Here is a 113,516-nt window from a genome sequence, read left to right as displayed (position 1 = left end):
GCATGGCATGGTTGTATTCGGGCGTGGCGATGATCAGGCCGTCCGCAGCGGCCATGGCCGCGCGCAAGGCCCGTACGCCGGCGGGGCCACCCGGCTCACGCTGTTCCACATCCTCATCGAACAGCGGCACCGACGACAGCGCGTCGAACACGTCCAATCGCAATGTCGGTGGCGCCATGAAGGTGGCGGCGTGCAGCAGGCGGCGGTTCCACGAGGCACGGCGCAAACTGCCGGCCAGGCACAGTACCGATCGGGGTTGGCTGAGCGTGGGCATGGGTGTCTCCTTGCAAGTCAGTTCAGGGGAATCAGGAAAACCGCGCATGCCACCAGCAAGGCGCCCATGACGGCATCGACGCTGCGACGAACGACCGGCCGAGCCAGCCAGCGCGCCAGCCATGCGCCGAATACGGCCCACAGCAACAGGCAAAGGGTTGGAATCAGCACGAACAAACCGGCCAGTGGCAGGTGTCCCCGCAAGCCGGTGGCAGGCCACGTCGCCAGCGCCGTCAGCACCATCACCCAGCTTTTCGGGTTGAGAAACTGGAAACCGATCAGCCCGAATGTGCTGATGGGAAGACCGTGTCCGAAGGCGGAACCCTCGCTGCCCGTCGCGACCGCGCGGACGAACAGCGCGGCACCGAGCCAGCTCAGATACAGCGCACCTGCCATCCCGGTCCAGCGCTGAAACGACGGATATGCCGTAAACAAGCCGCCAGCACCGAACGCGATCACGGCGAGCAACAACAGCCCTCCGAGCACGACACCGGCAATGGCCGGCAACGTACCGCGCAGGCCGGCCTGCATGGCAGCGCGCAGCACAACGAGATTGTTGGGACCTGGCGTGATCGCGGCGATGCCGAGCAGGCCGGCCAGGGCGAACAGGTGATTCATGTGCGTCAACACCTGGAGCAATGGTCGAAGATGTGAATGGTCAAGCCCTGCCATGGAGCGTGCTGCGATCCTTATGGTCTAGAATTTCGACCATGAAAGACCTTCCCCTGAATGCCTTGCGTGCTTTCGCCTTGGTCTATGCGCACGGCGGCGTGCGTGCTGCGGCGCGCGAGTTGGGTATCGCCCATTCCTCGGTGAGCCGCCATCTGGGCGAACTCGATCGTTGGCTGGGTGTGCCGTTGCTGCGCGCCGAGGCAGGACGCGGCGCCCCGGCTTTCACACCGCAGGGCGAGGCGCTGGGTCGCGCCACGCTGGCGGGCCTGGGAGAGATTGCGCAGGCCGTGGCCGTGCTGCGGGAAAGCCGGCCGGCCCACGCGGTGACGCTGTCCACCTCGCCCTCGTTTGCGATCCGCTGGTTGCTTCCGCGGCTGCCTGCGCTGGAAAAATCGCACCCCAAACTGGAGTTGTCCGTGCAGGTGGAGCAGCGCCTGGACGCCATGGACGATGGCCGCGTCGACCTGGCCATACGCATGGGCCAGGGGCCATGGCCGGCCCTGCACGTGGAGCCATTGATGGACGATGCGCTCTACCCGGTCATCAGCCCGACGTTGTGGCAGGCATCCGGCCGCCCATCGAAACCTGCGCAGTTGGCCGGCCTGCGCCTGCTGCATGATCGCGACCCGCAAGCGGCCTGGGAATCCTGGCGACGAATCCATGGCCCGGCCCGGCTCGCCTTGCAGGGTGGTGCGCGCTACACCTCGTCCGATCTCGTCCTGCGCGCGGCGGCGCAGGGGCAGGGCGTGGCGCTGGCACGTCACCGGCTGGCCGCGGATGACGTGGCGGGTGGCAGCTTGTTGCGGCCATTCGGCGAACTCGAGGTGCCGTTGGGGCCGTCCTATTGGATCGTGCGGCCGCAGGCAAAGCCGCGTGCGGCGGTGGCCGCCGTGATCGACTGGCTGCATTGGCAGGCGGCGGGGTCGCGCCGGCCGGCGCGCTGATCAGCCGCGTGCCAGCGCCCCTTCGATGAACTGCTGCAACTGCGCGGCGCTCAGTGCGCCGGATTGCCGCGCGATCTCGCGGCCAAGTCGGAACACGATCAGGGTGGGAATGCTGCGGACATTGAAGCGTTGCGCCAGTTGCGGCTGCGCCTCGGTGTCCAGTTTGGCCAGGCGTGCGCGTGGCTCCCACTGGCTGGCAGCGTTGGCGAATACGGGCGCGAAGCCCAGGCAGGGGCCGCACCACGGCGCCCAGAAATCCACCACCACGGGCACGTCGCCGCGCGCCGCCAGCGCGTCGAAGTTGGCTGTGGTCAATTCAAGCGGATGGCCTGGGAACAACGCCTCCTTGCAGCGGCCGCAGCGCGGCGCCTCACCGATACGGGCGGCTGGCACGCGGTTGAGCGCGTGGCAATGTGGGCAGGGAAGATCGATCGTGCTCATGCTGACTCCATGGCAACCTGCGCGCGAGCTGCTGCATGTCCGGTCAGCCGCCGCTTCGGTGGAAACGACGGCCGACGACTCATTCAGCGTGACGGCACGCCGCGGGCGTATCGGCGATCATGGTAGACCCGATGGACGTGGCCGGCACCCAGGCTGCCGCCGATGGCCGCGGCAATCAGCGAAAGCAACAGGCTGGCGAACAGCACCCACATGGCCATCGCCATGTAATGCGCGGCGCTGTCGGCGGCAGCCTTGATGTCGCTGCGGGCACGCGCCGCAGGGGCGGAAAGCCCTTGCACGGTGCTGTCGATATCGGCCGGCGACAGGTTGGTGTTGGCGGCCAGCAACGCCTTGGCGGTATCGGGCTGGTCGGCGATCAAGGCCATCGTCGCGACGCTCGCCGTACGCGGATCCAGTCGCACCGGCGCCGTGGCCATGCCTCCCGTCGTCGGCGCGTAGATGGAGCCCGATGCCGCGCCACCGGCTTGCCGCACCCGTTGCATCAGCTGCGCCTGCAACGCCACGCGGGCATCCGCCCCGGTGTGCTGGCCGCCGTGTGGCATGCCATGGGCATGCGCGCCCAGGCGGGCACCGCCCATCATGCTGGCGCCGCTGCCGATGGCACCGCCCATGCCCAGGGCCAGCAACAATCCGGACGCGGCAATCGAAAGGCCCCAGACGGTAATGCCGTGCATGACGCCCATGTTCCGGTCATCACGGCTGTCGAACCAACTGGCGAACATGCCGCCAAGCAACAAGGCCACGATCCAGGTGACGATCACCCACAACGCCGTACCGATGCCGATGCCCTTGGCCGTCGCTTCAGCGTCGTAAGGGTCGAAGGCGGAAAAGCCCATCGCCAGTCCGCCCACGTACATCAGAAACGCGACGCCGACGGCGACCAGCCAGCCGGCAATGATTGCGCCCCAGTTCATCGAGGGCTGGCTCAGCTCCACGATTTCCGTGCGCTCGATTTCCACTTGTGCCATGTCGTTCTCCCGCGGTGGGTGATCGGATCGAAGATGCCTTCGCGGCCGCGGATCAGGTGCAACCGCGCAACAGGAACAACACGATCAGTACCGGGATGGGAATGCCCAGCAGCCACAGCAGCACCCAGCCGATGCCACCTTTCTGCTTCTGCCGGTCAAGCTCCCGGCGATAGGCCTCAACCAATGTTTTCATGCGGCTCTCCCTGGTGGATATGGCATCCGGGATGGATGCGGCGCATCACCGCGGCGGCGCGGTGATGCGCCAGGGGAAAGTGCTACGGCAGGCGTGGATGGCTCGTGATGCGCAACCGCGTTGCGTTCAGGCGGCGCTGTCCAGCTGCGCCTGGACTTCGTTGATCGAATCGCGGATGCGCTTGCTGAAAACCGAGTCGTGCTGGTGGATCAGCAGCAGGCGTTCGGTGGCGCGGGTCATGGCCACGTAGAGCAGCCGTGCCTCGGCCGCTTCGTCGCCGTCGGGCGCCGGCATCTCGCCGAGGCCGGGGATGATCACCAGCGGAAATTCCAGCCCCTTGCTGGAATGCATGCTGACGATCTTCACGCTGTCCTTCACCAGGAACAGCGTGGATTTGCCATCGCCGTTGGCCAGTTTGCAGGCGATGCCGGCCGCCTGCAGCGCATCGCGAAGAGCACGGCCCTGGCGGTCGTGCTGGTACAGCACGGCGATGTCGTCCAGGGCGCGGCCGCGGGCCTGTTCGTCGCGAATTTGCGCGATCACCACGCCGACTTCATCGGTGTCGTCGTCCACCCGGATCAACTCGGGTACGGCGCCGCGCCGCCCCGCGCTTTCCGGTGCGATCAGCGGCACGCCGTCATCGTCGCCGTCGTGTGCCAGCAGCAGTTCGCTGGCGAAGCTGCGCGCCACGGAGAGGATTTCCAGCGTGTTGCGGTAATTGAGCTTGAGGATGGTGGTGCGCCCGCGCGCCTGCACGCCGAGGCTTTTCCAGGTGAATTTGCGCCGGTCGGTGCGGCCGTTGATGTTCTGCGCATCGTCGTACAGCACCAGCAGCGAGTTGGTGCTGGGATCGATCATCTGCACGATCAGCTTGTACCAGTCCGGCTCGAAATCGTGGCCTTCGTCGATCAGCACGGCGCCGTACTGGAAGCGCGGGATGCGCTCCTGGTCGACGCCATCGATCACCCGCTGCACCATCTGCGCAAAGAAATCGCGGCTGCCCTTGGCCGGCGGTTCCACGTGGTAGGCCGTGAGCATCTTGTGGCACCACTTGTGGAAGTTGTAGACCTGCACCTTCTCGCCCAGGCCGCGCTCGCCGATCAACTGGTCCAGCCGCGCGGCCAGCGTCTTGTTGTAGCAAAGCACCAGGATTGGCCGCGACAGCTCGCGCGCCAGCTGCATGGCGCGAAAGCCCAGGATCATGGTTTTGCCGGAGCCGGCCACGCCGTGGATGATGCGGTGCTCGTCGCCCAGCGAGCGCGCCAGTTGCTCTTGCTGCGCGTCCATCACCCGGATCAGGTCGGGGATTTCCAGCGGCTTCGGTGCCGGCGCGTCCGCGCGGTCGAACAGGCCGAACTGGCCTTCGCCCGAGGCCACGCGGATTTCCGGAAACAGGTGCCAGCGCACCCGGTCGATCTGCGGCAGGGTCAGTGCGGTGGGGAACACGTACGGAAACATCGCCCACAGGCGTTCCTGGAAATCCTCCGCCTCCACGCTGTCGTAGATCTCGTCCTGGCAGATGGCCAGATGCGCGGGGATCACCGCATCGAGCTGGCCGTCGATGAACTGCCGGCGACTGATGTTGGCGAGCACCACGCCGTAGGCCCACGGCATCACCAGCTTGCCGGCGTGGTGGCCCTGCTGGGGCTGGCGCAGGGCCGGGTCCTTCTGCAACTGCATGTAGACCTCGGTGGCATAGCCACGCGCCTGCAGCAGCGGGTTGTTCTCCTTCACCAGCCCGCGCCCGGTGAGCAGGGTGAACTGGGTCTTGTCGGCGTGCTGGATGGTGGCCGGCTTCCAGTCCTTCACCTCCAGCACCAGCAGGCCGCGGCGCGGATGGAACACCATGAAATCCGGGCGCAGCTGCCTCAGCCCGACGGGCACGTCGTACCACAGCAGGTAATCATCCTCGAGCTTCTGTTCCAGCCGCTCGGAGAAACGCTTCTCGCCGCCGGTCATGCGCGGCAGGCAGCCGTTGCGGGTGGGAATGAGCGTGGCCACGTAGGTCCCTGAAAAAGCCGATCACAGGACGTTAGCCGATCAGTACAGCGTGTCAACGTGCGCCATGGTGCGTTGCACGATCACGGGTGATGTGCTATTTGTAGCGGCCATGAATCGCACCCACGCCCACCAGTACTTTTGGTTTTATACCTATCCGAAGTTGCTGGCGGAGGCATGGTCGCGATCATCTTGAAGTCCTGAAGATCATTCCCGAAAAGCCGCCAGCTACCACCGGCGGCTTTTTTTGTGGCCGTCGCTGGCACCCAACCGAAGGAACCGCCACCGTGTCCCAGCCCACCGACGATTTGCGCATTCGCAGCCTTACCCAGCTCAGCACGCCCGCCGAGGTGATCGAGGATTGCCCCGCCAGCGAAGCGGCCACCGAAACCGTGTCCGCCTCGCGCGCGGCCCTGCACCGCATCATCGGCGGCGCGGACGACCGGCTGGTGGTGGTGATCGGCCCGTGCTCCATCCACGACCCGCGCGCCGCGCTGGAATACGCCGGCCGGCTGATGGCGCAGCGCGAGCGCTACGCCGACACGCTGGAAATCGTGATGCGGGTGTATTTCGAGAAGCCGCGAACCACGGTGGGCTGGAAGGGGCTGATCAACGATCCGGACCTCGATGGCAGCTTCCGCATCGACAAGGGCCTGCGGCTGGCGCGGCGCGTGTTGCACGACATCAACAACCTCGGCCTGCCGGCCGGTTGCGAATTCCTGGACATGATCTCGCCGCAGTACATCGTGGATCTGGTGGCGTGGGGCGCGATCGGTGCGCGCACCACCGAAAGCCAGGTGCATCGCGAACTGGCCTCCGGCCTGTCGTGCCCGGTGGGTTTCAAGAACGGCACCGGCGGCGACGTGAAGATCGCGGTGGACGCGGTGCAGGCCGCCTCGCAGCCGCATCATTTCATGGCCGTGACCAAGGAAGGCCGCGCCGCCATCGCCGCCACCGCCGGCAACGAGGATTGCCACGTGATCCTGCGCGGCGGCCGCCAGCCGAACTACGACGCGGCCAGCGTGGAATCGGCCTGCGCCGTGATCGGCAAGGCCGGCCTTGCTGCGCGGGTGATGATCGACGCCAGCCACGCCAACAGTTCCAAGAAGCCTGAAAACCAGCCGCGCGTGATCGACGACATCGCCACGCAACTCGAAGCCGGCGAACAGCGCATCATCGGCGTGATGGTGGAAAGCCACCTGCTGGGTGGCCGGCAGGACCCCGTCCCCGGCCAGCCGCTGGTCTACGGCCAGAGCATGACCGACGGCTGCATCGACTGGGATAGCTCATTGCAGGTGCTGGAGCGGCTGGATCAAGCGGTGCGTCGACGCCGGGAAGCGGTAGCGACGACGGCGGCGACCGTAGCTGCCTGAGCGACAGGTTTCCCTTCCCCCGCTCGCGGGGGAAGGTGCCGAAGGCGGATGGGGGAGCTCTTGATCTTGCCTTTCGCAATGCAAAAAGCGCCCCCCTTCAGCCCTTCGGGCAGCTTCCCCCGCGAGCGGGGGAAGCAAAAACACGCCCGCTCAACCCTCCAGGCTGGCATCCAGCGTAATCTCGGCGTTGAGCACCTTGGACACCGGGCACCCCTCCTTCGTCGCCTGCGCGATCTTCCCGAACGTGGCCGCATCGGCGCCCGGCACCTTGGCCTTGCAGGTCAGATGCACGGCGGTGATGGCGAAGCCGTCGCCGTCCTTGTCCAGTGTCACCACTGCGTCGGTTTCGATGCGATCGGCGGTGAGGCCCGCCTTGCCCAGTTCCAGCGACAGCGCCATCGAGAAGCAACCCGCGTGGGCAGCACCGATCAGTTCCTCCGGGTTCGTGCCGGGGCCGTCCTCGAAGCGGGATTTGAAACCGAACGGTGCCTCACGCAGTACGCCGGTCTCGGTGGAAATGGTGCCTTGGCCATCCTTCAGGCCACCGATCCAGTTGGCCGATGCGGATTTCTTCATGGCGATGTCTCCAGACTGAGGGGGAATCGCCAGTGTGCCGGGGTGTTCATTCAAGCGGCGCGAAGAAGACAGCTGTTCACGCACGTTTGTCCCGAATGCGGCTTATGCTGGGCTTCCGTCAGTGGAGTCCGTCATGGATCTGGAAATCACGCACGATCGCACAGGCCACCGTTTTGAAGCCACCGTCGACGGCGCCGTTTGCGCCATCGATTACACCCTGGCCGGCGGAGTAATGAACATTCACCACACCGGCGTGCCCAGCGCCGTGGAAGGCCGCGGCATTGCATCAGCGCTGATGAAGGCCGCCACCGACGCGGCGCGTGACGAAGGCTGGAAGATCAAGCCCTCGTGTTCCTATGCGGCCGCCTGGATGAAACGGCATCCGGAAGCGGCCGACCTGCTGGCCTGATCGGCGTCATGGTCCGTCGCGCGAAACGCGAGCGGGGCGGCGAACGCCTGGCATCGGCCGGCGGCTGGTGGCCCTGGAACGTGCTGCGCACCCGACCGTCGCTGGCGGTGGGCGGCGGGTTGATGGTGCTGGTCTGCGGGGGCCTGGTTCTTTTCGGGCTGCACCCGGCGCCGGCGTTGCTGGTGGGGTTCGATGTGGGCGCGCTGGTTTTCTTCGCCGCCCAGTTGCGGCAGTTCGGCCGCGCCACCCAGGACGAGATGCGTGAACGCGCGCGTTCCCAGGACGCTGGTCGCTGGGGCATCTTGTGGAGCGGGGTGGCGCTGTCGGCGGTGGTGATGGTGGCGCTGGGTACCGAACTCGAGATGGGCAAAGCCGGCGGATGGCTTGCGCTGGTCATCGCGGCAGTCAGCATCGTGCTCAGCTGGCTGTTCATGAACACGCTGTTCGCGCTGCATTACGCGCACGGCTTCTACGGCGATTACGGCGAGGAGCACGAGGGCCTGGATTTTCCCGGCAACAAGGAACCGGATTACTGGGACTTTGCCTATTTCGCCACCGTCATCGGCATGACGTTCCAGGTGTCCGACGTGCAGGTCACCAGCCGCTACCTGCGCCGCATGGTGTTGCTGCACGGCGTGATCGCGTTCTTCTTCAACATGTTCATCATCGCGGTGAGCGTGAACATCATGGCGAGCCAGGCCTGAGGGCCGGCCGATCAGTCGCGGAAATTGTCGAACTGCAACGGCAACTCCACCTCGGCGCCGCGCAGCACCGCCATCGCCTGTTGCAGGTCGTCGCGCTTCTTGCCGCTGACGCGCAGCTTGTCGCCGTTGATCTGCGCCTCGACCTTGAGCTTGGCGGCCTTCAGCGTGGCCACCAGCTTTTTCGCCACCGGCTGCTCGATGCCCTGCTTGACGGTGATCTTCTGCCGTGAGCCACCCAGGTTGGTTTCCGGTTCGGCCACGTCCAGTGCGCGGATGTCGATCTTCCGCGCCACCAGCCGGCCACGCAGGATGTCCAGCATCTGCTGCAGCTGGAACTCGCTGGGCGCGGCCTGGGTGATGGTGTAGTCGTCCAGCGTATAGGTCGCTTCCGTGCCCTTGAAGTCGAAGCGGGTAGCGAGTTCGCGGTTGGCCTGGTCGACCGCGTTGGTCAGTTCGTGTTTGTCGACTTCGGAAATCACGTCAAACGAAGGCATGGCGGCAACTCCTGGCGAACGGTCGTTCAGTGTAAGAGCAGCCGGCCGCTGAGGGATAATGCCGCGTTCCGCAAGACGGCGTGACGGGCGATGGCAGGATGAAATGGGATGTGCGCAAGGTCGACGTGCTGGTTGTGGGGGCCGGCGCCGCCGGATTGATGTGCGCGATTGCCGCCGGTCAGCGCGGCCGCCGGGTGCTGGTGGTCGATCACGCCAACAAGGTCGGCAAGAAGATCCTGATGTCCGGCGGCGGTCGCTGCAATTTCACCAATACCGGTGCCGGGCCGTCCAACTACCTCTCGGCGAATCCACATTTCGCGAAATCGGCGCTGGCGCGCTACACGCCGGCCGACTTCATCGCGCTGGTGGAAAGGCACCGCATCGCCTATCACGAGAAGGAGCTGGGCCAGCTGTTCTGCGACGAGTCGTCGAAGCAGATCGTGCGCATGCTGCTGGACGAATGCGCCGCCGCGGGCGTCACCATCGAAGTGGATTGCCCCGTGCAGCGTGTCCGCAAGATGGCGCACGGTTTCAGCGCCACGACGGCGCACGGCGAAGTGCACGCCGAGTCGCTGGTGGTGGCCTGCGGCGGATTGTCGATTCCCAGCATGGGCGCCAGCGGTTTCGGCTATGAGCTGGCGCGCCAGTTCGGCCACGAGGTCTTGCCCACGCGCGCCGGGCTGGTGCCGCTGACCTTGAGCGGCAAGCACCAGGATCATTACCAGGACCTCGCCGGTGTGGCGCTGCCGGCGGTGGAGACGCGGGTGGGCAAGCAGGCGTTTCGCGCGGGCCTGCTGTTCACCCATCGCGGCATCAGCGGCCCGTCGATCCTGCAGATCTCCTCGTACTGGCAGCCGGGCGACGATCTGCGCATCGATCTCGCGCCGGACCAGGACCTCGGCACCTGGCTGGTCGGACAGCGCGCGGCACGCCCCGCGGCGGAGCTGAAAACCGTGCTGGCCGACGTGTTGCCCAAGCGGCTGGCGCAACGATTGTGCGAGCAATGGTTCGAAAGCCGACCCATGCGCCAATACCGCGAGGCCGAGCTGGCCGGTATCGGTGCGCAACTGGCCAACTGGCCGATCACCGCCAGCGGCACGGAAGGTTATCGCACCGCCGAGGTGACTCTGGGCGGCGTCGATACTGACGGTCTGTCATCCAGCACGATGCAGTCGAAGCGGGTGCCGGGGCTTTATTTCATCGGCGAAGTGGTGGACGTGACCGGCTGGCTGGGCGGCTACAACTTCCAGTGGGCGTGGGCGTCGGGGCAGGCGGCCGGCGCGGTGGTGTAGCCGGCAGCTTTCGCATGGGCTGAACGCCGGCCGTGGTTCACTGCGCGGCCATGCTTGTCGAGGATGCTTCATGAAAGTCGGATTTATCGGATTGGGCGCGATGGGCAGCGCCATGGCCAGCAATCTGCAGGCCGCCGGCCATGCGTTGACGGTGTGGAACCGCACGCCCGAGGCCACCGCGCCGCTGGTGTCGCTGGGCGCCAAGGCGGCGCGAACGGCGGATCGCGCCGCCCAGGGCGAGGTGCTGTGCAGCATGCTGGCCAATGACGCAGCGGTGCGCGAGGTGTTTCTCGACAGCGGCCTGCTCGATGCGATGGATGCCGGCACGGTACACGTGAACCACGCCACCATCTCGGTGGCGCTGGCCGAAGAGCTGGTAGCTGAGCACGAACAGCGTGGGCTTGGCTACGTCGCCGCGCCAGTGTTTGGCCGTCCGGATGTGGCCGCCGCGGCACAGCTGAACATGCTGGTCGCCGGCAAGACCACGGCGGTGGAGCGGGTGCGGCCGGTGCTGGAGGCGATGGCCGCCCGCCTGTGGCCGTTGGGTGAGGCGCCGCAACGCGCCACCGTGGCCAAGATCGCCGGCAACTTCATGCTGGCCGCGGCGATCGAGAGCATGGCCGAGGCCACCGCGCTGACCCGCGCCCACGGCGTCAGCGCCGCCGATTTCCTGGACGTGATGACCCAGACCCTGTTCGCCGCGCCGGCCTACCAGGGCTACGGCAAGCTGATCGCCGAACAGCGCTTCAAACCCGCCGGCTTCACCCTGCCGCTGGGCCTGAAGGACGTGGGGCTGGCGCTGGCGGCGAGCGAAACCGCCCGCGTACCGTTGCCGTTCGCCGGCGTGCTACGCGACAGCCTGCTGGAGGCCCTGGCAGGCGGCGACGCCGAGCTGGACTGGTCGGCACTGTCACTGGTGGCCGCCCGCCGCGCGCACCTCGACGAAGGCGGGCAGGGCTGACACATCCGGGTGCGAAACAACGCCCCCGAAGTCTCCCTTCTCCCGCTTTGCGGGAGAAGGTGCCCGACAGGGCGGATGAGGGCGCTCTTGATCCTGCCGAAGAACAGCGCGATGCCCGGCTTCTCAACCCAGCCCGGCAAGCAACTCCGCTGATGCCTCCACGACATGCGCCGCGGACACGTCGCGAGTGATCCAGTCCAGGCTGCCGTCCACCACTGTGTGACTGCGCCCGCCGATCCACGTGGCCGTGCCGTCGATCCGCGCCACCAGGAGAGCATCGTGACCCACTTCGCGCCCCTGGCTGACGCGATACCCATGTGACAGCAAACCGTGCGGTTCGGCGTGGGCAATGTAGGCGGCGATCAGGCCGTTGGCGGCGCCGGAAGCGGGGTCTTCCACCACGCCCACGCCGGCAGGGAAGGCGCGCACTGCCAGTTGGTAATCAGCGTGCATGCTGCGTGCGAAAACGCACAGGCCCATGCTGTCGCTGGCCTGGGCCAATGCGCCGATCGCGGCGTGGTCGGGTTGCCATGCGCGCAGGCTCGCCTCGTCGGCCAGCTCGGCCAGCCACCAGCGGCGACCGCCGTCGATCAGGGCAGGTGGCAATGCGCCCGGCTCGACGCCGGCCAGCGTCGATGCCAGCAGGGGATGTGCCTCGTGGCCGGTGGCCACGATCCGCGAGGGCGGTGACTGCAACAGCAGCTCACGCTCGGCGCCGTGGCCCTCGACCCGGATCGGCAGCACGCCGGCGCCGCATTCCTGCCACAGCACTCCATCGCGCGGTTGCGCGACCCCGCAGGCCAGTACGGCATGGGCGCTGCCGATGCTGGGATGGCCGGCGAACGGGATCTCCTTGTGCGGCATGAAAATGCGCACGCGGTAGCTGGCGTTCGGCTCGGTCGGGGGCAGCAGGAAGGTGGTTTCGACCAGCGCCGTCCAGCGCGCGAAGCGCTGCATCTCCTCGGCGCTCCACGCGTCTGCGCCCACTACCACCCCCAGGTGGTTGCCGCCGCCGGGTGTGGCCGCAAAGACGTCCATATGCAGGTAACGCAAAACACTCATCGTATCGACCGCCGCTGAACCATCGCGCATCATAACCATGCCCGGCGCCGCGCGACAGCGAGGCGGGTGGTGCGCGGCCGGCCTGGCCCCATTCGACAAGCGGCGCGGCTGTCGCCAAGATGCCGGCTTTGTTCCCTCGTACCGGACACTTTCATGCCGATTACCCTGATCATCATCGCCATCACCTGCGTGGTTTCGTACCTTGCGTTCAGGAACCCGCGCCTGATGAACGACCTGATCCTGTGGCCGCCGGCCATCGCTCGCCAGCGCGAGTACTACCGCCTGGTGACCTACGGCCTGGTGCACGCGGATTTCGGCCACCTGCTGTTCAACATGTTCACGCTGTTCTTCTTCGGGCGGGTGATGGAAGGTTTTTTTGCCCAAAAACTGGGCAGTTTCGGTTTCGTGCTGTTCTATATCGGCGGATTGGTGTTCTCGATCCTGCCGACCTACCTGAAGCACCGCAACGATCCGAGTTACCGCAGCCTTGGCGCATCCGGCGCGGTGTCGGCGGTGCTGTTCGCCTTCATCCTGCTGGCGCCCTGGCAACGCATTATCGTGCTGGTGGTGCCGATGCCGGCGATCGTCTACGCCGTGCTGTACACCGCGTATTCCATCTACATGGATCGCCGCGGGCAGGACAACGTCAATCACAGTGCGCACCTGTGGGGCGCGGCGTACGGCGTGATATTCACCTTGCTGATGGATGGTCGCGTGCTGCCGTATTTCCTCAACCAGCTGGTCCATCCCTCGTTCTGAGGGTGAACGGCAGCGGCGACTTCAGATGCCTGTCACGGCGTGGGCGTGCATACTGGCTGCGGTCCTATCGATCACCCGCAGGAGAACCCACGCATGGCTATGACACGCAAGTCGGCTGCGAAGAAGTCCGCGGCAAAGACGACACCTACCAAAAAGAAGGCGGCCTCGAAGGCAGCTGCAGGCAGCGCCAGCCGCAAGCCCGCGCCGCGCAAGTCGGCCGCAGGTGGCGCGGCCACGCCGCGTTCGGCGGCAAAGAAATCCGCCGTGAAGAAGTCGGTGGCAAAGAAGAGCCCGGTCAGGAAAGCAGCCTCGAAGAAGGCTGTAGCCAAGAAGCCGACGGCCAGAAAGGCGGTTGCGAAGAAGGTCGTGGCGAAGAAGGCGGCAGCGAAGAAAGTTGTCGCCAGGAAAGCCGTTGTGAAGAAGACCGTCGCGAAGAAGGCCATCGCGAAGAAATCCGTCGTCAAGAAAGCGGTGGTGAAAAAGACTGGCGCGCAACTCAGCGCGACTCGGCAGGCTGAAACCCGGAAGGCTGCAGCGAAGCGGGCCGCGGCAAAGCGTCCCGCGGCCAAGAAAACGGCAACCAAAAACGCCGCCATTCACAAGCCCACCACCAAGGCAGCCGCGCCGGCGAAAGCCGCGCCGCGCAAGTCGACCACCCGGAAAGTCGCCGATCAACGCTCCGCGGTGAAGAAAGCTGCGCCGCAGCCCAAGCCGGTGGCCAAGTCGGAGCGTACGGTCGAGGTTCCGGTGCAGCACATCACTCCCGAGGAGGCGGTGGCGCACATCCAGGCCTTGCTGGAGGTAAAGCACGAGCGCGTACGCCAGGGGCCCAGCTGGCCTGACGCCGACCCGCAATCGCATGGCGGCAACGCGGGCATGCATCCACCCGTATCCGGCGAGATGGCCAGTAACGGCGATGTCGCCGACAGCCATACGCTGCCGGCGCCACGCAATGATCTGGGCAAGCGCAAAAGCTGAAGATTTCGCAACGAGGCGCCAGGCAAGCGGGAGTGCGGCAGCGTCGTACATCCCGCGGCTCAGTACGGGTTCAACCATCGCAGCCTAGCGTGGTACATCACCCTGCGGAGGCCGCTCATGAAACGCAAAATCTCCCTTCTGGGCATGGTTGTTGCGGCGGTGTCGTTGTCTGGCTGCTATTACGACCCCGGCTACAGTTACGTGCGCAACAACGGATCGCAGGGCGACGTTTACTACGGCCGCAGCGCCCCGGTGTACGACGACGGCTATTACGGGACGCCGGGCTATTACAACTATTACGGCTGTTGCTACGACTATGGGTACGCACCCGGTGTGAGCATCGGCGTCACCCACACCTGGTACGGTGGCGCGCGATATCGCCACGGTGACCGCGGTGGATGGCATCGCGGTCATGCCTACGGTGGAGACCGCCGCCCCGCCTACCGTGACAACGACCACCGCGGCCGTGGCGATCACGGCCGAAATCGCGGCGGGTCCGACCGGCGCGGCCAGGATGGGCACGGGCGCCATCATGACCGCGATGACCGCCGGTAACGTGCGGGCGGGTTTGCCCGCGCGTCATTTCTCCGCCGATCGCCTGCGTGCCGCCATGTGTTTCAGGTAGTCCAGCACCGCGTCCAGGTCAGCATCCGAAAGCGTCTTTTCGCTGAACGCCGGCATCCGCGCCTGCGGCCATTGCCGCAGCGATTGGGGGTTGCGGATAAAGCCGCGCAGCAGATCGGCGCGCAGGTATTCGGTGGGGCTGTGGGGCACGTTGAGATCCGGCCCCAGCGTGGCGGCGCCTTCGCCGTTCAGCGTATGGCAGGCGAAACAGGTGCGCTGGAATACCGAGAAACCACGCCGGATCGGGCTGCCCGCCGGTAGCGACGCGGCTGGCTGGATGGCGGGAAACCTGCTGGTGACGGGCGGCAGCACGCGGATCGCCGCCACTTGGTAAGGCCATTGTTCCGGATTGATGTTGCCCGCGCGGGGCCGGGTCCAGACGACATAGAACGGCCCGGCAGCGCCGTGACTTTCGCTCAGTGCTGGCCAGGGATGGGCCGGGTCGTCGATTGCCAGCCACGCCTCGCTGCCGCCATGTTGCAGCAGCAGGGTCGCGGGGATTTCCGCCACGAACCCGTCCAGCGCGGTGAACTGCAGATGGTCGCCGACGCCGATGCCCGGCAGCAGGGCGGTCAGCGGCACGGCGCGATAATGCATGGTGCGGTGGAAAGCCACGTCGTCGGGAATCGTGATGGCGCGAACGTCGGGGCGCTGCAGCAACGTTTCCGTGTCATGGACGGTGTTTCCATGGTTTGTCTCCACCCGCAGCTCCGCGGCCTGCGTCATCAATGGAAAAACAAGCAGGCCTGTGACAAAAAATCGCAGAAAATTCACGGTGGACTCCGATAAAATAGCCAGACGATTTTAGTAGTGGGGCCAGGTGGATGTTTTCCAGCTGTCGATAACCTGAACGGTTACGAGGCAGCTCTTGAACCACCGCCACCGTGACCACACTAACGTTGTGTATCGCCGTGATGGCGACCAGAGGTGGCAAGCGACATCCCGCCGCCGAGGGGCTGGCCCTTCCTCCCCTGGAGGCCAGCCTGACAAACCCCATCAGTCCTCCCCTGGCTGATGGGGTTTCTTTTTGCCCGAAACAAAATCCCGCAAGAAACCTGTCCGCGCATAGCGTGGATAATGGACGTACGCATTCGCGAATCCTGCCGGGCATCCGATGATCATCGATTCACTGCTGGACACCGACCTGTACAAGTTCTCCATGATGCAGGTGGTTTTGCACCAGTATCCCGCGGCGCAAGTCGAATACCGTTTCAAGTGCCGCAACCCGGGCATCGACCTGGTGTCGTGCATCGACGAGATCCGCACCGAACTGGCCGCGCTGTGCCAGTTGCGATTCCATCCCGATGAATTGGCATACCTGCGCACCTGGCGTTTCATCAAGAGCGATTTCGTCGACTTCCTGGGGTTGTTCCAGCTCAACGAGAAGTACGTGGAGATCACGCCCTCGGCGGCCGGCAACGGCGAGATCGAGATCCGCATCTGCGGCCCCTGGCTGCACACCATCCTGTTCGAAGTGCCGCTGCTGGCGATCGTCAACGAGGTGTATTTCCGCCGCACCAACGCTGGCCTGGACCTCAGCGAAGGCCGCCGGCGGCTACAGGAAAAAATCGCCCTGCTGCGCGACAACCCCGATTACGCCGATTGCCGCATCGCCGACTACGGCACCCGCCGGCGTTATTCGCGCGTATGGCAGGAAGAGGTGGTGACCACGCTCCGCCGCGATCTGGGCGCCCAACTGGCGGGCACCAGCAACGTGTGGCTGGCGCGCAAGCTCGACCTCACCCCGCTGGGTACGCTGGCGCACGAATACCTGCAGGCGCACCAGGCGCTGGGGCCGCGGCTGCGCGACTCGCAGGTGGCGGCCCTGGAGGCATGGGCGAAGGAATACCGCGGCGACCTGGGCATTGCGCTGTCCGATGTCTACGGCCTCAATGCCTTCCTGCGCGACTTCGACATGTACTTCTGCAAGTTGTTCGACGGCACCCGCCACGATTCGGGCGACCCATTCGAGTGGGGCGAGAAAGTGCTGGCCCACTACCAGGCCAACCGCGTCGATCCGCGCAGCAAGGTGCTGGTTTTCAGTGATGGCCTCGACATCCCCAGGGTGATGCGGCTTTACGCGCATTTCCGCGGCCGCTGCCAGCTGGCGTTCGGCGTGGGCACCAACCTCACCAACGACCTGGGCCCGGAGCCGCTGCAGATCGTGATCAAGATGATCCGCTGCAACGGCCAGCCCGTGGCCAAGCTCAGCGACTCGCCTGGCAAGAACATGTGCGAGGACCCGGCCTACGTGGCGTACCTGCGCCAGGTGTTCGAGATACCTGATACGCAAGGCTGAGGCTTTATCTTTCCCATCGAGATTCCCGGCAACCCCGATGCTTGCTTCCCCCGTTCACGGGGGAAGGAACGAATCGAGTTCAGAACGCGGGTAGCACGGCCCCGTGATACTTCTGCTCGATAAACGCCTTGATCTCCGGGCTGGTCAGCGCCTTGGCCAGCTTCTGCACGCGCGGATCATTCTGGTTGTCCGGGCGACCGACCAGGTAATTCACGTACGGCGAGTTCTTGTCTTCGATCAGCAGCGCATCTTTCGTGGGATTCAGGCCCGCGGCCAGCGCGTAGTTGGTGTTGATCAACGCCAGATCCACCTCGTCCAGCGTGCGCGGCAGCATGGCCGCCTCCAGTTCGCGGAATTTCAGGTGTTTCGGGTTGGCAGTGATGTCCTTCAGCGTGGACATCTCGTTGCTGGGGTCTTTCAGCGTGATCAGGCCGTTCTTCGCCAGCAACAGCAGCGCGCGGCTGTTGTTGCTGGGGTCGTTCGGCAAGGTGACGCTGGCGCCGTCGGGCAGCTCCGCGATGCTTTTGTATTTGCGCGAGTAGGCGCCGAACGGCTCGATGTGCACGCCGGTGATAATGGTCAGGTGGGTGCCGCGCTCACGGTTGAACGCATCGAGATAGGGCTTGGTCTGGAAGTAGTTCAGGTCGATGTTCTTCTCGGCCACCTGCATGTTCGGCTGCACGTAGTCGGCGAACACCTTGACCTGCAAGTTCACGCCCTCCCTGGCCAGGATGGGTTTCACCTGCTTCAGGATTTCCGCATGCGGGATGGCGGTGGCCGCCACGGTGAGCGTTTGCGCGTCCTTGCCGGCGTCGCCGGGAGCGGAGCAGCCGGCCAGGAGCAGGGCGGCGAGAAGGGCGAGGGCTTTTTTCATGATGAAGTGTCGGCGCGGCGCTCAAGAATAGCCGTCCATACTGCCATGTGTAAAAGGCAAGCTTCACTGTGGACCGACTTGTAGGAGCGACTTCAATCGCGATGCCTCTGCTCTGGAGCCCCAAAGCAAGAGCATCGCGACTGAAGTCGCTCCTACATTCTTAGTGCCGGCCGAAGCGGGCCACCACGCGGTCGCCGATCATCTGCAGCAACTGCACCAGCACGATCAGCAGCACCACGGTGACCAGCATGTAGTCCGATTTGTAGCTGAGATAGCCGTAACGGTAAGCCAGGTCGCCCAGGCCGCCGGAGCCGATCGCGCCGCCCATCGCCGTGTAGCCCACCAGCGCAATGGCGGTGACGGTCATGCCGGCGAAGATGCCGCCGCGGGCCTCCGGCAGCAACACGTGGCGCACGATCTGCCACAGGCTGGCGCCCATCGCCTGGCTGGCCTCGATCACGCCTTGCTGCACTTCGCGCAGGGCGGTTTCCACCAGCCGCGCAAAGAACGGCGCGGCACCGATCACCAGCGGCGGGATGGCGCCGCGAATGCCCAGCTTGGTGCCGACCAGCACGTAGGTCACCGGCATCAGCACGATCATCAGGATGATGAACGGTACCGAGCGCAGGATGTTCACCAGCAGCGAGGTGATGGCGTACAGCTTCGGCATCGGCCGCAACTGGTTCGGGGCGGTGAGGTACAGCAGCACGCCCAGCGGCAGGCCGATCGCCACCGTAAGCGCCATCGAGCCGCCCAGCATCAGCAAGGTGTCGATGCAGGCGCGGCCGATCTCGGCCCAGTCGTCGATGTTGGGAAACAGGCGTTGCAGCAGGTTCATCGGGGCAGCTCCTCGATCTCGATACCGGCCTGGCGCAGAGCGGCCAGCGCGGCGTCCACCCTATCGCCCTGCATCGCCAGGGTGAGCTGGCCGTAGGGCAGGTCCTTGATGCGGTCGATGCGGCCGGCCAGGATGTTGAAGTCGATCCCCGTCTCGCGCGCCACGCGGCCCAGCGCGGGCGTCATCGTGGCATCCCCGCGGAAACTCAGCCGCAGCAGGCGCCCGGGTACCTGCGCATACGGCACGTGCGCGCTGGCGGATTCCTCCGGCAAGGCCTCGTTGACGAACCGCTTCGTGGTGGCATGTTGCGGGTGCAGGAACACGTCGGCCACGCTGCCGCGCTCCACGATCGCGCCGCCATCGAGCACGGCCACGCGGTCGCACACGCGGCGCACCACGTCCATTTCGTGCGTGATCAGCACGATGGTGAGCTTCAATTCGCGATTGATCTGGGCCAGCAAGGCCAGCACCGACGCCGTGGTTTGCGGATCGAGCGCGCTGGTGGCCTCGTCGCACAGCAGGATGGACGGCCGATTGGCCAGCGCACGCGCAATGCCCACGCGCTGCTTCTGGCCACCGGAAAGCTGCGAGGGGTACTTGTCGGCGTGATCGGCCAGCCCCACCCGCGCCAGCAGTTCCTCGACGCGCTGGCGCACCACGGCGGCGCGGCGCTCGCCGGCCAGTCGTATCGGAAAAGCCACGTTGTCGGCCACCGTTTGCGAGGCCAGCAAATTGAAGTGCTGGAAGATCATGCCGATCCTGCGCCGCTGGGCGCGCAACGCCGGCTCCGCCAGCGCGGTCATTTCGACGTCGTCGACGAACACCTGGCCACCGCTGGGCCGCTCCAGCAGGTTGATCAACCGGATCAGCGTGGACTTGCCCGCACCCGACAGGCCGATGATGCCGAACACTTCGCCATCGGCGATGTCGAGGTTGAACCGCTGCAGCGCGGGAATATCGCGACCGCCGGCGCGGTAGGACTTGTGGACATCGACGAAGCGGATCACGTGAAATTCCGGGCAGTGCGAGAGGAGCGCCATTGTAGGCCGCGGGCCGTCAGCGGCGATGGCGTAGACTCCAGAGGTTCACCCAACGGAGCTTCGCATGACCAGTGTCTACGATTTCAGCGTCCGCGATATCGATGGCAACCAGCGCTCGCTGGCCGAGTGGCACGGCAAGACCCTGTTGATCGTCAACGTGGCCTCCAAATGCGGTTTCACGCCGCAGTACACGGGGCTGGAAACGTTGTGGCAGGACCAGCGTGACAAGGGACTGGTGGTGCTGGGTTTCCCCTGCGACCAGTTCGGCCATCAGGAGCCGGGCAGCGAGGCGGAGATCAAGACGTTCTGCAGCACGAATTACGACGTCACGTTTCCGATGTTCGCCAAGATCGAGGTGAACGGCGAGCACGCCGACCCGCTGTACAAGTGGCTGAAGAGCGAAGGCAAAGGCGTGCTGGGCAGCGAGTCGATCAAGTGGAACTTCACCAAGTTCCTGGTCGATGCCGAAGGGCAGGTGGTGAAGCGCTATGCCTCGACGGATACACCCGAAAAGATCGGCAAGGATACGCTGCAACGACTGGGCGGCTGATCCTCAGCCACCACCCGTGAGGTTGGCCAGCATCACCGCGATGGCGTCGACCTCCGCGCTGGGGCGCGGCGCACCGGATGCCGGCACGTAGTTGTTGAGCATGATGGCGAACGCCAGCCGTTCGCCGGAAGCGGTGGTGACGTAGCCGGCCAGGCACTGCACGTACGCCATCGAACCGGTCTTTGCATGCACATTCCCCTGCGCTGCGGTGCCGCGCATGCGCCAGATGAGCGAACCATCGACACCGGCAATCGGCAGCGATTCGCGCAGCAGCGCCGCCTGGGGTTGCGCAGCCAGGTAGACCAGCAGCCGCACCAGTGCATTCGGCGTCGTGAGATCGCGCCGCGCCAGGCCGCTGCCTTCCACCAGCGCACTGGCCGATGGCGGTATGCCGATCTTGTCCAGCAGCCGATGCAGCGCTTCGATCGCACGCTGCTCGCTGCTGACGAAGGCAGAGGGCGCCGGTGCGTCGGCCAGCGGGCTGGCGCCAGCGGCCAGCAACAGGTTCTGCAGGTACAGGTTCTGCGAGCGTTTCAGGCCACGGTGCAGGATCTCGCCCAGCGGCGGTGAAAATACTTCGGCGACGATGCTCGCGTCTGCCGGCAAGCTGCCATCGCCCTGCGGCCAGTGCCGAACCAGCAGTTTGCCATCGACCTGAATATGCCGATGCCGCAATGCCTGCAGCAATTGCGCGCCCGCCGAGGCCGCAGGATCGGGCAGCGACAACTTGTAGTGCCGTGGCGTCGCACCCAACGCCACGCTGCCGAATGCCTGCAGTGTCGCGGCGCCCGGAGCGCGATAGAGGCTGATGTCGTTCGGTGTTCGCGCAGGGATGGTCAGCAAGGTGTTTTCGACCTGCAGGCCCGCGTCGGCCGGGTCCAGCGTGACGTGTGCCAGCTGGCCGACGCGGGCGGCGGGCGTCACCGTCACCCTGACCGAGTTCTCGTTCACGCTGAGCGCGGAAGCGGGTGCCGCGAACGCGCTCTGCAGGTCGCCCGCCTCCCAGCCGGAGCCGGTCGACGGCCCGCGGAAATAGCTGTCGTCGGCGATCACGTTGCCATGCACCCGCCGCACGCCGCTGGCCGCCAGCTGGCCGGCCAGTTGATCGGCCCAGTCCGCACTGGTGTTCACCGTGCCCAGGGTCGGGTCGCCCATGCCGTAGAGAATCAACGGGCCGTCCAGACGTCCATTCGCGATGGCGCCACCGGCCAGCAAGCGGGTAGGCATGCGGTAATCCGCGCCCAGCGTCGACAACGCCAGCGCAGCGGTGAAGAGCTTGGTGGTGGACGCCGGCTGCATCAGGTGATCGGCGCGGTGGGCGTACAGCGTGCGGCCATCGTCCAGCGACACCACGGCAATGCCCCAGTCAGCAGCGGCAAAGCGCGGTGTGCCGATATGTGCGTCGATCCGTGCCGCGAGCGTGGTCGTGGCCGGTGGCGCCGCCGTGGTGGCCAGCGAAACGGCCATCAACAGAACGGACACGAATTTGTTATGCGCAAATCGCGAAAATGGCTTCATCCACACAGTATCGCCAATCAGCTGCCGCGTCGGACGGCGGCATCGCTTCTGTTAACCTTGGAACTTCGTGCCGGCATCTGGCTGGCGGATTTGAACCTACACGCGAGAGTCTCATGCAGATTGCCCAAAACGCCGTTGCCGCCTTTCACTACACGCTGACCGACGACGAGGGTCAGGTGATCGACAGCTCAAAGGGACGTGAGCCGCTGACCTATCTCCACGGTGGTGGCCAGATCGTGCCGGGCCTGGAAAAGCAGATGGAGGGCCGTGGCGTCGGCGACAAGTTCACCGCCGATGTGGCGCCCGAGGAAGGCTACGGCGTGCATCACGCCGAGCTGTTGCAGGAAGTGCCGCGCGAGGCGTTCCAGGGCGTGGACGATATCCAGCCGGGCATGCAGTTCCAGGGCCGTGGCCCGCAGGGCGAGATCAACGTCACGGTGACCAAGGTCGAGGACGGCAAGGTGTTCATCGACGGCAACCATCCGCTGGCGGGCAAGACCCTGCACTTCGACATCGAAGTCACCAACGTGCGTGAGGCCACCGGCGAAGAGCTGGAACACGGCCACGTGCACGGCGAGGGTGGTCACCACCACTGACCCCTGGCCTTCCTTCTCCGGGAAGCGCAGCAGGTTGTTCCTTCTCCCGCTTGCGGGAGAAGGTGCCGAAGGCGGAAGAGGGCGCTTTTGATCCCGGCTTCCAGCAAGAACGAAGCCCCCTTTCAGCCCTCCGGGCAGCTTCCCCCGCGAGCGGGTGAAGCAAGCGATTGGTAGCTACTGTGCGAGATGTTCCTTCCCGTTTGCGGGCGAAGGGGTTCGAGCTTACAAGGCGACTGAAGAGCCAGGCGGATGGGCCAGGTTGTTCCTTCTCCCGCTTGCGGGAGAAGGTGCCGAAGGCGGAAGAGGGCGCGCTTGATCCGGGTTTTCCCGCAAGAACGAAGCCCCCCTTCAGCCGTCCGGGCAGCTTCCCCCGCGAGCGGGTGAAGCAAGCGATTGGTAGCTATTGTGCGAGATGTTCCTTCCCGTTTGCGGGCGAAGGGGTTCGAGCTTACAAGGCGACTGAAGAGCCAGGCGGATGGGCCAGGTTGTTCCTTCTCCCGCTTGCGGGAGAAGGTGCCGAAGGCGGAAGAGGGCGCTTTTGATCCGGGCTTCCAGCAAGAACGAAGCCCCCCTTCAGCCGTCCGGGCAGCTTCCCCCGCGAGCGGGTGAAGCAAGCGATTGGTAGCTATTGTGCGAGATGTTCCTTCCCGTTTGCGGGCGAAGGGGTTCGAGCTTACAAGGCGACTGAAGAGCCAGGCGGATGGGCCAGGTTGTCCCTTCTCCCGCTTGCGGGAGAAGGTGCCGAAGGCGGAAGAGGGCGCTTTTGATCCGGGCTTCCAGCAAGAACGAAGCCCCCCTTCAGCCCTCCGGGCAGCTTCCTCCGCGAGCGGGGGAAGCAAGCGATTGGTAGCTGCTGGGCGAGATGTTCCTTCCCGTTTGCGAGGGAAGGCGTTCAGCTTGCAAGGTGCCCGAAGGGTGGAAGAGGGGGCCTTTCTCAGTACCAATCCAGCAGCGAAATACCCAGGCCCAGGTAAGTGGCCTTGTGGTTGTAGTCGATCAGGCTTTCGCCATAGCCGTGAAAGACCTCGGCATAGCCGCGCAGGTTGCCGGCCAGCGGGAAGGTCCAGCTGAAGCGCGCGGCACCGTGGCTGCGGTCGCCGCCGCGCAGGGAGTGGCGCAGCATCAGCCCGAATTCCTGGCCGTTCGCCTCGTGCACGATCTGCATCTCGCCGCGGCCCATATAGTCGCTGATGTCCGGGTTGTTGTCGTCGCTGCGCGGCTCGGGGATGCGCCACCAGGGGCGCAGCATCACTGTCCAGCCGTCACGTTCGAAGCCGACGTTGGCGATAACGCGGTTCCAGCTGCGCGACAGCGGATTGCCGCGGCCGTTGGATTGATGATTCACGCCGATGCCCAGAATCCGGCCCGTCCAGCCCAGTGCCTCGTAATGCGTGTTGAACATCAGCATCGCTTCGGGTTCGTAATCGGTTTCGCGGAACGGGCGTGACAGCTGCGAGTTGTAGACCTGCCAGCGGGAGGATTGCGTATAGCCCACCCACAGGTCGCCCGCATCGCCGAATACGCCTTGCCACACCTTGGTTTTCAGGCTCAGCTGGAACTTCGCCTCCATGTTGTCCAGCTGCTGGTTTTGCGTGACCGTGTTGTCCGGGTTGGGGCTCTGCGGCCGATTGTTCTGGTGGTTGGTGATGAACACCGGCAGCACGTAGACCGGCTTGTAGCCGCGCACATTGAACGTGCCCAGCTTGCTCTCCGGCGACAGCTCCCAGCGGCTGTCCAGCAGGGACAGCGGCCGCGCCACTTCGGGGTTGGTCGCCACGGCGGTGCTGGTGGAGGAGGAAGCGTCGTGGCTGAAAATGTCGGGCGTCGAGGTCTCGGTGTCCGCCCGCTTTTGTGCGGTCGGCAGGTTGACCCGGCCGGTGGCGTGGTCGTAGCAGGCCAGCCGCTGCGAGTCGGTTTCGATGCCGGTGCAGGCGCGGATATCGGTGGGGTCTGGATTCTGCGCATGTCCTGGTGCGGCGACCAGGCCGGCGGCCAGGGCCAGCGGCCACGCGGCGGAATGAGGCTTCATCAATAACTCCGAAAGGGATGGGGACGACAGCGGTGTCGTTCGCTGTCGGGCCCGCAAGCGTAAAGGATCGCGAATGAGAGAGGCCGGCCACGTCGACTTGTGGCCGGCCTGCGGGGGATGCGATGGCAACGGCGAACGCGCGGAGCGCGTCAGGGTTGCTTGGTCCATCGCTGGTATTCCGCCTTGCTGATGCTGCCGTTGCGGTTGCTGTCGGCATGCAGGAAATCATTGGCCAGCGGCGGGTAGGCAACCGCCTGCGCCTCGGTGATGCCCTTGCCGCCGGCCGACAATTGCGCAAAGTCCGGTGCCGGGCCGATTTGCGGCGCCGGTGCCGGCGTGCTGCGCACGGTCAGTTCGCCTTGCGGTGTCGGGTAGGACGCCTGGTCGGCGGTGGGTGCGGCTGGTGCCGCTGGCGCTGCCGGTGCGGCGGGAGCAGCTTCGGCGGGTGATGGCATGTCGGATGATGGCGGCACCGGCGCGGGTGGCGGTACCGGCGGCATGCTGGCCGGGGGTGGCGGTGGTGGTGCCGGTGGCGGCGGCGGGTTCTGTGCCAGCAGCGAACCGGTGAACAGCAACGACCCGGCGGCGACGAAAGACAGCCATGGCTTGCGAGATTTCATGATCGATACTCCATGCCAGAATGAGTGCTCAAATGTTGTGGACACATGTCATCCACCCACGGCATGCGCGCCAGGTTTCATGGCGACGCTTTCACGGCGGATGCTCCCGGAGATTCCGTACATGCCGGTTCCCTATGCTGATAAGGCCATCGTGAAGCTACCGTGTCGCCGCGCCCGGCAGGCGGCATGCTGACGGCGGGGCAGGCGCGGGCGCTGCAGCTGGCGGCACAGGGGTTGCTGCAACCATTGCAGCGACGGCCGCGCCGCGACGATGTGGTGGCAGCGGTCGAGCGCATGCGCCTGCTGCAGATCGACACGATTCACGTGGTGGCACGCAGCCCGTATCTGGTGTTGCATGCCCGTCTGGGCAACTACCCGACGAACTGGCTGGACGAGGCGCTGGCCGCCGGCAAGCTGGCCGAATGCTGGGCGCACGAGGCCAGTCTGGTCGGTGCCTCCGACATCGGCTGGCATCGTGCCTGGCGCGCGCAGCGCCTGCAGCACTGGGCCCAGCGCCACGCCCTGCGCGTGCAGCAGGAACATCGTGTCGAGATGGATGCGCTGCTGGACCGGATCCGCGCCAACGGCCCGGTGCGCGCCGCGGATTTCACCCGCGCACCGGGCAGCGTGGCGGGCAAGCCGGGGTGGTGGGAGTGGAAACCGGAGAAACGCTGGCTGGAGGCCTGCTTCGCGCTGGGCGAGCTGATGGTGGCGCGGCGGGACAATTTCCAGCGAGTGTACGACCTCGCCGATCGCGTGCTGGCGCGGCTCGACCCGCCGCTGGATCCGTCCACCGAGACGGCCGAGCCGTTGACTGTGCGCCAGCGGTTCATCGCCGACACCGTGCGCGCACTGGGGATCACCACCGCCGCCTGGATCGCCGACTACCATCGCCTGAAACCGGCGGTCAGCGAACAGGAGCTGGCGCCGCTGCTGGAACGCGGCGAGCTGCTGGCGCAGCCGGTGCAGGGCTGGAAAACGCCTGGCTACGTCCATCGTGATCATGCCGACGCGCTGGACAAGGCACGGCAGGGCCGGCTGCGGGCCACCCACACCGCGCTGCTTTCGCCGTTCGATCCGCTGGTATGGGATCGCGCGCGGGCAAGCGCGATGTTCGATTTCGACTACACGCTGGAGTGCTACGTACCCGCGGCGAAACGCCGTTACGGCTATTACGTACTGCCCATCCTGCATCGCGGCCAGTTGATCGGCCGGCTCGACGCCAAGGCGCATCGTGCCGATGGTGTATTCGAGATCAAGGCCTTGTTCCTGCAGCCGGGTACCGCGTTGGCGCCGCGACTGGTTCAGGCGCTGGCCGACACCATCCACGACACGGCGCGCTGGCATGGCACGCCGCAAGTACGCCTGGCGCACTGCGAGCCCGCCGCCCTGGCTTCCCGGTTGCGGGCTTGCTGGCGCGCGGGCTGATCGCTGTCAGGCGCCCACTTGTGGGTTTTCAGGGCGTGGTGCTGGCCGGGGCAGGGCTGACTTCGCAGGACTTGCCGTGCAAGGCGGTGCGCAACTGGGTCGCCAGCGAATTGCAGCGGGCGGCCAACTGGGGGCGGATGTCCGGGTTCTGGGAGTCGCGCAGCAGGCTGGTGCGCATCGCCTCGTAACGGTCCTGCAGCTGGCCGGGCGCGAAGATTTCGGCGGCGCGATGGCAGCCGATATAGCTGGCCAGATAGTCGTCGCAGGCGGGAATGCCGGTGCGGTCAGGCAGGTTGGTGGACGACGTGCCGCTGCTGTGGCGGGTGCCTTCGACGGTGCTGGATGCCTTGGCCGCCTGCGGCGTGTGGTGGCGGGCGGCGGGAGTCGTGTCGCGGACGGTGGTTGTCGTGCGGGTGGTCGGGGCCGTCTCGTGGGTGGCGCAACCGGTCAACAGCAGGCCGACGAGCAGGGCGGTGGTCAATCCCGAACAAGCTGCAAACGGGCGTGCTGAAATGGTCATCGGGGCTTCTCCTTGGGCTATCGAAGGCGGCGGGTAATAACCCCCTGCCGGAGCGGTACCGAAGCACAGTAGACAGCGGCAAGTAAAAAAAACCTGAATAACCGGCCCGTCACCTGAATCAGGCCGGGTGCTTGCGCCATGGCCGGCTTTTGGTTTTCGCGGCTTTGTACATTGCGCATGAAGATGCGCTGTTTAATGGGTGTGGCGGCCAGTGCTGCCGTAGGGTCGAGGCGGCCGGATTGCGCGGCGGCCGGCGGTGATTTATGACGTCCCAAGCGCCGTTGCCAGGCCCTGTTTTGGGCTACTACTTGCGCCCGAAAAATCCGTTATGCTTGCGCGACTGCGTTTGCTTGGCCACGTGCGTGCCGGTATGGATTGCATAATCCGCATCGTTTCACCCGACCCTGCATGCTCAGTAAGCGTCGGCCTGTTGAGGCCGGTTTGTCTCAGCGTCAGGATTGGATCGGAGTGAGCTATGTCGGATCGTGAAGTAGGTACAGTCAAGTGGTTTAACGATGCCAAGGGTTTTGGTTTTATCAGCCGTGAGGCAGGCCCGGATGTGTTCGTGCATTTCCGCGCCATCACCGGCTCGGGTTTCAAGAGCCTGCAGGAAGGCCAGAAGGTGAGTTTCAAGGTGGTCACCGGCCAGAAAGGTCTGCAGGCCGAAGACGTCACGGCGGTCTGACCCACGACACCCGATTGAGAGGGGCCGGCGCAAACCGGCCCCTTTTTTATGCGCGCAAGGCGCCGAAGCGGGTTGTTTTCACGCCAGCGCTTTGCCGCGGCGGCTGAACTCCGCTAGCGTGTAATGGGTGACTTCCCCCATCTCCGATGCCCCCATTGCGCCGCTGACCGTGCCGGTATCGGCGTCCGATGGCGCGCGTTTCGATCTGTTGTGCGTACATCGGCCCGGACCGGTGCAGCGGCTGTTGTACTGGATGCCGGCGATGGGGGTGTCCGCCCGCCAATACCTGCCGTTGGCCCAGGCGCTGGCAGGGCGCGGCGTGGCGGTGGTGCTGCACGAATGGCGCGGCATCGGTTCCAGCGACCGGCGCGCCGGCCGCCACGGTGATTGGGGCTACCGCGAGCTGCTGACGGACGACCTGCCACAGGCGCTGGCCGAGGTCGGCCGACGCTGGCCGCAGGCCACGTGCTGGCTGGGTGGGCACAGTCTTGGTGGACAGCTGGCGACGTTGTACGCCGCGTTGCATCCCGCCGCGTACGCGGGGCTGGTGCTGGTGGCCAGCGGTGCGCCGTACTGGCGACGGTTCCAGCGTGGCTGGCTGGTCGGTCTGGCCTATGTGGTGGCGCCGTGGCTGGCGGCCGCGGTGGGGCACCTGCCCGGGCGGCGGATCGGTTTCGGCGGCAACGAGGCGCGCGGCGTCATTGCCGACTGGGCGCGCAGCGGTCGCAGCGGCCGTTACGCGGCCCGTGGCATGGCGCCGGATTTCGAACAGCGCCTGGCCTCGCTGCACCTGCCCGTACTGGCGCTGCGCCTCCGTGACGACTGGCTGGGCCCGCAGGCCTCGCTGGATTTCCTGCTCGGCAAGATGCCGCAAGCCCGCGCGACTACCGACGTGATCACGCCGCAGGATCTGGACGGCGCCACGGCCGATCATTTCCACTGGATGAAAACGCCGGCGGCCATCGCCCAGCGCATCGCCTCATGGATAGCTGCCCAGGAGGCGGCGTCCGCAAACGCAAGCCCGCCCGCCCCTTGATGATGGCGTCGGGCGGTGGCATCTCTGCTCCTTGTCCCCGAACCCGGCGCATCCGATGAACCTGTTCGACCCGTTGACCCAACGCAGCCTCACCTTGCGCAACCGGCTGGTGATCTCGCCGATGTGCCAGTACTCGGCTACCGATGGTCTGCCCGATGACTGGCACCTGGTGCATCTGGGCAGCCGTGCGGTGGGCGGCGCGGCGGTGGTGATTGCCGAAGCCACGGCGGTGTCGGCGCAGGGGCGCATTTCCCCGGGCGACACCGGCCTGTGGAACGAGGCGCAACTGGAGGCGTGGCGGCCGATCGCCGGTTTCATCAAGGCGCATGGCGCTGTTGCCGGTGTGCAGCTGGCGCACGCCGGGCGCAAGGCCAGCGCGCAGCGGCCGTGGGAAGGCGGTGGTCCGCTGCCGATGGGACAAGGCGACTGGCAAACCGTAGCGCCTTCAGCCTTGCCGTTCGACGCCGACTGGCCGGCGCCGCGGGCGTTGGACATCGCAGGTATCCGCACGCTGATCGCCGATTTCCGCGCCACCGCCCAGCGTGCGCTGGCGGCGGGCTTCGAGCTGATCGAACTGCACGCGGCGCATGGTTATCTGTTGCACCAGTTCCTGTCGCCGCTGAGCAATCACCGCACCGATGAATACGGCGGCAGCTTCGAGAACCGCAGCCGCATCGTGCGCGAAGTCATTGCTGCCGTGCGCGACGTCTGGCCGGACAGGCTGCCCTTGTGGCTGCGGCTTTCCGCCACCGATTGGGCGCCGGCCGATGGCCCCCGCGGCTGGGATATCGAGCAAAGCGTGCAACTGGTGCAGCAGGTGAAGGCGCTGGGTGTGGATCTGGTCGACGTTTCCAGCGGCGGCCTGCTGCCGCATGTGAAGGTTCCGGTGCAGCCCGGCTATCAAGTGCCGTTCGCGGCGCGTATCCGCGCCGAGGCGGGCGTCGCCACCGGCGCGGTGGGCCTGATCACCACTGCCGAACAGGCCGCGCAGATCGTCGCCAGCGGCGAGGCGGACGTGGTGTTGATGGCGCGCGAAAGCCTGCGCGATCCTTATTTCCCCCTGCGTGCCGCGCAGGAGCTTGGCGCGCAGGTCGACGTGCCGTTGCAGTACCAGCGAGCCTGGTGATCCCGGCTTTTGTAGGAGCGACTTCAGTCGCGATGCTTCTGCTCTGGGGCTTCAAAACAAGAGCATCGCGACTGAAGTCGCTCCCACAGAAACCGCTCCCACACTCAGCGGTATTGCTGGTGGCAGCTCTTGCAGGTTTCGCCCACCGGCTGGATGGCCGCGGCCAAGGCTTCGCACGTGGCGGGCGCGGCCTGCACGGCTTGCTGCAGCCGGGTCTGCAACTGGGCGGCGTCGTCAGTGAAGGTTTTCTCGTCGATGCCGAACACCGGCACGATGTCGCTGGCGGTGGACTGCAGCCGTGCCAGGTGATGCTGCGTCGCCGGGGTGTTGCATTGCTTGGCCTTCAACGCCTGCTTCAGTTCGCCGATGTGGTAGCCCATTGTGTCCATCACCGCCTTGGGCATCGGATTGCGGGCGGCCAGCGTGTTCATCACGTTGACAGTGCCGATCACGCCAATCACCAGTCCCAGCAAGATCATCAGGGCAACACGCATCGACAGATTCCTCGAATGATGGACGACAGTCCCCAGAGTAACCCGCCGCGTGCGTCGCCGGCCACGTCGACGCGATAAAATACGCACTGCATCATCACCGGTTGTCACCGTGAACCACACCTGCGAATTCCATCGCCCCGGCGCCTGCGCATGAGCGCGCCATCCTTTCCCGCCGAGCGTTTCGCCGGCGTCGAGCGCCTGTACGGCACGGGCAGTGTCGAGCGTTTTTCCGAGGCGCACGTGTGCGTGATCGGGGTGGGCGGCGTGGGGTCGTGGGCGGCGGAGGCGCTGGCGCGCAGCGGCGTGGGCCGGCTCACGCTGATCGACGCGGACGAGGTCTGCGTATCCAATACCAACCGCCAGCTGCATGCGCTGGATGGCGAATTCGGCAAGCCCAAGGTCGGCGTGATCGCGACGCGCGCGCATGCCATCAATCCCACGATCCGGCTGGAGGCGATCGAGCGTTTTCTCACGCCCTCCACGCTGGACGAGTTGCTCGACCGCGGCTACGACGTGGTGCTGGATGCCTGCGACGCGTTTCGCGTAAAGCTTGAGACTATCGCCTGGTGTCGCCGCCGCAAGCTGCCCATCGTCAGCGTGGGCTCGGCCGGCGGCCGTACCGACGCCACCCAGATCCGCGTGCGCGACCTGTCGCGCACCGAGCACGACGCGATGTTCAGCCTGATCCGGAAGAAGCTGCGCACGGATTTCAATTTCCCCCGCAACCCTGATCGTTACTTCGGTGTTTCGGCCGTCTATTCATTGCAGAACGTGCAGTACCCGCAGCCGGATGGCAGCGTGTGTGGCACGCGTCCGCCCGGGGGCGACGCGATGAACCTGGCGTGCGGTGGCGGCTTGGGCGCGGCGACGCATGTCACCGGTACGTTTGCGTTTGCGGCGGTGGGGAAGGTGTTGGAGAAGCTGCTGGAAGGAAAATCGGGGTGACGCTCGATGCCGATGGGTGGCGCGGACTACCTCCTCTCCCCTGTGGGGAGAGGATTGAGGAGAGGGGCGGGTGCTTGCGGGGACGCTGATCGGCGAGGCTTTTCGGCGTCGTGGTGCGCTTTGTTGCTGCTTCCCCGCGGCGTGTCCCCCTCTCCCTGCCCTCTCCCCGCAGGGGAGAGGGGGTTACGGCATTGTTGGGCTTCGAGGCGCGCCGTTTGCGGCGATTGTTCGCCTCTCGACAAAGCGCAGAAGCGTGCGAAGGCACCCTAATCTTCCTCTCCTCCGCGGAGAGAGGATTGAGGAGAGGAGCGGGGGCTTGCGGGAATGCTGATATGCAAGCGGCTTCTTTTGGGAGCTGAGGCAAGCAGGCGTCCATGCGGCGCTGCCCGTTCGGCATCCATGCCTCACCTGGTAAAACCCGCTGAAACTGCCACTGGCAGTTTCATTGCGCGGGTTTTACCAACCCATGTAATGCCCGCCGTTGATGGCCAGGTTGGCGCCGGTGATCCAGCTGGTTTCCTCGCCGGTGAGGAAGGCGACGGCGTGGGCGATTTCCTCGGGTTTGCCGAGGCGGCCAACCGGGATCTGCGCCACGATCTTGGCGCGCACGTCTTCAGGCACGGCCATCACCATGTCGGTGCCCACGTAGCCGGGCGACACGGTGTTGACGGTGATGCCGAACTTCGCGTTTTCCTGCGCCAGCGAGATGGTGAAGCCGTGCATGCCGGCCTTGGCGGCGGCGTAGTTGGCCTGGCCGTACTGACCTTTCTGGCCGTTGATGGAGCTGATCTGCACGATGCGGCCCCATTTGCGTGCGCGCATGCCTTCGATCACCGGTCGGGTGACGTTGAAGCAGGCGTTCAAGTTGGTGTTCACCACGTCCATCCACTGCTGGTAGCTCATCTTGTGGAAGGTGGAGTCGCGCGTGATGCCCGCGTTGTTGACCAGGATTTCCACCGGGCCGCACTTTTCCTCGATGGCGCGGATCATCGCTTCGGAAGCCTGCGGGTCGCTGACGTCGCCGGGCACCAGGGTCACCTCGATGCCGTCGGCGGCCATCGCCTGGCGCCAGGTTTCGGCTTTCGCCGCGTCACGGTAGTTGGTCACCACGCGATGACCCTGCCCGGCGAGGTAGCGCACGATCGCGCTGCCGATGCCGCCGGTGCCACCTGTAACCAATGCCGTGCGCTGCGTCATTTCCTTTCTCCTGTAGGTGTACGCGATCGGCGATGCCGGACGGCCGCGTCGATGACTCCACTCTCCGCGATGGCAGAGTCATTCGCAACCATTTTCTATGACGGTTTGGCCGTCCAGCCGCTGGTTGCGGCGGGGCAGGCGATCGGGATCGAACCGATCCAGCAAGTTTGCCAGCAGCTCCTGAACCGTGCCCGCCGAGCCTGCCACCGGCAAGGCCAGGAAGGCCGCCGCGCTGCGCAGCGCGGGCAGCGGGTCGCCCGCATCCACAGGTAGCGCCTGCGTGGATTTGGACAATTTGCGACCGTCGGTATCCAGCACCAGCGGCAGGTGGCGATAGGCGGGCGTGGGCAAGCCCAGGCAGCGCTGCAACCAGATCTGCCGCGGCGTGGAATCGAGCAGGTCGTGGCCGCGCACCACCTCGGTGATCTGCTGGTCGGCATCGTCCACCACACAGGCAAGGTGATACGCGTAGATACCATCGGCGCGCCGTATCACGAAATCGCCCACGTACTGGCGCAGGTTCTGCTGCTGCGGTCCCTGCAGTGCATCGCGAAAATGGATGTCGTCGTCGGGTACGCGCAGGCGCCATGCGGGCGCCACGCCGTCTTCGTGCGAGCTTGCACAACGGCCATCGCGATGGATGCCGCCGCTCGGCTCCAGCGCGCGCCGGCTGCACCAGCAGGGGAACAGCGCGCCGCTTGCACGCAGTGTTTCGAACGCGGCATCGTAGGCGGCCAGCCGCTGCGACTGGAAAAGCGGCGGCGCATCGGCCAGCAGACCGAACGCCTGCAGCGTGTCGAGGATGTTCGTTGCCGCGCCGGGCACTTCGCGCGGGGTGTCGGTATCCTCGATCCGCACCAGCCAATCGCCGCCAGCGTGGCGCGCGCAGAGCCAGCTGGCCAGCGCAGCGACCAGCGAACCAAAATGCAGGGGACCAGTGGGCGAAGGGGCGAATCGGCCGCGATAGCTCATCGGTACAGTTTATCGCCGCCGCGGCGTCATGCGCGCCTTGAAACCGAGGGCACCTGCCCCGATTTCCCCAACCCTGTCCGCCGCACACCGCCGGCCGTTTCGGTGCCACCGCGGCGGCAATCAAACATGTCCATGTCCTACTGGAGTTGAGCCTGCAATGAACGCACCCACCGCCGAAACCCGCAAGTTCGAAGCCGAAGTTGCCCAGGTCCTGCATCTGGTCACGCATTCGCTTTACTCGCACAAGGAAATCTTCCTGCGCGAGCTGGTTTCCAACGCCTCCGACGCCTGCGACAAGCTGCGTTTCGAGTCGATCGCCAACTCCGAATTGTCGGCCGGCGACAGCGAGCTGCATATCGATGTGAGCTGGGACCCGCAGGCGCGCACCGTCACCGTGCGCGACAACGGCATCGGCATGAACCGCGACGAGATCGTGGCCAACATCGGCACTATCGCCAGCTCCGGCACCAAGCGTTTCCTTGAGGCGATGTCCGGCGAGCAGAAAGCAGATGCGCGGTTGATCGGCCAGTTCGGCGTGGGCTTCTATTCCGCCTTCGTGGTGGCCGACAAGGTCACCGTGCTCAGCCGCCGCGCCGATGCGCCGGCCGGCGAGGGGGTGAAGTGGGAGAGCGACGGCAAGGGCGAATACTCGCTGGAGCAGGTCGAACAGGCGGAGCGCGGTACCTCCGTCATCCTGCACCTGAAGGCCGACGAGGACGAGTTCCTGAAGCGCTGGCAGCTGCGCTCGCTGATCACCCGCTATTCCGACCACGTGGCCTTCCCGATCCGCATGCCGGTCGAGAAGGACGACAAGCCCACCGACGAGTGGGAAACCATCAACGCTGCGTCGGCGCTGTGGGCCAAGCCCAAGTCCGAGATCAGCGACGAGGATTACCAGAGCTTCTACAAATCCCTCGGCCACGATTTCAACGACGCACTGGCTTGGACGCACAACCGCGTCGAGGGCAGCCAGAGCTTCACCACACTGCTGTACCTGCCGTCGCAACCGCCGTTCGACCTGATGATGGGCGGCCGCGACGAACGCAAGGGACTCAAGCTCTACATCAAGCGCGTCTTCATCATGGACGCCGCCGAAGAGTTGCTGCCGAACTACCTGCGCTTCGTACGCGGCGTGGTCGACGCCGATGACCTGCCGCTCAACGTCAGCCGCGAAATCCTGCAGCACAACCGCCAGCTCGACCGCATCAAGGCCGCCTGCGTGAAGCGCGTGCTCGACCTGATCGAAAAGCTGGCCCGCGACGAGCCGGAAAAATTTCAGACCTTCTACAAGGCCTTCGGCAACACCCTCAAGGAAGGCATCAGCGAAGACGCCAACAACCGCGAACGCATCGCCAAGTTGCTGCGCTTCGCCTCCACCAAGGGTGAGGGCGCCGCGCAGAACGTCTCGCTGGACGACTACATCGGCCGCATGGCGATCGGCCAGGATGCCATCTGGTATATCACCGCCGACAGCTACGCCGCCGCGTTCGGCAGCCCGCAGCTGGAAGCGTTCAAGGCGAAGGACATTGAAGTGCTGTTGATGTCCGACCGCATCGACGAATGGATGATCGGCAGCCTCAGCGAGTACGAAGGCAAGAAGCTGAAGAGCGTGGCCAAGGGCGACGTGCCTCTGGACGAGGCCGACAAGAAAAAGCAGGAAGATGCGACCAAGGAAGCCGAGCCGCTGCTGAAAAAGCTGAAGGAGCTGCTGGGTGATCGCGTCGGCGAAGTAAAGGTGTCCGCACGCCTGACGGATTCGCCGTCATGCCTGGCGTTGAGCGATTACGAAATGGCTCCGCATCTGGCCCGCCTGCTGCGCGAAGCCGGGCAGGAGATGCCGGAATCCAAGCCGACGCTGGAGATCAATCCGCAGCACGCGCTGGTCAAGCGGGTCGAGACAGAGGGCGACGAGGCCAAGGCGAAAGACCTGGCCACCTTGCTGCTGGAGCAGGCGGAGATTTCCGCCGGCGCGCAGTTGCCTGACCCGGCCGCGTTTGTGCAGCGGATGAATCGGGTGTTGCTGGGGTAAGGCGCATCGCGCCTGCCAACGAAAAGCCCGCCATCGGCGGGCTTTTTTTTCTCTGCGGGAGCTATCCCGGATGCAAGCCAACCCTACCGGGTGGGACGCGATGGCGTGGGATGCGAAGCGTTCCGGATCGGTGGCGGCTGGCGAACCGGGATATGCCGCGGGCGATAGTCAGGCCGGTAGTGATCGACGTCGAAGATCCTGCGATTTCTGTGGTAGTCCCGGTCGGCCAGCGCCAAACGGTGTCCGTCGATATGCACCCAATGCCAAGAGCCCGTGGGCACCGGCTTGGTGGAGATGTAGGCGAAAATCGCATCGTAGTCACCCTCGGTGCGGGGCGAGGTCTGCAAGGCCACGTTGATGATGACCTGGCTGGCGATCGGATGGCCGTGGCGATCGGTTGCCGGCTTGCTGACCATTTCGGCCAGGTTGCTCCGCAACAGGCGGTCGAGTTGCGGCGAGAGTTTCGTGGCGGGCGAGGCATCGGTGACCCTACCTTGCGCATCCACCTGCACCAGCACGGGCAGGATCGCGGAAGGGAACTCGTTGAGCGATTGGGTGGAGGCCGTGGCGGCACCGCCGGTGGCCAGCAGGGTGAAAAGGGCGAGCGGGAGTAACGGTTTCATGGACCCTCCGGGGAGCCGGGTGTTGCCATGACCATGGGACGAATCATCCTGGCTGCAGTGATTACTTTCCTCCCGGCAGGCGCTCAAGTCAACGGAGGCGCCGGTGGCTAACGGCGCGTTCTCGGGTTTCGGACAACGTCCCTGCTGACATGCCATTGTCAGCAGTGCCGCGCCACGCTTCGCGTCTCTTCCCCTACCGAGCACCGCCATGTCCGATTCCAGCATCACCTTGCACGTTACCCGTGCCGCCTTTGAGTTGCCGGACACCAGTCCGTTCGTGATCAAGACCGAGGTGCAGCTGAAAATGGCCGGGCTGGCGTACGAGCGGGTGCCGATGATTCCGCCACAGGCGCCTTTGGGGAAGTTGCCCTTCATCGACGATCATGGCGAAGTGGTGAGCGATTCCACCTTCATCCGCGCCCATCTCGAACGCAAATACGGGGTCGATCTGGATGCGCGCCAGCGAGCGCAGGCATGGGCGTTCGAGCGTGTACTTTAGGATCATCTCTATTTCGCGGTGGTCTGGTTCCGCTGGATCGATCCGGAGAATTTCGCCAGGGCCGGCCCGGTTCGCCGACAGTGTGCCCGAGCCTCAGCGTGCGCAACGACGCGAGCAAGTTCAGGCTGGCAAGCGTGCCGAGCTGCACGCGCAAGGTATCGGCCAGCACAGTCCGGAAGGGATAGCCACGTTCGGCGTGCCCCTCACCCAGCGGTGTGGACGCCACGGCGCTGGACGTGCTGGCCGGCGTACTTACTCCGTTCTTCGATACACCACTGCAACGCGCGGCTGCGGCCCATCCGAATCCGAGGGCGATGTTGAGCGGATGATGCCGCGCTACGACCCGACGCACGCTTGGCCTGCGAATCCCCACAGCGTTTTCCCTGCCAGCAGATAGTTGCTCGCCTGCGGTGGCGTGTCTTCAGCGGTCCTTCGCCGTCCGCATGGTCGCGCGTGTTTCCGTGTGGACGGCTTTACGGCTGGAAGTGGACATATTGCGTGAGAAGCCAGCCGCACGGCGCTTGCGAGCTGTCGATGCCCGCTCGCAAACGTCAATGATAGAAAACTATCATTGACTTTCAAATGATAAGAATATAACACTGCGCCGTGGATGTCCTTCAACGACCATCACGGGGAGTACGTCATGGAATTGCATCATCCGTATCGCAGCCGGCGTATCAGCATTGCCATGGCGTTGGCGCTCTTGATGCCGGTGGCCGCGTTGGGGCAGCCGTTGGCGGCGACTGAAGCGGGCGCGGGGCAGGGTGAGCCCGAGGCGGCGCTGGCTGCCGAGCAGCCTGTCGCGTCGTCAGGCGACACGTCGACGACCAATCTGGGCACCGTGATGGTCACCGCCAACAAGCGCAGCGAGCGCTTGCAGGACGTTCCGATGGCGGTATCAGCGGTGTCCGGCAACGACCTCCAGCGCCAGAGCGCGCAGAGCTTTTCCGATTACGCCAGCCAGGTGCCGGGCCTCAATGTCGTGTCGCAAGGGCCGGGCCAGACGCAGCTCACGTTGCGCGGCGTCACCTCGGGTGCCAACACGCCGAACGCCACGGTGGGTACGTATATCGACGACACGCCCTACGGCTCCAGCACGGTCTATTCCGCGGGCAGCGTTTTGACGCCGGATATCGACCCGGATGATCTGGAGCGGATCGAAGTGCTGCGCGGCCCGCAGGGCACGCTCTACGGCTCCAACACCCTGGGCGGTCTGCTGAAATTCGTCACGGTGAAGCCGGACAGCACGGCCGTTGCCGGCCGCATTTCGGTGGGCGGCAGCAGCGTGTCGGGCGGCGAAGGCGGGATGGATTCGCACGCCATGTTCAACGTGCCGCTGATCAAGGATGCGCTGGCGCTGCGCGTGAATGCGTACGCGCGCCACGATCCAGGCTATATCGACAACGTGGCCACCGGCGAGAAGGACGTCAACGACGCCGAAGTGCGCGGTGGTCGTGCGCAATTGATGTGGACGCCATCGGAGGCTTTCTCGCTGCGGTTGTCGGCACTGGCGCAGAACCTCCATGGCAATGCGCTGGCCAACGGCGGCGTCGATGTGGATCCGCTGACGTTGAAACCGCTCTACGGCGACCTCAAGCAAAGCCGCGCGCCCGGCACCGGCAATTTCGGCGTGCGCTATCGCCTGTACGACGCCAGCATCAATGCGGATTTCGGTTGGAGCCAGCTCGTTTCGGTGAGCAGCTACAGCACGCTGGATCGGCAATCCAACCCCGACGCGACCGTCGCCTATGGCCCCATCGTCAACCCCGCGCTCGGGCTGGACAACGGCGGCTACTCGATCAACGGTCCTATTCACCTGGGCAAGTTCACCCAGGAATTGCGGCTGCAATCGCCCGAGGACCGGACGCTCGAATGGCGCGCTGGCGTGTTCTATACCCGCGAGCACACCACCAACCAGCAGGACGTGCTGAGTTTCGACGCCACCACCGGCGAACCGATCGCGTTGCCCTTCACACTGGGGCACATCGCGGTGGGCCCGGCGACCTTCACCGAATGGGCTGGCTATGGCGACATCACCTGGCATGCCACGTCGCAGTTCAGCCTGCTGCTCGGCGCCCGCTACACGCATGACCGCACCACCTTCAACCAGAGCGGTACCGGCATCCTGGTGGGCGACAGCGACTTCACCATCAAGGGCTCGGACAGCCCCACCACCTTCCTGTTGAACCCCAGCTTCAAGTTCAGCGACGACCTGATGGCCTACGTGCGCGTCGCCTCGGGCTATCGGCCGGGTGGCCCCAACGTGGGGGTGCCGCCGGGCCTTGGTGCGCCGGAGACCTTTGGTCCGGACAAGTTGGTGAGCTACGAGCTGGGCTTGAAGTCGACCATGCTCGACAAGCGCATGGCGCTGGACGTGGCCGCCTTCTACATCGACTGGGACAAGATCCAGCTGACCTCCTTCGCCGGCGGTTTCAGCTTCCTGGGCAACGGCGGCAAGGCCCGCAGCCAGGGCGTGGAGGCCAATTGGCAATACGCCGCGGCGCCGGGGCTGATGCTCTCGGCCAATGCCACCTGGACCGATGCGGAACTCACCGCCGACACGCCGCCGGGCTTGTACGGCTACAAGGGCGACAAGCTGCCGTGGGTGCCGAAATGGAACGCCCATGTCGGTATCGATTACGACTTTCCGCTCGCCGGTGCGTGGTCGGGTTTCGTCGGCGGTAGCTACAGCCACGTCGGCGAACGCAAGACCGATTTCCAGGCCGTGCCCGGCCCGCGCTTCGACGCGCCCGGCTACAACGGCGTCGACTTGCGCGCAGGCGTGAACATCAACAACTGGACGCTGAAGGCCTACGTCAAGAACCTCACCGACGATCGCGGCATCAGTTCGATGGCGTCGGAAACCATCGATCCGCTTGGCAGCCCGTTCGGCGTGGTCTACGTGACACCGCGTACCGTCGGCCTGTCGGCCAGCGTCAGTTTCTGAGCTTGTCCCGTCATCGCCATCTTTCTGGAGTGTGTCCATGAATCGTTATGCGAAGCTCGCCGTGGCGTTGGCCCTCTGCCTCTGCACCGGCCTGGCCACCGCACAGGTGCCGCCGTCGCCGGCAGTTCCGGCGCCCGCCGGCTCGACCGTGTTGCCGACCCCGGCCAAGGTGACGGCCGCCACCGCCGTGGCCACCGCGTCCGAGGGTGGTGCTGCCCACGCGCTGACCGAAGCGGATCTCACGACCTTCTTCGACGGCATGGTGCCCTACGCGCTCAAGCGGGGCGACGTGGCCGGTGGCGTCATCAGCGTGGTGAAGGACGGCAAGCTGCTGTTTGCCCGCGGCTACGGTTACGCCGATCTGAAAACGCGCGAGGCACCGTCACCGGAAACCACGCTGTTCCGCCCCGGCTCCACCTCCAAGCTGTTCACCTGGACGGCGGTGATGCAGCAGGTGGAGCAGGGCAAGCTGGATCTGGACAAGGACGTCAACACGTACCTCGACTTCAAGATCCCCGCGCGCGACGGCAAGCCGATCACGCTGCGCCAGATCATGACCCACACCGCGGGTTTCGAGGACACCGCCCGCGGCCTGCTGCCGGCGACCACGGATGAGGTGGATCTGGAGAACTACCTGAAGACCCACATCCCCGCACGAATCTATCCGCCGGGCCAGATCGTGGCGTATTCCAACTACGGCTGCGGCCTGGCCGGCTATATCGTGCAGCGGGTGTCGGGCGAACCGTTTGCCGATTACATCAAGCACCACATCTTCGATCCGCTGGGCATGCAGCACTCCAGCTTCGCGCAACCATTGCCGCCGGAGTTGGCGCCCCTGATGGCGAAGGGGTACGAAAGCGTTTCCGACAGCAAGCCGCGTGCGTTCGAGCCGGTGGATCCTGCACCGGCCGGCGCGATGAGCAGCTCGGCCACCGACATGGCGAAGTTCATGATCGCCCAGTTGCAAGGCGGCCGCTTCGGCGACACGCGCATCCTGCAACAGGCCACGGCCGAGCTGATGCACAGCCCGCAACACACCGCCGCGCCGGGCCTGCCCGGGTTCGATCTGGGCTTCTACCAGGAGGACAGCCACGGCCAGCGCATCATCGGCCACGGCGGCGACACGGTGGTGTTCCACAGCGATCTGCACCTGATGCTGGATGCGAACGTCGGCATCTTCATGTCGTTCAACAGCGCCGGCAGCGAGGGTGCGGCGCATGTGATTCGCAAGGCGGTGTTCCAGTCCTTCCTCGACCGCTACTTCCCCTACACCGCGCCCGCGGAACAAACCGTCGCCAGCGCGAAAGAGGACGCCGCGCGCGTCGCCGGCTGGTACGAGTCCAGCCGCCGCAACGACAGCGCGCTGCGTCCCTTGTACCTGCTGGGCCAGACCAGTGTCGTGCCGCAGCCGGACGGCACCATCGTCGTTTCGATATGGAACAACTATGCCGGCAAGCCGCTGCACTGGCGCGAAGTGGGGCCGCTGACCTGGCGCGAGGTCAACGGCGACGCGCACCTGAAGTTCGTCGCCGACGACAACGGCGACATCAAGTACTGGGCCACCGATGTCGAAGCGCCGGTGTTCGTGTTCCAGCGCGTTTCCGGTGCGCGTTCAATGAGCACGGTGAGCCTGTGGGGCGGGCTGTCGTTCCTGGCGCTGATCGTGGCCTTGCTGAGCTGGGGCATCGGCGGCTGGGTGCGTTGCCACTATGGCCGCTTGATCGTGCTGAACGAGGCGCAGCGCCGTTCGCGCCTGCTGTCGCGGCTAGGCGTGCTGCTCTTGTTTATCGACATTGCCGGCTGGATCACCTTGCTGGTGAGCACATCCATCAGTGAGGACATGCTGCTGCAGGGCACGATGACGCCGTGGCTGTACCTGCTCTACGTACTGGGCGTGCTGGCCCTGCTCGGCGCGTTGGCGGTGGTGGTGCATGCGGTGCGCAGCTGGATGGCGCCGCGGCGTGGCCGCTGGGTGCTGGCCGGCGAAACCCTGCTGGCGCTGGCGGCGATCTACCTGAGCTGGTTCATCGTGGTGTTCGGGTTGATCAGCTTCAACGTCCGCTATTGATCTCACCGCGCGGCGGCGAACCCCCGCCGCCGCGCTTTATCCGGGAATACACGCATGAACGTTCATGAGTGCGGGCGGTTGCGCCTGCAAGCGACGCAGAAGAGCTGGGCGATCAAGGCGCCATTCCACATCACCGGCTACACCTTCACCGCGTTCGATGCGCTGATCGTCGAGCTCACGGATGAGCAGGGCCGGACCGGCCGCGGCGAAGCGCAGGGTGTCTATTACCGCCACGACACGCCGGCCACCATGCAGGTGCAGATCGAGGCCTTGCGTGCGCAGATCGAGGCCGGCATCGACCGCCAGACGTTGCAGAAACTGCTGCCCGCCGGCGGCGCGCGCAACGCGCTCGATTGCGCCCTGTGGGATCTCGAAGCCAAGCGCAGCGGCAAGCCGGTGTGGCAACTGGCCGGGCTGGATGCACCGAAACCGCTGCGAACCACCTACACGCTGGGCGCGGACGAGCCGGAAGCCATGGCCGAAGGCGCAAAAGCCTATGCCGCCGCCCGCGCGATCAAGCTGAAACTCACCGACGACGGCCGCAGCGCCGAGCGCGTGCTTGCCGTACGCCAGGCGCGGCCGGACGTGTGGCTGATGGTCGATGCCAACCAGGGTTTCACCCGCGAGTCCTTCGCGCGCCTGCTGCCCACGTTGGCCGAGGCGCGGGTGGACGTGGTCGAGCAGCCGTTCCCGGTCGGCAAGGAAGACTGGCTGGACGGCCTGGATCGGCCGATACGCGTTGCCGCCGACGAAAGCGTGCAGGATCGCGGCGACCTGGAAAAAATGGTGGGCCGCGTCGACGTCATCAACATCAAGCTGGACAAATGCGGCGGCCTCACCGAGGCGCTGGAAATTGCCGCCAGGGCACGCAAGCTGGGCTTCGATTTGATGGTGGGCAATATGGGCGGCTCGTCGCTGGCGATGGCGCCGGCATTCGTGGTGGGCCAGTTGTGCGACGTGGTGGACCTGGACGGCCCGATCAGCCTGATCGACGATTACACCCCGTCGGTGGGATATGACGACGGCAGCGTGTGGTGTTCCGAAGCCGTCTGGGGTGGTCCCCTTGCCGTGTAGGAGCGCACCCTGTGCGCGAATGCTCTTCGATTCCTGCAAAAGCATCGCGCACAGGGTGCGCTCCTATAGTTCGCGAGCGATTGGAGTGATATGTGTCGAATAGCCTGACGCCGGTACCCAAGCGCGACTGGTTCGGCCACCCGCGCGGCCTGAGCGTGCTGTTCCTCACCGAAATGTGGGAGATGTTCTCCTTCTTCGGCATGCGGGCGCTGCTGGTCTATTACATGACCAAGCACCTGGACATGGATCAGGAGTACGCCTCGCTGGTGTATGGCGCCTACGCGGCGTTCGTGTATTTCACGCCGGTGTTCGGCGGCATGATCGCCGACCGCTGGCTGGGCCGACGCAACGCGGTGGTGATCGGCGGAATCACCATGGCGCTGGGCCATTTCATGATGGCGTCCGAGCCGCTGTTCTACCCGGCGCTGGCCACCATCGCGCTGGGCAACGGCCTGTTCCTGCCCAGCCTGGCCAGCCAGATCGAAGGCCTCTACCGCGACGGCGATCCGCGCAGCAAGACGGCGTACAACATCTATTACGTGGGCATCAACCTGGGCGGCTTCCTGGCGCCGCTGGTGTGCGGCTCGCTGGGCGAGTGGTATGGCTGGCATTGGGGGTTCGCCGCCGCCGGCCTCGGCATGGTGCTGTCGGTGGTGATCTATCTTGCCGGCCGCCGCTACCTGCCGCCCGAACCGCCGCGGCGCGAGCGCGCGGCTACCCGGCCACCGGTGGATCGTGCGGTGATCGATCGCTTCATGCTGCTGATCGGCATCGCCGCCATCGTGGTGGTGTTCCGCGGCGCCTACGAGCAGACCGGCAACACCATCGCGCTGTGGGCCGACCAGGGCGTCGATCGCCAGTTGGGGAACTGGGTCATTCCGATGACCTGGTTCCAGGCTATCAACTCGCTGGTGGTGTTCGCCTTCACGCCGCCGCTGGTGGCGCGCTGGGCGCGGCTGGCGCGCCGCGGCGTGGAAACGCCCTGGCTGGACAAGATGGCATTCGGCGCGTTCATCGTGGGCTGTTCGTTCCTGATGCTGGCCGCGGTGGAAGCATGGTGCGAGGCGCATGGCACGCGCGCCAGCTGGGTGTGGCTGTTCGCGTTCTTCGTGCTGCTGACCACGGGCGAGCTGTACATCCTGCCGGTGGGGCTGGGCCTGTTTGGGCGCATGGCGCCGGAAGGCTTTCGCGCCACCAGTATCGCCACGTGGTTCTTCGCCGGCTTCTTTGGCAACCTGCTGGCCGGCGCGCTGGGTACCCTGTGGAGCCAGCTCACCCACGCGTGGTTCTTCACCCTGATTGCCGCGGTGGCGGGCGTGTCCGCGTCGCTTCTGTATATGCTGGGCCGTCGCATGGGCGACCTGGAAGGGCAGGCATCCGCGGCCGTGGTGCTGGCGCGATGAACGGAAGACGATGACCAAAGATCTGCAAAAGAAACTGAAGGGCCGCTGGGACAGCTTCACCGCGTCCGAGCAGAAGATCGCCACCCATCTGCTGAACAACATCAGTGGCATTCCATTCGAGACGGCCGCCTCGCTGGGCAAGCGGGTGGGCGTGAGCGCGATGACGGTGGGGCGCTTCCTGCGCAATCTCGGCTACGCCGGGCTGGGCGAGTTGAAGGAAGAGCTGCGCGGCGATGCGCCCTGGCTGAAGCTGTACAAGGCGCCGCTGCCGTCGAGCGATGCGGATTTCGTCAGCGAGAACCTGCAGGCGGAAATCCGCGGGCTTACCGACGTGCATGAATTGGCACGCACCGAGGAGTGGCGAACCATCGTCAGGATGCTGATCGAGGCGGACAAGGTGTCGATCGCCAGCTTCCAGCACGGGCGCTTTCTGGGCCTGGGTTTCGCCAGCCTGCTGGAACACGTGCGGCCGCGGGTCACGTTCGACTCCGGCGCGGATGGCGCGTACACCGAGCTGCTGCTGGATTCCACCCCGCAAAGCTGCGTGGTGCTGATCGACGTGCGGCGCTACTCGCGCCATTTCCGGCTGCTGGCCGACGAGGTGGCGGCACGCGGCATTCCGCTGGTGATCATCACCGACACGCAGTGCTACTGGGCGCGCCAGCTGACGCCGAACGTGCTGATGGTGCCGCTGCGCGCCGAACGCGCATGGCACAGCCTGGGCACGTTCACCGCATTGTTCAGCCTGTTGATCAGCGCGATGACGCGCGAGATGGGCGACGTGCTGGGCCGCATCAGCGACATCACCCAACTGCGGCAGAAGTTCGTCGGCTATGTGGGGCCGTCGCTGGCGGCACGCGTCGATACCAAGCCGCCGGTGGCGACCAAGCCCGCCGCACGGCGCAGGAAAAAGCCTGATCCGTCCTAGGGGCTTCCATGGTGGGAGCAACCCCTGTGGGAGCGGCTTCAGCCGCGATGCTTTTGCTCTGGATCTCCACCGAAGAGCATCGCGGCTGAAGCCGCTCCTACAGAAAGACGGGTGACGCTCAGCAGCGCAGGCGACCGCCGGCCAGCGTTTCGCAAGGATGGAACGCCGGCGGCCTCGGCCCCATGGGACGATCACCGTCATGGCCGCGATCGTGGTCGCGATCACGGTGCCCGTCATGGCGGCGCGGCCAGCGCGGTGAGGCGCCCCAATACGGAGAGGCGTAGATGCCGGGCGGCTGGGTCAGTTCATCCTGGTACTGGGCGTTCTGCTGGCGCAGCGTTTCGTTCTCGATCAGCAGGTGCTGGCGGTTGGCCTCCGCGTCGGCCAGTGCTTGTTGCTGCGCCTGTTGTTCGCGTTGTTGCGCAGCGGCAGCGGCCTCCTCTGCCTGGCGCTGCACACGCTCATTTTCCGCCTGCACATGGGCTTCCAGGCGCTGCTGGTAAAGCGCCTGCAGCTGGCGTGCGTCGGCATAATTTTTCGCCGCATCGAGTTGGCCCAGTCGCAGGTAGCGGTCGATGATTTCGGTGTCGTCCGCGCGATGCACCAACTCTCCGCTGCCGGGGCAGGGCTTGTCGGTGTATTCGACCTGGCCGCCATGGCTGCATTTGTAGATGTTCTGCGCCACCACTGGCCCCGCCGCTACCGAAAGCAGCAGTGCCAGACAAGGCGATAACCGGGCAAGGGTTGATGTGTTCATGGCTTCGGCATTCTGCACCGAAACGCGTCAGGAAATAGTTGCCAGCCTGAACCGATGCAATCCGACCGTGATGGCGTCCGGAGCCTAGGCCGCCACCGCTTCGCCCGCCGAGCGGCGCCACGCGCGCAGGCCGATCACTGCCAGCACAATGAAGGCCACGTACAGCACCGCGGTGATCAGCAGCGACTTGTATACGTACTCGCCCACGTACAACACATCGACGGTGATCCACAGCCACCACGCGGCGATGTGTCGGCGGCCCTGCCACCATTGCGCCACCAGGCTGAAAGCGGTCAGCGCCGCGTCGAGCCAGGGCAGCGCCGCATCCGTCCAGCGGTGCATGGCGAAGCCCAGCGCCAGCGCGCCCAGCGCGCCGACGCTGACGTGTTGCAGCGCGTGCCGGAAGGGCAGCGGCGCCAGTTGCACCCGGCCCTGGTCGTCCAGGTGCTGCATCCAGCGCACCCAGCCGTAGACGATCATCACAGCGAATGCGCCTTGTAGCAGGGCGTCGGAGTACAGCTTCGCGTCGATGAAGATCCACGCGTAGATCAGCACCGACACCAGCCCGATCGGCCAGCACCAGGGCCGGCGCCGCGCCGTGAGCCACACGGCGAGGGCGCTGACCAGTGCCCCGATGAGCTCGACCCAGCTCATCAGAAGCCGACCGTCACCGACAGCCGGGTCAACCGTGGCGCGCCGGGGAACAGGTAGCTGTCGCCACCGGAACTGCCGGTGTCGCGCCAGTAGAACCGGTTGAACACGTTGTCCATGCCCAGCCGCGCGACCAGCGGATGGCTGCGCCATTGCGCGGTGTAACGCAGGCCGAGGTCGAATACGTGATAGGCAGGCACGCGCTCGCGGCCGTCCGGCGTGGCGATGTTGGATGACGCGTAACGCCAACCGCCCAGCACGCTCAACGCGGGCGCGAACGGCAGACGGTAATCGGCGTGGATGGCCGTGCGCAGGCGCGGCACGTTCACCACCTGGTGGCCTTCGTACGCCGCGGCGCCGGTGTTTTCGGCGCGGGCACGGATGAAACTGGCGCTGGCGGTGAGGTTGAGGTTGCTGCCGAGTTTGCCGTTGGCGCCCAGCTCCAGCCCGGTGTGCACCTCTTCACCCTGCTGCACGAAGGTGAAGCCTGCCTCGGTATCGTCCGGCCGTGCAAACTGGTACGGCTGGCGGATGCGGTAGACCGCACTGGTGAGGTTCAACGCATTGCTCACCCGGTATTTCAACCCGGCCTCGACCTGCCGCGACAGCCGCGGCGCCAGTGTGCTGCCGTCGTTGCTGGTCCAGTACGGCGCTTCCTGTCCCAGCGAAAGGCCCTCGCTGTAGCTGAGGTACGCGGTCAGCGGATCGGTCGGCTGCCACAGCACGGCCGCCTGCGGCAGCGCCTTGCTGAGGCGGGTGTTGCGTTCGGGCACGCCGTCGCTGTCATAGGCGCGGTCGTGCAGGCGCACGAAGCGGTCGCCGGCAATCACCTGCCAGTGCTCGCCCAGGTGGATGCGGTCCAGCGCGAACAGCGAGTGCTGCCAACTGGTCAGCCGCCGTGCCGAGGCGCCGGGCTGATTGGGCGAGGGCGCGAACACCGGCGGATCCACATCGGCGATGTTCGCGGTGCCCACATAGTCGTAGACATCCTGGCGGCGGTCGATGCTGCGCTGGAACGCGCTGGCGCCCACGCTGATCTGGTGGCTCAGCGCACCGGTGTCGAAGCGGCCTTCCAGCACCGCGCGTGCCTCGTTGTCCACGCGGGTATCGTCGGGGCTGCGGTAGTCGTAGACGTCGTAGTCGCCGTTCGGCGCGAAATAATTGCCCGGGGTGGCGCCGCTGGCGCAGTCGGCCGCGTAGAAGCAGCCGTAGGCAAACGCCACGTTGTCGTCGATCAGGCTGCGGCTGTGGCCGGCGGAAAGGCGCAGGCGCCAGTCCTCATTGAATGCATAGGCGAAGCGCGCGCTGCTGTTGGCGGCGTGGATGTCCACTGGCTTCTGCCATGGCTGGAAACCCAGCATGCGGGTGGCGCTGGCGTGGGCGGGGATGGTGTTGCCGCCCAGCAGTTGATAACCGGACACGGAACGCTGCGCGCTGGTCTGGTAGTTGCCATCCAGTTGCAGCGTGGCCTTGGGCGAGATGTTCCAGTCGATGGCCGCCGCGTAGAAATTGCGCCGGCCATCGGCGTGCTGCACGTAGGAATGGGTGTCTTCATAAGCGGCGTTGAGGCGCACGCCAAAGGCCGGCGTCAGCCAGCCGCCCACGTCCAGCGCGCCGTAGCGCGAGCCATGCGAGTCGACGCCCAGCGTGACGTTGCGGACATTGTCCGGACGCTTGCTGACGTAATTCACCACGCCGCCCGGCTCCATCACGCCCGCTTCCAGTCCGGCCAGGCCTTTCAGGATCTGCACCTGCTGCTTGTCTTCCAGCGCCACCGGCTGCTCGCCGGCGATGGTGAGGTTGTTGAGGCGCAAACCGGTGGCCAGGTCCAGCGGATAACCGCGGATGGCGATGTCCTGGTAGTACCCAACCGGCGCATAGTTGTCGCCCAGCGAGGCATCCTCGCGGGCCAATTCGCTCAACGTGCGGATCTGGCGGTCGTCGATCTGCTGGCGGCTGACGACGGTGACGGAGGCGGGCGTGTCATGCAGCGATGCGTTGCCGTAGCTGTCCAGGCCGGTGCCCGGCGTGGCATCGCGGTCGGCCATGGCCTTCACGTCGATGGTCGACAGATCGGTGGTGCGCGGTTGCGTGTTCTGGGTATCGGCGGCGTGCGCCACGCCAAGGGAGGCCAGCAGGGCAAGCAAGAGGGGAGTGCGGGAAAGAGTCATCGTCGTCGTCGAATTCGGTGGACACACGAAGCGACGGCGAATCGACCCATCCACGAAAGATGCATCGATCCGTATCAAGCTCCCTACGCCGGTGCAAACCGGATCAGGTTCCAAGGGACTCTCTCAGCCCGGCAAACGCCAGGCACCCCCGCTTCAAGAATGCGTATTAAACCATGGAATGGCTTCCGATGGCCTTACTGTGGGAGCGACTTGTGGGTGGGAGTGACTTGTGGGAGCGACTTCAGTCGCGATGCTTTTTTCTGATGCCTCACAAGCAAGAGCATCGCGACTGAACTCGCTCCCACAGAGCTGCGCAGCTCAGGCGCAGTCGTGGATGCTCTGCAGCAGCGATTGACCTTCGCGGGTACCGAACCACGCCGCATGCCCGCGTAGGAACGTGTCGTAGGCCACGTCGGCATTGGCGCGCGATTGCGTGATGGCGTGGAAGTACTCCACTTCGGACAACGCAAAATCCACATGCACCAGCGGCAGAAGATTGGCCAGCAGATCGACGTCCGCATCATCCAGCGGGCGCACCTGTCGATAGCCTTCGATCAGCGCGCAGGCGATGTCCGCATGTGCGGCATGGCCGTCCAAAGCCAGCCACGCGATCGCATTGCGCTCGATGGCGGTGGCGATATCGAACAGCGCGAAGTTGGCCGCCGCAAGGCCGAAATCCAGCACGTCGGTGATGTGCGCGCCAGCGCTGCTGTCACTCCAGCACAGGTTGGAAACGTGCCAGTCGCCGTGCGTCCACAGCCGCGGCTGGCGTGCCAGCAACGGCTGCGCGGCGGCATGCCATGGCGCCAGCAGTTCGCTCAGTTCGGACGTCCAATTGCGCTCGGCAAGATAGCTGGCCAGGCCAGGTCGCGATGGCAGTTGCGCCTGCAGTGCGGCGAGCGGGTCGGTCGCAAGGATCAGCTCGCTGCGCGCGACCAGGATGTGCGTATCGCGCTGGGGCGCGGCATAGCCTTCGGCGGCGTTGTGCAGCATGGCCAGCGTGCGCCCGGCCACCAGCGCGTGATTGCTGTCGGGCAGTGGCTCCCACGAGATCGCCTCGCGATACAGGTCGATGCCTTTGGCGCGCTCATGCACCTCGTACACCCAATCGCCGATGGCCACGGCAGTGCGTGCCTGCGCATCCTGCAACACCGCGGGAATCGGCAGGCCGGCACGGCGCAGGTGGGCGATGAAGCGATGCTCCTCGCTCAAGGTGGCGACCGAACGCACGCGGTGGTGGTGCCGCTTCACGAACACACTGCCGCGCGCGGTTTCCACCAGGCAGGCCGCCGACAGCGGACGCGGGCTGTGCCAGCGGATGGCGTCGAACCGACCGACCTGCGGATAACCGGCCAGCAGCGTTTCGACCTCGGCCGTCGTCAGCGTCGGCCAATCCGGCGGCGTGCTGTCGCCGGCCAGGCCGTGGGCGCGGTGGGCGAGGTCAGTCATGGATGCCCAAGCTCGTCATTCCCGCGAAAGCGGGAATCCAGTGCCCCTGAGGTCGGGCGAAAGCCACTGGATGACCAGCCCTTCGGCTGTTGAAAAGCACCTCCCGCTTTCGGGGGAATGACGTGAGCGGAGGTTTCGACCGCTTCAAGTATGAGTTCGACTCAGTCATCAACATCGGATATGCGTAGGCAAGCGCAGGATTATGGCCGAAAGCCGCAACGGCGCGCTTTCGTGCCGCCCCCGCATCGCGTCTAATGGACGGCTGTTTCGGTCATGTGCCCCGCTGATGAGTGCGATGTTGATGTTGTTCGTGTGCCTGGTGCTGGGCACGCTGGTGGCGCGTTACGCGCGCCCGCCCGCGGGAATGGTTGCGTCGCTCAACTGGTGGGTGCTGAACGTGGCGCTGCCGGCGCTGGTGCTGGAGTTGATTCCGCGCGTCACGTTCGATCCGCAGCTGTGGTTCCTGGTGGCCGCGATGTGGCTGACGTTCGGCGGCGCGTGGCTGTTGTTTGGCGTGCTGGGGGCCAGGTTGGGGTGGTCGCGCCAGCGTATCGGTGCGTTGATCCTGGTCTGCGGCCTGGGCAATACCGGCTTCATGGGCTACCCGTTGCTCCAGGCGCTGCGCGGCAAGGAAGGCCTGGCGCTGGCGATCGTCGCGGACCAGCTGGGCACCTTCATGATCCTGGCGTCGGCGGGCATCGTGGTGGCTTCCATCTATGCCGGCGCCGTCGCCAGCCCGCGGCTGATCGCACGGCGGGTGGTCCTGTTTCCCCCGTTCATTGCGTTGGTGCTGGGCGCGATCGCCGGCCAGTGCGGCGGCTGGCCGCCGCTGCTCGATGGCGTGTTTTCGCCGATCGGCGCCACCATGACACCGCTGGCACTTTTTTCCGTGGGCACGCAGTTCAAGCTGCGTGGCGGGCAGGGGCAATGGCTTGCGGCCAGCATGGGGTTGGGCTGGAAACTCATGCTGGCACCGCTGCTTTGCCTGGCATTGGGCGTTGCCACGGGTATCGGCGGATTGGTACTGGCCGTGGGCGTATTGCAGGCGGCGATGGCGCCGATGGTGTCGGCGGCTATCCTCGCCGACGAATACGGCCTTGACCCCGAACTGGCCAATACCGTGCTCGGTGTGGGCATCCTGATTTCGCTGTTGACCGTGCCATTGGCCAACCTCTGGTTGGCGACGTGATTCATTTGCCTTGCGTGCGGACACTTATGCACCGAGACTAAACGCACTATCCAAAGGGAGGCAGGTTTGCTATGGCGGGTTTTGAGCGGATCAAGCGATTGCTGGGAAGAGGTGCCCCCGCCGATCGCCGCGCGGTGCCCCGTGCCGACTTGCCCCGTGGCGCGCGCGTATTGGTCGTGGACGATTCATCCACCATCCGCGCCGTGCTGGGCAAGATGCTCAGCCAGGAAGGCCACGTGGTGTTCAAGGCTCCCGATGGCGAGACCGCCCTCGAAATGGCCCAGACCGAGCAACCCGATCTGATCTTTCTGGACATCGTGCTGCCCGGCATGAACGGTTTTGCGGTACTGCGTGCGCTGCGCCGCGATCCGGCCACGCAGACCATTCCCATCGTGATGATCAGCGGCAACCTGCAGGCCACCGAGCAGTTCTACGTGCAGCGTTTCGGCGCCGACGACTTCATGAAAAAGCCGTTCGGCCGCAGCGAGGTTTTCGCCCGCATCCAGCACCTCACCAAGACCGGCCGGTTGGTGATCCGCGAACGTAGCCATGACGAGACACCCACCCATACGGATACGGAACTCGAGCACGACGCGATCCCCGATATCGCCATGCCCGATCCGCACGACCTGTTTCGCTAGGCCCCAATTTGCAGCACCCCTGTAGGAGCGGCTTCAGCCGCGACGCTTTTGGGCTGGCCTTCAAGCGTCAGAAGCGTCGCGGCTTAAGCCGCTCCCACAGGCAGGCGCCGCCGTTGTGGGTGCCACTTCAGTGGCGATGATCTTCATCAAGCCACGCCAAACGCATCGCGAAGCCGCTCCCATAGCTGGTTTCCTCCATAACGCGTTGTCCGTATTCACGGAAATCCCTTTCTCGCCACATCGAAACCGCGGTAGACATCATCGTCATAAGATCATTTGTTATTGATTTATATGACTTTTTGAAGTAAAATCAGCGTACAACGTACCCGCATTGCGGAGTCATCATGGTCGGGATCAATCAGGCGTCCTTGAAGCCATTTGCCGGCAAGTACATCTGGTGGAAAACGCCGGAAGACGCCATAGCCATGCCCGAGCGGGTGATTGCCCAAGTCATGAATATCGGTGACTACGCCGACGTTCAGACACTTGCCTCGCAAGTTGGCGATGAGGCACTTCGCGAAGTTCTGATTCACGCGGAGGCAGGCCAGTTCAATGAGCGCTCTTGGGCTTACTGGCACTATCGTCTGGGCCTGTCCGGCGTGGACGAGGTGCCGGCTTTGCCCGTGCGGAGATTCGAGTGACGGGAAGGTTCAAGCCTTGCCTGGACGTATTGCCTCCCGCCCAGAGGATTCTGTGGCCGCAGCTTGGGAATGCACCGGCTCTCGGTTTTACGCTTTACGGCGGTACCGCCATTGCACTCCGATTGGGGCATCGTGATTCCGTGGATTTCGATTTCTTTTCGGAAGATCCACTCGACAAAACCGCCATCAAGGCGGCTTTCCCGTTCATGGCGCAATCCATCACATTGCAAGATCAGGACAACACCTGGGTCGTGCTTGCCCCCAATGCAGATTTAGGGCACGAGCATGTCAAGATTTCTTTCTTCGGCACCATTGCCTTCGGGCGGGTAGGTGAGCCGGATCTTACTGATGATGGTGTTGTGCGGGTGGCCTCCCTCGACGACCTGATGGCAACCAAGGTCAAAGTGATACTTCAGCGCGCGGAGGCCAAGGACTATCGAGACATTTCCACCATGATCAAAGCAGGCGCGGATTTGTCGCGCGGACTGGCATCAGCCAGGTGTTTATATGGCCCAAACTTCCAGCCGAGTGAAAGCCTGAAAGCACTGGTCTATTTCAACGATGGCGACCTGAAAACACTGACATCCGATGAGAAGCAGACGTTGATCGATGCGGTCAAGGCGGTGCGTGATCTCCCGAGCGTGACGCTACGCTCAAACTCCCTGAGTGGTGTGCCACCTGCCGAGCTTCCGTCCATCATGTAAGAGCGCTGCCGTGGCAGGAGTCACTTCCATGGCGATGCTCTTCATCAAGCCAGGCCAAACACATCGCGGCTGAAGCCACTCCCACAGAAACTCCAAACAAGCCCCAAACAACCTCCCCACCTTCACGCTATGATTCCCGCTCACACCGGGGGAGTAGCCGTTTGAACCGCCTCAGCATCGTCCTGCCAGCCAAGAACGAGGCACCCGCGCTGGCCGAGTTGTTGCCGCGCTTGCGCGCCATGCATCCCGATGCCGAGATCATCGTGGTCGACGACGGCAGCACCGACAATACGCGCGATGTCTGTGCCAGTGCCGGCGTGCAATGCCTTTCCTCCCCGTATTCCATGGGCAACGGCGCGGCCATCAAGCGCGGCGCGCGCATGGCCACCGGCGACATCCTGGTGTTCATGGATGGCGACGGCCAGCACGATCCCGCCGACGTGGCACGCCTGCTGGAAAAACTGGAGCAGGGCTACGACATGGTGGTCGGTGCGCGCGACTGGAGCAGCCAGGCCGGCGTCGGCCGAGGCGTCGCCAACACCTTGTACAACTGGCTCGCCAGCCGCATGACCGGCCACCACGTGGCCGACCTCACCTCCGGCTTCCGCGCCGTGCGCGCCGAGAAATTCCGCGAGTTCATCCACCTGCTGCCCAACGGCTTCAGCTACCCCACCACCAGCACCATGGCGTTTTTCCGCAGCGCCTACCCGGTTACCTACGTACCGATCACCGCCGCCCAGCGCGTGGGCAAAAGCCACATCCGCCCGCTGCACGACGGCGTGCGCTTCCTGCTGATCATCTTCAAGATCGCCACGCTGTACTCACCGCTGAAGCTGTTCGTGCCGGCCAGCGGTGTGTTTTTCCTGCTGGGCCTGGCCAACTACGCGCGCACCTTTTTCCTGTACGGGCGACTGACCAACATGAGCACGTTGATGTGGAGCGCGGCGGTGATCGTGTTCCTGATCGGGCTGATCTCCGAGCAAATCACGGCGTTGACGTATCGGCGTGATGTCTGAGCCGAGCAGGCCCGTCGTGCTGGTATTGGCTTCCACCTATCCGCGGTGGGCCAATGACGTTGAACCGGGTTTCGTCCATGAGTTGTGCCGCCGTCTGGCGGCCGGCATGGATGTCATTGCGCTGGTGCCTGATGCGCCGGGTGCGGATTCCAGCGGCATGCTCGATGGGGTGGAAGTCATCCGCTATCGCTATGCTCCCCGTCGCCTGCAGACCTTGGTCAACAACGGTGGCATCGCCACGAACCTGCAGCGCCATGCGTGGAAATGGTTGTTGATACCGGGGTTCGTGCTGGGCCAGTACTTGGCGGCGAGGCGGCTGCTCAAGGAGCGACGCGTTGACGTCATTCACGCGCACTGGCTGATCCCGCAAGGGCTGGTTGCGCTTGGCCTGAAGCGTCGTTTCGCCCTTCCTTACCTGGTGACGTCGCATGGCGGGGACTTGTTCGGTTTGCGCGGGCGCGTACTCAATGCGTTGAAGCGGCGCGTGGCGGCAGCATCCTCGGCCATGACGGTCGTCAGCGGTGCGATGCGCGACGAGGCGACAGCCATCGGTCTTCAATCGCCAGAGCTGGTTGTGTTGCCCATGGGGGTAGATCTGCGCGAACGCTTCGTCCCTGGCGCGGGAGAGAAGCGCGCAACCGACGAGCTGCTTTTCGTGGGCAGGCTGGTGCCGAAGAAGGGGCTGCCGTATTTGCTTGACGCGATGCCCAGGGTGCTTGCCTTACGGCCATCTGTCCGATTGAACATCGCGGGCTTCGGCCCGGAAGAGGCGTCGTTGCGAACCCAGGCCTCGCGGCTTGGCATCGAGAGCAGCGTGAGTTTTCTGGGCGCCATGCCGCAGGCATCGCTGCCGCAGCTTTATCGTCGCGCCAGCGTTTTCGTCGCCCCGTTCATTCGTGACGAATCCGGTAACCAGGAGGGCCTGCCGGTGGTGCTGATGGAGGCGATTGGTTGCGGCTGTCCGGTTGTCGTGGGCGAGGTGGCCGGTGTTCACGACCTTCTTGGTAGCGCGGCTGCCGAAGTCTGCGTCGACGCAAAGAATGCAGAGGCCCTGGCCGCGGCCATCCTGGCAACGCTGGACGATCCGGAGCAGGCGACCGAGCACGCGAAGCGCATCCGCGATGCCGCTGTCAGCCGCGTGGATTGGGACGTCATTGCCGATGGCTATGCCGGTTTGATTGCCCGTTGCGCGCTCGACACACCGTCGAAAGGTCCGCGCACATGACGCATGTACTGGTTTGCGGTGGTGCCGGTTACATCGGTGCGCACATGGCGAAGGCCCTGGCGCGTGCGAACTGCAGGGTGACGGTATTCGACAACCTTTCCACCGGACATCGCGCGGCGGTACGTTGGGGCGACCTGGTCGAGGGTGACCTGCTCGACAAGGTGGCGCTCGCCCAGTTGTTCGCGGCCCATCGCTTCGATGCGGTCATGCACTTTTGCGCCTTGTCGCAAGTGGGCGAGTCGGTGCGCAGACCGTACGCGTACTACGAAAACAATGTCACGGGTACGTTGAACCTGCTGGAGGCCATGCGCCTCGCAGGTGTCGATCGACTGGTGTTTTCATCCACCGCCGCCGTCTACGGATTGCCGGTGGCGGATTACCTCGACGAATCGCACCCGACCTTGCCGATCAACCCTTATGGTGCCAGCAAGCTGATGGTCGAGCGCATGCTGGCGGATGCCGCGCAGGCCTATGGGCTGCGCTCCGTGGCCTTGCGCTATTTCAATGCAGCCGGCGCAGACCCCGATGGCGAGATCGGCGAATCACACACGCCAGAAACCCATCTGATCCCCAACGTTTTGCGCAATGCACTGGGCGAAGGCGATGGTTTGCGGATATTCGGCAACGACTACGGAACACGGGATGGCACGTGTGTGCGCGACTACGTGCATGTTGACGATCTTGCATCGGCCCATCTGTTGGCCATGCGCTACCTCGACGCCCACGATGGCGCGCATCACTTCAACCTCGGCAGCGGCCATGGCTACTCCGTGATGGAGGTCATCGACGCCGCGTGCCAGGTTACCGGCAGGTCGATACCCTTCGCCGTTGAACCACGCCGCGCAGGTGATCCGCCAACGCTGGTGGCCGACAGTTCGCGCGCCGCCGAGGTGTTGGGTTGGCAGCCATCGTTTGACGCCATGCCGGCCATCATTGAAACCGCATGGCGGTGGCATCGCACGCCACGTTATTGATTGCTGGCCTTTTAGCGCGGGCGATCGCGCGCGCGCGCGCCCAGCGCAAGCAGGTGTGGTTCGAGTCTGCCGATCAGTTGGGCCCAGTCGTCTATGGGCACATCAGCGACTGCTGGCCGGTCGAGTTGGAGCAGCAGCGCACGAGCGAGGTCAGCGGCATCGTCCGCGTGGTATAGGCACGAACGCATGCCCGCGAGCAGGTGCGACATCGCTCCAACGTCCGCGGCGGCAACGGGCAGCTGGCAGGCCAGCATTTCGTATGCTTTCTGCGGAAAACAATAGCGGCCAAACGCCGTGTCGCGAATGCAGATCGCTCCCACATCGAGCGCGTTGAACAAATCTGCCGTGCGGACGTGGGGCAGCATGCCCAGATGGTGAACACGCTGACCGGTCGGCGGTGGAAACCCCGGGTCTACTGGGCCAGCCAACACCAGGTGAACGTCGTCACGCTGCTGCGCAACAGTCTTCCACGCTTCATAGAGCGTGCCGATGCCTTTGTCGCGGTAGAGACCACCCGCAGTGCCGATCAATCGTGCATCTGCGGGCAACCCCAGCGACTGACGGGAGGCCAATCGGTCCTTCGGGCGGAACACGGATCGATCCACCGTACTCGGCATGGCGATGATCTCGCCCTGCGCGCCGTAGCCTTCAACGACCAGTTCGCGCAGTGGTTCGCTGGTGGTGGTCACCAACGCCGCGCCACGCACGGCACGCCGTAGCGCAGGCACCATGCCGGGTATGCGCGCCTGTCCAAAGCCTTCGAAATTGTCGTAAAGGTCTACGGCGTAGGGCACATCCAGACGCAGCGACAGCCATCGTGCGAGGGCGACATGCGGGATGTCGGATGCTCCGATCAGCAAGTCAGGTGCATAGCCGCGCAGGCGCTTCAGCAGGTGGTGCGGGTAGCCGACCAGCCCGGGTACATACAGGCGCCCCAACGAGCGCGACTCCCAGGTCAGCCTGCCCGGCGCTGCATCATGCTGCCACTGCCCTTCGTCGTGGCCCTGGTAGCTGAGGCAGAACCCGCGCACGTCGTGGCCCAGTCGAGCCAGTTGAAAAGGGATCTCGTACAGCCGCGCGTAACGATCAGCGATGACATCCTTGCCCATGTACTTCCGCTTGCACAGAAAGGCTATGCGCATGCTCAAGCTTCCCGCCGCACCGATAGCGCGAGTCTGGAAAGGGTTGGGCAATGAAACGGCACCTGTATCTGCATTACGGTATGTACCCTCAGGCCTCGCGTGACAGGAAGTTCTTCGCTGCCGCCAGCGCCGCGCCGACCACCTGATCCATGTTGTAGTAGCGGTATTGCGCAAGCCGTCCGACAAAAGTCACATCGGCCTCCAGCTTCGCCAGCTCTTCGTAGCGCTTGAACAGCGCCTCGTTCTCGGCGCGCGGCACCGGATAGTACGGGTCCCCTTCGTCCTGCGGATACTCGCGCACAATGGACGTGCCGGCATGCTGCTGTCCGGTCAGGTGCTTGAATTCGGTGATCCGCGTGTAAGCGTGGTCATTCGGGTAATTCACCGTGCCCACGTCCTGGTACCGGTCGGCGGCCGGCAGGTGTTCGTGCTCGAAACGCAGTGAACGGTAGGGCAGGTGGCCGTAGCGATAGTTGAAGTAGGCGTCGATCGGGCCGGTGTAGACGATGTGGTCATGATGGTTGCGGGCACGCACGTCGGCAAAGTCCACGCTCAGCTCAACGGTGATGTTGGGGTGATCCAACATGGCCTCGAACATCCTCGTGTAGCCATGCAGCGGCATCGCCTGGAACGTGTCGGTGAAATAACGGTCATCCGTATTCGTGCGCACCGGGATGCGCGCCGCCACGCCAGCCTTCAGCTGCGACGGGTCCAACCCCCATTGCTTGCGGGTGTAGTTGAGAAAAAACTTCTCGTACAAGTCACGGCCAACGGCGTTGAGCACCACATCCTCACTCGTTGCCACCGGCTCGCGCGGTTCCCGCACGCGCTCGAAGAATGCCGCCGCCCCGGCTTCATCAAGGTCCAGCCCATACAGTTGGTTCAATGTGTCGCGATTGATCGGGAAAGGGTACGAAACCCCATCCACCACGCCGCGCACACGATGCTCGTATGGCCGCCACTCGGTAAAGCGCGACAGATACTCGAAGATGCGTTCGCCATTGGTGTGGAAAATGTGCGGCCCGTAGCGATGCACCAGCACGCCGTGTTCGTCCAGCTCGTCGTAGGCATTGCCGGCGATATGCGGGCGCTTGTCGATGACGTGGACACGGCAGCCCGCATCGGCCAGTTCGCGCGCCATGACGCTGCCGGCGTAGCCGGCGCCGACGATGAGCGTGGTCTGGTTATGCATCTGCTTGCGTTACGGAATTAATGGAAGACGTTGCTGCTTTCGGCAACCATTCTTGGTCGCGCATGAACTCTATCAGCAGGGGCACGGCAAACTCCTGTGGCCGGCCATCAAAGGCTTTCAGCTTAAGGGCGCCCCTCGCCTCGATGTATTCATCGGCTTCCCACTGCCGATCCGCATGTTTGACCAACTCATGCCACGTGGAAGCTTTGGGACCAGGTGTCATATCCCGAAAGTCGAACTGCAGTTGGCGGTCCTTGCTCACGTACTCGTCCAAGTCGGGGACGAGGAACAAGATCGGTTTGTCCAGTAATAAGTAGTCCATGTAGATGGACGAATAATCAGTGATCAATGCGCTGGATAGCGGCATAAGTGGGTATAGATCCGACTCTGGACCACACAAATGGAGGTGTCGTCCCGCAACCTCGCTGGCCCGTCGCTCGGCTGGATGAAACTTGAATACCAGCTCCACCCGCTGCAGTTCACACCATGAGTCAAGCAGCGCCAGTGTCGTCGCTCCCAGTCCCATGGGGCTTGCGCGTGTGTCGCGAAATGTTGGGGCAACCAGCACAATGCGTCGGCCGTCGGCAAGCCATCCGTGAACGCAGCCGGTAATTTCTGAATCTACGTTGCGCCAGGCCGTCGCCTTGGCAGCCTCATCCAAGTTGCCAAACGTGTTTCTGGGATATCCGAGCGCGGTGAAATGCGCACTATGAAATGCGGGTTTGAACACCTCATCGCGATAGAACGCCGATGTGGTGTTCACCAAGTCGTAGCGAACCACGCGTCCGAGAAAAACGCGCTTTGCTGATCGTGCTATGCGCAGCAATGGCCAGGATTTCCAGCCACCACCGGAAGCTTCGTTGCGCCATTGGTCCAGTTCGATGCGTTTATAGCCGACACCGTGCCAAAGTTGTACGCGCCTACATCGCATCGTCAAGAAGTGTCGTAAACGCAGGTGCCATTCGGCGGAGTCTGCAATCAGCGTGCCGGCGCGGAGCAGAAAGCAGACGCTGCGCCAGCGCGGATACAACATTGCCTCGTACCCACTCGCGAGCAGCATATCGGTGACGTCGCGGCGTTCCGTGACGAAAACGCAGCGCACTTTCGGGCGCAGCGCCGGCGTGGCCTGCAGAAGGAAATATTTGGCGTTGTCGACGAACTTTCCTTCATCGCGGCCAACGATGGTGATCCAGTCTTTGCGTCGTGGCACCAGTGCGGCCAACGGTGCCAGCAATATCCATCCCAGAAGCGCAGAGAGAAGTCCCAGGGTCTGGTCGACCATCCGCTTCACTAGGCTTCGCGACCCCCGGCTACCTGCGAACATCAATAACCTCGCCGGTGGCCTCCGAGAGCATTGCCGCCAGTGTAGCTGCGGCTACAGTGTCAGCGTCCAGCAGGTCCGTAGCCTGCTCATTGCCAAAGTTCTCAGTGCGCATAGGCGTCGCCGTGCGCTCAGGATTGATAGCGTTGATGCGTACGCCAAAGGGGTGATATTCCTGCGCCAAGCCCTGCATGAGATTGACTACTGCGGCCTTAGTCGCCGAGTACACGCTGGAGCGCGCGCGCCCACGCGTGTACGAGCTGGATGTGAACAACGCAATGCTGCCACCGCTCTCGCGCATTGCATCAAATGCTTCGCGCGCGACCACCACACAGCCCCGCAGGTTGGTACTTATTTGCTCATCGATCTGCGAGTAGTCCTGGCCCGCGAGCAGACCGCTGCGCAGCACGCCGGCGGTATTGACCACCATGTCGATACGTCCGTGCGAGGTGCGCGCATCCGCCAATACCTTGCTCACGGCGTTGGCATCAGCCACATCCACTCCGTCGGCGCGCGACACCGCCACCACGACGGCGCCGGCTGCACGCGCGCGATTGGCAATGGACTTCCCTATGCCGCGGCTGCCCCCAAACACCATCAGGACCTTGCCTGAAAGCGATGCTGAATCTTCACCTGTCGATGCCTGCCGAGTGCGTAGCTGGAACAGACGGTCGGCGAGATAGATATCCGACGGATAAGTAATCTTGATGTTGTTTACGTCTCCGGGCACGACATGAACCGCACCGAGCCCGTAATGCAGGATCAGGCCGCAATCGTCGGTGACCTTGATATTCGTATCCTCACGCGCCACGGCGTGCGCGCGGCGCAGCAAACCGGCCCGGAACGCTTGGGGCGTTTGTCCCAGCCGCAATGCAGAGCGATCTGGAATCTCTGCGATGCAGCTATCGTCATCCATACAGATGATCGTGTCGGGTGATGGAATACCGGTATCGACGGCATCGTGCCGATCCAAAGCGGCAAGGCAACGATCAATGGTGGCGTGATCCAGCAGCGGACGCACGGCGTCGTGCACTAATACTTTGTGATCGTCGCCTGTAATTGCAGCGATTCCCGCAGTGGAACTGGCTTGCCGCGTGGCCCCGCCAATGACGATTTTGCTGACCTTGCGGTAGCCGGCGTTGTTGATCACTTCCTCGGTCAGCAGGCGATGCTGTGCCGATACCACCACAATCACCTCATCGATATGTGGGTGGTGTTCGAACACGTCCAGTGTGTGCTCTAGCACCGTTTTGCCCGCCAGCTTCAGGAACTGTTTGGGGGTTTCTGTGCGAAAGCGGGCGCCGGTACCGGAGGCGAGGATGATGGCGACGTTGTGTTGTGTTGAAATCATCGAGCTTCTTCAAGGTTGCCGAGCTCCAATGGCAAATGCCTCAGCTCGGGGGCAGCGAGGCAAGACTAGCGTCAAACAGCGCAAGGTGTCTTTTGACGCTGGTGTCGGCGGCAAACTGCTGCAGCCAGGCATTCAGGTTCGCGTCGCGGGGTGGCGGGCGCCTGACGGACTCAGAGATAGCTTGCGCCAGCAAGCCAACGTCGTTTGGCGGAATCAACATTCCGTACTTTCCATCCGCAAGGATTTCTCTCGGGCCACTCGGACAATCGGTTGCGATGACGGGAGTATTTGTGCACAAGGCTTCGATCAAAACCGTTGGAAGACCCTCGAACCGGGATGACAGCACGAATACGTTAGCGCTCGCAATGAAGGCGAGCGGGTTGGGCTGATAACCCACTAATTGGCATGCGCTTTCAAGGTCGTGCGCGCGAATGCGAGCTTGAAGCGCCGATCGGTCCGGCCCCTCGCCGAGAATGAGCAGCCGCGACCGCACTGTCGCCGTGACACGAGCAAATGCGTCAATCAACAGGTCAAAACCTTTTGCTGCCGTTAGCCGGCCCACGGCCACCACGACCGGCGGCTCGCCGGGCGCCAACCAAGGATGCTCCGGTAACGCGAGAGACCGCTCGCGCAGCTCAGCGGTCACGACCGGGTTGTAGATGACCTGGACATTATTGGCGAGTTGCGGAAAGTGGTCGACGAAATCTCTTGCCACACCTTTCGACACCGCCACGATCTCGGACCGCCGAAACAATCTCCCAACCATCCACGGCGTGACAATTTTGTGTCGGCCTGTGAATCGTTGACTGTCCATTCCCCAGGTGTTGTCTTGGCGTATAACGCAACGCGTGTGGGTCCTCGCGAGTATGATCGCGTACAACGCTGGCAAGCCACTGTAATGTTCGGTTGCCACCAAAAAATCAGGCTTGGTCCGACGCAGGTAGCGCACCAGAGCAGGAACGGCGAACAGAGGACGCTTGGCTCTGAGGGGTATCACAGTTACCCCGTCTGGCATCGAGCTTGAGCGCTCCCCTTCGGCTCGGACAATCAGTAAATCGACCTGATGGCTATATCCGCTAAATCCCTTCGCCAGCGCGAGCATCATCCCGACTGCGCCGTCGCCGCGAAGGTTGGGCAGCAACATTGCAATCCTGAGACAGGTCCTAGGTTCTGCCGATGACGTCATGGCTCAAGGTCGCAAAAGGCAATCATCACTTTGACAATTCGTCGCTCGAAGCGGCAGGGAACAATATCGAAAAGTATTGTTGTACCACACGCTTGATTGCAAATTGTTTAAGGTAATTTCCAGCGTTTGGAAACTGTACGCGACCGGTCAGCACCTGCTCAATAGCATTAGCGATTTTAGCGTGATCGCCAACAGGCACCAACGTGCCATATGTGCCATCTGCCAGTACCTCGCGTACCCCACCCGGACAGTCTGTGGCGACGATGGGACACCCGGCGGCAAGCGCCTCCAAGAGTACATTTGGCAGGCCTTCATGGCGCGAAGTGTGGACGAACACTGTGGCATCTTGCATGTACTGTTGTGGGTTCCGAACGAATCCCGGGAACGACACATCATCCACAATTCCGAGACGCCGCGCTTGCTCATGCAGCTCGTCGAGCAACGGGCCTTCACCCATTATGGTTAGTTTGGCACTGAACCGTGAGCGGACCAGCGCAAACGCTCGCAACAGGCTAGCGTGGTCCTTCACTGGTTCGAGCCGACCGCATGCCAAAAGGCTTATCTTCTGAGCGCCGCCCGGGTCGCGCCGCCTAGCTTTGTCCGAAGCAACGACCGGATTGCGGATTACCATGACTCTAGACGCACGGATTCCGCGCAGGCGCAAAATACTGGTTCGAACGTTTTCGGAAACTGCAATGATCGCCGCGGCACGCGTGTACAACAAGGCCGCCGCGCGGCCGTCCAGCCAAGTGTGAAATTTTGATCCGCCCCCGATTAAGATGTCCTCCCGGGCTGCTTCACGTATTACTACGCGCGCATCCCGCGTGAGGATCGTTCCCGCTATTAGAGCCGCTACGTTGGCCTGAAAAATTGTGCTTAGTAAGGTGTCAGGATGTTCGCGGCGCAAGTAGCGAGCGAGGGCTAAGATCGCCCTGTGCGGTTTACGTTTGTGCAGGTTGATCAATCGAACGCCGGCCGGTACGGAGTCCAATAGCTGCCCTTTGTTCATGGCGATGATGACATCGCAACGGACGCCTCTTGCGAAGAACTCCTCCGCCAGAGCGAGCATCACTTTCTCTGCACCTCCCCCGCTGAGCGAGGGGAGGAAGATCGCGAGATGGCGCGGGGTCACGGGAGGATTCGTTTGCGGGAGCTGGTCAGTATGCAATCAGGTCACCAGCAGAATTTAAGCGCGTCGACTTGAGCCACGCCTGGAACATCAGGACGCTCCAAAGATGAAAATGCCAGTTGCGCCTGCCGCTCAAATGCTCGGCCCATTTCGAACGCACGTGCGCGGCATCAAGAAATCCCTGTTCACGCATCCGTCGTTCGTCAAGCAGTTCTTCTGCCCATTCCCGCAGCGGACCGCGTAGCCATTCATCCAGCGGGATCGTAAACCCCATCTTTGGGCGGTCGATCAGAGCGGACGGAACGTAGCGATACAGAACTTGGCGAAGGAGCCACTTCCCATGTCCATTGCGGATTTTCTGGGCAATCGGTGTATGCAACGCGAACTCGACCACGCGGTGATCAAGTAGGGGCACGCGTGCTTCCAAACTTACTGCCATGCTGGCACGGTCGAGCTTGACCAACACGTCATCAGGCAGATACGAAACCAGATCAAACCATAGCATCCGCTCCAATGGATCATTCACCGCGGGCGGATCATCCAGAGCAATTCTCGGCTCGCTGCCGCCAATCACCAGGCTTTCCGGCCAAAACGAAACCATTCGCCGGTAGATTTCGTCCCCATTTCGGTCGGCCAGTGCATAAGCGAGGCGATGCACCTTTCGACCGGCATCGGACAGGTGACGTGACTTTGGGAGTACCGAGTTCAGGATCGCAAAAATGCTGTCCCACGCTCCTCGCGATGGCACTCGCATCAGTGCAGAAGCAAACCGACCCGGCAGGGCGGGAGTTCTCTGCACCAGTTTCCACAACGATGCGCCGATGAAGTAGCGCGTGTAGCCACCAAAAAGTTCGTCACCGCCGTCACCGGAAAGGCATACGGTTACCTGTCGACGAGCCAATTCTGAAACTAGAAATGTCGGGATCTGCGATGAATCGCCAAACGGCTCGTCATACAAGTCGGACAGTCGCGGAATGATGCCCAGTGCATCCTGTGGCGTCACATAGAACTCTTCGTGATGTGTGCCCAAATGGGCCGCAACCTTCCGTGCATAGCACGCCTCATCGTAGGCGCTTTCGTGGAAGCCGATCGAGAATGTTTGCACGGGCCGGCGTGCTTGTTTTTGCATTAGCGCGACCACGACGGACGAATCCACGCCACCCGAGAGGAAAGCCCCCAACGGGACATCGGCTCCCATTTGCAGTCCCACGGCTTCGCTTAGCAGGGAATCCAGAGCATCAACAGCCTCCGCGTCATCCAGTCGAGGCGCGAATGCTGGAGCTGACTCGGCGAGGCTTCGAGGTGACCAGTAAACACTCAATTTCGAATCGAGCTCTTTGAGCGTACTTGGACGATGCGCCGTTGCCTCGTCAATGCGCAGCCAAGTGCCAGGTTGAAGCTTGTAGATGTTTTGATAAATTGAATGTGGTGCCGGGATGTAGCCATAACGAAAGTACAGCACCAAAGCATCCCGGTCGATCTTGGGGCTGTCACTAGATATTGCGGTTACCGCCTTGAGCTCGGACGAAAAAAAGAACGTGGAGTTGACCCAACCGTAGTACAGGGGTTTGACGCCCAGTTGATCACGAGCGAGCAGCAAACAGTTGTCTTTGCGATCCCAGAGCACGATCGAAAACATTCCTACGAAACGGCGCAACGCTCCGTCTAGACCCCAATGCTCGATGGCGGCGAGCACCACTTCGGTGTCCGACCGGCCGTGAAATCGGAAGCCGGCTGTTTCCAGCTCTTGCCGAAGCGCACGGTGGTTGTACACCTCGCCGTTGTAGGTGATCACATATCGCCCACTTGGCGACGACATCGGCTGGTGACCGCACGGGGAAATGTCCACCACGGAAAGTCGCCGATGACCTAGTGCGACACCTCGTGCCTCGTCCCAAAAGAGACCATGGTCATCGGGACCGCGGTGTCGGAGCGTGTTTGTCATGCGCCGCGCCGTTTGCGCCAGATTACCGCGGTCAGGGCCGACGTCTGGCCAGATGCCGCAAATGCCACACATTAGAGGGTTGTCTCGGGAAGCGCCGCGGGGTTAGGGGCGCTCGTACGCGCACATCTTTTGAAAACGCCAACGAGGTGGGGAGGTCGTTTACGGGACAGTCGAAGCAATCGAGCCAGCCACGCAGCTGCCCGAATCTGGAAAGGTTCGATCAGTGTCGCCTTGACGCGGACGGGTTCGAAGCCACGCTGCCTCATGTATGTGCTCAATGACGACACCGACCAGCTCCGTACATGCTGCCAAATGTGGAAGGTGGTGCCGCAATTTGGACAACAAGTGCTCTGCCGTTCAAGGTCTTCGTCGTTGGGTGTCGTAACGATCAGGCGTCCGCCCGGCTTTAACAAACGGCTACTTTCAGTCATCATCGCATCGAGCATTTCATCCGAAAGATGCTCGATGACCTCGATCACATAGATAACATCAAAGAATTCGTCGCCCCAAGGCGTCGGATAGCCCGATATTGTGCGAATGTCGGGTGATGGCCGGATAGATTGGCAAGCGCTATTTGCGCACGCGACCGAGTCCGCGGAAAAGTCGGTACCCGCGAGCAATAGTCCGGGACTGACCTGCGCCAATGCACTTAAGAACGCCCCCGTTCCACAGCCCATATCCAGCACCCGTACAGATGGGCTCTTGCGCAACCACCGCCTCGTGTACTTCGCGATTTGCGTGCCGTGCGTGGCGCTAAAGTAATTCTCTCGGGCAGATGGGCGGTTAGACTGGTAGTCCCAAAACCCGGTAATTTGCTTCGGTGTCCAGTCCAACTTGTGCGGCGTTTGCATGGGATATGCTTCCAAAGCAGTGTTTGCTATCCACGATATGGTGCATCATTTTGCAGGGCGACTTCAGACCTTTTGGTAACGCCAGCGACTCCCTGATCAGTCATCGATCCGATGAAACGCATATTCATTACATGCGGATCCCATGAGTCCGGATAGATAGGTGCCCACGTGAGCGATTATTTCGTGGTCCAAATTGAATCCCATCTTCCTTAGCATTTTGTGACATCGTGATGCAGATATGGACTCATATGGGTAACCACCAAGCCAGTCGTGAACATCGTTGTAAAAATCCATGCCGCGGCGTTTTGAGTAGTCACGAATGTAAGCGTCGAAATCATGGCCACCAGCTGCAGCAGAGAATCGCCGGAATGCGATGTAAATGTTGCGGGCTCGCCTTTGTGCCGAGGGCGGCGCGCTTGAGTACCATCGCTTGATCTGACGCCACACCCCACAAAATGGCGTCCACCGGTATAGAGCTAGAAGGAGAACACCCCCAGGGCTCACGAAATTGGCCGCGCATTCGATGGCGCGGTCCATGTCGCCGGTGTGATGTAAAACGCCCCAAGAATACACAATATCGAACTTTCCAAAAGCGCCTTGCGTCATATCAAATGCGCTACAAACCTGAAATCGCGTGTCAGCATCCGGGGCAAATTGCGCCAACGTCTGGCGTGATGCTTCAACGGAGTCCGCATCGATGTCAACGCCAACTACCCGACTCGCGCCGATTTTGATCGCCGCAAGGGCGTGCAGGCCCGACCCGCAGCCGATGTCCAGGAAACTCATTCCGTCCAGTCGAGGCATGCCAGCAAGGCGCTGGAGATCTAGGATTGCCTGCGAAATGCGTGCGTCATCTATTTTTTTCACAAAATCCAACCAGTTCTCTCCGAATGCGAAGTGAGAACTTTGATCGCGCAGCTTCAAGCGACTCATACGTAGTACTTCCATACGAACATCGCACATCTCCTTTGGTTCTTGAGTTGGTTCAACAACAGTTGATGACTGGAAGCTGGCAGTCCCAAGATTCCGGTTTTTCTTGCTCCTTCGAGGGCGGCTTTGGGTTTTGAGCGCCCAGGCCAGGCAGTCAGGAGGTTGCACGACTTGCTGGTGGCGCCGCAGGTGGCAACGTCGCCCGGCTGCGGGTGGTCTTCTGTCCCATTGTATTAAACGTAGCGGTAAAAGACGGTAGGAACAATTTTCGCCTGTATGGTTGGATGGCGTATTCGAGGCCACGTAAGCACGATTTCTAACAGTATAAGCTGCGGCGGCCGACGATCCGCGCCCGATGCGCGCGATAGATTTCTTAGTCGGTTCAGCACAACACCGAATACGAAAGTGCAGATTGACTATGACGTGGCCGAACCTGCTCGGGCATCATCGACATGTATTGATCCTCCAGACCCGAGATCGACGATTTGCGCGCAATCGCGCAAGCTGCCTTGCTTATGCGCGATCACGACGACCGTTTTGTTGCCCGACAAGCCGCGGATTGCCTCGTTTACGGCTTTTTCGGTCTGGACATCCAGCGCACTGGATGCTTCGTCGAAGAACAGCACCGAGGGGTCGCGGTACAGTGCGCGAGCGATGCCGATGCGCTGGCGTTGCCCGCCGGAAAGCCGGATGCCGCGGTCGCCGACCTCGGTGGCATAGCCTTGTGACAATTCGCCGACTACAAACTCGTGAATCTGCGCCGCGCGCGCCGCGCGCTCCACGGCACGCATGTCGATGGCAGCTGGATCAACGCCGAATGCGATATTTTGTGCGACGCTGGCATCGGCGAGATAGATATGTTGCGGTACATAGCCAAGCTCGCTTTGCCATGCGGCGACGTTACTGGCGTCGATCATGGTGCCGTCTACGCTGAGCGCGCCGAGCTGCGGATTCAGCAGGCCCAGAAGCAAATCCATCAGGGTGCTTTTGCCCACGCCACTGGGGCCGGCGATACCTACGCTGGTGTGGGCCGGTATTACCAGATCGAAGCCATCGAACACGGGCCTGTCGGGTGCTGTGGGGTAGGCGTATCGGACGCCGTGCAGGCGAATTTCATTGCGCGGTTGTAGCTGACCCTCGGCCGCGGAGGGTTGTTCTTCGGGCAGGATCAGGTCGCGATGGATGGCTTCCAACGCGGCGGACGAAAACTTCAGCTTGGCAAAACCGCGGTACATGATTTGCGCTGCGGGCAACATGCGGTAGGCGGCAAAGCCATACAAACCGAGTGCGGGGAGGACGTGCGCGATGTCGTTTGAGCGCAGCAGCAAAGCGATCGCGATAACAATCAGCATGCTGTAGCCAGTTGCCTCAACCAAGTAGAGTGGCGACTGAGTCAGCGTATCGCTAGTAGCCATGTGGCGGGACAGCAGCCTGGAGGCTTGCTCGAAGTTTTTCTGGTAGGCACCCGCAGAGTGGGTGATCTTGACATCCTTGATGCCGCCTAGCGCTTCGTTACATGCCTGGTAGCGCTGCCCGTTGGCGGCTTCGCGCTCATGGCCGATGGTGCCGAGGCGCTTTCTTACCAAGCCATAGATCACCCCGTACAACAGCCCCAGCACCGCGATGATGCATACGGCGGTCAGCGGGTCGTAGACGAAGATAAGTATGGTCATGGCCAGTACGACGCAGCCTTGCGCGAGCAACTGCGATAGCGGTTGGATCAATTGGAACATCAGTTGGTCGACTTCGGACAGCACATTTTTCGCGAGGGCGGACGGGTTGCGAGATAGGAAAAACTCATAGGGCTGGTGCAGGTAGCGGGACAACAAACGCGAGCTGATGGCGTGTCGCAGCAGGTGAACAAAGCGATTGAGTACGTGCTGGGTTATCGTTTTGAATATCGAGGACGCCATTACCAATACGACGGAGGCCAGCCCCAGCGCCAGGATGAAGTCGCGCGTCCCCTGAAAGTTGAACCGCCCGTAGGCGGCGCTCAGCAAGGCGCTTTCGTGGATGACGGCGGGCCGGCCCAGCACCGACAGGAACGGCATGATGGAAAGGACGCTCAGCGTTTCCGCCATGGCCATCAGTATTACCAACAGCAACATCCACACCGATTTGCGTCGTTCGAGTGGCGTGAATATCGTCCAGATTTTTTTCAGATCTGCGGTCATTTCTGCTCTATCAAAAGCTCACAAGCATTGCGGAACCGGTCCGCTTATCGCGGGTTTATCAGCACCCGGAGTTCTTCCACGCTGTCGTTCAAACGTCCACCAACATTCAGGTTTTCGAGGTTATGGAGTGCGTTCCGAGCCTCGACGTTTCGCCCTTGGGCCACCAGCATGCGCACCAGCGTAATCCGGTAGGCTGGTTCGTCGGGTTTTGCCTTGACGGCATCTTCGGTCATGCGTTCGCCCAGGTCGTGGTCGTGCAGCACGTTCCAGGCGTAGTCCCCATAGGTGGCAAGCAGGCGGGGCCTGGGGCCGGGGTGAGAGAGCGCAGCGATGAACGCCTCCATCATCCTATCAGGGGGCAGGTCGCAGTTTTTCTCCCGGACGCACTGGGTCAGCGCGCCCAGTGAGCTTTCGTCCTGTACCCCGGGCTTGGTCGCTTTCAGCTTGGCGATCATGCTGTCCCACCACGCGTCCTTCAATGGCAGGTGCATCCGCGCGTTCATGAAGATCAGTGCCTGCTCCGGAAGGATGGATGAGTTGGGCAGCGCAGCGGATTTCTCCAACGGCGCATACGCCAGCCGCGTGAACGGCGAGTCGGGTTGGTAGTGGGAATAGATGATGTAGGTGCGGCCCAACTCGTATTGCGCGCGGGGCGACTGCGGGGCGCGGGCGGCGAGATCTTCGGCGAGCCGCAGCGGGTTGCCCCAGGCATGCGCGGTGAGGGCAGTGAGGGTGGCCCAGCTCAGCAGCAGGCCGGCGAGCAGGGTGTAGCGGGGGAGCGCGAAAGGCTGGGATTGGCCAGGGTGTTCGTCATATGCGGTCGCGACTGAAGTCGCTCCTACAGGTGGGCGGGGCGGGGCGGCGAGGTAGGGAATGATGGCGAGCATCAAGCCGAAACTGGCGAAGTAGTTGCGATGCTCGTAGATCAATTCCAGCGGCAACACGGTGCCGGTGAGAAGGTGGCAGCCGAGGAACAGCGCAATGCCCAATGCCGTCAGCGGCCTGCGCTTGCGCACCCAGAACATCAGGGCTGCCATGCCGGCGAGAAACAGCATGCCGGTCAGCGTGGTCCACGGTGTCAGAAGATCCGTGGAGACGGAGAAATCATCGTGATAGAACGAGAGCGCACCAGGCGTCGGGAACAGGGTCCACACGACGTAATCGGCGACGATGCGTGCTTCGCTGAGCAGGCGCGTGCTCATGGTGAAATCGCGGGTGGACCACTGGCTCGGGTGGAACAGTCCCGGCAGCAGCCAGACCAGTCCGATGATCAAAGGCAACAACAACACCACGACGAACAGGCCGATGATGCGGTAGTCCGGCTTGTTGCAATGGGTGGGGTGCGTTTCGCCTGCCTCTGATGTGGTGGTCATTGCTGGTGGCGCCCGGAAATTCAGCACGATCCATTCGACGAGGAAGGCGTATAGCGGCAGCATCACTGCCGTTTCCTTGGCGAGCAACCCGAATACGGTGCCCAGGATGAGGCTGGAAATGCAGAGCAACAGCCCCGTGCCGGTTCCCTTGCTGGTACGAGCTGCCAGCATGCGCTGACGCCCGGCCATGTAACCGATCAGGCCCAGCAGCACGAACAGGTTCGCCATGCTCTCCATGCGCTGCACGACATAAACCACTGCCGTGAGATTGATCGGCAGCAACATCCAGGCTCCGGCAATCAGTGCCGCCGTGACACCAGCTCGACTCGCTTCCGTTGTAGGAGCGGCTTCAGCCGCGATGCTTTTGCTTCCAACAACCACCAACGCCCGCGCCAGCAAAAACACCAGCAAGCCGTTCAGCAGATGGATGATCAGGTTGGTCAACTTCATCCAGTACGGGTCTAGCCCGGTCGCCAGGTAATTGGCGGCAAAGCTGAGCGACGCCAGTGGACGCTTGAACTCGCTGGATGGGGAGGAAAGCGCGGCGCGAACCAGCGAAGGCAAGCTGGCATCGGGCGGTTGCACGCCACGGTTCTCGACGATGTTGGGGTAGTCGTCGAACAGGAATCCACCACTGAGGCCGGACCAGTAGACGGCTATCGTGGCGAGTATCGCCGCCGCGAAAATCAGATTGGGCAGCAAGCGGCGGGTAGATGCGCGCATTATCGAGTGGCACCCCGATCAGGATTCGAAGGCCCAGTATTGACGTTTGCAGCACGTGCGTCGAGGTTCAGCTGATGACGCAAATGAGCCAGCTCGTTGGGCCAGTAGTGCTGATATGAAAGAACCCATTCGTGCAGCATCGGCATACCAAAACGTGCGGGCATCGTTCGCTCTTTGACCTGTTCATAATGGTCGAGCAACTGCAGACCTTGCTGAGGGTAGCCGGCTGAACCAAGCACTGCCGCGCCCTTCAGAGCAAGCGCAGGGCGTACCTGGAGATCCAGCGCCCGTTTGAAATCCAGCAACGCCGCATCGGCCTGGTGGCGTGCCAGTGCAACCGTGCCGCGCAGGTAGACCAGATCTTGTTGCCGCCCTGCGCCAGCCAGCCTGGGATTCTGCAAACCCGCATTTATGAGGTCAAGAAGTACGTCGGGAGTCAGCCCAGGGCAACTACCCGCCATCGCGACTGGCAGGGTGCGTTCAAACCAGTGGGCGAACAGCGAGCCGGTATTCGCGCTGCCTTGCATCGCTACGCGCGCGGCATCGATGTCCGCTTGTGTGATGCCACCGGTGAGGCAGTGCGCACCGATCAGGTTGAAGGCCAACTGGCTTTCATCGGGCTTGGTTGCCAGAAGCGCCTGCAATCGTTGAGCGGCCTCTTTTGGTTGCCCCGATTGCATCAGGATTTGCGCCGCGTTGGCCTGTGCACGCGGTGAATCCGGATTGATCTGTGCCCAGACCAGGGCCTGGGTTCGCACATTCCCCCACACGGTGGCTCGTGCATGTGTCATCAGCGCCAGACCCAGCGGCAGTGCAATCATCAGAATCTGTTTGGGTAGTTTCAGCTTGCGCGTGTCCGCGAGCCATAAGCCCAGGGGCCAGAACATCAGCAATGCCGGTACGTAATTACGGTGTTCGAAGTACAGCTCCAGCGGAACGGAAGTGGACTCAAGCAGGTGGCCGGCGAAAAAGAACAGTACGGCGAGAGACCATGCCGTATAACGCCGTCGGAACCACCACGCCCCCGAGATGAGTACGACCACCGCCAAGAGCGCCCATAAGGTTGAGAGCGGATGGATCAGTGAAGTCGATGCGGCGTATTGGTCATTGAACAAACCGCTGGAGAACGGGCGGGGTAGCCATAGCAGTGACAGGTAATCCATCACCACGCGCGGCTCGGTCAGTAGACGTTGCGCGTAGGTCCACGAGCGGATGCCTGCATTGCCACCGTGGAGCATCCCGGTTGCACCAACACGCACCAGGTACAGGCAAATGCCCGTTGTGGGAATGATGGCAAAGAGCCACATTACGAGACGATGTGCGCGCTTTTCCCGCGCTTGAGGGACAGGGCGTCGTGAACCCAGCAGGATCGCTTCGATCACCAATGCGTAACATGGCAGCAATATGCCGTTGGCTTTGGACAGCACACCCAACACGGTGAATCCACCCAGCCCGAGTACGCTCCAGATCAGTCCGGAGCGCAGATGCCCCGTGACCAAACGTTCGCGTCCGTGGAGCCAGGTCAACAAGCCGGCCAGCACACAGGTAGCCGGCAACATCGCTTCGCGTTGCACGATGTACAGCGTGGTGGAAACCAGTAAGGGGTGCAGCAGCCATAGCGCGGTGCCAAGCAAGGCGGCGGCTCGATAGCGTGCGGTGTCGGCAGTCAGCAGTTGGCTGAGTTTGGCCAGCAGGATGTACAGCAGGGCACCGTTGACCAGGTGCACAGTCAGGTTGGTGCGCTTGAACGGGAAGGGGGCGGCTGGCCAGTTGTGGGCGTCAATCAGAAAGGTCAGCAGGGTCAGTGGGCGACCTGTGGGATCGGCTGTGCCGGAGGTGATATAGCGCCAGAACGTCGACCAACTATCTACTGGGCCGGCCGCCCCCAAGCTGGGAAGATTCGCGAAATCGTCAAACAGGAAGCTGCCATGAAGGCCGGGCCAATAACATAGGATCACGGCACTGAAAAGCATTAATAAAACAATCAGTATTCCATGGCGCTTTTGCATCAATAACAATCCGAAATTAAGAAGGGCCGCACGTGGCGGCCCTTCCAGCGCAATCAGATCTATCCAGGAAAATCAGAACTATTTGCGGCACGAGGTTGGCAGATACTTCGTGTCGACGTCGTCGCTCTTGCAAGTCCACTCGATACTGCCCGCGTGGGTGATTGCCGAGAACTGAAGTACCTTATCCTGAATCTTCGTGTTTGCATTGGTCTTGTTGTACTTCGCTGCGATGACACCAGCCGTAGTGCTGACGTCGACCGAAGCCACATATTTACCGGAGATACTTTCCGCCGTAGCCAAGCCAGCAGATGCATTCTCCGAGGGGAAATGCCCCGTATTGCTGTAGAACTCCGCAATTGCGGTCTTCGCACCGTCCGACAACACTGCGCCCTCCGACACCTGCGAGCGGATCAGGTAATCCTGATACGCTGGAATCGCGATGGCGGCGAGGATCGCGATGATCGCGACCACGATCATCAATTCGATCAGGGTAAAGCCTTTCTGCATGCTCTTCATGTTGGTTCCCTTGTGTTCTGGTTAGCTAACCGGTGATGCCCCCTGAGCTCCAGTCCCGTTCCCCCTAGGCGGGATGGGACTCCCCTTACTCGCGGTCAGGATGACCAGGAAGCTCGCGGCAAAACAAAGCAGGTTGCATGCCATGTCTGCCGCTGACGTATTGGCGCATATCTGCGGGTGTAGGGATTGTGCCCATGATCACGAAAGCGCACAAGGCTGGGGCAGATGCTCATTGACTTACCCTATTGCGGTGGACGGCGTCGGGTGTAATGGCTGTCAGTGCTTGTCACGTTGTGACGCTGATGGTCAGTTTGTGCATGATTATCTGTGTCGAACTATGGGCGGCACGAGGTGGGCAAGTACTTCCGGTCGACCGTGCTCGGCGTGCACGTCCATGTGATGCTGCCAGCCCCGGTGACGGGCGAGAGGATGAGGTACTTGTCGGTACCGTTGATGTGGGTGTTGGCCTTTGCACCTTGGAAGAGCACTTTGATCTGTCCATTGGCGACGTCGACGTCGGATACGTAGGCGCCGGTGATGGATGTGCTTTTTGCCAAACCGGCTGAGTGATTGTTCGGTGGAAAACGCCCGGTGTTGGAAACGAAATCCCAGATCGCGGCCTTGGCCCCCGAACCAAGACTCATCCCCTCCGTCACCTGCGCCCGGATCAGATAGTCCTGGTAAGCAGGGATGGCGATGGCGGCGAGGATGGCGATGATCGCCACCACGATCATCAACTCGATCAAGGTAAAACCGGCGGAAATACGTTGGCGCATGATGGACTCCCCTGTCAGTTGAGCGGAGGAGGCACGTTTTGTACCAAGGGCGTGGAAATATCGTTGCCTGGGCGGTTGGGGGCGTAGGCGGAGGGGCATTGCCTTCGAAGATGAGATGGACGTCACGGAATCCGGCGTGCCCGCAACGGCTGCTTGGCGGAGGCGGCAACGCGGTTGCGGGAATTTCGGCTTGTCGCGACGGACGAATGCGCAAAGTATGCCCGCGTGTGGCAGGACGTGACTCCGAAGGCCGGTGTTGATGCAGCGCACCTTTGCCCGCCCCGCGTGCGCGGTTACCTTGGCGCTTTATTTACCAAGGACTCGCCATGAAACCTCTGATTGCCTGCCTGCTGCTTGCGCTGGCGTCCGCACCTGCGCTGGCGGCGGATGTCGATGTGGTGGACACCACGTTCGCCAAGGTCCAGGGGGCGCATCCGTTCAACGTGCGCGATCTGGTGATGATGGATCGGGTGAGCGACCCGCAGTTGTCGCCGGATGGTCGTTATGCGGCGTTTGGTGTGCGCAGTACGGATTACGCCGCGAACAAGGGTGTCACCGCGGTGTACGTGCTGGACCTGGGCAAGGGTGGCCAGCCGGTGAAGGTGGTGGAGAAGGGCAGTTCCGCGCGCTGGTCGAATGATGGGCGCAGCCTTTATTTCCTGGCGGCGGCCAAGGGTGTGACGCAGTTGTGGCGGCTGGATCTGGCGGGCGGAAATGGGCTTGATCTTGCCCGGCACGGCGCGCCGGTGCAGGTGAGCCATGGGGTGCTGGATCTGGGCGGCTACAAGTTGTCGCCCGATGGCGGGCGGGCGCTGCTGTCGTATGAGGTGTTCACCGACTGCGCCAACCTGGCGTGCACGCATGAGCGGTTGGCCGCGCGCGAGCAGGACAAGGCTAGCGGCACGCTGTACACCAAGCTCTTTGTGCGGCATTGGGATACCTGGGCCGATGGCCGGCGCAACCAGCTGTATGTGGCGCGGTTCGACGGCAAGGGGCAGTTGCCCGCGGAGCCGACCTTGCTCACTCGCGGCATCGATGGCGATGTGCCGAGCAAGCCGTTCGGTGACGATAGCGAATTCACCTTTGCGCCGGATGGCAAGAGCGTATTTTTCGACGTCCGCATCGCGGGCACCACGGAGCCGTGGTCGACCAATTTCGATGTGTATCGCGTACCGGTGGATGGCTCGGCGGCGCCCACCAACCTCACCGCGGACAACAAGGCGTGGGATGGGTTTCCGGTGGCGTCACCTGACGGCAAGACGCTTTATTACCTCGCGATGAAGAAGCCGGGCGCCGAGGCCGATCGTTTCGCGATCATGGCGCTGGACTTGGCCACGGGTGCAAAGCACGAGGTGGATCCCAAGTGGGATCGCTCGCCTGGTGGCTTGGCCATTTCGGCCGATGGCAAGACGCTTTACGCCACGGCCGATGACGAAGGCCAGCATCCGCTGTTTGCGATCGACACGGCCAGCGGCAAGGTGCGCAAGGTGGTGGGTGATGGCACCGTGGGCGGCTATTCGCTGGCGGCCGACAAGCTGCTGCTATCACGTGACGACCTGAAACGGCCTGCCGATCTGTACCTGGCGGGCACCGATGGCAGCCATTTGAAGCAGGTCACCCATTTCAACGCAGCGGACCTGAAAAACGCCCAAGTCGGCGACGCCGAATTCTTCAACTTCAAGGGCGCCGATGGCGCGAATGTGCAGGGTTACGTGGTGAAGCCGGCGAACTACCAGCCCGGTAAAACCTATCCGGTGGCCTTCATCATCCACGGTGGTCCGCAGGGCGCGATGGGCAATGGCTGGAGCTACCGCTGGAACCCGCAGACCTACGCCGGCCAGGGTTTTGCGGTGGTGACGGTGAACTTCCACGGATCCACCGGCTACGGCCAGGCATTCACCGACTCTATTTCCGGTGACTGGGGCGGCAAGCCATTGGAGGATCTGAAACTCGGCTGGAAGGCCGCGCTGGACAAGTACAGCTTCCTCGACGGCGACCGCGCCTGCGCCATGGGTGCCAGCTACGGTGGCTACATGACCTACTGGATTGCGGGCGTCTGGAACGAACCCTGGAAATGCCTGATCGACCACGATGGCGTATTCGACACCCGCGCCATGTACTACGAAACCGAAGAGCTGTGGTTCGAGGAAATGGAGAACGGCGGCACCCAGTTCGACCACCCCGAAAACTACGAGAAATTCAACCCGATCAACCACGTCAAGGATTGGCGCGTGCCGATGCTGGTCATCCACAGCGCCAAGGATTTCCGCATCCCCCTCACCCAGGGCCTCAGCGCATTCACCGCCCTTCAGCGTCGCGGCATCCCCAGTGAATTCCTCACCTTCCCCGACGAAAACCACTGGGTGCTGAAACCGCACAACAGCGTGCAATGGCACGACGCGGTGAATGCGTGGTTGAAGCAGTGGACGGCGGCGGGGGCGCGCTGAGACCGGTGGCCCAAATTGTAGGAGCGGCTTCAGCCGCGACCCCGCAGCCCCGTCGCGACTGAAGTCGCTCCTACAGCGGGCTTGAGGTTTTTTTGTAGGAGCGGCTTCAGCCGCGACCCCGCAGCCCTGTCGCGACTGAAGTCGCTCCTACAACGGCTTGAGGTTTTTTGTAGGAGGGGCTGCGGCCGCGGCCGATAGGTTCACCCGTAGCGTTGCGCTTACCCAAGTTTCCTCCGGTAACCACAGGCAGAACCGCTTGGGCCCATTCCCGCGTCATCGGTTTTCCGTCACGTTGACCGGATGATCATGACGTCGGGTCAGGGACACCACAGCTTGCGGATTGGGCGCCGTTCGTTCGCTGGCCAGGTTTATTTGCTCACTACGGTCACCTATCTGCGCAGGCCATATTTTCTTGATGCCGACGTGGCCCGGTTGGTAGCCCGTTCGCTTTCATCTCCGGAGCGTTGGTTTCCCAGCCGCTGCTTGGCTTGGGTATTGATGCCGGACCATTGGCATGGGCTGGTGGAATTGGGGGACGACGAAACGCTGGCTGTCGCCATGCAGCGAATGAAGGGTGTCACGGCGCGGCTCACTGGAATACACGATCGACAGGTCAAGCCGCTTTGGGCGAAAGGGTTTCATGATCGCGCTTTGCGCCGCGATGAATCCGTCCGATGCGCGGCTCGCTACATCGTGGCCAATCCGGTGCGCGCAGGGTTGGCTGAAACGGTGAAGGATTATCCCTATTGGGATGCGTGCTTCATGGACCAGGAGGGCGCAGTCGAGGGGTTCGACTGACCGCCGCGGCACGGACGTCGAACCACTTTTGTAGGAGCGGCTTTAGCCGCGACCTGGTAGTCCTGTCGCGACTGAAGTCGCCTACAGAGGGCTGAGGTTCCGTAGGAGCGTCATCACAACCACTTCGCTCGCTTCAATCCCAGGTAGATACCGCCCACGATGCAGCCCATGACCACGATGATGGCGGGGTAGGCCCAGGGGCGGCTGAGTTCGGGCATGTGGGTGAAGTTCATGCCGTACCAGCTGGTGAGAAGGGTCGGGGCGGCCAGCATGGCGGCCCAGCCGGCGAGTTTTTTCATCACCTCGTTCTGGCCGAAGGTGACCAGCGAGAGGTTGACGTTGATGGCGGCGGTGAGCATCTCGCGCATGGCGCTGATCGACTCGTTGACGCGGAACACGTGGTCGTAGACGTCGCGGAAATAGGCGCGCAGCTTGTCGGGAATCAGGTTGGGGTGCAGCCGCACCAACTGGCTGATGATGTCCTGCAACGGTGCCACCGCCAGGCGCAGGGTCATCAGGTCGCGTTGCATGTCGTACAGGCGACGCACGGTGGTGCGTTTGAAGGTTTCGGCGAAGATGTCCTGTTCCAGTTGCTGCAGTTCTTCGCGGAAGTCGCGCACGATCGGCAGCAGGTTGTCGACAATGAAGTCGAGCACGCTGTAGAGGCCGTAGCTGGGCCCTAGCGCCAGCAGTTCGGGAGTGTGCTCGCAGGTGCGTCGTGCGGGCGCGTACGACATCGATGCGCCGTGCCGCACGGTCACCAGGTAGCGCGGGCCCAGGAAGATGTGCGTCTCGCCGAAGGTCAGTTCGCCGCCGGTGAGTTGGGCGGTCTGCACCACCAGGAACAGGGAGTCGCCGTAGGTCTCGAGTTTGGTGCGCTGGTGGGCGTTGTGCGCATCCTCGATGGCCAGGTCGTGCAGGCCGAACTCCTCCTGCATTTTCTCCAGCAGCGTTTCGTCGGGCTCATACAAACCAACCCATACGAAGGTGTCGGGTTGCGCCAGCACGTCGCTGATTTCATCCAGCGTGATCTCGCCGATGCGTTGGCCATCGCGCCGATAGGCGATGCAGTTGACCACTTGCTGGTCGGGCGGCGTGGACGGGGCAACGGGCGGCGGGGCGAGATTCATCGACGCATGATGCCCCGCTGCCCCAAGTGGGGCAATGAAACGTAGGGCGTTGCCCTAGCAGGGACGACGCAAACGCCAGGCCAGCATCAGCCAGATCGGCAGCGCAAACAGCAGCCAGGGCTGGTTCTGCTGCACTACGCCGGGTAGCAGGTGCAGCATGACCGCGACGATCGTGGCCAGCAGTTGCGCCGCGATCACGCCGTCGATGAAACGCGATGGGGTTATGCCACGGCGCGCGCGCCACAGCGAAGGCAGCAACAGCCAGGCCAGCGGATTGAACAGCAGCAGGTTGGCATTGGCCCAGGCCGAGTGATGCGCGGTCAGCGTCCACAACACCAGCAGCACCAGCCCCACGATTCCGGCGGCCAGCGCGTAGAGCATCCCCAGCAGGGTGAATCCGGTGGGCCAGAAGCGTCGCGCCAGCAGCATCAGCAAAGCGATACCCAAGCCCGCCAGCGCCAATGGCCCGCGCAGGTCGGGTGCACTGGCCGGCGGCGTGTCGAGACGGTTCGCCGACACGATGCGGCTGTCCGATACCAGCGGCTGCAGTCCACCCTTGCCGTCGTCGACGCGCACGTTTTCGACGGCGCTTTGCAGGACCATCGGAATGAAGCTCTCCTGCCACAGCGTCAGCGGGTGGTCGGCGTACGGCCCCAGGCCCAGGTCGAGCACCAGCATCAGCGCGGGTTGGTTGCTCATCAGGCGCAGCGTTTGCTGGCGGTAGGTCATGCCACCGGGCCGCGCTGCGAGCTGGGCCTTCAGCGCGCCGCCCAGTGCCTGGTCCAGCGCGTTGCGTACCCGCGTGGCGCAATTGTCGACGTAGTAGTCGTAGCCGTAGTGGCTGTTTTCCGGGCGCAGGTTCCACAGCAGGAAATCGCGCAGCGCACCGGCTTGTGCCGTATTCAGCGCCAGGCGTTGGCGGGTGATCGAGCGGCCGGTCTCGATGTAATAGCTTTCGTCGATATTGCTGAGCGCCGCGCCCATCATGTAGTTCATGCGGCCGCGGGCGAAGTTCAGGAAGAAATTCTCCTGGTCGAAATCGAACTCGCCGTAATTGAAATTGACCGACTCACCCGAGACCGTGTCGCGCACCTGCAGCGCGTCGTGGCCGAAGCGCTCCCAGTAGGTTTCGCCCGGGCCGTAGGTGATCAGCGCGATCTCCAGATTGGCCGCCGGCGCGTTGGCGACGCTGGCGTGGGTTGGCGAAGCCAGCAGCCATGACATGGCGATGAAGAGCGCGAGGGCGATGTGGCGCAGGGGTGTCATCGCAGGGTTCCGGTTGCGGTAGGTGAGGCGGTACTTGTGGGAGCGACTTCAGTCGCGATGCTTTTCGCTGATCGGGCAAAGAGCATCGCGACTGAAGTCGCTCCTACAGGGGCAGCATCCGCAAGGATCTACTCGGCCTGGCGGGTGACGCGGAATTGCTGCACGCGGCGGTCGTCGGCCTGGGTGACGTGGAACAGGTAATCGTCGATGGCCACTTCCTCGTCCACTTCCGGCAGGTGGCCGAACTCGGAGGTGACCAGGCCGCCCACGGTGTCGTACTCCTCGTCGGAAAACGCCGCGCCGGTCTCTTCGTTGAAGTCCTCGATCGGGGTCAGCGCGCTGACCAGCCAATCGCCGCCGGGCTGGGCGTACATGAGGACGGGTTCTTCCTCGTCGTCGTGTTCGTCGTCGATCTCGCCCACGATCTGTTCCAGCACATCCTCGATGGTGATCAGACCGGCCACGCCGCCGTACTCGTTCACCACCAGCGCCATGTGGTTGCGCGACAGGCGGAACTCGGCCAGCAGCACGTTCAACCGCATGGATTCGGGAATCAGCACGGCCGGGCGCAGGATGGCGCGGATGTCGAAGTCGGCACCATTGCCGAAGAACTTCAGCAGATCCTTGGCCAGCAGGATGCCCAGGATTTCGTCCTTGTCCTCGCCATGCACGGGGAAGCGGGAATGGCCCGATTCGACCACGGCGGCAAGGATGTCGGGGAGGGTGGACTCGGCGGCGATCATCACGATCTGCGCGCGCGGCACCATCACATCGTCCACGCTCAGTTCGGTGACCTTGATCGCACCCTCGACCATGGTGAGGGTGTCAGCGGACAACAGTCCGTTGGTCTGGGCGGCGCGCAGTTCGTCGAGCAGTTCGTCGCGGTTGCGGGCTTCGCCAGCAAAAAGATGGCCCAGTCGATCCCACCAGGTACGGTGGGCCGGGCCGCTGGTACTACCAGGGTCGTCGTTCATTACTCGTTTGAATTCAGCCCGAAAACGGGCGGAAGGCCGATTCTAGCGGAAAAATTTTGACGGTTCAGTGGCATGGGCAAGGGTTTGGGCTTCGGCGGCCGAGTGGCGCTCCCGATCGCGCTCAGGATGCGCTCCTACACGGGAGTGTACGGATCGGGGATGTCCAGGCCAGCCAGGATGCGGGTTTCCAGCGCTTCCATGGCTTCGGCCTGCGCCTCCTCGATGTGATCGTGGCCCAGCAGGTGCAGCACGCCATGCACGGTGAGATGCGCCCAATGGTCGCGGGGTGGCTTGCCCTGTTCGGCCGCTTCGCGGGCCACCACCGGCGCGCAGATCGCCAGATCGCCGATCAGCGGCAGCGCCACGCCGGACGGCAGTTCGGCGGGAAACGACAGCACGTTGGTGGCGTAATCCTTGCCCCGGTAATCGCGGTTCAGTGCGCGGCCTTCGTCGGTGTCGACGATGCGGATCGCCAGCTCGGTGGATTTGCGCCGCCGTGCGCCGCGCAGCGCGGCCTCGACCCAGAGGCGGAAGCTGGCCGCTGCCGGTACGCCGGCGCGGGGTACGGCGTAGCCGACATGGAGGTGTACGTTTTCTTGTGGGGGCGATTTCGGTCGCGACGCTTCCTTCTTCGGGCCGGTCGCGACTGAAGTCGCTCCTACAGGGGTGTGGTGGCTCATTCGGCATCCTCGTCTTTCTGCTCGAACGCCTCGTACGCGCGCACGATCTTCGCCACCAGCGGGTGGCGCACCACGTCGCGCGAGGTGAAGAAGGTGAAGCTGATGCCGTTGACGTCGCGCAGCACTTCCACGGCCTGGCGCAGGCCGGATTTGGTCTGCCGGGGTAGGTCCACCTGGGTGACGTCGCCGGTGATCACCGCCACCGTGCCGAAGCCGATGCGGGTGAGGAACATCTTCATCTGCTCGACCGTGGTGTTCTGTGCTTCGTCCAGGATCACGTACGAATCGTTGAGGGTGCGCCCGCGCATATAGGCCAGCGGCGCGATCTCGATCACGTTGCGTTCGATCAGCTTGGCCACCCGCTCGAAGCCCAGCATTTCGTACAGCGCGTCGTACAGCGGGCGCAGGTAGGGATCGACTTTCTGCGACAGGTCGCCCGGCAGGAAGCCCAGCTTTTCGCCGGCCTCGACGGCCGGACGCACCAGCAGCAGGCGCTGCACCCGGTTGGCTTCCAGTGCCTCGACCGCGCTGGCCACGGCCAGGTAGGTCTTGCCGGTGCCGGCCGGGCCCACGCCGAAATTGATGTCGTGGGTGGCGATGGCGTGCAGGTAGCGCTCCTGGTTGGCGCCGCGGCCCTTGATCAGGCCACGCTTCACCTTGATCAGCACTTCGGGCGTGTTCTCGGCCGCATCCGCCGTGATCGCGTCGACACCGGATTCGGCCAGGTGCAGGTTGATGCGGGCGCCGGTCAGCGATTCGTCCTCGGTGCTGGCGTACAGCGCGCGTAACACTTTCTCGGCCGCGCGCGTGGCCACGTCCTCGCCGATCACCTGAAAGATGCTGCCGCGATGGTTGATCTCCACGCCCAGGCGCAACTCGATCTGCCGCAGGTGTTCGTCGAACGGACCGGACAGATTCGCCAGGCGGGCGTTGTCTTCGGGATCGAGGGTGAAATCGCGCTGGTTGAGGCCGTTGGTCATGGTCGGGCGATGCGGAGCCGCAGAAAAAGGACCGTCAGGATAACTGATGCGCGTGGCGGCACTGTCGAGAAGTGGCGGTTGCGGCGGGCGCAGAACACTCCAAAATGGCAGGCATGAACAAGCCGCAAATCCCGTTACCCGAAGTGCGCGTCGACGTGTGGCTGTGGGCCGCGCGTTTCTTCAAGACCCGCAGCCTGGCCAAGCAGGCCATCGATGGCGGCAAGATTCAGGTCAACGGTGGCAACTGCAAACCGGCCAAGGTGCTGCATGCGGGCGACCGGTTGAACATCAGCCGCGGCGAAGAAAAGCTGGAGGTGGATGTGCTGGCGCTGGCCGACAAGCGCGGGCCGGCAGCGGTGGCGCAAGGTTTGTATGGCGAGACGGCAGCCAGCATGGCCCTGCGTGAGGCGGCGCGGGAGCAGCGGCGGCTGGTGGGGGCGAGCGGGCCGGTGAAGCGGCCGGACAAGCATGCGCGGCGGGAGTTGATGCGGATGAAGGACGGGCGCTGAGATAGCGCAAAAAAGCGGGCCCTCTTCCGCCCTTCGGGCACCTTCTCCCGCAAGCGGGAGAAGGGATTTGGTTGCGCTGATTCGGGGCGCGCGCCCCACGACCTCAAGAAACCGCTCCCTTCTCCCGCTCCGCGGGAGAAGGTGCCCGACAGGGCGGATGAGGGCGCCTTTCAGCTCACCCCAACGCCTTCAGCCGATACAACGCCTCCAGCGCCTCACGCGGCGTCATGGCATCCGGATCGATATCCTCCAGTGCCCGCTCCACGGCGGATGGTTGCGTCGATGCAAACAACCCCAATTGTGGCGATGTTTCCGGTGACGACACCGGCGCACCAGCATGCTGATGCATGCCTTTCTCCAGCTCCGCCAGCGTGCGCCGCGCATCGGCAATCACCGATTTCGGCAGGCCGGCCAGCGCCGCCACCTGCAGCCCGAAGCTGCGGTTGGCGGGGCCTTCCTTCACCGCGTGCATGAACACCAGTTGCTCGCCGTATTCGACGGCGTCCAGATGCACGTTGGCGATGCCGGTGTACGTGGTGGCCAGTTCGGTCAGCTCGAAATAGTGGGTGGCGAACAGCGTGTACGCACGGCTGTGCTGGCCCAGGTGCACGGCGGCGGCGCGGGCCAGCGAGAGGCCGTCGTAGGTGCTGGTGCCGCGGCCGACTTCATCCATCAGCACCAGGCTGTTCTCGGTGGCGTTGTGCAGGATGTTGGCGGTTTCGCTCATTTCCACCATGAAGGTGGACTGGCCACGCGAGAGGTCGTCGCCGGCGCCGATGCGGGTGAAGATGCGGTCGATCGGGCCGATCACCGCGCGCGTCGCGGGCACGTAGCTGCCGATGTGGGCCAGCAGCACGATCAGCGCGTTCTGCCGCATGTACGTGCTTTTACCGCCCATGTTGGGGCCGGTGATCACCAGCATGCGGCGGTGGTCGTCCAGCACCAGGTCGTTCGGTTCGAACGGTTCGTCGCGCACTTTCTCAACGACGGGATGGCGGCCGCGTTCGATCGTGATGCCGGGGTCGTCGGTGAGTCGCGGCGCGCTCCAGTCCAGCGCCTCGGCACGCTCGGCCAGCGTGGCCAGCACATCGAGCTCCGCGATCGCGGCGGCGGCGGATTTCAGCGGCTCCAGCGTTTCGGTGAGGGTGTCGAGCAGCGCTTCGTAGAGCGCGCGCTCGCGCATCAGCGAGCGCTCTTTCGCCGAGAGCACCTTGTCCTCGAAGTTCTTCAGCTCCTCGGTGATGTAGCGCTCGGCGTTCTTGGTGGTCTGCCGCCGCGTGTAGTGCGTGGGTGCCTTGTCGGACTGGGCCTTGCTGATCTCGATGTAATAGCCGTGCACGCGGTTGTAGCCGACCTTCAGCGTGGTGATGCCGCTGGCGGCTTTCTCGCGTTCCTCCAGCTCCACCAGGTACTGGTCGGCGTGGGTGGACAGCCGCCGCAGTTCGTCGAGTTCGGCGTCGTAGCCGTCGGCGATGATGCCGCCGTCGCGCTGCAGTACGGGCGGTTGCGGCACGATGGCGCGGGCCAGAAGGTCGGCGGTTTGCGCGTGGTCGCCGATGCGTTCGACCAGGTCGCGCAGCAACGGGCTGTCCATGGTGGCGATCTGTTCGCGCAACTGCGGCGCGGTGGCCAGACCGTCGCGCAGGGTGGACAGGTCGCGTGGCCGCGCCGAGCGCAGCGCCACGCGGGCCAGGATGCGTTCCAGGTCGCCGATGCCGCGCAACTGTTCGCGCAGCGGTTCATGGCGGCGGCCGTCGATCAAGGTGCCGATGGCCTGGTGGCGGCGGCGCAGCACTTCGCGCGAGCGCAGCGGGCGGGTCAGCCAGCGGCGCAGCGCGCGGGCGCCCATCGGCGTCACGCTTTCGTCGAGCACACCCAGCAAGGTGTGTTCGGTGCGGCCGCTGGGGTGGGTGTCCAGCTCCAGGTTGCGTCGCGTGGCGGCGTCCAGCGCGATGGTTTCGCTGGCCGCTTCCACCGCCATGCCGGTGAGATGCGGCAGCGCGCTTTTCTGGGTTTCCTCGATATAGCCGAGCAGGCAGCCGGCGGCGGCCAGGCCCAGCGGCAGGCCGTCGACGCCGAAGCCGCCAAGGCCGCTGGTGCGGAAGAAGCGGTTCAACTCGCGCCGCGCCGCATCCACGTCGAAATGCCAGGGCGGACGCTTGCGCAGGCCGGGCAGCGCACTGACCAGCCGGGGCCAGGCCACGTCCTCGCACACCAGCGTCTCGGCCGGCTGCAGCCGCGCCAGTTCGGCGGCCAGCGCCTCGGCGGTGGGCACTTCGCTGAGCAGGAAACGGCCGCTGGAAAGGTCCACCCAGGCCAGGCCGTAGGCGTGGTTGTGACCGGCGTGGATGGCCAGCAGCAGGTTGTCGCGCCGGTCCTCCAGCAGTGCCGCGTCGGTCACCGTGCCGGGCGTGATGATGCGCACCACCTTGCGCTCGACGATGCCCTTGGCCTGCGCCGGGTCACCGATCTGCTCGCAGATCGCCACCGACTCGCCCAGCCGCACCAGCCGCGCCAGGTAATTTTCTGCCGCGTGATAGGGCACGCCAGCCATCGGGATCGGCGCACCGGCGGATTGCCCGCGCTGGGTCAGGGTGATGTCCAGCAGCCGCGCCGCCTTGCGGGCGTCGTCGTAGAACAGCTCGTAGAAATCGCCCATGCGGAAGAACAGCAGCACGTCCGGGTGCTCGGCCTTGGCCGCGAGGTATTGCCGCATGAAGGGTGTGTGTTCTTTCAAGAGCGCGTTCTTTGTGCAGTGGCGGTCGACATTGGGGGTGCCATCGTAGCCGCTCTGGCCGCCCGTTGTTTCGTCCCGCCGCGGCTTCTCACCTACTAGCTGCGCGTGTTGGGCACGAAGCCGTCGGCGCTCCACGCCTCGCTGCCCACGCCGTGGTGCACCACGAACAGGCCATCGGGATCATGGCGCCGCTTGGCGCGCGCCAGCCGCGGGTAGTTCGCGCCCCAGAAACCCTGCTGCCAGTCGCGCAGGAAATAGTCGCTTTCGGAGACGTAGGAGCCGGCGCCGGGCGCCACCTTGCGCAAGGCGGCCATCGCCTGATCCACGCCGCTGGCGTCGCGCCGGGCCCTGGCCAGATCGGGCGGCGTGCGGTGCAGGCCGGGGAAGGCGGGATCGCCACTGCTGCCGATGATCGCCAGCGCAAACGCGCCCAGCACGTCCGGGTGCGTGGCCGTGTCGCGGGCTCGCTCGATCGCATCGGGCGCGCCGCCGGCCAGACCCTTGTTGAAGTGAAGCCCCACGTTCCATGCCTGCGAGGCGTCGAACAGGGCGTCGACCAGCTTCGTGTTGGTTTCAAGCAGCGTGGCGGGCAGCCAGGCCGATTGGTAGGCGTGGATGAACCAGCCTACCTGGCCCTGGTCGCCGGCCCACAGCACGTGGTTGCGCGGCGCGTCGGCGCGGTCGTCCGCCACCATTACTCCGGGTGCGTGCTGGCGGAAAAATTCGGCGTCCCAGAAATGCTGCGCCGGCACGGCCAGCACCTTCAGCGGTTCGACGGCGGTGTACTCCGGGCGCGCAGCCACCCACGCCATGAACGGCGCCCAGCAGGTTTCCGCCTCGGCTCTGGTCAGGCCCTGGAACACCATGGAGATGGCCAGCGTGTCGCCGTCACTCAGCGTCATCTGCTCGCCCCAGTGCGGGTTGAACAGTGCATCGCGGTAGAAGCGCACTGCCTCGGCAATCAGGGCGCGGAAGGCGGCAGGCGAGGATGCCTTGATGCGACCGAACGCGCCGCCGAAGAACTCGGGCAACTCGAACGTGCGCAGCGTCAGCCGCGTCACCACGCCCAGGCTGCCGCCGCCACCGCCCTTGATGGCCCAGAACAGGTCAGGGTCCCGGTTTTCATTGACCACGCGGACCCGGCCGTCGGCCGTGACCACTTCGACCTCCAGCAGGTTGCTCGCGGCCGTGCCCCAGCGCTTGGAAAAACTGCCGAAGCCCCCGCTCTGCACCAGCCCGGCCACGCCTACCGTGGTGCAGCCGCCGCCTTGCACGTAGCGGCCGCCGCGCGTGGTCACTTCGGTGTACGCATCGATCCACATGGCGCCGGCGCCCACGCTCACCGCGGGCTGGGGCGCCACGGCGCAGTCGCGCGGAACGAAGCCGTCGTGCATCTGCACCTGGTTCATGTGCCGCGTCCATACCAACAGCGAGTCGGGAGCGTCGGAGGTGCCTTGATAGCTGTGGCCGCCGCCTTTCACCACCAGCCGCAGCCGGTGCTCGCGGGCGAAATCGACGGCTGCGGCGACGTCGGCTGCCGTCTCGGCAGCCACCGCGTAGACGCTGGGTTGGGAGATCCACGCGTCGGCCCAGCCGCTGGTCTGGGTCAGGGCCGGCTGGTCGCCGAGGTAGAACGGGTTCTTCAGGTGTTTCACTGCCTCGGCCCTGACGGCCGCCGGCGCTTCGGGATCGAATGGCGACTGCAGTTTCTGCAGGCGACCTCCGGTTTTGCGCCGCAGTTCGTCCCAACGTGCCTCGCTGGGCCAGCCCGGTTCGCCGGGGCGAACCTTGCGCTGCAGGAGCGGCACGAACTCGGGGGTGCTGGCCAACAGGCGCTGGGCCGGCAACAGCGAAAGGAGCGGGGCGGCCAGGGCGGCCTTGAGCAGGTCACGGCGATGCATGGGAATGTCCGGCGCGGGAGAAGTGGGGCCATGGTGCGCCAGCGAAAGCGCGCCCATCGCTGGCAAAGTGACCAATCGATCCGTCCCGGTGACGGATCGCGGGCGGCGGGGACGGTGCGTGATGCTTTGCGTAGAATCCGCGCATGAACCAGCAGCCGCATTTCGATTTCCGCGACTTCCAGCGCTGGCGGCGGCCCATCGAAGTCGGCTTCTGGGTGACGCTGGTCGTCCTCAATACGGTGTTCAACGGTCTGGTCGCGCGCATCGACCATGCCCGCGCGGCCGCATGGGAGCCGTGGGTGTCGGAATGCAGCAGCGGCCTGCTCATCCTGGCGCTGATCCCGCTGGTGGTGGCGCTGGAACGCCGCTGGCCCGTCCGCTTCGATACCTGGCGGCGCAGCCTGCCGCTGCATTTGCTGGCCACCATCCCGTTCAGTGTGGTGCACGTGGCGGGCATGGTGGCGCTGCGCAAGCTGGCTTACGCACTGGCCGACGCCCAATACCGCTTCGGCGCGCAATGGGGCTACGAGTACCTGAAGGACATCCGCACCTATTTCCTGATCATCGCGCTGATCTGCCTGTCGCGGTTGTGGCTCATGCGCTGGCAGGGCGAGGCGCGGCTGCTGGTCGAGCCGGATGAGGGCCAGGCGGCGGAGCCGGTGGATCGGCCCGATCGATTCCTGGTGCGCAAGCTGGGCCGGGAATTCCTGTTGAACGCCAGCGAGGTGGAGTGGCTGCAGGCGTCGGGCAATTACGTGAACCTGCATGTGCGTGGCCGCGACTATCCGTTGCGCACGACCATGGCGGCGATCAGCGAGCGGCTGCACCCCGAACGCTTTGCGCGGGTGCACCGCAGCTATTTCGTCAACCTGGATTACCTCGTGCAGATCGAGCCGCTGGACACCGGCGACGCCCGCCTGACACTGCGCGACGGCACCACGATCCCCTGCAGTCGCCGCTATCGCGCCAGCTTGCGCGAGCGTTTCGGCGGTTGATGGTGCGGCACCGGACGGGACGGGGCTTGGCGTGATCGCCTTGAGCGGGTAGAACAGCGTGCTTATGCGCAGCACCGCGCATTCCCGTTCGGAGAGTTGCATGGAATCGTCGTCCATTCCCACCGACGCCCAATTGATGACATTGGCCGCCGAGGTGGCCACCGAAGTGCTGCAGCACCGGCTGATGCTGGTAACGGCGGAGTCCTGCACCGGCGGTTGGGTCGCCAAGACGCTGACCGACCTGGAGGGCAGCTCGGCCTGGTTCCATGCCGGCGTGGTCACCTACAGCTACGAGGCGAAGGAGGCTTTGCTGGGCGTCAATCCGCACACGCTGGAACAGACCGGCGCGGTCAGCGAGGAGACGGTGCTGGAGATGGTTTCTGGCGCGTTGGCGCGTCTGGGCGCGGGCGTTGCGGTGGCGGTGACCGGTATCGCCGGACCGTCAGGCGGCACCGCGGACAAGCCCGTCGGCACCGTCTGGATCGGCTGGAAACGCCGCGGCGGCTACGCGCATGCGCAGCTTTTCCAGTTTTCCGGCAACCGCGAGGCGGTGCGACGGCAAACCGTGGCGGCGGCGCTCAAGGGCTTGCGCAAAACGCTGACGGAATAGGGCGACGTCGCCCGCCAGGCCGGCTTGACCGGTGTGGGATAATCAACCCTTATCGCAGCCCGTGAGACACCGCCCGGGCATCATGCTTCCATTCACAGCCCAACCGGAATACCTACGATGGATGACAACAAGCGCAAGGCGCTCACCTCCGCCCTCGGCCAGATCGAAAAGCAGTTCGGCAAGGGCGCCATCATGCGCATGGGCGACCGCGTCAACGAGGCCATCGAGACGGTGTCCACCGGGTCGCTGGGCCTCGATATCGCCCTCGGTGTCGGCGGTTTGCCCCGTGGGCGGGTGGTCGAGATCTACGGTCCGGAATCGTCCGGCAAGACCACCATGACGCTGCAGGCGATCGCCAGCTGCCAGCGCGCCGGTGGTACCGCCGCGTTCATCGACGCCGAGCACGCGCTCGATCCCACCTACGCCGAAAAGCTGGGCGTCAACGTGGCCGACCTGCTGATCAGCCAGCCCGACACCGGCGAGCAGGCGCTGGAAATCGCCGACATGCTGGTGCGCTCGGGCGCGGTGGACATGGTGGTGGTCGACTCCGTCGCCGCGCTGACCCCGAAGGCGGAAATCGAAGGCGAGATGGGCGACTCCCACGTCGGCCTGCACGCCCGCCTGATGAGCCAGGCGCTGCGCAAGCTCACCGCCAACATCAAGAAATCCGGCACCCTGGTGATCTTCATCAACCAGATCCGCATGAAGATCGGCGTGATGTTCGGCAGCCCGGAAACCACCACCGGCGGCAACGCGCTGAAGTTCTACGCCTCGGTGCGGCTGGACATCCGCCGCATCGGCGCGGTCAAGCGCGGCGACGAGATCATCGGCTCGGAAACCCGCGTCAAGGTGGTCAAGAACAAGGTGGCGCCGCCGTTCCGCCAGTGCGAGTTCGAGATCCTGTACGGCGAAGGCACCTCGCGCGAGGGCGAGATCATCGAGCTGGGCGTGGCGCAGAACCTGATCGAGAAATCCGGCGCCTGGTACAGCTACAACGGTGAGCGCATCGGCCAGGGCAAGGAGAACGTGCGCCAGTACATGCGCGAACATCCGGACATGACCAACGAGATCGACCGCCTGCTGCGCGAGCGCCTGCTGGTGCCGGTCGGCAAGCCGGCCGCGGCCGCCGCGGAAGAGGCGCTCGAGGAAGCGTGAGCCCCGTTCGGCAGCGATGCGTTGCAGCACATGGCCCGGCTCGTCCGGGCCATGTGCGTTTGGTGGCTGGCAAGCCTCTTGCGACGCCGTTGCACTACGCTCAGGGAGAACGGTTGGCGCGATCCAGCCCCATCGGATGTGCACGCCCATGAAACGCCGTCCCGGCCCGGATGATCCCGCCAAGCCCAAGCGCAGCGCCTACGACAAGGCGCTGGGCCTGCTGGCGCGCCGCGAACATTCGCGCAAGGAGCTGAAAACCAAGCTGCGTCAGGGCGGCTACGAAGGCGAGGAAACGGTCGACGCGCTCGATCGGCTGGGCGCGCAGCACTACCAGGATGACGACCGCTTCGCCGAAGTGCTGTTGCGCAGCCGTATCGGCCAGGGTTACGGCCCGATGCGCCTGCGGGTGGAGCTGAAAAGCCATGGTCTGGCCGACGCCCGCATTCGCGAATTGATGGACGAAGCCGAGGTCGACTGGGACGCTTCCGCCGCCGCGCAATTGCGCCGCCGCTATGGCGGCGCGGGCACCTCCGACCCCGCCGAACGCAACCGCCGGGCGCAATTCCTCTTGCGCCGCGGCTTTGCCGCCGCCACAGTACGACGTGTTACCCACGCCGACGTGGACGAAGCCGCCGACGATATTTCCTGAAACCCCCGCGGGATCATGGAGAAACCGCCGGGGCGCGTCACGGTGTGGCCTTTTGTCGTCCGCCATTCCCGATCCGCATGAAAACCTCCGAAATCCGCTCCACCTTCCTCGATTATTTCCGCGCCAAGGGCCACACCATCGTGCCGTCCAGCTCGCTGGTGCCGTCCAGCGATCCCACGCTGCTGTTCACCAACTCCGGCATGGTGCAGTTCAAGAACGTGTTCCTTGGCAGCGAGAAGCCTGGATACGTCCGCGCCGCCGATGTGCAGCGTTGCCTGCGAGCGGGCGGCAAGCACAACGATCTGGATGCGGTGGGCTACACCGCCCGCCACCACACGTTTTTCGAGATGCTGGGCAACTGGTCGTTCGGCGATTACTTCAAGCGCGATGCGATCGTGTTTGCATGGGAGTTGTTGACCGGCGTGTTAAAGCTGCCGGCGGACAAGTTGTGGGTCACCGTGTACCAGACCGACGACGAGGCGTTCGACATCTGGAACAAGGAAATCGGCGTGCCGGCCGAGCGCATCGTGCGTATCGGCGACAACAAGGGCGCGCCGTATGCGTCCGACAATTTCTGGCAGATGGCCGACACCGGCCCCTGCGGACCGTGCACAGAGATCTTCTACGACCACGGCGCCGACATCGCCGGCGGTCCGCCGGGTTCGCCAGACGAGGATGGCGATCGCTACATTGAGATCTGGAACCTGGTGTTCATGCAGTTCGACCGCGCGCCCGATGGCACGCTGAGCCCGCTGCCGGCACCGTGCGTGGATACCGGCATGGGCCTGGAGCGCCTCGCCGCCGTGTTGCAGCACGTGCATTCGAATTACGAGATCGACCTGTTCGCCAACCTGATCCGCGCGGCGGGCGAGTTCACCGGCACGGCGGATATGGCCAACAAGTCGCTGCGTGTGATTGCCGACCACATCCGCGCCTGCTCCTTCCTGATCGTCGATGGCGTGCTGCCGTCCAACGAGGGCCGCGGCTACGTCCTGCGCCGCATCATCCGCCGCGCCCTGCGCCATGGCTGGATGCTGGGCGTGCGCGGCGATTTCTTCTGGAAGATGGTCGCGCCGCTGGTCGCCGAAATGGGCGTGGCGTACCCGGAGCTTGCCGCGAAGCAGGCGTTCGTCGAGGACGCGCTGCGCACCGAGGAGCATCGCTTCGGCGAAACCCTGGAGCACGGCATGCGCGTGTTCGACGAAGTGGCGCAGAAATCCACGAAGACCATCGCCGGTGAGGATGCGTTCCGGCTGTACGACACCTACGGTTTCCCGGTCGATCTCACCGCCGACATCGCGCGCGAGCGCGGCCTCGATGTGGACATGGATGGCTTCGAGCAGGCCATGGACGCACAGCGCCAGCGCGCTCGCGCCGCCGGCCGCTTCGAAGCGAAGGGACAGATGCCGGCGGAACTGGCCAGCCAGCTGAAACCCACCGTGTTCCTGGGTTACGAGGCGTTGCACAGCGAAGGCAGCAAGCTGCTCGGCATCGTTCGCGATGGTCGCCAGGTGGACCAGCTGGACGAAGGCGAGGAGGCGCTGCTGATTCTCGACCGCACGCCGTTCTACGCCGAGTCCGGCGGCCAGGTGGGCGACCAGGGCGAACTGATCCACGCCCACGGCCGTTTCGACGTCGATGACACCTTGAAGATGGGCGGCGTGTTCTTCGGTCACGCCGGCCGCTGGCATGGCACGCAGCCATTGCGCACCGGCGATCTGCTGGCGCCGCGCGTGGATGCCACGCGCCGGCAGGCGATCGTGCTCAATCATTCGGCCACCCATTTGCTGCATGCGGCGTTGCGTCAGGTGCTGGGTGATCATGTGGCGCAGAAGGGGTCGCTGGTGGCACCGGAGCGGCTGCGTTTCGACTTCTCCCATTTCAAGCCGATGAGCGCGGACGAGTTGCAGCGGGTCGAGGCGATGGTCAATGCCGAAGTGCGCCGCAACGCCACCGCGGAAATCCACAACATGGGCTACGACGAAGCGATCGAATTCGGCGCGATGGCCTTGTTCGGCGAGAAATACGGCGACGAAGTGCGCGTGCTGAAGATGGGCGATTTCTCCACCGAACTGTGTGGTGGCACCCACGTGGGCCGCACCGGCGACATCGGCCTGTTCAAGATCACCGGCGAAGCGGGCGTGGCCTCCGGCGTGCGACGTATCGAAGCCGTGACCGGTGCGGGCGCGCTGGCTTGGGTGGCGGACGAAGAGCGCCGCCTGGCCGAGTTCGCGCATCTGCTTTCCAGCAGCGGTGACGACGCGGTCGAAAAGCTGCGCCAGTTGTTCGATCGCCAGAAAAAACTCGAGCGTGAGTTGGACGCGCTGCGCAGCAAGGCCGCTGGTTCCGCTACCGCTGACCTGGCCGGCAGTGCCGTTGATATCGACGGGATCAAGGTGGTGGCGGCGCGGCTGGAAGGGCTGGATGCCAAGTCGTTGCGCGACAGCGTCGACCAGCTCAAGCAGCAGCTCGGCGATTGCGTTGTTCTGCTGGCTGGCGCCTCCGACGGCCGGGTGTCGTTGATCGCGGGCGTGCACGGCAAGGCGCTGCAGCGGATCAAGGCGGGCAACGTCGTTGGCCACGTCGCGGCACAGATCGATGGCAAGGGTGGCGGGCGTGCCGACATGGCGCAGGGTGGCGGTTCCGATGCGCCCGGGTTGCCTGCCTTGCTGGCGGCTTTGCCGCAATGGGTGTCGGCCCAATAAGCCAGCATGAACGCGAGCTTGCCTATGCCATTAGTTACTGTTGCCGCGCATTGCGCGTGGTAATGACGCTCAGTTAGTATCAATGACAGTGTCGGCGCCACCGGTAACGGTGGTGTCGCCAGTCAGGACGCCATGGAGTGTTTTGGCTGTGAGCCGGGAAGGCGAGAGGGCCTTCGACGGATCAATCGTCGAACTGCGCAACGAGGAACTCAGGGGTGAGGTTCCTCCCACCGCAGGCCTGTGAACAACAGCATTAATGGAGTAGCAAAATCATGTTGATTCTGACCCGCAGGGTCGGTGAAACCCTGATGATCGGCGACGAGGTGACCGTTACCGTTCTCGGAGTAAAGGGCAATCAGGTGCGTATCGGTATCAACGCGCCCAAGACCGTCGCCGTCCATCGCGAAGAAATCTATCAGCGGATCAAGGGCGAAAACGATGCCGGCGGCACGCCGGACGCGCCCACCGAACACGATCACTGAATTAAGCCTTTACCTCGAGCCCGCCGGTCAGTATCCTTGCCGGCTCCGCAGCAGTGCGGCGAAAAATCCGGAGAGATGCCCGAGAGGCTGAAGGGGCTCCCCTGCTAAGGGAGTATAGGGTCAAAAGCCTTATCGAGGGTTCGAATCCCTCTCTCTCCGCCAGATACATCAACTAAAGCCATGATTTTCGTGGCTTTTTTTGTGCCCTAAGGAAAGCTGGTGTGCCATTGGGTATGCCAGTGATTGTTGCTTCTGGTTGGGTCTTGTTGGGCTTTGTTCAAGAGATGGTTCCGACCTATGCGTCCGACGAGGAAGCGAGGTGCACGGGCGCAGGGAGCCATACAGGATCAGGAAGCGTGGCGGATGGGTGGAGTCGGCCGGCAGGGGCCAGCTTGGCCAAGCTGGGCGTTTCCAGCACATCGGCAGCAATGTGGGGCAGGTCCTGCATCGTCATGAACACGGTTCCCGTTACCTTGAACGGGTCCCGTTGCCTTGATTTGATTATTCTACCATTATGGAATTATAGAATTTAACCCGAGACCGTCATTGCAGCCGTGCCGCGTTCTGTTCATCTGCACGGGCAATTCCGCCCGCAGCATCCTGTCCGAAGCGACCCTCAACCATTTGGGCAAGGGCCGCTTCGAAGCGTTCAGCGCCGGCAGTCAGCCGACCGGCCGCGTCAATCCCCATGCGATCGAAGAGCTCAAGGCATTCGGCATCTGTACCGAAGGTCTCAGTAGCAAGTCGTGGGACCGTTTCACCGGGGAAGATGCCCCACCGCTGGATATCGTGATCACGGTTTGCGACAACGCCGCCAATGAGACGTGTCCAGTGCTGTTCGGCGATTTCGTAAAGGCCCACTGGGGCCAGCCCGATCCGGCGGCGGCCCAAGATGCCGGTGCTGCGATCGAGGCTTTCCGCTTGGCCCACACGCTGGTGCTTTATCGAGTTACCGCACTGGTGAACCTGCCGGTGGAAACGATGAGCCGGGACGCATTGAAGCAGGCGCTGGATCACATCGGCACCCTCACCGACGTCGAAGAGGCACACGCGTGAGCCAGCTGTCTGCCGATGTGATCAAGGCCCATCCGGATGCGGCCAGCGGCACCCGCATCGGCTTCTTCGAGCGCTACCTCACGGTCTGGGTCTTGCTGTGCATCGTGGCGGGCACGGTTCTGGGCCACTGGCTACCTGGCACCTTTGAAGCCTTGGGAGGCATGCAGGTTGCCCAGGTCAATCTGCCGGTGGCCGTGCTCATCTGGTTGATGATCATCCCAATGCTGTTGAAGATCGATTTCAGCGCGCTCGGTGGCGTGCGCCAGCAATGGAAAGGCATTGGCGTCACACTTTTCATCAATTGGGCCGTCAAACCGTTCTCGATGGCGCTATTGGGTTGGATCTTCATCCGTCACGTCTTTGCCGGGTATCTGCCTGCGGACCAACTCGATTCCTACATCGCCGGCCTGATCCTGCTGGCCGCGGCGCCGTGCACGGCGATGGTGTTCGTGTGGAGCAATCTGTGCCACGGCGAACCGAACTTCACGCTGAGCCAGGTCGCCTTGAACGACACGATCATGGTGGTCGCGTTCGCACCCATCGTGGCGCTGCTGCTGGGCATTTCCTCGATCACGGTGCCGTGGAACACGTTGCTGTTGTCGGTACTGCTCTACATCGTCGTGCCGGTGGCCATCAGCGTGGTGCTGCGTCGCTGGATGCTTTCACGAGGTGGCGAGGCACGGTTGCAGGCATTGCTCCAACGGCTGGGGCCGGCGTCCCTGTTAGCGCTGCTGGCCACCCTCGTGCTGCTGTTCGGTTTTCAGGGCCAGCAGATCCTGGCCCAGCCGACAGTGATCGCCATGCTGGCTGTGCCGATCCTGATCCAGGTGTATTTCAACTCGGGGTTGGCCTACGTGCTCAACCGTCGGTTCGGGGTAGCCCATTGCGTGGCCGGACCGTCGGCGTTGATCGGAGCCAGCAACTTTTTCGAGCTGGCTGTTGCCACTGCCGTGGGTCTGTTCGGTGTGCACTCCGGCGCCGCGCTGGCCACCGTGGTCGGCGTCCTGATCGAAGTGCCGGTGATGTTGTCGGTGGTTCGCATCGTCAACGGCAGCAAGCGTTGGTATGAAACAAGGCAGGCTTGAATGGAGCATCGTCATGCGAGGTCATTACAACGTATTGTCCGTGTGCGGCCGGCTGATCCGTGATGAGCGCAAGCATTACACTGCCCACGACGATCACCGCACGCCGTTATGAGCCGACCACCCCCATCATGCAGACCAAACAAGCTCTCACGATCCTTTCCGCGCTAGCGCAGGAGTCGAGGTTGGCGGTCTATAGGTTGCTGATCGAGCACGCTCCGGACGGTCTGGCCGCCAGTGCGATTGCCGAGAAGCTGGGACTGGCCAATGCCACGCTTTCGTTCCATCTGAAGGAGCTGTCGCACGCCGGTCTTGTGACCAGCCAGCAGAGTGGGCGTTTCGTCTACTACACGCCGGTCATCGAAGCCATGAACGACCTGATTGGCTATCTTACGGACCACTGCTGCAATCAGTCTGACGGCAGCTGTGGGGTCGCCAAAACGCCGTGCAAACCACTAATCGTTGCCAACCCTCGTAAGCGTCGAACGTCGTCGCTCTGACCATCGAGACTCGGTAATTACTTCGATTGCAATCGGCTAGGCAACACCAACCTTCGGGTGACATCAGTCACCGACATGCCTTCCCGCGGCACACTGGCTCCTGATACAGGCTCGGTGGACGCCCTGGCGGAGGTGATGTGCTGGCGAATTCCTCAAGGACGAGTATCATCTATTAGATGATAACGAATCGTATTCGCACCGCTTTTCGTGGTCTTTCCATGGCGCTGCTTCTCTTGTTCGGCACGATGGCCTTTCCGATCTTGGCTCAAGATGTCATCGCGTCGGTGCCGCAAACCTGGCAGATGCTCGACTATCTGGCGACGGACTACGCGGGTGCGGTGAAAGATGGCGCGGTGATCAGCGCATCCGAGTACGCCGAGATGCGGGAATTCACATCGACGGCGCGATCACGCATCGGCGCGTTGCCATCGACCGCGACCACGCCTGCACTCATGAAGCAGGCCGATAAACTGGTGGCCTCCGTCGATGCCAAGGCGGCGCCCGCCCAAGTGGCGACGCAAGCGCATGCGCTGGCCGATGCGTTGCTGCAAGCGTATCCGGTGCCGACCGCACCGGAACACGTCCCCGACCTGGTGCGTGGGGAGGCGCTCTATCAGAACCAGTGTGCCGCCTGTCATGGCGTCACCGGACACGGTGACGGGCCCGCTGGCATGCAACTGTCGCCTCGTCCGGTGAATTTCACCGATCAGACGCGGGCAGATCAGCGCAGCGCGCTGTCGTTGTACGAGGTGATCAGCCAAGGCGTGGAAGGCACGCCGATGGTGAGCTACGAGCAGCAGCTGTCGTCCGATGATCGTTGGGCACTTGCGTATTACGTGGGCTCGCTGGCGTATACGAAGGAGGCGTCCACCGGTGCCGATATGTGGCAGCACGACACCGCCGCACAAGCACAGGTTGCTGACCTGAAGGAGCTGTCGCGCGCTCGCGTCACGCAATTGACGCCCACGCTCGATGCAGCGCGCGCACGGGCGATCCTAGGCTATCTAAGGGCACACCCTGAGGCCATTCAGCAGCAGGCCCTGGCGGGAATTCCTCTGGCACGAGCGCGACTGACGGCGAGCCTGACGGCTTACCGGGCCGGTGCCAAGGCGCAAGCCACCCAGCTGGCGCTGTCCGCCTACCTCGATGGCGTGGAGCCCGTCGAGCCGCAACTCAATGCACGGGACGGCGCACTGCGCGCCCAGCTTGAAACGGCGATGGGTGCCTATCGCACCGCGCTGACGAGCAGCACCTCGGTGGCATCGGTGTCGAAACATGCCGATGAGGTCGATGGTCTGTTGCTGCGCGCGCAAGAAGTCACCGCCGATGCTGCAGGCGATGCGGCCACCACCTTCCTGGGTGCTTTCACCATCCTGGTGCGTGAAGGTCTGGAAGCTCTGCTGGTCGTTGTCGCCTTGCTCGCCTTCCTGCGCAAGGCCGCGCGGCCCGAAGCGCTGCGCTACGTGCATGCCGGCTGGAGCCTGGCGTTGGTCGCCGGGGGTATCACCTGGGCGATCGCCAGCTACGCAATTTCCATCAGTGGTGCCGGTCGTGAGTTGACCGAGGGACTGTCATCGCTGTTTGCGGCGTTCGTGCTGCTTGGGGTCGGTCTGTGGATGCACCAGAAAAGTATCGGTGGTCGCTGGCAGGCGTATTTGAAGGAAAAGATGGCCGCCGCGCTCAACCGGCGTTCGGCGTGGTTCCTGTTCGGGCTGGCCTTCATCTCGGTCTATCGCGAGGTATTCGAGAGCATCCTGTTCTATGCGGCCCTGTGGAATGACGGCCAGGAAGTGTGGCTACTCGGCGGCATCGCCGCCGGTGCGGCCGTGCTGGGGCTGATTGCCTGGGTGCTCTTGCGCACCAGTCGTCGGCTGCCGATCGGCACGTTCTTCTCTGCCAGTTCCGCGCTGATCGCTGTGCTCGCCGTCGTGCTGACCGGCAAGGGCGTCGCCGCCCTGCAGGAAGCCGGCTGGGTGGCAGTGAGTGTCGCGCCGGTGCCGCATATCGAACTGCTGGGTATCTATCCGACTTGGCAATCCTTGCTGGCCCAGTTGGCGATTCTGATACTGCTGGCGGTCGGATTCGTGTTCAATATCCACCGAGGCCGTCAGCCGATGCCTTCATCCCCTACGACTAGGGAAGTACTGCCCGATGTCGATTGAAGGCGACGCGATATGAGTGACTGCGGTTGCCACGCAGAAGCATCCAATGCGACGGAACACGGATCCCGTGTCTCGCCCTGGGGCTCAATGCCACTCGGCTGGTCCAAGCCCTGACCATACCGCCGTCATCCGTTCCCCTTTTCGCATCCCGGCCCGCAAGGCGTGGCTTCGATTTGCAGCGTCACGTGATGGATCTCAAAACGTGCCTCAAGCAGTTGCTCCAGCTGAATTCGCAAGGCATCTCCACCAGACGCGTCTTCTTCGGCAACCACATGAGCCGCCAGGGCCGGCTTGGTACTGCTGAGCGCCCAGACATGCAGATCATGCAATGCGGCCACGCCCGGCGCGGCCAACAGCGCCGCGCGAACCTGCTCGGTGTCGATGCCTCGGGGCGCACCCTCCATCAGCACGTTGCCTGCCTCCCGCAACAGTATCCAAGTTCGCGGCAAAACCCACAGCCCAATCAGTACCGCGATGATCGGATCGGCGATGTAAAAGCCGGTGAACGTGATGATCAGCGCACCGATGATCACACCGACCGAGCCGAGCATGTCGGCCCATACTTCCAGATAGGCGCCCTTGACGTTCAGGCTCTCGCCGCTGCCGGCCTTGAGCAATCGCATCGAGATCAGGTTGATGACCAAGCCCAGCGCCGCAATCACCAGCATGCCGGTAGAGGCCACCGAGGGCGGTTCGCTGAAACGCCGTACCGCCTCCCACAGGATGTAGCCGGCGACCAGGAACAGCAGGCCGCCGTTGACCATCGCGCCGAGCGCTTCCAGGCGCGCATAGCCGTAGGTGCGTTTAGCATCCGGCGGACGCCGGCTCAAGCGTACCGCAGTCAATGAAATGCCCAGCGCGATCACATCGGTCGCCATGTGTGCCGCGTCCGACAACAACGCCAGGCTGTTGGTCAGCAGGCCACCAACAACTTCAGCGATCAGAAATGTGACGGTCAGGCCGAGCGCCCACCACAGCGGTTTCTCGTGTTTGATCACGCCGCCACCATGATCGTGTCCGGCTCCCATCACGCGTCTCCCGTCTTGTAGCTATGCCAAGCTGAGCGGAACACCCGCCAGGCCGAGCGCAGAAACATCACCAGCAGCGCCGCGGCGATGACCAGATCGGGCCAGCCGGCGGCAAACAGCCATACACCGGCAGCCGCGAGCAGAACCGCAAAGCCCTCGAATACGTCATTGCGCGAGCATTCCCACGCCGAGGCCATGTTTACGTCGCCATGACGGTACGGCGTCAGCAGCCAGAGGCAAATGCCGTTGAAGGCCAGGTTGATCACCGCGGCGAGACCGATGGCCTCGAAGATCGGCACGTTCGGATGCGCGAGCCGCCAGCCGATCTGAATGGCGACAGCTACCGCAGCCCCGAGAATCAACGCGCCCTTGAGCAGCGCTACCTTGGCCTTGGCCCGTCCGCTGGCGCCGATCACTGCCAGACTCAACAGGTAAGTCAACGCATCGCCCAGATTGTCCAGTCCGCCCGACAACAGCGACGAAGACCTGCTGTAGATCGCCGCCGACATCATCATGGCGAAGGTGACGACATTGATCGCCAGCACGATCATCAGTACCCGCCGCTGCCGCGCCTGCAAAGCGCGGATGTCGACGGTGCCGCTGCAGCAACAATCGGCCATGACTCAACCCTCCAGCATCTGCTGATGCGACTCGGTATCGCCATGTAGCCAACGGTAAAGCGTCGTCAGCGCCGGAGGAATGCCACTGAACACAATCGCTACGTCCTTGACCGAGCCGAAGGCCATGAACTGCAGGCCGCAGATCACGAATCCTTGCCGGCCCTGCTTCTCGTTTGCACCGCACAGCACGCCGTGACCGTGGCCGCGATCGTGTTCGTCGGATTCTGTCGTGCTCATGCGGGTCTCCTGTGCGGTGGTCACTCTACGCGAGCACCGCGGTGTTATGACATGACACCGAAAATGATGGGCGGGGAGTACCCCCGCCCAATCATCGTCAGCCCACTTGGCCGTCGATCGGCCACGCCCGATCCATCGTGCTCTGGTAGACCCAGCCGGCCACGCTCTGACCGGTGCGCCCGTGCAACCGAATCAGTTGCACGGCGCGCTCTGCCTGATCGTCCTCACAGAACACCTCCAGCTTGATCTGCCTGGTCACGCGTTCGCCCAGTTCCATCGAATAGCTTTGTTCCAGCGCGCTGAGCGCAGTCAACTGGCCTTTGACATCGCTAAACGACAGATAGTGGAACCCACCGTCCTCCAAGGCGTGGATGACGTCGACGATACGGCCGCGATGAATGAATGCCTTCACTTCTTTCATGGGGTGTTTTCCTTCGCCAAGCGCCGTGCGGCGCGTTCTTCGATCCAGTCGTAGAGCACTGGCAGCAGCACCAGGGTCAGCAGGGTCGAGGTGATGAGGCCACCGACCACCACGGTGGCGAGCGGACGCTGGGTTTCCGCCCCGACGCCGCTGGAGAGCAGCATCGGCACCAGACCCAGGATCGCCACGCTGGCGGTCATCATCACCGGTCGCATGCGCAACGCCGTGCCGCGAACCACGGCTTCCCTAACCGGAAGCCCTTTCTCGCGTTGCTCGTTCAAGAAGCTCACCAACACGATGCCGTTCAACATCGCCACGCCGAACACCGCGATAAAGCCGATCGCCGAGGGCACCGACAGGTATTGCCCGGTGATCGCCAGCCCGACGATGCCGCCGATGGTGGCGAACGGCACGTTGGCCAGGATCAGCGCGGCGTACTTCACTGAATTGAAGGCGGTGTAGAGCAGCACGAAGATGAAGAAGATCGTCGCTGGCACGATCAGCGACAACCGCTTCAACGCCCGCTGCTGGTTCTCGAACGCGCCGCCCCATTCGCTGTAGTAACCGATCGGTAACTTCACTTGGCTTGCGATCGCGGCATTGGCGTCCTTGACGAAGCCGTCGATGTCGCGACCGCGCACGTCCATCTGGATGACGGCGTAGCGCTGCAGCTGCTCGCGACGGATGAACGAATAGCCTTCCGCATCACTGACCTCGGCCACCTGCGACAACTGCACCAGCGCGCCGCTGGCGGTGCGGATCGGGATGCGCTGGATCGCTGGCAGGGATGCCTTGTCGGCATCGTCCAGCCGCACCGCGATGTCGAAGCGCTTCACGCCATCGAGCAAAGTCGTCACCGGCTCGCCGCCGATGCCGTTCTTCACCACGGTCAGCACGTCGTCGGCGTTGAGGCCGTAACGGGCCAGCGCATCACGATCCACCTTGATGCGGATCTGCGGCTTGCCGATGTTCGCCTCCAGTGCAAGATCCGCCACGCCGGGTACACCGGCCAGCACGTTCTTGATGCGACCGCTGAGACGATCGAGCTCGCCCAAGTCATCGCCGTAGATCTTCAACGCCAAGGTGGCACGCACACCGGAGATCAGCTCCTCGATGCGCATCTGGATCGGCTGGGTGTAGCTCACCACGGCAGTGGGCAAGGCGGCCGACAACTCTTTCTGCATCGCTTCCTCGATGCTTTCCAGCGTTTCGCCCTTGCGCCATTGATCCTTGGGCTTCAGCGGCGTGTACACCTCCATGTAGTTCACGTCGGCGGTCTCGCCTTTTTCAGCGCGGCCAATCATGGCCAGGGTGGTCTCGACCTCAGGAAACTTTTGCTTGACCAGCGCCGATACTTGCTTGGAGATGCGGATGGATTCATCCAGCGAGGCCGAGGGAATCGAGGTGATGCGCCACATGATGGCGCCCTCTTTCAGGTTGGGCATGAACTCCTTGCCCAGGAACGGAAACAGCGCGAGGCTGCCGATCAAGGCCCCGGCGGCGATGCCCAGCACGAGCTTGCGCCGTGCCAACGCCCAGGCGAGCACCGTGGCGTAGTGGCGTTTCAGGAACGCGACCAGCCAGGTGTCCTTCTCTTCCTTGGGTTTCAGTACCAGGGCGGCCAGTACCGGAATCAGCGTCAGCGCGAGGATCAGCGAGCCGGCCATCGCAAAGCTGATGTTGAACGCCATCGGCTTGAACATCTTGCCTTCCAGCCCCTGCAGGCTGAACAGCGGCAGGAACACCACGATGATGATCAGAATCGCGAACGCCATCGGGTTGGCCACCTCGCGGGCGGCCGCCAGCACGGCCGACGTGCGATCCACCGGGCCGCCATGGGACTTGCGCTCGGCCATGATGCGGTAGGCGTTCTCCACCATCACCACCGCACCATCCACCATCATGCCGATACCGATGGCCAAGCCTGCCAGTGACATCAGGTTGGCCGACAGGCCGGCCTGACCCATGCAGATGAAGGCGATCAGCATCGCCAATGGCAATGCCACCACCACCACCAGCGCGCTGCGGAATTCGCCCAGAAACAGGAACAGGATGATCGCCACCAGAATCGAACCTTCGATCAGGGCGCGCACCGCCGTCCCCACGGCCGCGTTGACCAGTTCGGTACGCTCGTACACCGGCTTCACCACCACGCCGGGCGGCAACGACTGCTTCACCGTGTCGAGCTTGGCCTTGACAGCATCGACCACGCTCTTGGCATTCTCGCCGATGCGGGCCAACGCCATGCCAAGGACCACTTCCTCGCCATCGCGCGTCACCGCACCGGTACGCGGTGCGCCCGCTTCGGTGATCGTAGCCACGTCACGCACGAAGACTGGCGTGCCGTCTTCCGTCTTCAGCACGATGTTGCCCAGATCCTTCGCGTCCTGGATCAACCCGAGGCCGCGCACCAGATACTGCTCGCGCCCGACGTCGACAAAGTTGCCGCCGACCTGCGCGTTGTTCGCCTGCAGCGCCTCGATCACCTCCTTGAAGCCGAGCTTGTGGGCGATCAGTTTCATCGGATCGATGCGCACCTGGAACTGCTTCTCCTGACCGCCCCACGAGGTGACGTCGTCGACGCCGGGCGCGGTGCGCAGAATCAGGCGGATGGTCCAATCCTGCAGCGTGCGCAGATCCATGTCGTTCGGTGCGGTGCCGGCCTTGGCACTATCCAGCTTGTCATCAGCGCGTTCGACGGTATACCAGAACACCTGTCCGAGGCCCGACGTGTTCGGGCCCATCTCCGGTTTGCCATACCCAGCCGGCAGCCGATCACCAACCTGCTGAAGGCGCTCGTTGACCAGCTGACGGGCGAAGTAGATGTCCATGCTGTCGTCGAAATACACCGACACGAACGACAAGCCGAACAGGCTCACCGAGCGGATCTGTTCCACCTTGGGCAGGCCGGCCAAGGCTGACTCCACCGGCGTGGTGAGCAGTAGCTCCACATCCTCCGCCGCGAGGCCCGACGCCTCCGTGTAGACATTGACCTGCACCGGCGTGACATCCGGAAACGCATCGATGGGCAGCTGACGTACCGCCTGAAAACCGAGAAAGCCGATCACCACGAAGATGATCAGCACCAGCACCTTGTAGCGCAGGGAAAATTCAACCAGACGTTCCAGCATCATTCTTCTCCCAGCTGCGAACGCAGCAAACGGGCCTTCAAGGCGAAGGCGCCCTTGCGCACATAGGTGTCACCGGCCTTGAGGCCTTGCGTGACGACCGTCCAGCCATCGCGCGTGTCGCCGACCATCACCGGTGCCGGCTCAAACTGGCCCTTGCCCTTGGCGAGGAACACGGTCGGCTGGTTCTGCAGCAGCACGATCGCGTCGGCCGGTACCGCGAGCTTCTGCACCGCACTACCTACGGCGATGCGCGCTTCGACCAGCTCACCGGGATGCAGTAGATCCTTGCGGTTATCGACCTCGATGCGTACCGGCACCGTGCGCGTGCGCTCATCGGTTTGATGCGAACGCTGCACGACCTTGCCGGGTATTTCGGTGTCGTGCACGAGAATGCGGACATCGGCGTCGGGCTTGACCCGTTCGGCATCGGCTGGGGCCATCTGCGCGACGACCCAAACCGAATCTTCCTTGACTAGGGTGAACAGCGTGCGGCCGGGCTCCACCCGCTCGCCCACCAGAAACTCATCGGTGGTCACACGACCGGCGGCCGGCGCGAGCAGCTCGAAACTGCCGTCGGCACCGGCCGATCCCTTGCGCAGCAAGCCGCCGATCTGTCCCTCGGACAGACCGTAGGCGCGCAACTTGGCGCGGGCCTGATCGCGTTGCACCTTCGCCTCGTTGTAGCGTCGGGCCGACACCGCCTGTGGCCCGAGCGACGCGATCCGTTGCCAGTCCTGCTCGGCCACAATCAGCGCACCTTGCGTGGCGGCCACCTCGACGCTGGAGAGCACCACCAACGGCGCGCCCGCTTTCACGACGTCGCCCAGCCGAGCCTTGCGGTCGAGCACCTGCGATTCCACCCGCGGCGACACCAGCACGGTGGAATAGGCATCGGCTTTCACTTCGCCGGGGGCTTTCAGTTCATCCGTCAGCGCGCGTAGGGCGGCCTTGTCGAGGACAAGGCCGGCGTCCTTGATCGCCTTGGCGTCCAGCGCGAGCGGATTGGCGGGTGCCGGTTCCTGCGCCATGACGGGGCCGGCCAGCGCAGTAAACAGTGCCATGCCCAGCAGGCTGCGTTTCAAAAGAGAGAGATTCATCGGGAGACTTCCAGATTGGGGCCGTTTTGAGTACGGCCGTCGAGCCAGTCGGTCAGACGGCCCGCAGCGGTGAGGTAGTCGAACCAGGTCTGCCAGGTCTGGCTTTCCAGTTCCTGGCCGGACAGTGCGGTGTCGAGACTTTGCTTGAGCTGTACGAGGTAATCGGAGGTGCTGATTTCGCCGGCACGCCAGAGCTTTTCCAGCAGCGCGGTGCGATCCTCGAACGCGGCGGCACGGCCGGTGCGGAATGCCTCGGCGGCACCGCGCAAGGCGGCGTAGCGCGCTTGCGCTTCCTGCTGTCCGGCACGCAGCACAAATTGGCGCGAGCGCACGTCCGCGGCGGCCGCATCGGCTTCCGCACGAGCGGCATCCACTTCGGCGCGTCCCGTATTGAGCACCGGCAAGGGAATGGACACACTCACGCCGATCACCTGATCGGTCCGTGGCCCGCTGCGCACCTGGCCACCCGTCAGGCTGAGCGTGGGATCGGGGATGCGCGCCCGGCGTGCGACCTGCACGCCGGCCTCAGCGCTCGCTTGCCGGGCGCGGGCCTGACGCAGTTCCGGCAGCTCGTCGACGGGCAACGGCGCGGCACTTTCGAGTGCCGGTGACAGGCCCTTGGGCAACGGAGGCAGCGCGGTCAGTTGATCGCCGCTGATGGCCAGCAGCGCCGCACGGGCCGCGGCCTCATTGCTCGCGAGCGTCGCCTGTTGCACCTGCGCCTCGCCGAGTGCGAGACCGGCCAGATCGCGTTCGGGGCTGCTGATGTCACCGACCTTGAGTCGCTGCGCGGCCAGGTCATCGAAGCGCTGCATCAGCGCCAGGCGACGCTGACCCAACTCGCTCTGTCGAGCCGCAAGTGCGGCCGTCGACCACGCTTTCAGCCAGCGGGTGGCGACGTCACGGCGCCGCAGGTTGTACCCGGCTTCGGCAGCCAGCAGGTCGGCCTCACCCTGGCTGGTCCGGGCACGACGCTTGCCGGACAGATCCAGCGGCAGGCTGATACCCGCCGTGCGCCGATTGACGTCCGCGTTCTCCGCATCGAGCGACAGTGAGGGGTTGTACAGCGGCTGCGCAGCGGCACGCGCACGGGCCTGGGCAGCATCAAGGTCTGCCCGCGCGGCCTGAACCTCGGGACTGGCTTGCCAGATACGGCGCACCGCATCCTGCAAGGGAGACGTCGCCAACGATGTCGGCGGAGAAGCTACCGGTGAGGAAGGGTGGGATACGGGGGCGGCACTGAGCATCGCCGCATACAACAGACACACGGCGCCGATCGGCACCGAACGAAAAACAGACATGAAGCCATCTCCTGAAAACGATCACGAGGCGACGCACCGCACAGGCGGTGGCGTCGCGAAACGGAACGGGTTCAGACGATGGGGGGGCGCAGCAGCGAGCCGGTCGTGGCCGGCGTGAGTCCCGAATGGAGGGTGAGCGGTGCGAAGCGTGCTTCCATCATGGCGATGGGAAGCGGCGCGGTGGCCGGCAATGTCACCGAATGCGCACAGGCACAATGGCAGCTGCGCCCTTCACCCAGAAGACAGGGATTCGCATCGTCAGCCGACACCGTACTGACCGCCAACAAGGTGGTCGGGGCAGCAGCGGTCGCCGAAGCGAATCGCGCCGCCGGTCCATCGGCCACGCAGATCGATCCGCTGACCAGTTTGATCAGCAACACGGCCACGGCCAACACCCACAGTCCGCGGTGGCGGCGCAGGCGAGTCAGCAGTGATGGTACAGACCGATACATCGTTCGATCCTATACGACAACCGCGCTGTTAGACAATTTCATTTGGGCGCCGGTCGTGATGAATTCAGACAGCCACTACCGGCACCGTTTGACCCCTACGAAGGATGGTCTATCCGCAGCACGGCGTCAGGTGCGGTCATTTCGATCGCCGCCCGAGCGCAGGCGCGCTGCGCGGAAGCGCGAGACGGCACATCGGCATACCCGTCCCACTCGGTCACGAACTTCCGACAGGCTATCGCCTACCTTGTCGCCGTTTCCTACGGAGATCCGCGATGAAGAATTCCTACGTGCGATTCCTCGCCATGATTGCCACCGCCACGGTGGTCATGTTCGGCGTGATGTACCTCAACACTTACCGGCTGGATCACGTGTTCTGGAGCCAGACCCGCGCCTGGATGGCGCTGGTGATGGGCGCGACCATGGCGGTAATCATGCTGGGCTTCATGCTGCACATGTACGCCAGCCGCACGGTGAACCTCGCCATCGTTGGCGGCGCCGTGGTGGTGTTTGCCGCTGCGCTCTATCTCGTGCGCAGCCAGGCTACCGTGGACGATATTTCCTACATGAAAGCGATGATTCCGCATCACTCGATCGCCATTCTCACCAGCGAACGTGCCCACATTTCGGATCCGCGCGTGCGCAAGCTCGCCGATGAAATTATCGCTTCGCAAAAACGCGAGATCGGCGAGATGAAGGCACTGATCAAGGATCTGGAATCGAAGCAGGCGCAGCCATAAGCATTTGTCTGGCGGCCATCACCGTGACGGGCGCTGGTCTATGTCGATAGATGCATGCGATCTGCCGCTTACGGCTGCGCTGGCGCGATCGCGGTCACCGTGCTGGCCATGCCGGCCGGATGCAGACTGATACGCACTTCGTCGCCGACCTTGACGCCCTTGAGCAGATCCGGTGACGCCAGCTTGAAGGTCATCGTCATCGCCGGCCACCCGATCGCGGCGATGGCTTCATGCTGCAACGTAATAGTGCCCTTGGCAGCGTCGGTCGCCCTGACCAGGCCCACGCCCTGGGCGTCGGCGGGTTTGGACTCATGCGTTCCGGCCATGCCAGGCATATTCGGATCCACCTGCTGAGGGTTGGCAAACACCGGAGCGGTGAACAGTGCAGCGGTAATCGCAAGGATGATGAATGGCTTTTTCATGGGTCAGTTTCCTTGTGGGTTGTAGTGAAGTGTGGCGTTTGTCTTGCTGGCTTTACGCAGCCGATAACGGACCAGCAGGCGGTACGCCGCGGGTATAACGAGCATGGATAGCAAGGGTGCCGTGACCATGCCGCCGATCATCGGGGCGGCTATGCGCTGCATCACTTCCGAACCTGCGCCATGGCCTAGAAGGATGGGAAACAGACCGGCCAGAATCACCGCGACGGTCATCGCCTTCGGGCGCACGCGCTGCACGGCGCCTTCGCGAATCGCTTCGTCAAGCGCTTCCGGGCCGGCGTGCGGATCGAGCGCAAGTTGGTGCTCCCACGCATGGTGCAGGTAAAGCAACATCACCACGCCGAATTCGGCAGCCACGCCGGCCAACGCAATGAAGCCAATGATCGTGGCTACCGACACGGCATGCCCAAGCAGCCAGATCAGCCACAGGCCGCCGACCAGTGCCAGCGGCACGCTGGCCATGATCAGCGCGGCTTCGCTCACGCGTCGGAAAACGGCATAGATCAATAGAAAAATGATCACCAGAGCAATCGGCACCACCACCTGGAGTCTTTCCATGGCACTGGCCAGGTATTCGAACTGACCGGACCAAGCCACGGTCGTGCCCGGCGGCAATTTGACTTGCTGCGCCACCGCGCGTTGCAGGTTGGCCACCACCGTGCCCAGATCGCTGCCGGCCGTATCGACGTAGACATAGGTGGCCAACTGGCCGCCCTCGCTTTTCAGCATGGAAGGTCCTGCAACCACGGCGATGTCAGCCACCTGACTCAGCGTGAGCTGGGCGCCGTTGGCGCCGACGATCGGCAACTGCCGCAGCGCTCCGATGGAATCGCGCTCGACACGCGGGTAGCGCACCACGATGGGATAACGTTCGCGCCCTTCGACGGTCTGACCGATCGGATCGCCGCCGACCACGGTCGCGATCAGTTGCTGTACGCGCTCCTGGGTCAACCCGTAGCGCGCGGCGGCGTCACGGCGGATGGCTACATCGACGTAGCGGCCACTGGTCGGACGCTCGGCGATCGCCGAACTGACACCGGGTACGGTCTTCGCCACCGTCTCGATCCGATCGGCCACGGTCTGCAGCGTGGCCAGATCCGTCCCCAGCACCTTGATGCCGATCGGGCTCTTGATGCCGGTGGAGAGCATGTCGATGCGGTTGCGGATCGGCGGCACGAACAGGTTGGTGAGCCCCGGCACATGTACCGCCTTGTCCAGTTCCGCCTTGATCCTGTCCATCGTCATGCCCGGTCGCCACTGGTCCTTTGGCTTGAAGGTGATTGTGGTCTCGAACATCTCCAGCGGCGCCGGATCGGTGGCCGTTTCGGCGCGCCCGGCCTTGCCAAATACATGCTCGACCTCGGGCACGGTCTTGATCATGCGATCGGTCAACTGCAGCAACTGCGAGGCCTTGCCGGCGGACAGCCCGGGCAGCGCGGTGGGCATGTACAACAACGTGCCTTCATCCATCGCGGGCATGAACTCGCTGCCTAGCTTGGCCATCGGCACGAGCGCGGTAAGCAGCAGCACACCGGCCAGCACCAGGGTCGCTTTCGGATGGTGCAGCACGGCTTCAAGGAGCGGCCGATAGCCGCGGATCAAGCCACGGTTGAGCGGATTGTCGCCCTCGGCACGGATACGCCCGCGGATCAGATAACCCATCAGCACCGGCACCAGCGTCACCGCCAGCCCGGCCGCTGCCGCCATCGCGTAGGTCTTGGTGAAGGCCAGGGGTTTGAACAGTTTGCCTTCCTGTCCCTGCAGCGCAAAGACCGGCACGAACGACAGCGCGATGATCAACAGGCTCACAAACAGTGCCGGGCCCACCTCGGCGGCGGCATCGGCGACCAGCGACCACCGCTGCGCACCTTGCGGTTCACGGCCGTCGTTCGCGTTACGCCAATGCTCCAGATGCTTGTGCGTGTTCTCGATCATCACGATCGCCGCATCTACCATCGCGCCGATCGCGATCGCGATACCGCCGAGCGACATCAGGTTCGCCGTGACGCCTTGCAGATGCAGGGCAATGAAGGCCACCAGCACGCCCAGCGGCAGCGTGATCACGGCCACCAGCGCCGAGCGCAGGTGCCACAGAAACAACACGCAGACCAGCGTCACGACCAGAAATTCCTCGAACAACTTTGTCCACAGATTGCTCACCGCGGCGTCAATCAACCGCGAGCGGTCGTAGGTGGGCACGATCTCGACGCCGGTCGGCAGGCTGCGCTGCAGTTCCGCCAGTCGTGCTTTCACGGCGGCGATGGTGGCCTTCGCGTTCTTGCCCGTGCGCATCACGATAATGCCGCCGACCACTTCACCTTGCCCGTCCAGCTCGGCGAGACCGCGACGAAACGTCGGACCCCGCCGCACCGTCGCCACGTCGTGCAACAGCACCGGCACGCCGCCGGCGTTGGTCGTGATGGGTACGTTTTCGAAGTCCGTGCGGCTCTTCAGGTAGCCTTCGCTGCGCACCATCAGCTCGGCTTCGCCTTGTTCGATCACCGAGCCACCGTTGGCACCGTTCGCACTGCGGATGGCATCGACCAGTTGCTCCACGGTGATGCCACGCGCGGCCAGCGCCTGCGGATCGGGCACGATCTGCCACGCCCGTTCCATGCCGCCCAGGGTGGCGACTTCGGCGACGTTGGGTACGGTCTTGAGCTGATAGCGCAGGAACCAGTCCTGCAACGCACGCAACTGGCCAAGGTCGTGCTGACCGGTGCGATCAACCAGCGCGTACTCGTAGATCCAGCCGAGTCCCGTGGCATCGGGACCAAGGGCGGGCGTAACGCCGGCCGGCAGTTGATCGCGTGCCTGGCTCAGGTATTCGAGCACGCGCGAGCGCGCCCAATACAGATCGGTGCTGTCATCGAACAACACGTCGACGTAGGAGTCGCCGAAGAACGAAAACGCGCGCACCGTCGTCGCACCCGGCACCGAGAGCATGGTGGTGGCCAGTGGATAGGTAACCTGATCCTCGACCACCTGTGGCGATTGGCCCGGGTAGTTGGTGCGGATGATCACTTGGGTGTCGGACAGATCGGGCAGCGCATCGACCGGCGTGCGCGTCACCGAGAACATGCCCATCAGGGCCAAGGCCAGGGCAGCCAACAGCACGAACACGCGATGGGCGATCGCTGCTCGAATCAGGGCGGCGATCATTGGCCGTCTCCCATCGGCATGCCCGGCATCGGTGCACTTGCGGCCGGTGCCGGTTTGGCGGTGGTGTCATTCAGGCGTTGCAGCGCACCGGACAGGCTCGCCTCCGAATCGATCAGGAACTGGCCGGAGACCACCACTTTCTCGCCCCCATGGAGGCCGTCGAGAACTTCCGTATAGCCGCCGGCTGCGCGCCCAGTGCGTACCGATACAGCACGGAAATGACCATCTCCCTCGGCGAGAATGACTCGCGTGTGGGTTCCCGTCGCGATCAGCGCGTCGTCCGGCACCACCGGTACTGCCTCATCCGGGGTCGGGTTGAGTTGCACGCTGGCGAACATGCCTGGACTCAAGGCACCGTCGGGGTTGTCGAGCACGATGCGCGCGCGCTGGGTGCGTGTCATCGCATCCACATCCGGAAGCAAGGTTTCCACGGTGCCATGGAACAATCGACCCGGCAGCGCATCGACCGTGACAACCACCGGCGTGCCGCTGCGCACCGTGCCTGCCGCCGCCTGCGGCAGCGCGGCCTCGATCCACACGGTGGACAAGCCATTCACGGTCATCAAGGTCTGGCCGGCCGTGACTCGCTGGCCTTCACGCACATCCAGTGTCGTGACGACGCCCGCCTGTGGTGCATGCAAGGTGATGGCGCCACCCGAACCACGGCGAGCTGCCCGGATGTCAGCAGGAGTCAGGCCGAGCACCTGCAGGCGTTCACGCGAAGCCGCGCGAAGGTCTTTAGCGTCGGCCGACTGCGCCTGTTGAAGCGCACCATATTCGGCCAGCGCGCTGCTCCATTGCGGAGCCAGCAACTGGGCCAGCGGTTCACCGGCTTTGACCACGGTGTATGGCGCGCGCACGTCCAGCTTGCTCACCACCGCATCGGTGCGCGCACTGATGGTGATGGCTTGCCGCAGATCCCAGGTGATGGTGCCCGGCACCCGGATGGCTGATGC

General features: G+C 63.9%; 102 protein-coding genes, 1 tRNA gene, 1 pseudogene and 1 riboswitch (2 of these 105 cut by a window edge). Of the genes and pseudogenes, 46 read left to right on the top strand and 58 right to left on the bottom strand.

All coding sequences use genetic code 11. The annotated features are described in order from the left end of the window. A protein-coding gene (locus ACFPK0_RS10790) for an NADPH-dependent FMN reductase (RefSeq protein WP_377340690.1) crosses the window boundary here: on the bottom strand, positions 1-274 show its 5' portion. The gene continues 344 nt to the left of window position 1, outside the view; the window shows 274 of its 618 coding nt (coding positions 1-274); its start codon is at positions 272-274; its stop codon lies off the left edge, out of view. 17 nt (positions 275-291) lie between these two features. Further along, positions 292-891, bottom strand: a complete 600-nt coding sequence (locus ACFPK0_RS10785; protein ID WP_377340687.1) for a LysE family translocator — start codon at positions 889-891, stop codon at positions 292-294. A gap of 92 nt (positions 892-983) precedes the next feature. On the opposite strand from ACFPK0_RS10785, the gene ACFPK0_RS10780 reads away from it, so the two are divergent. Beyond that, entirely contained in the window at positions 984-1,889 is a 906-nt protein-coding gene (locus ACFPK0_RS10780) for a LysR substrate-binding domain-containing protein (protein ID WP_056602597.1), read from the top strand. On the opposite strand, the gene trxC is transcribed toward ACFPK0_RS10780, so the two are convergent. The 4 genes from trxC to ACFPK0_RS10760 form a co-directional block, all read right to left on the bottom strand. Then, on the bottom strand, positions 1,890-2,330 hold the full coding sequence (gene trxC / locus ACFPK0_RS10775) for a thioredoxin TrxC (RefSeq protein WP_377340685.1): 441 nt from the start codon (positions 2,328-2,330) through the stop codon (positions 1,890-1,892). A gap of 83 nt (positions 2,331-2,413) precedes the next feature. Then, the gene (locus ACFPK0_RS10770; protein ID WP_056077747.1) at positions 2,414-3,319 is read right to left on the bottom strand and encodes a hypothetical protein; all 906 of its coding nucleotides are present in this window, start codon (positions 3,317-3,319) and stop codon (positions 2,414-2,416) included. A gap of 52 nt (positions 3,320-3,371) precedes the next feature. After that, positions 3,372-3,512 carry a hypothetical protein gene (locus ACFPK0_RS10765; protein ID WP_200945308.1) on the bottom strand — a complete coding sequence of 47 codons (141 nt, stop codon included), beginning with the start codon at positions 3,510-3,512 and terminating at the stop codon, positions 3,372-3,374. Positions 3,513-3,638: 126 nt separating this feature from the next. Continuing rightward, complete coding sequence (locus ACFPK0_RS10760; protein ID WP_377340681.1) at positions 3,639-5,513, bottom strand: DEAD/DEAH box helicase; 1,875 nt, start codon at positions 5,511-5,513, stop codon at positions 3,639-3,641. Positions 5,514-5,797: 284 nt separating this feature from the next. Here ACFPK0_RS10760 and ACFPK0_RS10755 point away from each other — a divergent pair, with 284 nt between their 5' ends. Continuing rightward, positions 5,798-6,883 carry a 3-deoxy-7-phosphoheptulonate synthase gene (locus ACFPK0_RS10755; protein WP_056077753.1) on the top strand — a complete coding sequence of 362 codons (1,086 nt, stop codon included), beginning with the start codon at positions 5,798-5,800 and terminating at the stop codon, positions 6,881-6,883. 150 nt (positions 6,884-7,033) lie between these two features. Here ACFPK0_RS10755 and ACFPK0_RS10750 read toward each other — a convergent pair whose 3' ends face one another. Next, positions 7,034-7,459, bottom strand: coding sequence for an OsmC family protein (locus tag ACFPK0_RS10750; RefSeq protein ID WP_056077756.1), 426 nt, complete (start codon positions 7,457-7,459; stop codon positions 7,034-7,036). A 133-nt stretch (positions 7,460-7,592) separates the two neighbouring features. On the opposite strand from ACFPK0_RS10750, the gene ACFPK0_RS10745 reads away from it, so the two are divergent. Both ACFPK0_RS10745 and ACFPK0_RS10740 read left to right on the top strand, forming a co-directional pair. Continuing rightward, a complete protein-coding gene (locus ACFPK0_RS10745; protein ID WP_377340677.1) occupies positions 7,593-7,868 on the top strand; it encodes a GNAT family N-acetyltransferase in 276 nt (91 codons plus the stop codon). An 8-nt stretch (positions 7,869-7,876) separates the two neighbouring features. Next, positions 7,877-8,572, top strand: a complete 696-nt coding sequence (locus tag ACFPK0_RS10740; protein ID WP_056077762.1) for a DUF1345 domain-containing protein — start codon at positions 7,877-7,879, stop codon at positions 8,570-8,572. An 11-nt stretch (positions 8,573-8,583) separates the two neighbouring features. Here ACFPK0_RS10740 and ACFPK0_RS10735 read toward each other — a convergent pair whose 3' ends face one another. Beyond that, positions 8,584-9,066 carry a YajQ family cyclic di-GMP-binding protein gene (locus tag ACFPK0_RS10735; RefSeq protein ID WP_007079851.1) on the bottom strand — a complete coding sequence of 161 codons (483 nt, stop codon included), beginning with the start codon at positions 9,064-9,066 and terminating at the stop codon, positions 8,584-8,586. Positions 9,067-9,164: 98 nt separating this feature from the next. Here ACFPK0_RS10735 and ACFPK0_RS10730 point away from each other — a divergent pair, with 98 nt between their 5' ends. Next, on the top strand, positions 9,165-10,358 hold the full coding sequence (locus tag ACFPK0_RS10730; RefSeq protein ID WP_377340674.1) for a BaiN/RdsA family NAD(P)/FAD-dependent oxidoreductase: 1,194 nt from the start codon (positions 9,165-9,167) through the stop codon (positions 10,356-10,358). Between the two features lie 70 nt (positions 10,359-10,428). Further along, entirely contained in the window at positions 10,429-11,319 is an 891-nt protein-coding gene (locus tag ACFPK0_RS10725) for an NAD(P)-dependent oxidoreductase (protein ID WP_377340672.1), read from the top strand. A 123-nt stretch (positions 11,320-11,442) separates the two neighbouring features. On the opposite strand, the gene ACFPK0_RS10720 is transcribed toward ACFPK0_RS10725, so the two are convergent. Continuing rightward, positions 11,443-12,381, bottom strand: a complete 939-nt coding sequence (locus ACFPK0_RS10720) for a PhzF family phenazine biosynthesis protein (protein WP_377340670.1) — start codon at positions 12,379-12,381, stop codon at positions 11,443-11,445. Between the two features lie 153 nt (positions 12,382-12,534). On the opposite strand from ACFPK0_RS10720, the gene ACFPK0_RS10715 reads away from it, so the two are divergent. The 3 genes from ACFPK0_RS10715 (at position 12,535) to ACFPK0_RS10705 (ending at position 14,673) form a co-directional block, all read left to right on the top strand. Further along, the gene (locus tag ACFPK0_RS10715; RefSeq protein ID WP_056077774.1) at positions 12,535-13,140 is read left to right on the top strand and encodes a rhomboid family intramembrane serine protease; all 606 of its coding nucleotides are present in this window, start codon (positions 12,535-12,537) and stop codon (positions 13,138-13,140) included. A gap of 93 nt (positions 13,141-13,233) precedes the next feature. Further along, entirely contained in the window at positions 13,234-14,118 is an 885-nt protein-coding gene (locus ACFPK0_RS10710; RefSeq protein WP_082520080.1) for a histone H1-like repetitive region-containing protein, read from the top strand. A 117-nt stretch (positions 14,119-14,235) separates the two neighbouring features. Beyond that, a complete protein-coding gene (locus ACFPK0_RS10705; protein WP_056077777.1) occupies positions 14,236-14,673 on the top strand; it encodes a hypothetical protein in 438 nt (145 codons plus the stop codon). Between the two features lie 24 nt (positions 14,674-14,697). On the opposite strand, the gene ACFPK0_RS10700 is transcribed toward ACFPK0_RS10705, so the two are convergent. Then, positions 14,698-15,516, bottom strand: a complete 819-nt coding sequence (locus tag ACFPK0_RS10700) for a c-type cytochrome (RefSeq protein ID WP_377340668.1) — start codon at positions 15,514-15,516, stop codon at positions 14,698-14,700. A gap of 340 nt (positions 15,517-15,856) precedes the next feature. On the opposite strand from ACFPK0_RS10700, the gene pncB reads away from it, so the two are divergent. Then, positions 15,857-17,041 carry a nicotinate phosphoribosyltransferase gene (pncB, locus tag ACFPK0_RS10695; RefSeq protein WP_377340665.1) on the top strand — a complete coding sequence of 395 codons (1,185 nt, stop codon included), beginning with the start codon at positions 15,857-15,859 and terminating at the stop codon, positions 17,039-17,041. A gap of 79 nt (positions 17,042-17,120) precedes the next feature. Here the strand turns inward: pncB and ACFPK0_RS10690 are convergent, their stop codons facing one another. From ACFPK0_RS10690 to ACFPK0_RS10680, 3 genes are all read right to left on the bottom strand, one after another. Beyond that, the gene (locus ACFPK0_RS10690) at positions 17,121-17,915 is read right to left on the bottom strand and encodes a MetQ/NlpA family ABC transporter substrate-binding protein (protein ID WP_056077787.1); all 795 of its coding nucleotides are present in this window, start codon (positions 17,913-17,915) and stop codon (positions 17,121-17,123) included. Between the two features lie 160 nt (positions 17,916-18,075). Then, positions 18,076-18,753, bottom strand: a complete 678-nt coding sequence (locus tag ACFPK0_RS10685; RefSeq protein WP_056077790.1) for a methionine ABC transporter permease — start codon at positions 18,751-18,753, stop codon at positions 18,076-18,078. Beyond that, on the bottom strand, positions 18,750-19,760 hold the full coding sequence (locus ACFPK0_RS10680) for a methionine ABC transporter ATP-binding protein (RefSeq protein WP_377340660.1): 1,011 nt from the start codon (positions 19,758-19,760) through the stop codon (positions 18,750-18,752). The genes ACFPK0_RS10685 and ACFPK0_RS10680 overlap by 4 nt, the downstream gene beginning before the upstream one ends. Positions 19,761-19,857: 97 nt before the next feature. Between ACFPK0_RS10680 and ACFPK0_RS10675 the strand changes: the two genes are divergently transcribed. Further along, positions 19,858-20,343, top strand: coding sequence for a glutathione peroxidase (locus tag ACFPK0_RS10675; RefSeq protein WP_377340658.1), 486 nt, complete (start codon positions 19,858-19,860; stop codon positions 20,341-20,343). A gap of 3 nt (positions 20,344-20,346) precedes the next feature. Here ACFPK0_RS10675 and dacB read toward each other — a convergent pair whose 3' ends face one another. Next, on the bottom strand, positions 20,347-21,825 hold the full coding sequence (gene dacB / locus ACFPK0_RS10670; RefSeq protein ID WP_377340655.1) for a D-alanyl-D-alanine carboxypeptidase/D-alanyl-D-alanine endopeptidase: 1,479 nt from the start codon (positions 21,823-21,825) through the stop codon (positions 20,347-20,349). Positions 21,826-21,974: 149 nt separating this feature from the next. Here dacB and ACFPK0_RS10665 point away from each other — a divergent pair, with 149 nt between their 5' ends. Then, positions 21,975-22,457: an FKBP-type peptidyl-prolyl cis-trans isomerase gene (locus tag ACFPK0_RS10665; RefSeq protein ID WP_056602624.1), complete on the top strand. Its 483-nt coding sequence runs from the start codon at positions 21,975-21,977 to the stop codon at positions 22,455-22,457. A 934-nt stretch (positions 22,458-23,391) separates the two neighbouring features. On the opposite strand, the gene ACFPK0_RS10660 is transcribed toward ACFPK0_RS10665, so the two are convergent. Further along, the gene (locus ACFPK0_RS10660) at positions 23,392-24,486 is read right to left on the bottom strand and encodes a phospholipase A (RefSeq protein ID WP_377340653.1); all 1,095 of its coding nucleotides are present in this window, start codon (positions 24,484-24,486) and stop codon (positions 23,392-23,394) included. Between the two features lie 149 nt (positions 24,487-24,635). Beyond that, a complete protein-coding gene (locus ACFPK0_RS10655; protein WP_056602628.1) occupies positions 24,636-25,106 on the bottom strand; it encodes a hypothetical protein in 471 nt (156 codons plus the stop codon). 186 nt (positions 25,107-25,292) lie between these two features. On the opposite strand from ACFPK0_RS10655, the gene ACFPK0_RS10650 reads away from it, so the two are divergent. Beyond that, positions 25,293-26,534 carry a winged helix-turn-helix domain-containing protein gene (locus ACFPK0_RS10650; RefSeq protein ID WP_377341205.1) on the top strand — a complete coding sequence of 414 codons (1,242 nt, stop codon included), beginning with the start codon at positions 25,293-25,295 and terminating at the stop codon, positions 26,532-26,534. 28 nt (positions 26,535-26,562) lie between these two features. On the opposite strand, the gene ACFPK0_RS10645 is transcribed toward ACFPK0_RS10650, so the two are convergent. Beyond that, positions 26,563-27,054 carry a hypothetical protein gene (locus tag ACFPK0_RS10645; protein WP_056077812.1) on the bottom strand — a complete coding sequence of 164 codons (492 nt, stop codon included), beginning with the start codon at positions 27,052-27,054 and terminating at the stop codon, positions 26,563-26,565. 475 nt (positions 27,055-27,529) lie between these two features. Here ACFPK0_RS10645 and ACFPK0_RS10640 point away from each other — a divergent pair, with 475 nt between their 5' ends. The 3 genes from ACFPK0_RS10640 to ACFPK0_RS10630 all read left to right on the top strand — a co-directional run bounded on the left by ACFPK0_RS10640 (position 27,530) and on the right by ACFPK0_RS10630 (position 29,901). Beyond that, entirely contained in the window at positions 27,530-27,739 is a 210-nt protein-coding gene (locus ACFPK0_RS10640; protein ID WP_007079831.1) for a cold-shock protein, read from the top strand. Between the two features lie 127 nt (positions 27,740-27,866). Beyond that, the gene (locus ACFPK0_RS10635) at positions 27,867-28,775 is read left to right on the top strand and encodes an alpha/beta hydrolase family protein (RefSeq protein ID WP_377340650.1); all 909 of its coding nucleotides are present in this window, start codon (positions 27,867-27,869) and stop codon (positions 28,773-28,775) included. Positions 28,776-28,830: 55 nt separating this feature from the next. Then, positions 28,831-29,901 carry an NADH:flavin oxidoreductase/NADH oxidase gene (locus ACFPK0_RS10630; RefSeq protein WP_377340646.1) on the top strand — a complete coding sequence of 357 codons (1,071 nt, stop codon included), beginning with the start codon at positions 28,831-28,833 and terminating at the stop codon, positions 29,899-29,901. 104 nt (positions 29,902-30,005) lie between these two features. Here the strand turns inward: ACFPK0_RS10630 and ACFPK0_RS10625 are convergent, their stop codons facing one another. Continuing rightward, positions 30,006-30,395: a cytochrome c gene (locus ACFPK0_RS10625; RefSeq protein ID WP_056602637.1), complete on the bottom strand. Its 390-nt coding sequence runs from the start codon at positions 30,393-30,395 to the stop codon at positions 30,006-30,008. A 150-nt stretch (positions 30,396-30,545) separates the two neighbouring features. Here ACFPK0_RS10625 and ACFPK0_RS10620 point away from each other — a divergent pair, with 150 nt between their 5' ends. Further along, a complete protein-coding gene (locus tag ACFPK0_RS10620) occupies positions 30,546-31,340 on the top strand; it encodes a tRNA threonylcarbamoyladenosine dehydratase (RefSeq protein ID WP_056077821.1) in 795 nt (264 codons plus the stop codon). A 456-nt stretch (positions 31,341-31,796) separates the two neighbouring features. On the opposite strand, the gene phbB is transcribed toward ACFPK0_RS10620, so the two are convergent. Together phbB and gluQRS are read right to left on the bottom strand one after the other, a co-directional pair. Then, a complete protein-coding gene (phbB, locus tag ACFPK0_RS10615) occupies positions 31,797-32,537 on the bottom strand; it encodes an acetoacetyl-CoA reductase (protein WP_056077823.1) in 741 nt (246 codons plus the stop codon). 78 nt (positions 32,538-32,615) lie between these two features. Further along, positions 32,616-33,509 (bottom strand): tRNA glutamyl-Q(34) synthetase GluQRS, encoded by an 894-nt coding sequence (gene gluQRS / locus ACFPK0_RS10610; RefSeq protein ID WP_377340642.1) that lies wholly within the window; start codon positions 33,507-33,509, stop codon positions 32,616-32,618. 157 nt (positions 33,510-33,666) lie between these two features. Between gluQRS and htpG the strand changes: the two genes are divergently transcribed. Then, positions 33,667-35,538: a molecular chaperone HtpG gene (gene htpG, locus ACFPK0_RS10605; RefSeq protein WP_377340638.1), complete on the top strand. Its 1,872-nt coding sequence runs from the start codon at positions 33,667-33,669 to the stop codon at positions 35,536-35,538. Between the two features lie 83 nt (positions 35,539-35,621). Here the strand turns inward: htpG and ACFPK0_RS10600 are convergent, their stop codons facing one another. Further along, on the bottom strand, positions 35,622-36,161 hold the full coding sequence (locus tag ACFPK0_RS10600; protein WP_377340636.1) for a hypothetical protein: 540 nt from the start codon (positions 36,159-36,161) through the stop codon (positions 35,622-35,624). Between the two features lie 208 nt (positions 36,162-36,369). Between ACFPK0_RS10600 and ACFPK0_RS10595 the strand changes: the two genes are divergently transcribed. The 6 genes from ACFPK0_RS10595 (at position 36,370) to ACFPK0_RS10570 (ending at position 45,080) form a co-directional block, all read left to right on the top strand. Beyond that, entirely contained in the window at positions 36,370-36,660 is a 291-nt protein-coding gene (locus ACFPK0_RS10595; RefSeq protein WP_377340634.1) for a glutathione S-transferase N-terminal domain-containing protein, read from the top strand. 643 nt (positions 36,661-37,303) lie between these two features. Then, positions 37,304-39,607, top strand: coding sequence for a TonB-dependent receptor (locus tag ACFPK0_RS10590; RefSeq protein WP_377340632.1), 2,304 nt, complete (start codon positions 37,304-37,306; stop codon positions 39,605-39,607). Positions 39,608-39,644: 37 nt separating this feature from the next. Next, entirely contained in the window at positions 39,645-41,675 is a 2,031-nt protein-coding gene (locus tag ACFPK0_RS10585; RefSeq protein ID WP_377340630.1) for a serine hydrolase domain-containing protein, read from the top strand. Positions 41,676-41,729: 54 nt separating this feature from the next. After that, positions 41,730-42,749: a dipeptide epimerase gene (locus ACFPK0_RS10580; protein WP_377340628.1), complete on the top strand. Its 1,020-nt coding sequence runs from the start codon at positions 41,730-41,732 to the stop codon at positions 42,747-42,749. 92 nt (positions 42,750-42,841) lie between these two features. Continuing rightward, complete coding sequence (locus ACFPK0_RS10575; protein ID WP_377340626.1) at positions 42,842-44,152, top strand: peptide MFS transporter; 1,311 nt, start codon at positions 42,842-42,844, stop codon at positions 44,150-44,152. A 10-nt stretch (positions 44,153-44,162) separates the two neighbouring features. Further along, a complete protein-coding gene (locus ACFPK0_RS10570) occupies positions 44,163-45,080 on the top strand; it encodes a MurR/RpiR family transcriptional regulator (protein WP_377340623.1) in 918 nt (305 codons plus the stop codon). 118 nt (positions 45,081-45,198) lie between these two features. Here ACFPK0_RS10570 and ACFPK0_RS10565 read toward each other — a convergent pair whose 3' ends face one another. From ACFPK0_RS10565 to ACFPK0_RS10550, 4 genes are all read right to left on the bottom strand, one after another. After that, entirely contained in the window at positions 45,199-45,837 is a 639-nt protein-coding gene (locus tag ACFPK0_RS10565) for a DUF4124 domain-containing protein (RefSeq protein ID WP_377340621.1), read from the bottom strand. Positions 45,838-45,921: 84 nt separating this feature from the next. Beyond that, positions 45,922-46,491: a nicotinamide riboside transporter PnuC gene (gene pnuC / locus ACFPK0_RS10560; protein WP_056602659.1), complete on the bottom strand. Its 570-nt coding sequence runs from the start codon at positions 46,489-46,491 to the stop codon at positions 45,922-45,924. Continuing rightward, positions 46,491-48,659: a TonB-dependent siderophore receptor gene (locus ACFPK0_RS10555; protein ID WP_377340618.1), complete on the bottom strand. Its 2,169-nt coding sequence runs from the start codon at positions 48,657-48,659 to the stop codon at positions 46,491-46,493. The genes pnuC and ACFPK0_RS10555 overlap by 1 nt, the downstream gene beginning before the upstream one ends. A 63-nt stretch (positions 48,660-48,722) precedes the next feature. Then, a riboswitch (TPP riboswitch) is annotated at positions 48,723-48,819 on the bottom strand. 158 nt (positions 48,820-48,977) lie between these two features. After that, positions 48,978-50,108, bottom strand: a complete 1,131-nt coding sequence (locus ACFPK0_RS10550) for a phosphotransferase enzyme family protein (RefSeq protein ID WP_377340615.1) — start codon at positions 50,106-50,108, stop codon at positions 48,978-48,980. A 295-nt stretch (positions 50,109-50,403) separates the two neighbouring features. Here ACFPK0_RS10550 and ACFPK0_RS10545 point away from each other — a divergent pair, with 295 nt between their 5' ends. The 7 genes from ACFPK0_RS10545 (at position 50,404) to galE (ending at position 56,498) form a co-directional block, all read left to right on the top strand. Continuing rightward, entirely contained in the window at positions 50,404-51,297 is an 894-nt protein-coding gene (locus ACFPK0_RS10545) for an AEC family transporter (protein ID WP_377341203.1), read from the top strand. A 71-nt stretch (positions 51,298-51,368) separates the two neighbouring features. Further along, a complete protein-coding gene (locus ACFPK0_RS10540; protein WP_377340612.1) occupies positions 51,369-51,938 on the top strand; it encodes a response regulator in 570 nt (189 codons plus the stop codon). 344 nt (positions 51,939-52,282) lie between these two features. Then, positions 52,283-52,579: a hypothetical protein gene (locus ACFPK0_RS10535; RefSeq protein WP_056077865.1), complete on the top strand. Its 297-nt coding sequence runs from the start codon at positions 52,283-52,285 to the stop codon at positions 52,577-52,579. Continuing rightward, positions 52,576-53,283, top strand: coding sequence for a nucleotidyl transferase AbiEii/AbiGii toxin family protein (locus ACFPK0_RS10530; protein ID WP_377340610.1), 708 nt, complete (start codon positions 52,576-52,578; stop codon positions 53,281-53,283). Before ACFPK0_RS10535 ends, ACFPK0_RS10530 begins: the two co-directional genes overlap by 4 nt. 161 nt (positions 53,284-53,444) lie before the next feature. Beyond that, positions 53,445-54,299: a glycosyltransferase family 2 protein gene (locus tag ACFPK0_RS10525; RefSeq protein ID WP_377340608.1), complete on the top strand. Its 855-nt coding sequence runs from the start codon at positions 53,445-53,447 to the stop codon at positions 54,297-54,299. After that, entirely contained in the window at positions 54,292-55,524 is a 1,233-nt protein-coding gene (locus tag ACFPK0_RS10520; protein ID WP_377340606.1) for a glycosyltransferase, read from the top strand. The genes ACFPK0_RS10525 and ACFPK0_RS10520 overlap by 8 nt, the downstream gene beginning before the upstream one ends. Beyond that, on the top strand, positions 55,521-56,498 hold the full coding sequence (gene galE, locus ACFPK0_RS10515; RefSeq protein WP_377340604.1) for a UDP-glucose 4-epimerase GalE: 978 nt from the start codon (positions 55,521-55,523) through the stop codon (positions 56,496-56,498). The genes ACFPK0_RS10520 and galE overlap by 4 nt, the downstream gene beginning before the upstream one ends. Before the next feature lie 11 nt (positions 56,499-56,509). Here the strand turns inward: galE and ACFPK0_RS10510 are convergent, their stop codons facing one another. The 14 genes from ACFPK0_RS10510 to ACFPK0_RS10445 form a co-directional block, all read right to left on the bottom strand. After that, a complete protein-coding gene (locus ACFPK0_RS10510; RefSeq protein WP_377340602.1) occupies positions 56,510-57,607 on the bottom strand; it encodes a glycosyltransferase in 1,098 nt (365 codons plus the stop codon). A 121-nt stretch (positions 57,608-57,728) separates the two neighbouring features. Further along, positions 57,729-58,832 carry a UDP-galactopyranose mutase gene (gene glf / locus ACFPK0_RS10505; protein WP_377340600.1) on the bottom strand — a complete coding sequence of 368 codons (1,104 nt, stop codon included), beginning with the start codon at positions 58,830-58,832 and terminating at the stop codon, positions 57,729-57,731. Further along, positions 58,825-60,114 carry a CDP-glycerol glycerophosphotransferase family protein gene (locus ACFPK0_RS10500; RefSeq protein ID WP_377340598.1) on the bottom strand — a complete coding sequence of 430 codons (1,290 nt, stop codon included), beginning with the start codon at positions 60,112-60,114 and terminating at the stop codon, positions 58,825-58,827. Before ACFPK0_RS10500 ends, glf begins: the two co-directional genes overlap by 8 nt. Positions 60,115-60,142: 28 nt before the next feature. After that, a complete protein-coding gene (ispD, locus tag ACFPK0_RS10495) occupies positions 60,143-61,504 on the bottom strand; it encodes a 2-C-methyl-D-erythritol 4-phosphate cytidylyltransferase (protein ID WP_377340596.1) in 1,362 nt (453 codons plus the stop codon). Positions 61,505-61,544: 40 nt separating this feature from the next. Further along, positions 61,545-62,648: a glycosyltransferase gene (locus ACFPK0_RS10490; protein ID WP_377340593.1), complete on the bottom strand. Its 1,104-nt coding sequence runs from the start codon at positions 62,646-62,648 to the stop codon at positions 61,545-61,547. 67 nt (positions 62,649-62,715) lie between these two features. Then, the gene (locus ACFPK0_RS10485) at positions 62,716-63,822 is read right to left on the bottom strand and encodes a glycosyltransferase (protein ID WP_377340591.1); all 1,107 of its coding nucleotides are present in this window, start codon (positions 63,820-63,822) and stop codon (positions 62,716-62,718) included. A 25-nt stretch (positions 63,823-63,847) separates the two neighbouring features. After that, the gene (gene asnB / locus ACFPK0_RS10480; protein WP_377340589.1) at positions 63,848-65,836 is read right to left on the bottom strand and encodes an asparagine synthase (glutamine-hydrolyzing); all 1,989 of its coding nucleotides are present in this window, start codon (positions 65,834-65,836) and stop codon (positions 63,848-63,850) included. Next, positions 65,836-66,615: a class I SAM-dependent methyltransferase gene (locus tag ACFPK0_RS10475; protein WP_377340587.1), complete on the bottom strand. Its 780-nt coding sequence runs from the start codon at positions 66,613-66,615 to the stop codon at positions 65,836-65,838. Before ACFPK0_RS10475 ends, asnB begins: the two co-directional genes overlap by 1 nt. Positions 66,616-66,711: 96 nt before the next feature. Continuing rightward, positions 66,712-67,548 (bottom strand): class I SAM-dependent methyltransferase, encoded by an 837-nt coding sequence (locus tag ACFPK0_RS10470; RefSeq protein ID WP_377340585.1) that lies wholly within the window; start codon positions 67,546-67,548, stop codon positions 66,712-66,714. A gap of 413 nt (positions 67,549-67,961) precedes the next feature. After that, positions 67,962-69,719, bottom strand: a complete 1,758-nt coding sequence (locus ACFPK0_RS10465; RefSeq protein ID WP_377340582.1) for an ABC transporter ATP-binding protein — start codon at positions 69,717-69,719, stop codon at positions 67,962-67,964. Between the two features lie 44 nt (positions 69,720-69,763). Beyond that, on the bottom strand, positions 69,764-71,815 hold the full coding sequence (locus ACFPK0_RS10460) for a hypothetical protein (RefSeq protein WP_377340580.1): 2,052 nt from the start codon (positions 71,813-71,815) through the stop codon (positions 69,764-69,766). Further along, on the bottom strand, positions 71,815-73,824 hold the full coding sequence (locus ACFPK0_RS10455; protein ID WP_377340578.1) for a tetratricopeptide repeat protein: 2,010 nt from the start codon (positions 73,822-73,824) through the stop codon (positions 71,815-71,817). Before ACFPK0_RS10455 ends, ACFPK0_RS10460 begins: the two co-directional genes overlap by 1 nt. Before the next feature lie 78 nt (positions 73,825-73,902). Continuing rightward, the gene (locus tag ACFPK0_RS10450; protein ID WP_056077897.1) at positions 73,903-74,340 is read right to left on the bottom strand and encodes a pilin; all 438 of its coding nucleotides are present in this window, start codon (positions 74,338-74,340) and stop codon (positions 73,903-73,905) included. 335 nt (positions 74,341-74,675) lie between these two features. Then, entirely contained in the window at positions 74,676-75,116 is a 441-nt protein-coding gene (locus ACFPK0_RS10445; RefSeq protein WP_056077900.1) for a pilin, read from the bottom strand. 326 nt (positions 75,117-75,442) lie between these two features. Here ACFPK0_RS10445 and ACFPK0_RS10440 point away from each other — a divergent pair, with 326 nt between their 5' ends. Beyond that, a complete protein-coding gene (locus tag ACFPK0_RS10440; RefSeq protein WP_377340575.1) occupies positions 75,443-77,563 on the top strand; it encodes a S9 family peptidase in 2,121 nt (706 codons plus the stop codon). A 300-nt stretch (positions 77,564-77,863) separates the two neighbouring features. Continuing rightward, entirely contained in the window at positions 77,864-78,361 is a 498-nt protein-coding gene (locus ACFPK0_RS10435; RefSeq protein WP_377340573.1) for an REP-associated tyrosine transposase, read from the top strand. Positions 78,362-78,474: 113 nt separating this feature from the next. Here ACFPK0_RS10435 and corA read toward each other — a convergent pair whose 3' ends face one another. The 5 genes from corA to ACFPK0_RS10410 form a co-directional block, all read right to left on the bottom strand. Further along, entirely contained in the window at positions 78,475-79,491 is a 1,017-nt protein-coding gene (gene corA, locus ACFPK0_RS10430; protein WP_056602698.1) for a magnesium/cobalt transporter CorA, read from the bottom strand. A gap of 54 nt (positions 79,492-79,545) precedes the next feature. Next, positions 79,546-80,757, bottom strand: coding sequence for a lipoprotein N-acyltransferase Lnb domain-containing protein (locus ACFPK0_RS10425; RefSeq protein WP_377340570.1), 1,212 nt, complete (start codon positions 80,755-80,757; stop codon positions 79,546-79,548). 128 nt (positions 80,758-80,885) lie between these two features. Further along, on the bottom strand, positions 80,886-81,731 hold the full coding sequence (locus ACFPK0_RS10420) for an HlyC/CorC family transporter (RefSeq protein WP_056077928.1): 846 nt from the start codon (positions 81,729-81,731) through the stop codon (positions 80,886-80,888). Positions 81,732-81,865: 134 nt separating this feature from the next. Beyond that, positions 81,866-82,411, bottom strand: a complete 546-nt coding sequence (gene ybeY, locus ACFPK0_RS10415; RefSeq protein ID WP_377340567.1) for an rRNA maturation RNase YbeY — start codon at positions 82,409-82,411, stop codon at positions 81,866-81,868. Continuing rightward, positions 82,408-83,391: a PhoH family protein gene (locus ACFPK0_RS10410; RefSeq protein ID WP_377340565.1), complete on the bottom strand. Its 984-nt coding sequence runs from the start codon at positions 83,389-83,391 to the stop codon at positions 82,408-82,410. Before ACFPK0_RS10410 ends, ybeY begins: the two co-directional genes overlap by 4 nt. Before the next feature lie 113 nt (positions 83,392-83,504). Here ACFPK0_RS10410 and ACFPK0_RS10405 point away from each other — a divergent pair, with 113 nt between their 5' ends. After that, positions 83,505-83,900 carry an RNA-binding S4 domain-containing protein gene (locus ACFPK0_RS10405; protein WP_377340563.1) on the top strand — a complete coding sequence of 132 codons (396 nt, stop codon included), beginning with the start codon at positions 83,505-83,507 and terminating at the stop codon, positions 83,898-83,900. Positions 83,901-84,075: 175 nt separating this feature from the next. Here the strand turns inward: ACFPK0_RS10405 and mutS are convergent, their stop codons facing one another. Continuing rightward, the gene (mutS, locus tag ACFPK0_RS10400) at positions 84,076-86,616 is read right to left on the bottom strand and encodes a DNA mismatch repair protein MutS (protein WP_377341201.1); all 2,541 of its coding nucleotides are present in this window, start codon (positions 86,614-86,616) and stop codon (positions 84,076-84,078) included. Between the two features lie 116 nt (positions 86,617-86,732). Next, the gene (locus ACFPK0_RS10395) at positions 86,733-88,538 is read right to left on the bottom strand and encodes an FAD-binding oxidoreductase (RefSeq protein WP_377340561.1); all 1,806 of its coding nucleotides are present in this window, start codon (positions 88,536-88,538) and stop codon (positions 86,733-86,735) included. Between the two features lie 143 nt (positions 88,539-88,681). Here ACFPK0_RS10395 and ACFPK0_RS10390 point away from each other — a divergent pair, with 143 nt between their 5' ends. The 7 genes from ACFPK0_RS10390 (at position 88,682) to ACFPK0_RS10360 (ending at position 95,296) form a co-directional block, all read left to right on the top strand. Then, positions 88,682-89,533: a LytTR family DNA-binding domain-containing protein gene (locus ACFPK0_RS10390; RefSeq protein ID WP_056077942.1), complete on the top strand. Its 852-nt coding sequence runs from the start codon at positions 88,682-88,684 to the stop codon at positions 89,531-89,533. A gap of 100 nt (positions 89,534-89,633) precedes the next feature. Next, positions 89,634-90,143, top strand: coding sequence for a CinA family protein (locus ACFPK0_RS10385; RefSeq protein WP_056077945.1), 510 nt, complete (start codon positions 89,634-89,636; stop codon positions 90,141-90,143). Positions 90,144-90,260: 117 nt separating this feature from the next. After that, positions 90,261-91,298, top strand: coding sequence for a recombinase RecA (gene recA / locus ACFPK0_RS10380; protein ID WP_377340558.1), 1,038 nt, complete (start codon positions 90,261-90,263; stop codon positions 91,296-91,298). 148 nt (positions 91,299-91,446) lie between these two features. Further along, positions 91,447-91,947: a regulatory protein RecX gene (locus tag ACFPK0_RS10375; RefSeq protein WP_377340556.1), complete on the top strand. Its 501-nt coding sequence runs from the start codon at positions 91,447-91,449 to the stop codon at positions 91,945-91,947. Between the two features lie 77 nt (positions 91,948-92,024). Continuing rightward, on the top strand, positions 92,025-94,652 hold the full coding sequence (gene alaS / locus ACFPK0_RS10370) for an alanine--tRNA ligase (RefSeq protein ID WP_377340553.1): 2,628 nt from the start codon (positions 92,025-92,027) through the stop codon (positions 94,650-94,652). 272 nt (positions 94,653-94,924) lie between these two features. Continuing rightward, on the top strand, positions 94,925-95,134 hold the full coding sequence (gene csrA / locus ACFPK0_RS10365) for a carbon storage regulator CsrA (protein ID WP_056077959.1): 210 nt from the start codon (positions 94,925-94,927) through the stop codon (positions 95,132-95,134). A gap of 69 nt (positions 95,135-95,203) precedes the next feature. After that, positions 95,204-95,296 (top strand) — tRNA-Ser (locus ACFPK0_RS10360). Between the two features lie 162 nt (positions 95,297-95,458). Here ACFPK0_RS10360 and ACFPK0_RS10355 read toward each other — a convergent pair. Then, positions 95,459-95,588 (bottom strand): annotated as a pseudogene (locus tag ACFPK0_RS10355) (arsenical resistance protein ArsH); the annotation flags it as partial. 92 nt (positions 95,589-95,680) lie between these two features. Here ACFPK0_RS10355 and ACFPK0_RS10350 point away from each other — a divergent pair. From ACFPK0_RS10350 to ACFPK0_RS10335, 4 genes are all read left to right on the top strand, one after another. After that, positions 95,681-96,190 carry an arsenate reductase ArsC gene (locus ACFPK0_RS10350; protein ID WP_056602711.1) on the top strand — a complete coding sequence of 170 codons (510 nt, stop codon included), beginning with the start codon at positions 95,681-95,683 and terminating at the stop codon, positions 96,188-96,190. Further along, on the top strand, positions 96,187-97,275 hold the full coding sequence (gene arsB / locus ACFPK0_RS10345; protein ID WP_056602712.1) for an ACR3 family arsenite efflux transporter: 1,089 nt from the start codon (positions 96,187-96,189) through the stop codon (positions 97,273-97,275). The genes ACFPK0_RS10350 and arsB overlap by 4 nt, the downstream gene beginning before the upstream one ends. Before the next feature lie 128 nt (positions 97,276-97,403). Next, positions 97,404-97,772 (top strand): ArsR/SmtB family transcription factor, encoded by a 369-nt coding sequence (locus tag ACFPK0_RS10340; RefSeq protein WP_056604985.1) that lies wholly within the window; start codon positions 97,404-97,406, stop codon positions 97,770-97,772. A 218-nt stretch (positions 97,773-97,990) separates the two neighbouring features. Further along, positions 97,991-99,934, top strand: a complete 1,944-nt coding sequence (locus ACFPK0_RS10335) for an FTR1 family protein (RefSeq protein ID WP_377340547.1) — start codon at positions 97,991-97,993, stop codon at positions 99,932-99,934. A gap of 125 nt (positions 99,935-100,059) precedes the next feature. Here ACFPK0_RS10335 and ACFPK0_RS10330 read toward each other — a convergent pair whose 3' ends face one another. From ACFPK0_RS10330 to ACFPK0_RS10295, 8 genes are all read right to left on the bottom strand, one after another. Beyond that, positions 100,060-100,962 (bottom strand): cation diffusion facilitator family transporter, encoded by a 903-nt coding sequence (locus tag ACFPK0_RS10330; RefSeq protein WP_007080857.1) that lies wholly within the window; start codon positions 100,960-100,962, stop codon positions 100,060-100,062. Next, positions 100,962-101,582, bottom strand: a complete 621-nt coding sequence (locus ACFPK0_RS10325) for a cation efflux transmembrane domain-containing protein (protein ID WP_007080856.1) — start codon at positions 101,580-101,582, stop codon at positions 100,962-100,964. The genes ACFPK0_RS10330 and ACFPK0_RS10325 overlap by 1 nt, the downstream gene beginning before the upstream one ends. Positions 101,583-101,585: 3 nt before the next feature. Continuing rightward, positions 101,586-101,819 carry a hypothetical protein gene (locus ACFPK0_RS10320; protein WP_007080855.1) on the bottom strand — a complete coding sequence of 78 codons (234 nt, stop codon included), beginning with the start codon at positions 101,817-101,819 and terminating at the stop codon, positions 101,586-101,588. Between the two features lie 97 nt (positions 101,820-101,916). Continuing rightward, a complete protein-coding gene (locus tag ACFPK0_RS10315) occupies positions 101,917-102,240 on the bottom strand; it encodes a P-II family nitrogen regulator (RefSeq protein ID WP_007080854.1) in 324 nt (107 codons plus the stop codon). Then, entirely contained in the window at positions 102,237-105,371 is a 3,135-nt protein-coding gene (locus ACFPK0_RS10310; RefSeq protein ID WP_007080853.1) for an efflux RND transporter permease subunit, read from the bottom strand. Before ACFPK0_RS10310 ends, ACFPK0_RS10315 begins: the two co-directional genes overlap by 4 nt. Next, positions 105,371-106,468: an efflux RND transporter periplasmic adaptor subunit gene (locus tag ACFPK0_RS10305; protein WP_040670371.1), complete on the bottom strand. Its 1,098-nt coding sequence runs from the start codon at positions 106,466-106,468 to the stop codon at positions 105,371-105,373. The genes ACFPK0_RS10310 and ACFPK0_RS10305 overlap by 1 nt, the downstream gene beginning before the upstream one ends. Then, complete coding sequence (locus ACFPK0_RS10300; RefSeq protein WP_040670433.1) at positions 106,465-107,628, bottom strand: TolC family protein; 1,164 nt, start codon at positions 107,626-107,628, stop codon at positions 106,465-106,467. The genes ACFPK0_RS10305 and ACFPK0_RS10300 overlap by 4 nt, the downstream gene beginning before the upstream one ends. A 212-nt stretch (positions 107,629-107,840) precedes the next feature. Continuing rightward, positions 107,841-108,155 (bottom strand): hypothetical protein, encoded by a 315-nt coding sequence (locus ACFPK0_RS10295; RefSeq protein ID WP_377340543.1) that lies wholly within the window; start codon positions 108,153-108,155, stop codon positions 107,841-107,843. 338 nt (positions 108,156-108,493) lie between these two features. On the opposite strand from ACFPK0_RS10295, the gene ACFPK0_RS10290 reads away from it, so the two are divergent. Next, complete coding sequence (locus ACFPK0_RS10290; protein ID WP_007080849.1) at positions 108,494-108,958, top strand: DUF305 domain-containing protein; 465 nt, start codon at positions 108,494-108,496, stop codon at positions 108,956-108,958. 68 nt (positions 108,959-109,026) lie between these two features. Here the strand turns inward: ACFPK0_RS10290 and ACFPK0_RS10285 are convergent, their stop codons facing one another. The 3 genes in view from ACFPK0_RS10285 to ACFPK0_RS10275 are tightly spaced (at most 3 nt apart) and all read right to left on the bottom strand, a layout consistent with a single transcriptional unit that may run on beyond the window. Beyond that, positions 109,027-109,380: a copper-binding protein gene (locus ACFPK0_RS10285; RefSeq protein ID WP_007080848.1), complete on the bottom strand. Its 354-nt coding sequence runs from the start codon at positions 109,378-109,380 to the stop codon at positions 109,027-109,029. Between the two features lie 3 nt (positions 109,381-109,383). Then, the gene (locus tag ACFPK0_RS10280) at positions 109,384-112,560 is read right to left on the bottom strand and encodes an efflux RND transporter permease subunit (protein WP_377340540.1); all 3,177 of its coding nucleotides are present in this window, start codon (positions 112,558-112,560) and stop codon (positions 109,384-109,386) included. Next, on the bottom strand, positions 112,557-113,516 hold the 3' portion of the coding sequence (locus tag ACFPK0_RS10275) for an efflux RND transporter periplasmic adaptor subunit (RefSeq protein WP_377340538.1). It continues 330 nt past the right edge of the window; only the last 960 of its 1,290 coding nucleotides appear in the window; its start codon lies off the right edge, out of view; it ends in the stop codon at positions 112,557-112,559. The genes ACFPK0_RS10280 and ACFPK0_RS10275 overlap by 4 nt, the downstream gene beginning before the upstream one ends.

The sequence above is a fragment of the Rhodanobacter ginsenosidimutans genome (assembly GCF_042655685.1).
Lineage (GTDB): Bacteria > Pseudomonadota > Gammaproteobacteria > Xanthomonadales > Rhodanobacteraceae > Rhodanobacter > Rhodanobacter ginsenosidimutans.
This window is presented reverse-complemented; position numbering and strand designations above follow the sequence as displayed.

What these genes read in the sequence shown, in the direction of transcription:
- ACFPK0_RS10595 (WP_377340634.1), top strand. Translation starts at nt 36,370, where the DNA reads ATGTCCGATTCCAGCATCACCTTGCACGTTACCCGTGCCGCCTTTGAG.
- alaS (WP_377340553.1), top strand. Translation starts at nt 92,025, where the DNA reads ATGAAAACCTCCGAAATCCGCTCCACCTTCCTCGATTATTTCCGCGCC.
- ACFPK0_RS10665 (WP_056602624.1), top strand. Translation starts at nt 21,975, where the DNA reads ATGCAGATTGCCCAAAACGCCGTTGCCGCCTTTCACTACACGCTGACC.
- corA (WP_056602698.1), bottom strand. Translation starts at nt 79,491, where the DNA reads ATGAATCTCGCCCCGCCGCCCGTTGCCCCGTCCACGCCGCCCGACCAG.
- ACFPK0_RS10470 (WP_377340585.1), bottom strand. Translation starts at nt 67,548, where the DNA reads ATGAGTCGCTTGAAGCTGCGCGATCAAAGTTCTCACTTCGCATTCGGA.
- gluQRS (WP_377340642.1), bottom strand. Translation starts at nt 33,509, where the DNA reads ATGAGCTATCGCGGCCGATTCGCCCCTTCGCCCACTGGTCCCCTGCAT.
- ACFPK0_RS10705 (WP_056077777.1), top strand. Translation starts at nt 14,236, where the DNA reads ATGAAACGCAAAATCTCCCTTCTGGGCATGGTTGTTGCGGCGGTGTCG.
- ACFPK0_RS10545 (WP_377341203.1), top strand. Translation starts at nt 50,404, where the DNA reads ATGTTGATGTTGTTCGTGTGCCTGGTGCTGGGCACGCTGGTGGCGCGT.
- ACFPK0_RS10655 (WP_056602628.1), bottom strand. Translation starts at nt 25,106, where the DNA reads ATGAAATCTCGCAAGCCATGGCTGTCTTTCGTCGCCGCCGGGTCGTTG.
- ACFPK0_RS10585 (WP_377340630.1), top strand. Translation starts at nt 39,645, where the DNA reads ATGAATCGTTATGCGAAGCTCGCCGTGGCGTTGGCCCTCTGCCTCTGC.
- recA (WP_377340558.1), top strand. Translation starts at nt 90,261, where the DNA reads ATGGATGACAACAAGCGCAAGGCGCTCACCTCCGCCCTCGGCCAGATC.
- ACFPK0_RS10335 (WP_377340547.1), top strand. Translation starts at nt 97,991, where the DNA reads ATGGCGCTGCTTCTCTTGTTCGGCACGATGGCCTTTCCGATCTTGGCT.
- ACFPK0_RS10425 (WP_377340570.1), bottom strand. Translation starts at nt 80,757, where the DNA reads ATGACACCCCTGCGCCACATCGCCCTCGCGCTCTTCATCGCCATGTCA.
- ACFPK0_RS10285 (WP_007080848.1), bottom strand. Translation starts at nt 109,380, where the DNA reads ATGAAAAAGCCATTCATCATCCTTGCGATTACCGCTGCACTGTTCACC.
- mutS (WP_377341201.1), bottom strand. Translation starts at nt 86,616, where the DNA reads ATGCGGCAATACCTCGCGGCCAAGGCCGAGCACCCGGACGTGCTGCTG.
- glf (WP_377340600.1), bottom strand. Translation starts at nt 58,832, where the DNA reads ATGCATAACCAGACCACGCTCATCGTCGGCGCCGGCTACGCCGGCAGC.
- ACFPK0_RS10660 (WP_377340653.1), bottom strand. Translation starts at nt 24,486, where the DNA reads ATGAAGCCTCATTCCGCCGCGTGGCCGCTGGCCCTGGCCGCCGGCCTG.
- ACFPK0_RS10550 (WP_377340615.1), bottom strand. Translation starts at nt 50,108, where the DNA reads ATGACTGACCTCGCCCACCGCGCCCACGGCCTGGCCGGCGACAGCACG.
- ACFPK0_RS10720 (WP_377340670.1), bottom strand. Translation starts at nt 12,381, where the DNA reads ATGAGTGTTTTGCGTTACCTGCATATGGACGTCTTTGCGGCCACACCC.
- ACFPK0_RS10520 (WP_377340606.1), top strand. Translation starts at nt 54,292, where the DNA reads ATGTCTGAGCCGAGCAGGCCCGTCGTGCTGGTATTGGCTTCCACCTAT.
- ACFPK0_RS10390 (WP_056077942.1), top strand. Translation starts at nt 88,682, where the DNA reads ATGAACCAGCAGCCGCATTTCGATTTCCGCGACTTCCAGCGCTGGCGG.
- ACFPK0_RS10580 (WP_377340628.1), top strand. Translation starts at nt 41,730, where the DNA reads ATGAACGTTCATGAGTGCGGGCGGTTGCGCCTGCAAGCGACGCAGAAG.
- ACFPK0_RS10650 (WP_377341205.1), top strand. Translation starts at nt 25,293, where the DNA reads ATGCTGACGGCGGGGCAGGCGCGGGCGCTGCAGCTGGCGGCACAGGGG.
- ACFPK0_RS10555 (WP_377340618.1), bottom strand. Translation starts at nt 48,659, where the DNA reads ATGACTCTTTCCCGCACTCCCCTCTTGCTTGCCCTGCTGGCCTCCCTT.
- ACFPK0_RS10310 (WP_007080853.1), bottom strand. Translation starts at nt 105,371, where the DNA reads ATGCTGGAACGTCTGGTTGAATTTTCCCTGCGCTACAAGGTGCTGGTG.
- ACFPK0_RS10625 (WP_056602637.1), bottom strand. Translation starts at nt 30,395, where the DNA reads ATGCGTGTTGCCCTGATGATCTTGCTGGGACTGGTGATTGGCGTGATC.
- ACFPK0_RS10435 (WP_377340573.1), top strand. Translation starts at nt 77,864, where the DNA reads ATGATCATGACGTCGGGTCAGGGACACCACAGCTTGCGGATTGGGCGC.
- ispD (WP_377340596.1), bottom strand. Translation starts at nt 61,504, where the DNA reads ATGATTTCAACACAACACAACGTCGCCATCATCCTCGCCTCCGGTACC.
- ACFPK0_RS10570 (WP_377340623.1), top strand. Translation starts at nt 44,163, where the DNA reads ATGACCAAAGATCTGCAAAAGAAACTGAAGGGCCGCTGGGACAGCTTC.
- ACFPK0_RS10440 (WP_377340575.1), top strand. Translation starts at nt 75,443, where the DNA reads ATGAAACCTCTGATTGCCTGCCTGCTGCTTGCGCTGGCGTCCGCACCT.
- pnuC (WP_056602659.1), bottom strand. Translation starts at nt 46,491, where the DNA reads ATGAGCTGGGTCGAGCTCATCGGGGCACTGGTCAGCGCCCTCGCCGTG.
- ACFPK0_RS10785 (WP_377340687.1), bottom strand. Translation starts at nt 891, where the DNA reads ATGAATCACCTGTTCGCCCTGGCCGGCCTGCTCGGCATCGCCGCGATC.
- ACFPK0_RS10500 (WP_377340598.1), bottom strand. Translation starts at nt 60,114, where the DNA reads ATGGTCGACCAGACCCTGGGACTTCTCTCTGCGCTTCTGGGATGGATA.
- ACFPK0_RS10410 (WP_377340565.1), bottom strand. Translation starts at nt 83,391, where the DNA reads ATGACCAACGGCCTCAACCAGCGCGATTTCACCCTCGATCCCGAAGAC.
- ACFPK0_RS10735 (WP_007079851.1), bottom strand. Translation starts at nt 9,066, where the DNA reads ATGCCTTCGTTTGACGTGATTTCCGAAGTCGACAAACACGAACTGACC.
- ACFPK0_RS10565 (WP_377340621.1), bottom strand. Translation starts at nt 45,837, where the DNA reads ATGAACACATCAACCCTTGCCCGGTTATCGCCTTGTCTGGCACTGCTG.
- ACFPK0_RS10540 (WP_377340612.1), top strand. Translation starts at nt 51,369, where the DNA reads ATGGCGGGTTTTGAGCGGATCAAGCGATTGCTGGGAAGAGGTGCCCCC.
- ACFPK0_RS10645 (WP_056077812.1), bottom strand. Translation starts at nt 27,054, where the DNA reads ATGACCATTTCAGCACGCCCGTTTGCAGCTTGTTCGGGATTGACCACC.
- ACFPK0_RS10780 (WP_056602597.1), top strand. Translation starts at nt 984, where the DNA reads ATGAAAGACCTTCCCCTGAATGCCTTGCGTGCTTTCGCCTTGGTCTAT.
- ACFPK0_RS10675 (WP_377340658.1), top strand. Translation starts at nt 19,858, where the DNA reads ATGACCAGTGTCTACGATTTCAGCGTCCGCGATATCGATGGCAACCAG.
- ACFPK0_RS10465 (WP_377340582.1), bottom strand. Translation starts at nt 69,719, where the DNA reads ATGACCGCAGATCTGAAAAAAATCTGGACGATATTCACGCCACTCGAA.
- ACFPK0_RS10455 (WP_377340578.1), bottom strand. Translation starts at nt 73,824, where the DNA reads ATGCAAAAGCGCCATGGAATACTGATTGTTTTATTAATGCTTTTCAGT.
- ACFPK0_RS10640 (WP_007079831.1), top strand. Translation starts at nt 27,530, where the DNA reads ATGTCGGATCGTGAAGTAGGTACAGTCAAGTGGTTTAACGATGCCAAG.
- csrA (WP_056077959.1), top strand. Translation starts at nt 94,925, where the DNA reads ATGTTGATTCTGACCCGCAGGGTCGGTGAAACCCTGATGATCGGCGAC.
- ACFPK0_RS10600 (WP_377340636.1), bottom strand. Translation starts at nt 36,161, where the DNA reads ATGAAACCGTTACTCCCGCTCGCCCTTTTCACCCTGCTGGCCACCGGC.
- ACFPK0_RS10535 (WP_056077865.1), top strand. Translation starts at nt 52,283, where the DNA reads ATGGTCGGGATCAATCAGGCGTCCTTGAAGCCATTTGCCGGCAAGTAC.
- ACFPK0_RS10375 (WP_377340556.1), top strand. Translation starts at nt 91,447, where the DNA reads ATGAAACGCCGTCCCGGCCCGGATGATCCCGCCAAGCCCAAGCGCAGC.
- ACFPK0_RS10710 (WP_082520080.1), top strand. Translation starts at nt 13,234, where the DNA reads ATGGCTATGACACGCAAGTCGGCTGCGAAGAAGTCCGCGGCAAAGACG.
- ACFPK0_RS10475 (WP_377340587.1), bottom strand. Translation starts at nt 66,615, where the DNA reads ATGCAAACGCCGCACAAGTTGGACTGGACACCGAAGCAAATTACCGGG.
- trxC (WP_377340685.1), bottom strand. Translation starts at nt 2,330, where the DNA reads ATGAGCACGATCGATCTTCCCTGCCCACATTGCCACGCGCTCAACCGC.
- ACFPK0_RS10750 (WP_056077756.1), bottom strand. Translation starts at nt 7,459, where the DNA reads ATGAAGAAATCCGCATCGGCCAACTGGATCGGTGGCCTGAAGGATGGC.
- asnB (WP_377340589.1), bottom strand. Translation starts at nt 65,836, where the DNA reads ATGTGTGGCATTTGCGGCATCTGGCCAGACGTCGGCCCTGACCGCGGT.
- ACFPK0_RS10510 (WP_377340602.1), bottom strand. Translation starts at nt 57,607, where the DNA reads ATGGGCAAGGATGTCATCGCTGATCGTTACGCGCGGCTGTACGAGATC.
- ACFPK0_RS10740 (WP_056077762.1), top strand. Translation starts at nt 7,877, where the DNA reads ATGGTCCGTCGCGCGAAACGCGAGCGGGGCGGCGAACGCCTGGCATCG.
- htpG (WP_377340638.1), top strand. Translation starts at nt 33,667, where the DNA reads ATGAACGCACCCACCGCCGAAACCCGCAAGTTCGAAGCCGAAGTTGCC.
- ACFPK0_RS10715 (WP_056077774.1), top strand. Translation starts at nt 12,535, where the DNA reads ATGCCGATTACCCTGATCATCATCGCCATCACCTGCGTGGTTTCGTAC.
- ACFPK0_RS10730 (WP_377340674.1), top strand. Translation starts at nt 9,165, where the DNA reads ATGAAATGGGATGTGCGCAAGGTCGACGTGCTGGTTGTGGGGGCCGGC.
- ACFPK0_RS10325 (WP_007080856.1), bottom strand. Translation starts at nt 101,582, where the DNA reads ATGGCCGATTGTTGCTGCAGCGGCACCGTCGACATCCGCGCTTTGCAG.
- ACFPK0_RS10745 (WP_377340677.1), top strand. Translation starts at nt 7,593, where the DNA reads ATGGATCTGGAAATCACGCACGATCGCACAGGCCACCGTTTTGAAGCC.
- ybeY (WP_377340567.1), bottom strand. Translation starts at nt 82,411, where the DNA reads ATGAGCCACCACACCCCTGTAGGAGCGACTTCAGTCGCGACCGGCCCG.
- ACFPK0_RS10770 (WP_056077747.1), bottom strand. Translation starts at nt 3,319, where the DNA reads ATGGCACAAGTGGAAATCGAGCGCACGGAAATCGTGGAGCTGAGCCAG.
- ACFPK0_RS10405 (WP_377340563.1), top strand. Translation starts at nt 83,505, where the DNA reads ATGAACAAGCCGCAAATCCCGTTACCCGAAGTGCGCGTCGACGTGTGG.
- ACFPK0_RS10320 (WP_007080855.1), bottom strand. Translation starts at nt 101,819, where the DNA reads ATGAGCACGACAGAATCCGACGAACACGATCGCGGCCACGGTCACGGC.
- ACFPK0_RS10685 (WP_056077790.1), bottom strand. Translation starts at nt 18,753, where the DNA reads ATGAACCTGCTGCAACGCCTGTTTCCCAACATCGACGACTGGGCCGAG.
- ACFPK0_RS10445 (WP_056077900.1), bottom strand. Translation starts at nt 75,116, where the DNA reads ATGCGCCAACGTATTTCCGCCGGTTTTACCTTGATCGAGTTGATGATC.
- ACFPK0_RS10620 (WP_056077821.1), top strand. Translation starts at nt 30,546, where the DNA reads ATGAGCGCGCCATCCTTTCCCGCCGAGCGTTTCGCCGGCGTCGAGCGC.
- ACFPK0_RS10340 (WP_056604985.1), top strand. Translation starts at nt 97,404, where the DNA reads ATGCAGACCAAACAAGCTCTCACGATCCTTTCCGCGCTAGCGCAGGAG.
- ACFPK0_RS10290 (WP_007080849.1), top strand. Translation starts at nt 108,494, where the DNA reads ATGAAGAATTCCTACGTGCGATTCCTCGCCATGATTGCCACCGCCACG.
- ACFPK0_RS10460 (WP_377340580.1), bottom strand. Translation starts at nt 71,815, where the DNA reads ATGCGCGCATCTACCCGCCGCTTGCTGCCCAATCTGATTTTCGCGGCG.
- phbB (WP_056077823.1), bottom strand. Translation starts at nt 32,537, where the DNA reads ATGACGCAGCGCACGGCATTGGTTACAGGTGGCACCGGCGGCATCGGC.
- ACFPK0_RS10330 (WP_007080857.1), bottom strand. Translation starts at nt 100,962, where the DNA reads ATGGGAGCCGGACACGATCATGGTGGCGGCGTGATCAAACACGAGAAA.
- galE (WP_377340604.1), top strand. Translation starts at nt 55,521, where the DNA reads ATGACGCATGTACTGGTTTGCGGTGGTGCCGGTTACATCGGTGCGCAC.
- ACFPK0_RS10420 (WP_056077928.1), bottom strand. Translation starts at nt 81,731, where the DNA reads ATGAACGACGACCCTGGTAGTACCAGCGGCCCGGCCCACCGTACCTGG.
- ACFPK0_RS10725 (WP_377340672.1), top strand. Translation starts at nt 10,429, where the DNA reads ATGAAAGTCGGATTTATCGGATTGGGCGCGATGGGCAGCGCCATGGCC.
- ACFPK0_RS10280 (WP_377340540.1), bottom strand. Translation starts at nt 112,560, where the DNA reads ATGATCGCCGCCCTGATTCGAGCAGCGATCGCCCATCGCGTGTTCGTG.
- pncB (WP_377340665.1), top strand. Translation starts at nt 15,857, where the DNA reads ATGATCATCGATTCACTGCTGGACACCGACCTGTACAAGTTCTCCATG.
- ACFPK0_RS10490 (WP_377340593.1), bottom strand. Translation starts at nt 62,648, where the DNA reads ATGTTGCTGCCCAACCTTCGCGGCGACGGCGCAGTCGGGATGATGCTC.
- ACFPK0_RS10385 (WP_056077945.1), top strand. Translation starts at nt 89,634, where the DNA reads ATGGAATCGTCGTCCATTCCCACCGACGCCCAATTGATGACATTGGCC.
- ACFPK0_RS10305 (WP_040670371.1), bottom strand. Translation starts at nt 106,468, where the DNA reads ATGAATCTCTCTCTTTTGAAACGCAGCCTGCTGGGCATGGCACTGTTT.
- ACFPK0_RS10395 (WP_377340561.1), bottom strand. Translation starts at nt 88,538, where the DNA reads ATGCATCGCCGTGACCTGCTCAAGGCCGCCCTGGCCGCCCCGCTCCTT.
- ACFPK0_RS10315 (WP_007080854.1), bottom strand. Translation starts at nt 102,240, where the DNA reads ATGAAAGAAGTGAAGGCATTCATTCATCGCGGCCGTATCGTCGACGTC.
- ACFPK0_RS10450 (WP_056077897.1), bottom strand. Translation starts at nt 74,340, where the DNA reads ATGAAGAGCATGCAGAAAGGCTTTACCCTGATCGAATTGATGATCGTG.
- ACFPK0_RS10765 (WP_200945308.1), bottom strand. Translation starts at nt 3,512, where the DNA reads ATGAAAACATTGGTTGAGGCCTATCGCCGGGAGCTTGACCGGCAGAAG.
- ACFPK0_RS10690 (WP_056077787.1), bottom strand. Translation starts at nt 17,915, where the DNA reads ATGAAAAAAGCCCTCGCCCTTCTCGCCGCCCTGCTCCTGGCCGGCTGC.
- ACFPK0_RS10630 (WP_377340646.1), top strand. Translation starts at nt 28,831, where the DNA reads ATGAACCTGTTCGACCCGTTGACCCAACGCAGCCTCACCTTGCGCAAC.
- ACFPK0_RS10590 (WP_377340632.1), top strand. Translation starts at nt 37,304, where the DNA reads ATGGAATTGCATCATCCGTATCGCAGCCGGCGTATCAGCATTGCCATG.